Annotated in this window: 98 protein-coding genes and 7 tRNA genes (1 of these 105 running past the window's edge); 90 read left to right on the top strand and 15 right to left on the bottom strand. The window is 60.3% G+C overall.

Annotation, left to right across the window (positions count from 1 at the left end; genetic code table 11):
* The 7 genes from DW821_RS06755 to nth form a co-directional block, all read left to right on the top strand.
* A protein-coding gene (locus tag DW821_RS06755) for an Rrf2 family transcriptional regulator (protein WP_117564951.1) crosses the window boundary here: on the top strand, positions 1–338 show its 3' portion. It extends 148 nt beyond the left edge of the window; the window shows 338 of its 486 coding nt (coding positions 149–486); the start codon falls outside the window, past its left edge; the stop codon is at positions 336–338.
* 21 nt (positions 339–359) lie between these two features.
* On the top strand, positions 360–1,265 hold the full coding sequence (locus DW821_RS06750; protein ID WP_117564952.1) for an adenine glycosylase: 906 nt from the start codon (positions 360–362) through the stop codon (positions 1,263–1,265).
* Between the two features lie 114 nt (positions 1,266–1,379).
* Entirely contained in the window at positions 1,380–1,919 is a 540-nt protein-coding gene (gene rbr / locus DW821_RS06745; protein WP_055252097.1) for a rubrerythrin, read from the top strand.
* Positions 1,920–2,360: 441 nt separating this feature from the next.
* Entirely contained in the window at positions 2,361–2,795 is a 435-nt protein-coding gene (locus tag DW821_RS06740) for a hypothetical protein (protein ID WP_117776750.1), read from the top strand.
* Between the two features lie 124 nt (positions 2,796–2,919).
* Positions 2,920–4,275 (top strand): DNA recombination protein RmuC, encoded by a 1,356-nt coding sequence (locus tag DW821_RS06735; RefSeq protein ID WP_118066190.1) that lies wholly within the window; start codon positions 2,920–2,922, stop codon positions 4,273–4,275.
* A 120-nt stretch (positions 4,276–4,395) separates the two neighbouring features.
* Positions 4,396–6,198, top strand: a complete 1,803-nt coding sequence (locus tag DW821_RS06730) for an ABC transporter ATP-binding protein (RefSeq protein WP_118066189.1) — start codon at positions 4,396–4,398, stop codon at positions 6,196–6,198.
* A 63-nt stretch (positions 6,199–6,261) separates the two neighbouring features.
* The gene (nth, locus tag DW821_RS06725) at positions 6,262–6,924 is read left to right on the top strand and encodes an endonuclease III (protein WP_118066187.1); all 663 of its coding nucleotides are present in this window, start codon (positions 6,262–6,264) and stop codon (positions 6,922–6,924) included.
* Positions 6,925–7,004: 80 nt separating this feature from the next.
* Here nth and DW821_RS06720 read toward each other — a convergent pair whose 3' ends face one another.
* Positions 7,005–8,147, bottom strand: a complete 1,143-nt coding sequence (locus DW821_RS06720; RefSeq protein ID WP_233553020.1) for an ATP-binding protein — start codon at positions 8,145–8,147, stop codon at positions 7,005–7,007.
* A gap of 325 nt (positions 8,148–8,472) precedes the next feature.
* Between DW821_RS06720 and DW821_RS10380 the strand changes: the two genes are divergently transcribed.
* The 6 genes from DW821_RS10380 (at position 8,473) to DW821_RS06690 (ending at position 16,206) form a co-directional block, all read left to right on the top strand.
* On the top strand, positions 8,473–8,550 hold the full coding sequence (locus tag DW821_RS10380) for a hypothetical protein (protein WP_238025115.1): 78 nt from the start codon (positions 8,473–8,475) through the stop codon (positions 8,548–8,550).
* A 118-nt stretch (positions 8,551–8,668) separates the two neighbouring features.
* Positions 8,669–9,715: a zinc ribbon domain-containing protein gene (locus DW821_RS06710; protein WP_158567553.1), complete on the top strand. Its 1,047-nt coding sequence runs from the start codon at positions 8,669–8,671 to the stop codon at positions 9,713–9,715.
* Between the two features lie 183 nt (positions 9,716–9,898).
* A complete protein-coding gene (mfd, locus tag DW821_RS06705) occupies positions 9,899–13,531 on the top strand; it encodes a transcription-repair coupling factor (protein ID WP_118066221.1) in 3,633 nt (1,210 codons plus the stop codon).
* Positions 13,532–13,612: 81 nt separating this feature from the next.
* On the top strand, positions 13,613–14,476 hold the full coding sequence (locus DW821_RS06700; RefSeq protein ID WP_118066181.1) for a phosphatase PAP2 family protein: 864 nt from the start codon (positions 13,613–13,615) through the stop codon (positions 14,474–14,476).
* 45 nt (positions 14,477–14,521) lie between these two features.
* The gene (locus tag DW821_RS06695) at positions 14,522–15,547 is read left to right on the top strand and encodes a low specificity L-threonine aldolase (RefSeq protein ID WP_089573229.1); all 1,026 of its coding nucleotides are present in this window, start codon (positions 14,522–14,524) and stop codon (positions 15,545–15,547) included.
* Positions 15,548–15,624: 77 nt separating this feature from the next.
* Positions 15,625–16,206: a GNAT family N-acetyltransferase gene (locus DW821_RS06690; RefSeq protein WP_118066179.1), complete on the top strand. Its 582-nt coding sequence runs from the start codon at positions 15,625–15,627 to the stop codon at positions 16,204–16,206.
* 47 nt (positions 16,207–16,253) lie between these two features.
* Here the strand turns inward: DW821_RS06690 and DW821_RS06685 are convergent, their stop codons facing one another.
* Entirely contained in the window at positions 16,254–16,976 is a 723-nt protein-coding gene (locus tag DW821_RS06685; protein ID WP_118066177.1) for a GntR family transcriptional regulator, read from the bottom strand.
* A gap of 205 nt (positions 16,977–17,181) precedes the next feature.
* On the opposite strand from DW821_RS06685, the gene DW821_RS06680 reads away from it, so the two are divergent.
* The 12 genes from DW821_RS06680 (at position 17,182) to DW821_RS06625 (ending at position 30,702) form a co-directional block, all read left to right on the top strand.
* Complete coding sequence (locus DW821_RS06680) at positions 17,182–18,174, top strand: SIS domain-containing protein (protein ID WP_118066175.1); 993 nt, start codon at positions 17,182–17,184, stop codon at positions 18,172–18,174.
* Positions 18,175–18,434: 260 nt separating this feature from the next.
* Positions 18,435–19,517, top strand: a complete 1,083-nt coding sequence (locus DW821_RS06675) for a DMT family transporter (protein ID WP_118066174.1) — start codon at positions 18,435–18,437, stop codon at positions 19,515–19,517.
* 204 nt (positions 19,518–19,721) lie between these two features.
* Positions 19,722–20,645 carry a PTS mannose/fructose/sorbose transporter subunit IIAB gene (locus tag DW821_RS06670; RefSeq protein WP_117640938.1) on the top strand — a complete coding sequence of 308 codons (924 nt, stop codon included), beginning with the start codon at positions 19,722–19,724 and terminating at the stop codon, positions 20,643–20,645.
* A 36-nt stretch (positions 20,646–20,681) separates the two neighbouring features.
* Entirely contained in the window at positions 20,682–21,476 is a 795-nt protein-coding gene (locus DW821_RS06665) for a PTS sugar transporter subunit IIC (protein ID WP_006235136.1), read from the top strand.
* Between the two features lie 13 nt (positions 21,477–21,489).
* A complete protein-coding gene (locus DW821_RS06660; RefSeq protein ID WP_118066172.1) occupies positions 21,490–22,323 on the top strand; it encodes a PTS system mannose/fructose/sorbose family transporter subunit IID in 834 nt (277 codons plus the stop codon).
* A gap of 191 nt (positions 22,324–22,514) precedes the next feature.
* Complete coding sequence (locus DW821_RS06655; protein ID WP_233502903.1) at positions 22,515–23,498, top strand: SIS domain-containing protein; 984 nt, start codon at positions 22,515–22,517, stop codon at positions 23,496–23,498.
* A gap of 160 nt (positions 23,499–23,658) precedes the next feature.
* Positions 23,659–24,288, top strand: coding sequence for an HAD family phosphatase (locus DW821_RS06650; protein ID WP_158567552.1), 630 nt, complete (start codon positions 23,659–23,661; stop codon positions 24,286–24,288).
* A gap of 353 nt (positions 24,289–24,641) precedes the next feature.
* On the top strand, positions 24,642–25,649 hold the full coding sequence (locus tag DW821_RS06645; RefSeq protein ID WP_118066168.1) for a YitT family protein: 1,008 nt from the start codon (positions 24,642–24,644) through the stop codon (positions 25,647–25,649).
* A gap of 104 nt (positions 25,650–25,753) precedes the next feature.
* Positions 25,754–26,473, top strand: a complete 720-nt coding sequence (locus DW821_RS06640; RefSeq protein ID WP_117583850.1) for a GntR family transcriptional regulator — start codon at positions 25,754–25,756, stop codon at positions 26,471–26,473.
* 384 nt (positions 26,474–26,857) lie between these two features.
* The gene (locus DW821_RS06635) at positions 26,858–28,831 is read left to right on the top strand and encodes an ATP-dependent DNA helicase RecQ (RefSeq protein WP_117583849.1); all 1,974 of its coding nucleotides are present in this window, start codon (positions 26,858–26,860) and stop codon (positions 28,829–28,831) included.
* A 2-nt stretch (positions 28,832–28,833) separates the two neighbouring features.
* On the top strand, positions 28,834–29,589 hold the full coding sequence (locus DW821_RS06630; protein ID WP_118066166.1) for a GntR family transcriptional regulator: 756 nt from the start codon (positions 28,834–28,836) through the stop codon (positions 29,587–29,589).
* Between the two features lie 144 nt (positions 29,590–29,733).
* Positions 29,734–30,702 carry an SIS domain-containing protein gene (locus DW821_RS06625; protein ID WP_117629031.1) on the top strand — a complete coding sequence of 323 codons (969 nt, stop codon included), beginning with the start codon at positions 29,734–29,736 and terminating at the stop codon, positions 30,700–30,702.
* A gap of 132 nt (positions 30,703–30,834) precedes the next feature.
* Here DW821_RS06625 and DW821_RS06620 read toward each other — a convergent pair whose 3' ends face one another.
* A complete protein-coding gene (locus DW821_RS06620) occupies positions 30,835–31,812 on the bottom strand; it encodes an L-lactate dehydrogenase (RefSeq protein WP_118066164.1) in 978 nt (325 codons plus the stop codon).
* Between the two features lie 211 nt (positions 31,813–32,023).
* Between DW821_RS06620 and metA the strand changes: the two genes are divergently transcribed.
* Together metA and DW821_RS06610 are read left to right on the top strand one after the other, a co-directional pair.
* Positions 32,024–32,950, top strand: coding sequence for a homoserine O-succinyltransferase (gene metA, locus DW821_RS06615; RefSeq protein WP_117629029.1), 927 nt, complete (start codon positions 32,024–32,026; stop codon positions 32,948–32,950).
* Positions 32,951–33,388: 438 nt separating this feature from the next.
* A complete protein-coding gene (locus DW821_RS06610; protein ID WP_118066162.1) occupies positions 33,389–34,351 on the top strand; it encodes a hypothetical protein in 963 nt (320 codons plus the stop codon).
* Positions 34,352–34,571: 220 nt separating this feature from the next.
* Here the strand turns inward: DW821_RS06610 and DW821_RS06605 are convergent, their stop codons facing one another.
* From DW821_RS06605 to DW821_RS06590, 4 genes are all read right to left on the bottom strand, one after another.
* Positions 34,572–35,168, bottom strand: a complete 597-nt coding sequence (locus tag DW821_RS06605) for a 5-formyltetrahydrofolate cyclo-ligase (protein ID WP_118066160.1) — start codon at positions 35,166–35,168, stop codon at positions 34,572–34,574.
* Positions 35,169–35,296: 128 nt separating this feature from the next.
* Entirely contained in the window at positions 35,297–35,626 is a 330-nt protein-coding gene (locus tag DW821_RS06600; RefSeq protein WP_117629027.1) for a type II toxin-antitoxin system HicB family antitoxin, read from the bottom strand.
* Positions 35,619–35,882 (bottom strand): type II toxin-antitoxin system HicA family toxin, encoded by a 264-nt coding sequence (locus tag DW821_RS10435; protein ID WP_117629026.1) that lies wholly within the window; start codon positions 35,880–35,882, stop codon positions 35,619–35,621. The genes DW821_RS06600 and DW821_RS10435 overlap by 8 nt, the downstream gene beginning before the upstream one ends.
* A 146-nt stretch (positions 35,883–36,028) precedes the next feature.
* On the bottom strand, positions 36,029–39,073 hold the full coding sequence (locus DW821_RS06590) for an insulinase family protein (RefSeq protein WP_118066158.1): 3,045 nt from the start codon (positions 39,071–39,073) through the stop codon (positions 36,029–36,031).
* A gap of 481 nt (positions 39,074–39,554) precedes the next feature.
* Between DW821_RS06590 and DW821_RS06585 the strand changes: the two genes are divergently transcribed.
* From DW821_RS06585 to DW821_RS06555, 7 genes are all read left to right on the top strand, one after another.
* The gene (locus DW821_RS06585) at positions 39,555–40,259 is read left to right on the top strand and encodes a GntR family transcriptional regulator (RefSeq protein ID WP_117563729.1); all 705 of its coding nucleotides are present in this window, start codon (positions 39,555–39,557) and stop codon (positions 40,257–40,259) included.
* A gap of 135 nt (positions 40,260–40,394) precedes the next feature.
* Positions 40,395–40,814 carry a PTS sugar transporter subunit IIA gene (locus DW821_RS06580; protein ID WP_118066156.1) on the top strand — a complete coding sequence of 140 codons (420 nt, stop codon included), beginning with the start codon at positions 40,395–40,397 and terminating at the stop codon, positions 40,812–40,814.
* 71 nt (positions 40,815–40,885) lie between these two features.
* Positions 40,886–41,359: a PTS sugar transporter subunit IIB gene (locus DW821_RS06575; RefSeq protein WP_117634363.1), complete on the top strand. Its 474-nt coding sequence runs from the start codon at positions 40,886–40,888 to the stop codon at positions 41,357–41,359.
* A gap of 194 nt (positions 41,360–41,553) precedes the next feature.
* Complete coding sequence (locus DW821_RS06570) at positions 41,554–42,588, top strand: SIS domain-containing protein (RefSeq protein ID WP_118066154.1); 1,035 nt, start codon at positions 41,554–41,556, stop codon at positions 42,586–42,588.
* A gap of 81 nt (positions 42,589–42,669) precedes the next feature.
* Positions 42,670–43,443: a PTS sugar transporter subunit IIC gene (locus DW821_RS06565; RefSeq protein ID WP_118066152.1), complete on the top strand. Its 774-nt coding sequence runs from the start codon at positions 42,670–42,672 to the stop codon at positions 43,441–43,443.
* Positions 43,443–44,291 (top strand): PTS system mannose/fructose/sorbose family transporter subunit IID, encoded by an 849-nt coding sequence (locus DW821_RS06560; RefSeq protein ID WP_187364968.1) that lies wholly within the window; start codon positions 43,443–43,445, stop codon positions 44,289–44,291. Before DW821_RS06565 ends, DW821_RS06560 begins: the two co-directional genes overlap by 1 nt.
* Positions 44,292–44,720: 429 nt before the next feature.
* Positions 44,721–46,187, top strand: a complete 1,467-nt coding sequence (locus DW821_RS06555; RefSeq protein ID WP_118066150.1) for an ATP-binding protein — start codon at positions 44,721–44,723, stop codon at positions 46,185–46,187.
* Positions 46,188–46,287: 100 nt separating this feature from the next.
* On the opposite strand, the gene DW821_RS06550 is transcribed toward DW821_RS06555, so the two are convergent.
* Complete coding sequence (locus DW821_RS06550; protein WP_117816991.1) at positions 46,288–46,779, bottom strand: hypothetical protein; 492 nt, start codon at positions 46,777–46,779, stop codon at positions 46,288–46,290.
* Between the two features lie 11 nt (positions 46,780–46,790).
* Here DW821_RS06550 and DW821_RS06545 point away from each other — a divergent pair, with 11 nt between their 5' ends.
* Positions 46,791–47,360 (top strand): hypothetical protein, encoded by a 570-nt coding sequence (locus tag DW821_RS06545; RefSeq protein WP_117806024.1) that lies wholly within the window; start codon positions 46,791–46,793, stop codon positions 47,358–47,360.
* Positions 47,361–47,679: 319 nt separating this feature from the next.
* Here DW821_RS06545 and DW821_RS06535 read toward each other — a convergent pair whose 3' ends face one another.
* Positions 47,680–48,366, bottom strand: a complete 687-nt coding sequence (locus DW821_RS06535; RefSeq protein WP_118066148.1) for a DUF5710 domain-containing protein — start codon at positions 48,364–48,366, stop codon at positions 47,680–47,682.
* A 335-nt stretch (positions 48,367–48,701) separates the two neighbouring features.
* Positions 48,702–48,776: transfer RNA gene (locus tag DW821_RS06530), tRNA-Val, on the bottom strand.
* 289 nt (positions 48,777–49,065) lie between these two features.
* On the opposite strand from DW821_RS06530, the gene DW821_RS06525 reads away from it, so the two are divergent.
* The 3 genes from DW821_RS06525 to glmM all read left to right on the top strand — a co-directional run bounded on the left by DW821_RS06525 (position 49,066) and on the right by glmM (position 53,959).
* Positions 49,066–50,088, top strand: a complete 1,023-nt coding sequence (locus tag DW821_RS06525; RefSeq protein ID WP_199584305.1) for a DMT family transporter — start codon at positions 49,066–49,068, stop codon at positions 50,086–50,088.
* A gap of 143 nt (positions 50,089–50,231) precedes the next feature.
* Positions 50,232–52,544 (top strand): DUF4012 domain-containing protein, encoded by a 2,313-nt coding sequence (locus DW821_RS06520; protein WP_117716605.1) that lies wholly within the window; start codon positions 50,232–50,234, stop codon positions 52,542–52,544.
* Between the two features lie 83 nt (positions 52,545–52,627).
* Positions 52,628–53,959: a phosphoglucosamine mutase gene (gene glmM / locus DW821_RS06515; protein WP_117716606.1), complete on the top strand. Its 1,332-nt coding sequence runs from the start codon at positions 52,628–52,630 to the stop codon at positions 53,957–53,959.
* Between the two features lie 192 nt (positions 53,960–54,151).
* Here the strand turns inward: glmM and DW821_RS06510 are convergent, their stop codons facing one another.
* Positions 54,152–55,726 (bottom strand): carboxypeptidase M32, encoded by a 1,575-nt coding sequence (locus DW821_RS06510; protein WP_118066146.1) that lies wholly within the window; start codon positions 55,724–55,726, stop codon positions 54,152–54,154.
* Positions 55,727–56,230: 504 nt separating this feature from the next.
* On the opposite strand from DW821_RS06510, the gene pheS reads away from it, so the two are divergent.
* The 6 genes from pheS (at position 56,231) to DW821_RS06480 (ending at position 63,775) form a co-directional block, all read left to right on the top strand.
* The gene (pheS, locus tag DW821_RS06505) at positions 56,231–57,307 is read left to right on the top strand and encodes a phenylalanine--tRNA ligase subunit alpha (RefSeq protein WP_055250566.1); all 1,077 of its coding nucleotides are present in this window, start codon (positions 56,231–56,233) and stop codon (positions 57,305–57,307) included.
* A gap of 45 nt (positions 57,308–57,352) precedes the next feature.
* Complete coding sequence (gene pheT, locus DW821_RS06500) at positions 57,353–59,806, top strand: phenylalanine--tRNA ligase subunit beta (protein ID WP_118066144.1); 2,454 nt, start codon at positions 57,353–57,355, stop codon at positions 59,804–59,806.
* Between the two features lie 325 nt (positions 59,807–60,131).
* Complete coding sequence (gene cbiM / locus DW821_RS06495) at positions 60,132–61,217, top strand: cobalt transporter CbiM (protein WP_118066142.1); 1,086 nt, start codon at positions 60,132–60,134, stop codon at positions 61,215–61,217.
* Positions 61,195–62,031, top strand: a complete 837-nt coding sequence (locus DW821_RS06490; protein ID WP_118066140.1) for an energy-coupling factor transporter transmembrane protein EcfT — start codon at positions 61,195–61,197, stop codon at positions 62,029–62,031. Before cbiM ends, DW821_RS06490 begins: the two co-directional genes overlap by 23 nt.
* A 44-nt stretch (positions 62,032–62,075) precedes the next feature.
* Positions 62,076–62,846: an energy-coupling factor ABC transporter ATP-binding protein gene (locus tag DW821_RS06485; RefSeq protein WP_118066138.1), complete on the top strand. Its 771-nt coding sequence runs from the start codon at positions 62,076–62,078 to the stop codon at positions 62,844–62,846.
* Between the two features lie 80 nt (positions 62,847–62,926).
* The gene (locus DW821_RS06480) at positions 62,927–63,775 is read left to right on the top strand and encodes a hypothetical protein (protein ID WP_055250557.1); all 849 of its coding nucleotides are present in this window, start codon (positions 62,927–62,929) and stop codon (positions 63,773–63,775) included.
* Here the strand turns inward: DW821_RS06480 and DW821_RS06475 are convergent.
* Together DW821_RS06475 and pyk are read right to left on the bottom strand one after the other, a co-directional pair.
* Positions 63,772–64,845, bottom strand: a complete 1,074-nt coding sequence (locus DW821_RS06475; protein WP_147325191.1) for a hypothetical protein — start codon at positions 64,843–64,845, stop codon at positions 63,772–63,774. The two genes, DW821_RS06480 and DW821_RS06475, sit on opposite strands and share 4 nt — an antisense overlap.
* 421 nt (positions 64,846–65,266) lie before the next feature.
* Complete coding sequence (pyk, locus tag DW821_RS06470) at positions 65,267–66,727, bottom strand: pyruvate kinase (RefSeq protein WP_117634311.1); 1,461 nt, start codon at positions 66,725–66,727, stop codon at positions 65,267–65,269.
* Positions 66,728–67,169: 442 nt separating this feature from the next.
* Here pyk and DW821_RS06465 point away from each other — a divergent pair, with 442 nt between their 5' ends.
* The 26 genes from DW821_RS06465 to proC all read left to right on the top strand — a co-directional run bounded on the left by DW821_RS06465 (position 67,170) and on the right by proC (position 90,580).
* Complete coding sequence (locus tag DW821_RS06465; RefSeq protein ID WP_117634309.1) at positions 67,170–69,851, top strand: cation-translocating P-type ATPase; 2,682 nt, start codon at positions 67,170–67,172, stop codon at positions 69,849–69,851.
* A gap of 469 nt (positions 69,852–70,320) precedes the next feature.
* On the top strand, positions 70,321–71,274 hold the full coding sequence (gene rsgA, locus DW821_RS06460) for a ribosome small subunit-dependent GTPase A (RefSeq protein ID WP_199584310.1): 954 nt from the start codon (positions 70,321–70,323) through the stop codon (positions 71,272–71,274).
* A gap of 253 nt (positions 71,275–71,527) precedes the next feature.
* Complete coding sequence (gene cpaB / locus DW821_RS06455) at positions 71,528–72,187, top strand: Flp pilus assembly protein CpaB (protein WP_233540904.1); 660 nt, start codon at positions 71,528–71,530, stop codon at positions 72,185–72,187.
* Positions 72,187–73,836: a P-loop NTPase gene (locus tag DW821_RS06450; RefSeq protein WP_118066134.1), complete on the top strand. Its 1,650-nt coding sequence runs from the start codon at positions 72,187–72,189 to the stop codon at positions 73,834–73,836. The genes cpaB and DW821_RS06450 overlap by 1 nt, the downstream gene beginning before the upstream one ends.
* The gene (locus tag DW821_RS06445) at positions 73,833–75,161 is read left to right on the top strand and encodes a CpaF family protein (protein WP_006235095.1); all 1,329 of its coding nucleotides are present in this window, start codon (positions 73,833–73,835) and stop codon (positions 75,159–75,161) included. Before DW821_RS06450 ends, DW821_RS06445 begins: the two co-directional genes overlap by 4 nt.
* The gene (locus DW821_RS06440) at positions 75,134–76,060 is read left to right on the top strand and encodes a type II secretion system F family protein (protein WP_118066132.1); all 927 of its coding nucleotides are present in this window, start codon (positions 75,134–75,136) and stop codon (positions 76,058–76,060) included. Before DW821_RS06445 ends, DW821_RS06440 begins: the two co-directional genes overlap by 28 nt.
* Positions 76,057–76,698 carry a type II secretion system F family protein gene (locus tag DW821_RS06435; protein WP_118066130.1) on the top strand — a complete coding sequence of 214 codons (642 nt, stop codon included), beginning with the start codon at positions 76,057–76,059 and terminating at the stop codon, positions 76,696–76,698. Before DW821_RS06440 ends, DW821_RS06435 begins: the two co-directional genes overlap by 4 nt.
* Before the next feature lie 10 nt (positions 76,699–76,708).
* Positions 76,709–76,942 (top strand): hypothetical protein, encoded by a 234-nt coding sequence (locus tag DW821_RS06430; protein ID WP_089572694.1) that lies wholly within the window; start codon positions 76,709–76,711, stop codon positions 76,940–76,942.
* Complete coding sequence (locus DW821_RS06425) at positions 76,906–77,469, top strand: hypothetical protein (protein ID WP_147487034.1); 564 nt, start codon at positions 76,906–76,908, stop codon at positions 77,467–77,469. The genes DW821_RS06430 and DW821_RS06425 overlap by 37 nt, the downstream gene beginning before the upstream one ends.
* A gap of 1 nt (position 77,470) precedes the next feature.
* Complete coding sequence (locus DW821_RS10120; protein WP_022094024.1) at positions 77,471–77,689, top strand: hypothetical protein; 219 nt, start codon at positions 77,471–77,473, stop codon at positions 77,687–77,689.
* Positions 77,625–78,161 carry a TadE/TadG family type IV pilus assembly protein gene (locus DW821_RS06420; RefSeq protein WP_118066126.1) on the top strand — a complete coding sequence of 179 codons (537 nt, stop codon included), beginning with the start codon at positions 77,625–77,627 and terminating at the stop codon, positions 78,159–78,161. The genes DW821_RS10120 and DW821_RS06420 overlap by 65 nt, the downstream gene beginning before the upstream one ends.
* Before the next feature lie 64 nt (positions 78,162–78,225).
* Complete coding sequence (locus DW821_RS06415) at positions 78,226–80,286, top strand: hypothetical protein (protein ID WP_118066124.1); 2,061 nt, start codon at positions 78,226–78,228, stop codon at positions 80,284–80,286.
* On the top strand, positions 80,286–80,762 hold the full coding sequence (locus tag DW821_RS06410; RefSeq protein ID WP_118066122.1) for a hypothetical protein: 477 nt from the start codon (positions 80,286–80,288) through the stop codon (positions 80,760–80,762). The genes DW821_RS06415 and DW821_RS06410 overlap by 1 nt, the downstream gene beginning before the upstream one ends.
* A complete protein-coding gene (locus tag DW821_RS06405) occupies positions 80,738–81,118 on the top strand; it encodes a DUF192 domain-containing protein (RefSeq protein WP_089572686.1) in 381 nt (126 codons plus the stop codon). Before DW821_RS06410 ends, DW821_RS06405 begins: the two co-directional genes overlap by 25 nt.
* A 58-nt stretch (positions 81,119–81,176) precedes the next feature.
* Positions 81,177–81,467: a hypothetical protein gene (locus tag DW821_RS06400; RefSeq protein ID WP_118066120.1), complete on the top strand. Its 291-nt coding sequence runs from the start codon at positions 81,177–81,179 to the stop codon at positions 81,465–81,467.
* Positions 81,442–81,726 carry a ribbon-helix-helix domain-containing protein gene (locus tag DW821_RS06395; protein ID WP_035137167.1) on the top strand — a complete coding sequence of 95 codons (285 nt, stop codon included), beginning with the start codon at positions 81,442–81,444 and terminating at the stop codon, positions 81,724–81,726. Before DW821_RS06400 ends, DW821_RS06395 begins: the two co-directional genes overlap by 26 nt.
* A 123-nt stretch (positions 81,727–81,849) precedes the next feature.
* Positions 81,850–81,922 (top strand) — tRNA-Phe (locus DW821_RS06390).
* A 483-nt stretch (positions 81,923–82,405) separates the two neighbouring features.
* Positions 82,406–83,467, top strand: coding sequence for a glycoside hydrolase family 5 protein (locus DW821_RS06385; protein WP_118066118.1), 1,062 nt, complete (start codon positions 82,406–82,408; stop codon positions 83,465–83,467).
* Positions 83,468–83,473: 6 nt separating this feature from the next.
* Complete coding sequence (gene rsmI / locus DW821_RS06380; RefSeq protein WP_118066116.1) at positions 83,474–84,352, top strand: 16S rRNA (cytidine(1402)-2'-O)-methyltransferase; 879 nt, start codon at positions 83,474–83,476, stop codon at positions 84,350–84,352.
* Positions 84,353–84,421: 69 nt separating this feature from the next.
* Complete coding sequence (gene metG / locus DW821_RS06375) at positions 84,422–86,023, top strand: methionine--tRNA ligase (protein WP_118066114.1); 1,602 nt, start codon at positions 84,422–84,424, stop codon at positions 86,021–86,023.
* A 110-nt stretch (positions 86,024–86,133) separates the two neighbouring features.
* Positions 86,134–86,994, top strand: coding sequence for a 16S rRNA (adenine(1518)-N(6)/adenine(1519)-N(6))-dimethyltransferase RsmA (gene rsmA / locus DW821_RS06370; protein ID WP_118066112.1), 861 nt, complete (start codon positions 86,134–86,136; stop codon positions 86,992–86,994).
* A complete protein-coding gene (locus DW821_RS06365) occupies positions 86,984–87,901 on the top strand; it encodes a TatD family hydrolase (RefSeq protein ID WP_118066110.1) in 918 nt (305 codons plus the stop codon). The genes rsmA and DW821_RS06365 overlap by 11 nt, the downstream gene beginning before the upstream one ends.
* A gap of 43 nt (positions 87,902–87,944) precedes the next feature.
* Positions 87,945–88,031 (top strand) — tRNA-Leu (locus DW821_RS06360).
* Positions 88,032–88,320: 289 nt separating this feature from the next.
* Entirely contained in the window at positions 88,321–89,259 is a 939-nt protein-coding gene (locus tag DW821_RS06355; RefSeq protein WP_117628983.1) for an SPFH domain-containing protein, read from the top strand.
* Between the two features lie 6 nt (positions 89,260–89,265).
* A complete protein-coding gene (gene rlmH, locus DW821_RS06350; RefSeq protein ID WP_117637379.1) occupies positions 89,266–89,736 on the top strand; it encodes a 23S rRNA (pseudouridine(1915)-N(3))-methyltransferase RlmH in 471 nt (156 codons plus the stop codon).
* A gap of 73 nt (positions 89,737–89,809) precedes the next feature.
* The gene (gene proC, locus DW821_RS06345) at positions 89,810–90,580 is read left to right on the top strand and encodes a pyrroline-5-carboxylate reductase (RefSeq protein ID WP_117637378.1); all 771 of its coding nucleotides are present in this window, start codon (positions 89,810–89,812) and stop codon (positions 90,578–90,580) included.
* Positions 90,581–90,738: 158 nt separating this feature from the next.
* On the opposite strand, the gene DW821_RS10260 is transcribed toward proC, so the two are convergent.
* Positions 90,739–90,912, bottom strand: a complete 174-nt coding sequence (locus DW821_RS10260; protein WP_168170424.1) for a DUF6724 family protein — start codon at positions 90,910–90,912, stop codon at positions 90,739–90,741.
* Positions 90,913–91,023: 111 nt separating this feature from the next.
* Between DW821_RS10260 and serS the strand changes: the two genes are divergently transcribed.
* The 7 genes from serS (at position 91,024) to DW821_RS06310 (ending at position 96,655) form a co-directional block, all read left to right on the top strand.
* Positions 91,024–92,307: a serine--tRNA ligase gene (gene serS, locus DW821_RS06340; RefSeq protein WP_117563693.1), complete on the top strand. Its 1,284-nt coding sequence runs from the start codon at positions 91,024–91,026 to the stop codon at positions 92,305–92,307.
* A 171-nt stretch (positions 92,308–92,478) separates the two neighbouring features.
* Positions 92,479–92,856 (top strand): hypothetical protein, encoded by a 378-nt coding sequence (locus DW821_RS06335; protein ID WP_117583806.1) that lies wholly within the window; start codon positions 92,479–92,481, stop codon positions 92,854–92,856.
* A 76-nt stretch (positions 92,857–92,932) separates the two neighbouring features.
* A tRNA-Arg gene (locus tag DW821_RS06330) sits at positions 92,933–93,009 on the top strand.
* Positions 93,010–93,364: 355 nt separating this feature from the next.
* Positions 93,365–93,441: transfer RNA gene (locus DW821_RS06325), tRNA-Arg, on the top strand.
* Positions 93,442–93,599: 158 nt separating this feature from the next.
* A tRNA-Arg gene (locus tag DW821_RS06320) sits at positions 93,600–93,676 on the top strand.
* A gap of 352 nt (positions 93,677–94,028) precedes the next feature.
* Positions 94,029–96,470 carry a lipopolysaccharide assembly protein LapB gene (locus DW821_RS06315; RefSeq protein WP_118066108.1) on the top strand — a complete coding sequence of 814 codons (2,442 nt, stop codon included), beginning with the start codon at positions 94,029–94,031 and terminating at the stop codon, positions 96,468–96,470.
* A 94-nt stretch (positions 96,471–96,564) separates the two neighbouring features.
* A tRNA-Ser gene (locus DW821_RS06310) sits at positions 96,565–96,655 on the top strand.
* Between the two features lie 321 nt (positions 96,656–96,976).
* Here DW821_RS06310 and DW821_RS06305 read toward each other — a convergent pair.
* A complete protein-coding gene (locus DW821_RS06305) occupies positions 96,977–98,317 on the bottom strand; it encodes a D-alanyl-D-alanine carboxypeptidase family protein (protein ID WP_158567551.1) in 1,341 nt (446 codons plus the stop codon).
* 197 nt (positions 98,318–98,514) lie between these two features.
* Here DW821_RS06305 and DW821_RS06300 point away from each other — a divergent pair, with 197 nt between their 5' ends.
* The 13 genes from DW821_RS06300 to DW821_RS06240 all read left to right on the top strand — a co-directional run bounded on the left by DW821_RS06300 (position 98,515) and on the right by DW821_RS06240 (position 115,263).
* The gene (locus DW821_RS06300; protein WP_117628978.1) at positions 98,515–99,210 is read left to right on the top strand and encodes a response regulator transcription factor; all 696 of its coding nucleotides are present in this window, start codon (positions 98,515–98,517) and stop codon (positions 99,208–99,210) included.
* Positions 99,211–99,235: 25 nt separating this feature from the next.
* Entirely contained in the window at positions 99,236–100,474 is a 1,239-nt protein-coding gene (locus tag DW821_RS06295) for a sensor histidine kinase KdpD (RefSeq protein ID WP_117647938.1), read from the top strand.
* A 103-nt stretch (positions 100,475–100,577) separates the two neighbouring features.
* The gene (pstB, locus tag DW821_RS06290) at positions 100,578–101,453 is read left to right on the top strand and encodes a phosphate ABC transporter ATP-binding protein PstB (protein ID WP_199584302.1); all 876 of its coding nucleotides are present in this window, start codon (positions 100,578–100,580) and stop codon (positions 101,451–101,453) included.
* A gap of 64 nt (positions 101,454–101,517) precedes the next feature.
* Positions 101,518–102,246, top strand: a complete 729-nt coding sequence (locus DW821_RS06285) for a response regulator transcription factor (RefSeq protein WP_055250507.1) — start codon at positions 101,518–101,520, stop codon at positions 102,244–102,246.
* Positions 102,247–102,249: 3 nt separating this feature from the next.
* Positions 102,250–103,674 (top strand): cell wall metabolism sensor histidine kinase WalK, encoded by a 1,425-nt coding sequence (locus DW821_RS06280; RefSeq protein WP_118066104.1) that lies wholly within the window; start codon positions 102,250–102,252, stop codon positions 103,672–103,674.
* A gap of 195 nt (positions 103,675–103,869) precedes the next feature.
* On the top strand, positions 103,870–104,526 hold the full coding sequence (locus tag DW821_RS06275) for a YveK family protein (RefSeq protein WP_055250503.1): 657 nt from the start codon (positions 103,870–103,872) through the stop codon (positions 104,524–104,526).
* A gap of 2 nt (positions 104,527–104,528) precedes the next feature.
* On the top strand, positions 104,529–105,266 hold the full coding sequence (locus DW821_RS06270; RefSeq protein ID WP_118066102.1) for a CpsD/CapB family tyrosine-protein kinase: 738 nt from the start codon (positions 104,529–104,531) through the stop codon (positions 105,264–105,266).
* Between the two features lie 17 nt (positions 105,267–105,283).
* Positions 105,284–105,934 carry a tyrosine-protein phosphatase gene (locus DW821_RS06265; RefSeq protein WP_022094060.1) on the top strand — a complete coding sequence of 217 codons (651 nt, stop codon included), beginning with the start codon at positions 105,284–105,286 and terminating at the stop codon, positions 105,932–105,934.
* A gap of 38 nt (positions 105,935–105,972) precedes the next feature.
* Positions 105,973–106,473, top strand: a complete 501-nt coding sequence (locus DW821_RS06260) for a GNAT family N-acetyltransferase (protein ID WP_118066100.1) — start codon at positions 105,973–105,975, stop codon at positions 106,471–106,473.
* 202 nt (positions 106,474–106,675) lie between these two features.
* A complete protein-coding gene (gene htpG / locus DW821_RS06255) occupies positions 106,676–108,700 on the top strand; it encodes a molecular chaperone HtpG (RefSeq protein WP_118066098.1) in 2,025 nt (674 codons plus the stop codon).
* A 413-nt stretch (positions 108,701–109,113) separates the two neighbouring features.
* Entirely contained in the window at positions 109,114–111,888 is a 2,775-nt protein-coding gene (locus tag DW821_RS06250; protein ID WP_233553019.1) for a YhgE/Pip domain-containing protein, read from the top strand.
* On the top strand, positions 111,889–114,078 hold the full coding sequence (locus tag DW821_RS06245) for a YhgE/Pip domain-containing protein (RefSeq protein WP_118066094.1): 2,190 nt from the start codon (positions 111,889–111,891) through the stop codon (positions 114,076–114,078).
* A gap of 201 nt (positions 114,079–114,279) precedes the next feature.
* The gene (locus DW821_RS06240) at positions 114,280–115,263 is read left to right on the top strand and encodes a DMT family transporter (protein ID WP_117634248.1); all 984 of its coding nucleotides are present in this window, start codon (positions 114,280–114,282) and stop codon (positions 115,261–115,263) included.
* Positions 115,264–115,343 lie beyond the last annotated feature (80 nt).

Genomic DNA, 115,343 nt, shown 5'->3' with positions numbered 1-115,343 from the left:
AGGCCGGTATTGTGGAGAGCCTGCGTGGCGTCCACGGTGGCATGCGTCTCAAGGTCAGTCCGGACGACGTTACCATTCGTCAGGTCGTCGAGGCCGTTCAGGGCCCTATGGTTATGAATGATTGCACCGCACCCGATGGCGACTGTGCGCGCATGGGCACGTGCTGCTATCATCCCCTGTGGGCCGGAGCTCAAGCATTGATGCGCGACTACCTCGATTCCGTTTCGCTCGGCGACATCGTCGCTCACCGCCAGTTCCCGGCCGTCGATCCCAAGTTCGCCGACCGCGAAGCGTTTCCCGAGTACGCCACCTGTGCGTATACATGCCGGGAGGAATAGCGCCGCATAAGGAGCATAGATATGATTCAGGACCCCTTTCGTTCGATGATTCGTTCGGAAGGGGTCCTGCGTTATCGCGACCTTCCGTGGCGCCGCACGCGCGATCCGTACATCATTTGGCTTTCCGAGGTCATGTTGCAGCAAACACAGGTGCCACGCGTGGAGACGCGTATGCCGGCGTGGCTCGATCGCTTTCCGACCGTGCAGGCGCTTGCCCAAGCCGCGCCTTCCGATGTTTTGGACGCTTGGCAGGGCATGGGCTACAACCGACGCGCTCTGGCGCTCCACAAGGCCGCTCAGCGCGTTGTGGAGGACTGGGACGGTGAGTTTCCGCGTGAGACGCGTGACTTGGTCGCTCTGCCTGGTATTGGCCCGGCAACGGCGCAAGGTATCCGGTCGTTTGCGTTTGACCTTCCAGGCGTGTATCTGGAGACCAACGTGCGCACGGTCTTTCTGCATCACTTCTTTCCCGATGTACCGGCTGTTCCCGACCGCGAGCTGGTGCCGCTGATTCAGGCGGCCTGTCCGGCGGTCCCCGGTGCGGCGACCGACGAGATCGCTCCCTTTGCCGTGCCGCTCGATGATGCCGACACGCCGCGCGCGTGGTATTACGCGTTGCTGGACTACGGCGCATATCTAAAAAAGACGTTGCCCAATCCGTCCAGGCGCTCGGCGGGCTATAGCCGTCAATCAAAGTTTGAGGGCTCACGTCGCCAAAAGCGCGCGCATATCGTGCGCATGTTGCTGGCAGCGCGCGATGGCCAACCGGCGGGGATTACGCTTGCTGATGCCGTGGTGGGCGTTAACGATATGGAAGCGGCGGCTGGGCGCGGGCCGGTCGAGCGCGAGCTTGTCGCGGGCATTCTGGCCGACCTGGAGCGTGAGGGCTTTTGCCGAGCCGAGGGCGATCGCTGGCTGAGCATTTAGCCCGTGGAAATCTGAAGAACAGGATTGTAAGGTTTAGATTTCCGACATGAGGGCATCCTAAAGACGAGGCCGCTCGAAGCCTACGGGCGGCATGCGTTGAAGGGAAGTACACCTATGGATTTTGAGAATTCCCAAACCAAGAAGAACCTCGAGACCGCTTTTGCCGGTGAGTCCCAGGCACACACCAAGTATCGCTACTATGCCTCCAAGGCAAAGAAGGACGGCTACGTTCAGATCTCGAACATCTTTGCCGAGACGGCTGGCAACGAGTCCGAGCACGCCAAACTGTGGTTTAAGTATCTGCACGATGGCGCCGTCCCCGATACCCTGGACAATCTGCGCGATGCCGCCGCGGGTGAGAACTACGAGTGGACCACGATGTACGACGAGTTTGCCAAGACCGCCGAGGAAGAGGGCTTTGCCGAGATTGCCGCAAAGTTCCGTGGTGTCGCCGCCGTCGAGAAGGCCCACGAGGAGCGCTACAACAAGCTCGTCGAGCGCATCGAGTCGGGCGAGGTGTTTGAGCGCGAGGGCGTGAAGGTGTGGAAGTGCCTGAACTGCGGACATCTGCACGTTGGTGCCGAGGCACCTGAGGTGTGCCCGGTGTGTAACCACCCCAAGGCGTACTTTGAGGAGCAGGTGGTGAACTACTAGCGCTTGGCGCTGGCTGCTGCGGAGCGCAGGGCGGGGAAATACCTTTCCCTCTCGCTCACGGCTTCGCAGAGTCGCGCGAGGCAAAGGTATTTCCCCGCCTTGCGCTCCGGCGTTGGGTCGTCGCGTGCTCGATACAGAAAAGCTGATAAAAAAGGTTGTGTGCCGCCCCTTTTTGGGGCGGCACGTTTTTGTGGGGTCCCGGTCTCCACAATTTTCGTCAAGCTATTGGTTAGATTTTGGTCAGTTGGCGTGAGGGTGGAAGGCCAAAAGATTGTTGGCGAAAAAAGCTCAGAGAAAGTGCTGGTAGGGGAGTTGTTGAGCTTTTCGACAGCTTTTGAGCAAAAGAAACTTTGTGGCTATTGCCGGCGATTGCGTTGTCGCGGTCATGGCGGTGCGGGATGCTGGTCGTAAGCGTCGAATGCTCCGATTTTGGAGGCCAGCATGGATCTGTTTCTTGAGACTCCGCAGCAACAAGCTGAGCGCATGCTGCGTCAGCAGCAACGACTCATGGAGATGCAAATACAAGGGGTTGCCAACCAGGCGCCCGTGCAAAACGTCGTGCCCGCTGCTGTACCTGCAGCTGTGCCCGGGTGTGAATCGGCGCCAGAGGCCTATTCCGTACAGCAAGATTCATATGCGCAGGAGCTCGCGTTCGACAAGCATCGTGCGCGTCGCCGTCGCTGGGCCCAGCGCCTGCGTACGTTGGCGATGATCGTGCTCATCCCGTTGGGGCTTGCGGCCATCTTTCTGGCGTCGTATGCCCTCACGTGCATCCTCAACGGTGCATCGCCCAACGAGGTGCTCCAACATCTAGCGGCCCTGGGCCAGCGCCTAGATGACGTCATAACAACCATCCGCGCCGGCTGGGAGAGTTAGCGTTTTAGCGTCCGCGGCTCTAAGAGAAATTTGTCTGCAAGGCAGTGAGTGATCCGTGTGTGTGGCGGGGTAAGATTGATCGCGGTTTTGATTGATGATCGATTGGGTTTGTTGGGCGGAGTTTATGTCTGCAATTGATATTGCACTTATTGTGATTGCTTTGGTGGCGGTGGGGGTCGCTGCGGCCTGTGCCCTGCAGCTCAAGGGCCTTCGTGCCGAGTTGCGGGAGCGTGGCGACAGTAGCGCGGAAACGCTGGCAGCACTCGAGCAGGCCAACAACGCGCTCGATGCCCTGAACGTCGCGCTGGCCGAAACACGCCGCACGGCCAATGCCATCGCGCAGCAGCAGACGACCGATGCGGCCGTGGAGCAGCAACGTTACCTGGCCATCGCACGCGAGTTCTCGCAAGCTGGTGACCGGATGGATGACCTGCGCCGTGAGACGGCCCAACAGCTCGGCGCCAATCGCGAGGGCATCGAGCATCGCCTGGACAAGGTGCGCGAGACGGTCGATGCTCAGCTGGGCGCCATCCGCAAAGACAACAACGTGCAGCTCGATCAGATGCGCGCGACGGTGGACGAGAAGCTCTCCCGTACGCTCAACGACCGCCTGTCCGCATCGTTTAAGCAGGTGAGCGACCAGCTCGAGGCCGTGTACAAGGGGTTGGGCGATATGCAGTCCATTGCCACCGGCGTGGGCGACCTTAAGCGCGTGCTGGGCAACGTCAAGGCGCGTGGCATTTTGGGCGAGGTGCAGCTGGGCGCGATTCTGGCGGATATCCTCACACCCGATCAGTATCTGGAAAACGTTGCCACCAAGCCCGGCGCCTCGGAGCGTGTTGAGTTTGCCGTCAAGCTGCCGGTAGACGAGGGCGACCCCGTGCTGCTGCCGATTGACTCCAAATTCCCGGGTGATGCGTACGAGCATCTGCTCGACGCCCAGGAGTCGGGCGACGCGGAGGCCGTCGCCGCTGCGCGCAAGACGCTCGATGCGATGGTCAAACGCGAGGCCAAGGACATCTGCGAAAAGTACCTGAGCGTGCCCGCGACGACCAACTTTGGCATTCTGTTCGTGCCGTTTGAGGGCCTGTATGCCGAGGTCGTCAGCCGTCCCGGGCTTATCGAGACCCTGGGCCGCGACTATCACGTCAACGTTGCCGGCCCCAGCACCATGGCCGCCATCCTCAACAGCCTGCAGATGAGCTACCAGACGTTTAAGTTGCAAAAACGCACCGATGACGTGCTGCGCGTACTTTCCGCCGTCAAGGCCGAGCTGCCACGTTACCAGGCAGCACTGCGTCGCGCCCAACAGCAGATCGAGACCGCGGGCAAAACGGTCGAGGGCATCATCACCACGCGCACCAACGTTATGGAGCGAAAGCTCAAGGATATCGACGCGCTGGAAGATGCCGTGGAGGCCGACGAGATCTTGGGGCTCACGTCCGCGGGCCTGCTTGCAGACCAAGAAGACGAGGACTAGCGGCACTTGACGGCGGGGCGTCTGCGCAGGCGCCCCGCCGTGTTTCACAACGCACTTGCCTAAAGCGCACTTTAATGTGCAACAATGGCCTTTCGCCCTATCAGACGCGAAAGGAAGCCCATGTCTCAGAGAAGCACCAGCCCGCTCAAACGCTCAACCGTGCGCCGCACGCTGCAGCGTTTTTGGGATGTCACGCGCACGCAGCCGCTGATCGTCTTTCTCTCGGTGTTCTCGTCGGCGGGCTACATCTTTTTGCTCACGTTTGCCAACACCTACGTGATGGCCCTCATCGTCGACCGCGTTCAGGCCGGCCCCGTGGCAGGCGATCAAGTATTCGAGGTCTTTGGCCCTTACATTCTGGCGCTCGTGCTCGTTAACCTGGTGGGTCAAATCCTCTCCAAGCTGCAGGACTACACCGTCTACAAGCTCGAGATTGCGGGCAACTACCACCTGGCGCGCCTGTGCTTTGACACGCTTTCCAATCAATCCATGACATTTCACACCAGCCGCTTTGGCGGGTCGCTCGTCAGCCAGACGAGCCGTTTTATGAGCGGCTATACGGGCTTGGTCGACGTGACGGTGTATTCGCTCGTCCCCACCATCACCTCGGTCATCTGCACCGTGGCCGCACTCGCTCCGGTGGTGCCCACATTTACCGTGATCCTGGTGGGCATCATGGTCGTCTACATTGCGTTTGTCTGGCTTATGTACAAGCGCATCATGCCACTTTCGGCCGCGACGTCCGCCGCGCAGAATAAGCTCTCGGGTGTGCTGTCCGACGCGGTCACGAACATCTTGGCCGTCAAGACCTGCGGGCGAGAGGACTTTGAACGCGATCTGTTCGACACCGCCGATCGTGCCGCGCGCGACGCTGAGACGGTTTCGATGCACGCCATGATGCAGCGCAACTTTACGACCTCGGGCCTCATCGTCATCACCATGGCCGTGGTGAGTGTGTTCGTGGCGGGCGGCAACGCGTGGTTTGGCATCTCTGCCGGTGCGCTCGTCATGATCTTTACCTACACGTATAACCTCACCATGCGCCTGAACTACGTGAGCTCCATGATGCAGCGCATCAACCGCGCGCTGGGCGATGCGGCCGAGATGACGCGCGTGCTGGACGAGCCGCGTCTGGTGGCAGACGACGAGAACGCCCCCGAGCTCAAGGTGCGCGAGGGCGCGATTGATTTTGAGCACCTGAGCTTTGCATACCGTGATGCCGCGGCGGGCGAGAGCGTGTTCGACGACCTGACGCTCCATGTGGCGGCGGGCCAGCGCGTGGGCCTGGTGGGCAAATCGGGCTCGGGCAAGACGACGCTCACCAAGCTGTTGCTGCGCCTGGACGACGTGCAGGACGGCTGCGTGCTCGTGGACGGTCAGGACGTCTCGCGCTGCACGCAGCAGAGCCTGCGCCGCCAGGTTGCCTACGTGCCGCAGGAGGCGCTGCTGTTCCACCGCTCCATTCGCGAGAATATCGCCTACGGCCGCGCGGGCGCCACTGACGAGCAGATCCGCGAGGCCGCGCGCCTGGCCAATGCCCTGGAGTTCATCGACCGCCTGCCCCGTGGCTTCGACACCATGGTGGGCGAGCGCGGCGTCAAGCTTTCGGGCGGCCAGCGCCAGCGTGTGGCCATCGCCCGTGCCATCCTCACCGACGCACCGATTCTGGTGCTCGACGAGGCGACGTCTGCCCTCGATAGCGAGTCTGAGGCGCTGGTGCAGGAGGCGCTCGAGAACCTGATGCGCGGCCGCACCTCCATTGTGGTGGCGCATCGCCTGTCCACCGTGGCGGCGCTCGACCGCATCGTGGTGCTGGCGGACGGCGAGATTGTCGAGGACGGTACGCATGCTCAGCTCGTCGAGGCGGGCGGCGAATACGCAAGCCTGTGGAGCCGCCAGACCGGCGCATTTTTGGAGGCTTAAGGCCCCTGTACGTGGGACAATCGTTTCCGTGAAGTTATGTTTCTGCCGAGTCGAGGAGTCGTTATGCCACGCGAGACCAATGCCGCCAAACGCGAACGCGCCGTTGAGGTGTGCGAGCGCCTCAACCGCCGCTATGGACCGGTCGAGTGTTTCTTGGACCACGAGAATCCCTTTAGGCTGCTCATCGCGGTACTGCTCTCGGCTCAGACGACCGACGCACAGGTCAACAAGGTGACGCCCCAACTGTTTGCCCAGTGGCCCACGCCCGAGGCCATGGCCGGAGCAAGTGTGGCCGACGTGGCGGACACCATTAAGTCACTCGGCTTTTATAAGAGTAAGGCCAAGCATGCCGTGGAGGCCGCGCAGATGATCGTTGCCGACTACGGCGGCGAGGTACCGGCCGACATGAAGGAGCTCGTCAAGCTGCCGGGCGTGGGACGCAAGACGGCGAACATCGTGCTCAACGTGGGGTACGGCATCGTGGAAGGCATCGCGGTGGATACGCACGTCAACCGCATCGCGCACCGCCTGATGCTGAGTCCCAAGACGCACGCCAAAGAGCCGCTCAAGACCGAGCAGGATCTGCTCAAGATCTTGCCGCACGAGTATTGGGAGTCGGTCAATCACCAGTGGATCACCTTTGGCCGCGAGATTTGCGATGCCCGTAAGCCCAAGTGTGACGAGTGTCCGCTGGCAGATTTGTGTCCCAGCGTACGGGTGAGCTAGACTGCAAGGGCGTGACGCCTCCGCCCTTGCGTGCCTCCAAGCTGCACAAATCAAGGCGTGGCCGGTTCCCGCGACGCTCGCTACGGCTCCCGAAGCAAGAACTCTTCTGCCGGCACAACCGATGCGCCCTCGGTATCGTAGCTCTCGGAGCCGTGATATACGACGGCTCGGTCCTTTGCGGGAATGCCAAGTTCGGAACCAACGGAGCGTAGGTGTCGAGCGAATGAGTCGCGATAGGTAGCGCCCGATTTGATTTCGAACGCCTGAGGGCGAGCCGGCTCTGTTAGATCGATGAGGTCGATCTCTCGTTTGCTGTCGTCGCGATAAAAGGCGAGCGTTGGCTCGATACCTCTGTTGAGATACGCCTTCTGGCGTTCCGAGACAACGAGGTTTTCGAAAATTTCCCCGCTTAGGGGATGGTTCATGAGGCTGCGCTCGTCGTGAATGCCAAGCAGATGGCAAAGAAGCCCCGTGTCGTAGAAGTACAGTTTTGGCGCTTTGGTAAGCCGCTTGCGCATGTTTCCGGCATAAGGCTGAAGCAGGAACACCAAATAGCTTGATTGCAGGATCGAAAGCCACGAGTTGATCGTCGCCGTGGCGACTCCCACATCGGCGGCGAGTCTTGATAGGTTGAGCAGCCCTCCCACGCAAGCCGCGCACAGTCCGATCATTTTTCTAAAGGAGCTCAGATTGCGCACGTCGAGAAGGCCGCCCGCGTCGCGTTCCACGTAGGTCATAAGGTAATTTTGAAAGAACACATCGGTGGGGATACCTGCATCGTATATGCGTGGGTATCCCCCGCGAATCAGGTAGGTGTCAAGCGCGATTTGCGTATCGCCAAGCTCCTGGTAGGAGAGGGGCAGGAGCTTGAGCATGCCGACGCGCCCGGCAAGCGATTGCTGGATGTTGTGCATGAGCAAAAAGTTTTGCGAGCCGGACAATACATACTGGCCGGCCCTTCCGCGCTCGTCGGAGGCGACCTGAATCATGCTGAACAGCTCCGGTGCATATTGGGCTTCGTCGATGATTAGATGATCGGGGCGCCTGCTGATAAAGCCGACGGGATCATCGAGTGCGGCGCGACGGACTTCCGGGTTCTCGAGGTTGAGATATTCATATTCAGGAAAGACGGCCTTGATGAGAGTCGACTTGCCGCTTTGGCGTGGCCCCGTAAGCGAGACGACGGGGAACCATTCTGACATGTCGCGTAGCTTATGGGCCATGGTTCGCTCAATCATTTTTAATGCCCTTCGTGTCTTGCATCGCATGCTCGCAGGCATGCTTTTGGTTCGAAAGCTTCGTGACGAGTTTGTCGGTATCCGCCGGGTTTCGTGGCAGGTCTTCGGGATTTGCCACATTGTCAAGGCAAAACAACCATAATTGCTAACTAGAAGTTACCACAACTATAAAGTAGGAATTGCCATAATTACAAAGTAGCACAGGTGGCAGCTGATAATTGATGCTGTCCGTTCAGGCTGTTTTGTGCAGAGGGCGTTGGGCATGCGCGTTTTGGGTGAGCGGACCGGATGCTGATGGCAGCCGTGCAGTTTGCGCGACGCCCGCAAGCCCAAGTGCGACGAGTGCCCGCTGGCAGACCTTTGCCCCAGCGTGCGCGTGACGGGGTAGGGGCCGGCACGTTTTGCCGGCGTCCGAAGGCTGTGGCCAATGTTGCGCAACACATTTGGGCCGCGAAGGCTCAATATGATGGCGACAGATGCTGTTTGTTGTGAGGGGATACCCGAATATGTTTTGCACCAAGTGTGGCTCCGAGATGCCCGACGGAGCCGATTTTTGCACGAACTGCGGGGCGCGCATGGGTGTTGCTTCTCCGGCGGCCGCGCCTGCTGAGCCCGCGCCGATGCCGGCGGCAGGGATGCCTTCCGTGCAAAAGAAATCGCATAAGCGGGCGGTGATTATCGGCATATGTGTAGCGGGCGTGCTGGTTGCCGCTGGCGCTGCACTGGCACTGACCGGCGTGCTGGGTCCGCTTGGGCAGGGCAATTCATCGCGGATTACGGTACTTGGGTCCGACGAGGGTTCGGCAGAGCACAAGGACAAGGGAAGCGCCAAGGAGAAGCCTGCCGCCGACGAGGACGAGGCGGATGAGCCCGAGCAGACGGGCAGCAGCGTAAAAGTCGACCTCAACGACCAGGCAACTTATGCCGCGGCGAACCTGTTCCTGTCGAACTTTACGGAGGAACACTTCGATCGGGACTGGTATCAGACAGGTGCTTTCGATTCGACTGACGGACTTTCTGATGACGAGAAATACAAGCTGGTCAAGTTTATCTGGTGCCATTTTATTGACAACGCGCCGTATCGAATCGAGAAAGGTGACTATGACAATGGTCACTATCAGCGCATGGCGACCGATGTGATCAATAGGGAACTCAACCGCTTGACGGGTCTGACGCTCTCGGATGCTGATATGACCTTTGATAGGGCATCGGGTGGGCAGATGCGCGCCGATTCGGCCGAAGCGCATGACGGGTACTTGTATCTGAAGCAGGAATACGGCCAGGGAAATTACAACCCGCCGTGTGCCATCGTTACGGGCGTGACTGACCTTGGCGACAACATCTACGAGCTCACCTATGAGGTCTACAGTGCTGGCGGTTCGTTACTTCCTTCCGACATCCCCGAGAGTACCTACGGCCTGCCAAAGGATCAGTTCATCGCCGCAATTCAAGCGGACGCATCCAAGGGCCGTACTGAGACTTGCACGGTCCGCGTCGCGCAGGGTGACGGCGCCCCGACCTTCACGCTGCTTAAAATGGGCGTCTATGATTAGACTCGGCGTATAGCTCACTCTGATAAGGCCAGGCGGCTCGTCCGTCTGGCGTTTTTTGCGGGGCTGGGCGTACGCTTGGGCTGGAGTTCTCTCCATGCGTTACCATGACAGGCAACGAATTTGACGAACGACCCGCCGAGCTTGCCCCGGCGGGCTTTTGGCGTTGCGATGCCGGAGGACCATATGCTCATTCACCGTATAGCCGCGCAGCTCTACACTGCCGAGGCACTGCAGACCGTCGAGGCCGGGCTCGATTCTGGCGAGGATGTGACGCTGGCCGTGTCTCAGTCGGGTCGCACGCTCATGGCGGCCGCCCAGTTTGCGCGTCGTCCGCGCCCCACGGTCTACATTGTGAGTGGCGAGGATGCCGCCGACCGCGCCGCACGCAGTCTGGCCGCCTATGTGGGCCTGGCGCGCGTGTGCCGCTTTCCCGAGCGCAAGGACTACCCTTGGCGCGAGCAGGCGCCCGATGACGCCGTGGTGGCCCAGCGCTGCGAGGCTTTGGGGCGCATCGTGCGCGGCGACAACTGCATCATGGTCGCCTCGGCCCGCGCGCTGCTGCGCTGTGTGCCGCCGGTCGAGAGCTGTTACTGGGAGTCGACGACCTTTGCGGTGGGTGAGGAGATTCCTTTTGACGAGGTACCGCAGCGCCTGGTGGGCATGGGCTACACCAATGCCGGCGCCGCCGACGCGCCCGGCCTGTTCCGCGTGCATGGCGACACCGTCGAGGTATTTCCCGCGCAGGAAAAGGCGCCCGTGCGCATTGAGTTTTTCGGCGACGAGATTGACCGCATCCGCCGTATGGTGAGTTCAACGGGTCAGACCATCGGCAACGAGGACAGCATCGAGATCTTCCCCTGCCGTGAGCTGGCGCTTACCGACGATGCCGTCCACAACATGCACGTGGCGCTCTACCGCGCCAGCCAGGATGACAGTAAACTGGCAGCGCTGCTCGAGATGGTGGATGCACGCATCGTCACGCCCGAGCTCGACCGCTTTTTGCCGGTGATGTACGGCCAGACCGTAAGCCCGTTGGCACACGTGAGCGGCAAGGCGCTTGTGGTTTTGTCCGAGCCGCGCTCGCTGTTCGACGACTGCCTGCGTGCCTACGAGGATATCGAGGCCCGTGCCGGCGAGGCGGGGATTGACCGCCTGGACGGCCTGTACGTGCGTGCCCAGCAGCTCGACTTTGGTTCCCAGCAACGCCTGAACTATGTGAGCCTCATCCGTGCCGGCGGTGCGGTGACGGCCGAGCTCAAGATTGAGCAGCCGGCCATCGCAGGCTCGGACAATCGCTTTATGACGCGCATTCAGGAAGTCGTGGGCAAGCGCTACGCCTGCGTGTTTGCCATTCCCGATCGCGGTGCGCGCGAGTCGATGGAGCTCACCTTTGGCGACGAGGGCATTACCTTTGAGGAGTCGCTGACGGCCGCGCCCGAAAACGCAGGCGTCATTGGCGAGCGCGTGCGCGTGGCAGCGGCGGATTCCGCCGACCGTGCTGTCCGCCAGGATGCCCATGCCTCGATCCGCGAGCGCAAGGCCGACGCGCTCAACGCCCGCTCGCTCGAGGCGGGTGCCGCCCAGGCTGCCGCCGGTGCCGCCGTGCCCACCATCTCGCGCGGACGCGTGACCTTTGTCGATGCCGCTCTGCCGCAGGGCGTGGTGGTGCCCGATGCCAACCTGGCCGTGTTCTCGATCGCCGACCTCAACGCCCGCATGGACGCCAACCGCGCGCGCAGCCGCCGCAAGGTGGACATTACGCAGATCACGTTCCCGTTTAAGCCGGGCGACTACGTGGTGCACGCCACTCACGGCATCGCGCTCTTTAGCGAGATCGCGCGCCAGGAAGTGGGCAGCAAGGAGCGTGACTACTTCTTGCTGGAATATGCCGACGGCGACAAACTCTACGTGCCGCTCGAGCAAGTCGACCGTATCACGAGATACGTCGGTCCCGACGGCGACAAGCCGCGCCTGACCAGGCTCAACACCGCCGACTGGACGCGCGCCACCAACAAGGCGCGCAAAAACGCCAAAAAGCTGGCGTTTGACCTGGTCGATCTGTATACGCGCCGCTCGTCGATTACCGGTATCGCCTGCCCGCCCGACACGCCCGAGCAGATCGAGATGGAGGAGAGCTTTCCTTACGACGAGACGCGCGACCAGCTGGAGGCCATCGCCGACATTAAGGCCGACATGGAGGCGCCCAAGCCCATGGACCGCCTGCTGTGCGGCGACGTGGGCTTTGGCAAGACCGAGGTCGCCCTGCGCGCGGCGTTTAAGTGCGTGGACTCCGGCCGCCAGGTCATGGTGCTCTGCCCCACGACCATTCTTGCCCAGCAGCACTACGAGACGTTCTTTGAGCGTTTTGCCCCGTTTGGCCTTGAGGTCGAGGTGCTCAGCCGTTTCCGCACGCCGGCGCAGCAAAAGCGCGCGCTCAAGGCGTTTGCCGAGGGCACGATCGACGTGCTCATCGGCACGCACCGTCTGCTTTCGGCCGATGTGAACCCCAAGAACCTGGGCCTGGTGATCATCGACGAGGAGCAACGCTTTGGCGTGCAGCACAAGGAGCAGCTCAAGAACCTGCGCGAGCAGATTGACGTGCTCACGCTTTCGGCAACGCCTATTCCGCGAACCATGCAGATGGCCACGAGCGGCGTGCGCGACATGAGCCTGATCACCACGCCGCCGACCGGGCGTCGTCCCGTGATCGTGCACGTGGGGGAGTACGACCCCGACGTGGTAAGCGCGGCGATTCGCCTGGAGGTGGGCCGCGGCGGCCAGGTGTACTACGTGTCCAACCGCGTCAAGACCATCGACGACGCCGTGGCGCGCGTGCACGAGGCCGCGCCCGAGGCGCGCGTGGGCGTGGCGCACGGCAAGATGAGCCCGCGCGAGGTCGAGGACGTGATGATCGAGTTCGCGACCAAAAAGATCGACGTGCTCATCGCCACGACCATCGTGGAGAGCGGCATCGACAACGCGACCGCCAACACGCTGATCATCGAGGATTCGCAGCGTCTGGGCCTGGCGCAGCTCTACCAGCTCAAGGGCCGTGTGGGCCGTTCTGCCACGCAGGCCTACGCGTACTTTATGTTCCCGGGCGAGCTACCACTCACCGAGGAGGCGACAGCGCGCCTGACCGCACTTTCTGAGTTCCAGGACCTGGGCAGCGGCATGCGCATCGCCATGCGCGACCTGGAGATCCGTGGTGCCGGCTCGCTTATGGGCGCCGAGCAGCACGGCAACCTGTCGAGCGTGGGCTTTGACCTGTTTACGCAGATGCTGGGCCAGGCGGTAGCCGAGGCGCGCGGCGATGACGACGCCGGCGTGGAGGCGGCGAGCGTGGGCATTAACCTGCCGGCCGACTACTTCTTGTCCGAGGAGTACCTGCCGGCGGTGGATCAGCGCGTGCTCGTGTACCGCAGGCTCGCAGCGGCCGAGGACCTGGAGAGCATCGATGAGGTGCAGGAGGAGACCGAGGCCGCGCATGGCGAGCTGCCATTGGCAGGACTCAACCTGTTCAATCGCGCACGAATTCGCATTCGCGGCGAGCGCCTGGGGCTCGAGAGCGTCACGCTCAGCGGCGGTCGCATTACGTTTTTGGGCGTCGACGTGCCCAAGAAGGTGGCCTTTGAGCTTAAGACCCGCTATGGTGCGGTGAACTTCCCCAAGAGCCGCAAGCTGTCGGTGCCCTACAAGGCGGGCGCCGGTGCAGGCAGCGGCCTGGGTCGCGGCCTCGATGCCAACGACGGCACCGGCCCCGTGGCCGCGGCGCTCATGCTGCTGCAGCAGTTGGGCGCTAGCGACGACGACTAACAAGTGGGGGGGCGTGGCGGGACGAAGTCATCTTTGCCCCGCCATCTCGCAGATTGATTTCAGCCCCATCGAAAGGAAAGCATGTTCGGATACATCTATAAAAAAGATGTCGCCATGATCGCGGTTGTCCTGTGCCTTTGTCTGGGCGTGGGCAGTTTCTTCGATTATCAGATCTCGAGCGCGCTGTTCAACATCGGCAGCATGTACGGCCGCTTTATCGAGGCTGCCGGCGAGCTGCCGTTTGAGCTGACGGCGAGCGTCGCGGGCGTTATGCTCGTGCGCGCGGTGCGTCCCGACTCCAGGGGGAGCAAATGGCTCGCCGTGCTCGGCATCCTCGTCAACGTTGGCCTGGCCGGCTACGAGATCGTCTCGTCCCTGAAGGTTGGCGGCAAACTCATCGCTGTCCAGTTGGTGCTGACGTTTGTGCTGGTCATCGCTGCTAACCTTGTCGTCTATCGCCTCACGCGCGACACCGACTCCGACGAGCTCACGCGCTGGGCGCTGATGGCGCTTGCCGTGTGGGTCGCTCAGGCCATCATCCTCAACGTGGTTGTCAAGCCGCTGTGGTCGCGCCCGCGCATGCGCGTGATCGAGGTCACGCCGGGGCTCAATTATCAGCCGTGGTGGGTGATTGGCAACCCCGACAAGTGGAGCTATATTGCGGCCGGCGTAATCAAGGACGGCTTTAAGTCGTTTGCGAGCGGACACACGGCGCACGCGGCGATCGGTCTTATGCTTGCCGGGCTTCCTGCGGCGTCCTTTAAGGAAAAGCCGTCGCGCCGTCGCGTGGTCTTTTGGACGGCGGCTGCGGTTGCGGCGCTCGTCGCCTTTGGCCGCATTGTGATCGGTGCGCACTTTTTGACTGACGTGAGCTGCGGCTTTGCCCTGGTGCTGGCACTTGAGTGCCTTGCCGCGCGCATTGCCTATCCGGGCGGCGTACAATAGCGGCGTTTAAATCATCGGGCCCATGCCCGGCTAGAGAGGATTGCCATGCTCGCGTTCAACAACGACTATTCCCACGGTGCTCATCCGGCAGTGCTGCAGGCGCTCGTCGATACCAACATGGAGCCACAGCCCGGCTACGGTACCGATGCGCACACCGAGCGTGCCAAGCAGCTGATTCGCGAGGCCTGTCAGGCCCCCGATGCCGACGTGTTCTTGCTGGTGGGCGGCACGCAGGCCAACGCGACGGTGATTGACATGCTGCTCGCGCCCTACGAGGGCGTCGTTGCCGCCGAGACCGGCCATGTCGCTTGCCACGAGGCGGGCGCCATCGAGTTTGGCGGCCACAAGGTGCTCACCATCCCCGGCTACGAGGGCAAGATGCACGCCGAGGATCTCGAGAACTATATCCAGGTGTTCTACGAAAACGAGAGCTACGAGCACACGGTGTTCCCGGGCGCCGTGTACGTGAGTCTATCGACCGAGTACGGCACGCTGTACTCCAAGGCCGAGCTCGCGGCGATTCACGCGGTGTGCCAGAAGCGCGAGATTCCGCTGTTTGTGGACGGTGCTCGTCTGGCCTATGCACTGGCGGCCGATGAGTGCGACATTACCCTGCCCGAGCTGGCGCAGCTGTGCGACGTGTTCTACATCGGCGGCACCAAGTGCGGCGCGCTTTGCGGCGAGGCTGTGGTGTTCTGCGGCATGCACGCTCCGGCGCATCCCATTCCGCGTATTAAGCAGCACGGCGCGCTGTTGGCCAAGGGCCGCCTGACGGGCGTGCAGTTTGAGGCGCTCTTTACCGATGGCCTGTATTTTGAGATTGGTCGACAGGCGATTCAGACGGCCCAGGCGCTGCGTCGTGTGCTGCACGAGCGCGGCTACCAGTTCTTTTTGGAGACGCCCACAAACCAGCAGTTCGTGATTTTGCCCAACGAGGACATGGCCCGCATTCGCGAGCATGCGGCGATCGAGTACTGGGAAAAGTACGACGATACCCACACGGTGGTGCGCTTTTGCACCAGCTGGGCCACGACGCAGGAGGACATCGACGCGCTGGCGGCTGTCCTGTAGCCTGATGTAATGACGAGGGGCCGCCTTGCGCTGGGTTTGGCGCAAGGCGGCCTTTGTTTTTGAGAGAGAAGGGTTGTATGACCGAGATGTCCGAGCCGGCGATTTGCCTGGCGACGCCCAAAGACGCGCCGGCGTTGCTTGCCATCTATGAGCCGTATGTGCGCCAGACGGCGATTACCTGCGAATACGAGGTGCCGAGCGTTGAGGAGTTCGCCGGGCGCATCGAGCGTACGCTCAAGCGCTATCCGTATCTGGTGATGGAGCTGGACGGGCGTCCGGTAGGCTATGCCTATGCGAGTCCGCTCAACAGCCGCGAGGCATACGACTGGTCGGTCGAGACGTCGATTTACCTGGCACGCGACGTGCGCCACGGCGGGCTGGGCCGCAAGCTGCACGATGCGCTCAAGCAGTGCCTGATCGCGATGGGCATCACCAACATGTGCGCGCTCATCGCCGTGCCGCACGACAAGGACGACGAGTACCTGACGCACAACAGCCAGGATTTCCATGCCCATATGGGATATCGCCTGGTGGGCGCCTTCGACCGCTGCGCCCAAAAGTTCGGCCGCTGGTACGACATGTGCTGGATGGAGCTGGTCCTGGCCGAGCGCGTCCCTAACCAACCTAAGCCAACCTGGTTCCCCGACCTCCTCGCCTAAAACCACCACAAAGGTGCCTGTCCCCTTTGTGGTGGTTTTGGTGTTGGTTAGCCGATGGGTTCGGTGTATTTGGCGCGGTCGGTGCGCTGGATACGCTTGGAGATATGGAGCGGGCGGCCGTCGGTGTCGTAGACGTAGTCGGTGATCAAGATCAGCGCCTGCCCACGCTCAACGTTGAGCAAAAACGCCTCGTTTTGCGAGGCATAGCACACCTCAAAGGTCTTATGTCCCTGTGCCGGCGCGCGATGGAATTCTTGGCGCAGCATGGCGTAGAGCGAACCGTTGATATCGCGATCGATGAGTGCCTCAAAGCTCGGTGGTAGATAGGTGGTTTCCAGGCACAGTGGCGCGTCGTCCAGGTAGCGCAGGCGGACAAGTTTGACGAGCTTGCTGCCCATGGCGGCGTCAAAGAACTTAGCTATGCTGCCGGCCGCCTTGGCAAAGCCCGAGTCCACGGTGCGCGTGGTGGGCTTCATGCCCTGACCCTGGACTTGTGCCGTATAGCTCGAAAACACCAGGTTGTTCTCGTGGAGCGCGGGCGTGTCGGCCACAAAGGCGCCGCGCCCGCGCTCGGTTCGAATCAGGCCCTCGTCAACAAGCACCTTAAGGGCATGGCGCACGGTGCTGCGCGACAGGCCCGATTCGTCCATGAGTTCCATCTCAGACGGCAGTTTATCTCCGCGGGCGTAGGTGCCGGCGGCAATGCGGTCGCGAAGCGTTGCCGCCAGACGCTCGTATTGGGTCAAGTTCTTTTTCGACGAAGTGCTCATGCGAACAACCTGTATCTAACTTGTATGCTTACAGAACCAAGCATGTATCCAACATGACAACAAAACCGCTGGTAATGGCTTGCCGAAAACTTTACCAGCAATATTTCTAAGACAAATATAGCATACAACTAGTCGACATAACCAAAACATGTATGTAACTTGTATGCCATCGAGAGCATCAAACGAGAAGAAAGGCTGATGCACGATGACTACTCAGGAACAGGTTAAGGACGTCGTCTCCCAGGTTTTGGCTGACAAGGCAGACAAGGGCGGCATCAAGCGCGTCGTGTGGATTGGCGCCGGTGGATCCAACGGCGGCAACTATCCTGCCCAGTACTTTATGGAGCACGAGGCCACGCAGGTCGTGAGCTCCAGCTACACCAGCAACGAGTTCGTGCACGCCACGCCTGCCTACGTCAACGAGAACACCCTGGCCGTCGTCGTGTCCATGCGCGGCACCAAGGAGACCATCGTCGCCGCCCAGGTCGCCAAGAACCACGGCGCCAGCACCATCGCCATCTATGTTGACGAGTCCGGCCTCACCGAGGTCTGCGACTACAAGATCCAGTACGACAGCCTGGCCATCGACGAGTCCTGCATGGGCCGCACCAACTCCGCCGTCGTGACCATGATTGCTATGGAGCTTACGCAGCAGACCGAGGGCTATGCCGAGTACGAGACCGCTATGGCCGCCTTCGACTTGGTCGACCCCATCTATCGCAAGGCCGTCGAGTACACCCGTCCGCTCGCAGCCAAGTGGGCCGAGCAGAACGCCGACAAGCCCTGCATCAACGTGATGGCTCAGGGTCCGCTCTTTGGTGCCGCCTACGTCTTTAGCATCTGCAACGTGCAGGAGATGCTGCAGATCGACTCCTGCACCATCAACACCTGCGACTTCTTCCACGGTCCCTTCGAGATCCTGGACAAGCGTACCTCGCTGTTCCAGCTCATCAGCGTCGGCCGCAGCCGCTGCAACGACGAGCGCGGCATTCGCTTTGTCAACCAGTACGGTGGTGAGCGCGTCTACCAGCTCGACGCCAAGGAGCTCGGCCTCAACGACATCAAGGACAGCGTGAGCGAGTACTTCAACCACCTGATCTTTGCCCCGATCCTCAACAACGTCTACATGCGTGCGCTCTCCGCCGTCACCCACAAGGACTACATGACGCGCCGCTACATGTGGAAGCTGGATTACTAAGGGATAGAGCGGCCTAACAGCCCAATACCCCTCATGAGTTGCGGTGGAATAGTTCCTGTTTGGGGGCGTGAAGCCTCTGTTTGAGAACTATTTCACTGCAACTGCTAGAGCGGCACTTGGGGACGTTCCCTTTCTGCCGGCAGTTGGGGACACTCCTTGTGTCGAGAGATTTCCCGTTCGCCGATTTGTGCCTTGAAAAATGTATATAACGACTATAACGTAGTGTGAAACATATTGGAAACAATACCGAGGAGGCTGCGTTGAAGAAAAGCAATCTGGGCTATGTGCTGGTGCTGATCGCCGCGCTTATGTGGGGCAGCATCGGAATCTTTGTAAACGGCATCTCGGCCATGGGCGTTACGTCCCAGAGTATGGCTGCCTTTCGCTTGTTGTCGGGTGCCGTCTTAATGGCTCCGGTCTTGGCATTCATGGGTTGCCAGGGAGGTGCTCGTGAGGGAAAGGCATCGGGTCCCCTGGCACTGTTCAAGGCAAGTCCTAAAGAGCTTGTTCCTTGTGCGCTTCTTGGCATTATCGGCCTCGCCACCGCTAACACGCTTTATTACGAGTGCATGGGCGAGGTGGGCATGTCCACGGCCTCGGTGCTGCTTTACACCTCGCCGGTGTTTGGCGTCATGCTCGGTCGCGTACTTTATCGCGAGGATGTGACTCCCAACAAGCTCGTTGCCATCGCTTTTAACATCGGTGGCTGTGTACTTGCAGTGACCGATGGCGACCTTTCCGGTTTTCATTTTTCGGTTTGGGGCGTCACGTCGGGCGTGATTGCGGGCTTTTGTGGCGCGTCGCTCGCGGTGTTTAGCCGGATAGCAACCAAGACGGTCCACCCGCTGGCTGTCACGTTTTGGGGCCTTGTTTTTGGCGGTGCGGTTATGGCGGCTATCGCGGCTCCGTGGCCAGATGTCGCCGCGGCAATGTCGCCACAGCTGCTGCTGCTGTTCCTTGGCTTTGGACTCATCCCCACAGCCGTGGCCTATGTCTTATATATGCAGGGTCTGTCCATGGGGCTCGAGACGTCGAAAGTTCCCGTCGTAATGTCATTCGAGACGGTCGTCACCGTGCTGCTGGGCATTGGTGTCTACGCCGAGCCCGCCGGTGCGATCAAGGTTCTGGGCATCGTTTTGGTGCTCGCGTCCATCGTGATCATGAACACCGACTTTTCCAAGCTGCGCAACAGTGTGTTTGTCGGCCATGTCATTGAGAGCATGACCTTTAAGCCCAACGCGTGGTGGACGGAGAAATCGCAGGACATGGATCTGTTCCGCGAGCGCACGGGCATTACGCTGGAGCCCACCGTGCAGGAAAGCCCCTGGTACTTCGTGCGATAGGGGATTGGCGGAGTGTTTGAGCAGGTAGCGCCCGGCGTTTGGCCGGGCGGTGCCTAGCCAGCGCCGACCTACCCAAGACCATCGTTTCGATTGCGTTAAACCCGCCAACGGTCGTTTTTCACCCGCGAACGGTTTATATACTAATTAGCAAAATAAGCAACGTATAAGACGTTATAATGACCATAACGAAAAGGAGGAGGCAAGATGAATCAGATCATTCTCGCATCTCATGGCGGCCTGGCCGCAGGCGCCAAAGACACGCTCGAGATGGTTCTCGGCGACGTGTCGAACGTCCACGTCGTGTCGCTTGCTCGTGACGACAAGGAGCCCATCACCAACAAGGTGGACGCCATGATCGCCACGTTCAACGCGGACGACACCGTCTATGTGCTGACCGATATGCTCGGCAGCTCGGTCAACAACAGCATGGTCGAGCTTTCCAAGAACGGCACGAAGTTCACGGTTGTCAGCGGTTTCAACATTCCGCTGGCACTGACGCTCGCTATGAGCCCCGCCCCCGTCAAGGGTGCCGAGCTCGCGGCCCTCATCAACGAGGCCCGCACCGGTCTGACCAACCCCAACGCACCGGTCGAGGTCGCCGCGGCTCCCGCCAAGAAGGCCAAGGCGTCCCGTCACAGCTCCGGTCCCGCCAAGATCGTCCTCGCACGTCTTGACTACCGTCTGCTGCACGGCCAGGTCGTCTTTACCTGGACCACCAAGGTTCAGGCCGAGCGCATCATCGTCGTCGACAACGCTGCCGCCAACGATGACATCAAGAAGGGCGCTCTTAAGCTGGCCAAGCCCCAGGGCGTGCGCCTGAACGTCTTCACCGTCGAGCGTGCCCTCGCCAAGATGGACAAGCTCAACACCCTCGGCGAGCGCGTCATGTTCGTCTTTGGCAACACTGCCGAGATGCTGCAGTTCTGCCAGGGCTACAAGCTCGACGCCATCAACCTGGGCGCCACCGCCAACCACGACGGTGCCGAACAGGTCGGCGGCAAGGACAGCTCCGTCTTCTTCGACGCCACCCAGAAGGCCGACGTCAACCAGCTGCTCGACATGGGCATTAAGCTCTATGTCCAGCAGACCCCTACGTATCAGAGCGTCGACATCGACGCCAAGCTGTAATCAACCAGGCTTTTGCCTGACTGAAAGGAGAAGGGTATGAATACGTTCATCAGTGCGGTGCTCGTCGGCCTCGTCGGCGTGTTCTGCATGTGGGACTCCCGCCTGCTCGGCCGTCTTAACTTCGAGCAGCCCCTCGTTGGCGCTACGCTCGTCGGTCTGCTGCTGGGCGATGTGCCCACCGGCCTTGCCGTCGGTGCCGCCGTCGAGCTCGTGTCCATGGGCCTGGTGCAGGTCGGCGCCGCCGTTCCGCCCGATATGGTCCTGGGCGGCATCGTGGCCGCTGCCTTTGCGTGCCTGACCGATGCTTCCGCCGAGACCGCCATGACGATCGCCATCCCGGTCGCCGTCCTGGGTCAGCTCCTCGGCATCGTGTTCCGTTCCATCATCGCCGCCCTCACCCATGTGGCAGATAGCGCGATCGATAACGGAAAGTTCAAGACCGCCTATCGCATGCACATCTGCGCCGGCTCCGGTCTGTACGCCGTCATGTACTTCCTGCCGATCTTCCTCGCCGTCTTTGTCGGTACCGACCTGGTTCAGGCCATCGTCAACATGGTTCCCGAGTGGCTGTCCACTGGTCTTAACGTTTCGACCAAGATCATGACCGCCTACGGCTTGGCCCTGCTGCTCACCATGATGATCAAGAAGGGTATGACTCCGTTCCTGTTCATCGGTTTCCTGCTCGCCGCTTACCTCAACCTGTCCGTCATCGCGGTCGCTCTGATCGGTGTGTGCCTGGCTGTCGTCTTCATGGGCTTCAAGTTCAACGGTTCCCATGCAGCCGCCGGTGTCGATTCCGACTACGATCCGCTCGAAGACGACGAAGACTAAGGAGGAACACACTATGGCAACCGCAACCAAGGACGTGTCCCTGAACAAGAAGGTCAGCCAGTTCTTCTGGCGCTCCTGGGCCATCCAGGCCTCTTGGAACTACGAGCGTCAGATGAACATGGGCTTCCTCTACGGTATGGTTCCCACGCTCGATCGCCTCTATCCGGACGAGTCCGACCCCAAGCAGCTTGCTGCTAAGAAAGAGGCTTACCACCGTCACATGGCGTTCTACAACTGCACCCCGCAGACGAGCGCTTTCATCCTGGGCCTCGCCGCCTCCATGGAGGAGGAGTACGCCAAGGATCCCGAGAATTTCAACCCCGATTCGATTAACGCGGTCAAGACCTCCCTTATGGGCCCGCTTTCCGGCATCGGTGACTCCTTCTTCCAGGGCACCATCCGCGTTATCGCCTTTGGCTTGGGCGTTCAGCTGGCTCAGCAGGGCTCCATCATGGGCCCGATCCTGGCCCTTCTCATCTCCATCGTCCCCTCCGTGCTGATTACTTGGTTCGCAGCCAAGATGGGCTATCAGGGCGGCCACGAGTACCTGAGCAAGCTTCAGGGCGGCGACCTCATGGAGAAGCTCATGTATGTCTGCGGCATCGTGGGTCTTATGTCCGTGGGCGGCATGATCGCCACGCTGATCGGCGCCACCACCCCGCTGCAGTTCGCTGACGGCACCGTCGTTATCCAGGACATCCTGGACAGCATGATGCCCCAGATGATCTCCCTTGGCCTCACCGGCCTTATGTACTGGCTCATCAAGAAGAACGTCAACACCGGTTGGCTTCTCGTGATCGCCATCGTGGGCGGCATCGCCCTCTCCGCGGCCGGCATCCTGGCCTAGTCGCGACCCAGCGCTTCCCCCGGGGGCCTGCCTGGCATCCCATACCCCAGGCAGGCTTCCATCCCTAACATGTGACAAAGGGATAGTCCCTTTGTCACATCCTCAACGGGCCGGCGACTCGGTCCTAACTACGGTAACCCTGCGAGCGTCCGGCAATGTGACGCCGCAACAAATCGAAAGGAATGTGTCAGATGTACGAGATCGACCTTAACCTCCCTAAGCAGATCGTCGCTGACGTCCTGTCCAACCACGAGATCCACAGCGTCGCTTTCGTCGGCTGCGGTGCTTCCATGTCCGACCTTTACCCCGCCAAGTACTTCCTGGCCAACAACACGGACAAGCTGAACGTTCAGATCTTCACCGCTAACGAGTTCAACTACGACACGCCTTCCTGGGTCAACGAGCACACCTTCGTGATCACCTGCTCCCTGGGTGGCTCCACGCCCGAGACCGTCGAGGCCAACAAGACCGCCAAGAAGCACAACTGCCCGGTCGTCTCCCTCACCAACAAGGCTGGCTCCGCTCTGACCGTCGACGCCGACCACGTCATCGTTCACGGCTTCCACGCTAACTACGCTGCCAAGTGCGAGAAGCCCGGCTACGCCATCGCTCTTGCTGTCGAGATCCTTCAGCAGACCGAGGGTTATGACCACTACGAGGACATGATCACCGGCCTCACCAACGTCTTCGAGCTCTGCGAGAACGCCGCTCAGTCCGCCAAGGGCCTCGCCAAGCAGTTCGCCCAGGACTTCAAGGACGACGAGATGATCTACTTCATGGCCTCCGGTGCCTCCGAGAAGATGGCTTATTCTCACGCCGCCTTCCTGTTCACCGAGATGCAGTGGATCGACGCCGCCGCCTACAACACCGGCGAGTACTTCCACGGCCCGTTCGAGGTTTCCACCGAGGGTAAGCCCTACGTCTTCTTCATGTCCGATGGTGCCACCCGTCCGATGGACGCCCGCGCCCTCACCTTCCTTAAGCGCATGGGCGCCAAGGTCGCTCTGATCGACTCCAAGGACTACGGCCTGGCCGACGCCGTGCCCGCGAGCGTCGTCACCTACTTCAACCCGCTGCTGCACCTCGCCGTTATGCGCGAGTACGGCAACCAGATCGCCGAGGCCCGTCAGCACCCGCTGACCATGCGTCGCTACATGTGGAAGCTTTCCTACTAATCACAAGTAAGTAGACCTTACGGGTTGATTGAGAGGGGATGGGGTTTGCGCCCCGTCCCCTTTTTTGCTCTGGGGAGGGCGCGCCCGTCGCGCCGCAAAACCCCAGATAAAACCTACCAAAATAAACCTGTCCCTTTTTGGCAGGTGGGAGGAGATGCGTATGATCAAGGCAGTGCTGTTTGATATGGACGGCGTGCTGGTCGATACCGAGTGGTTCTATAACCGTCGCCGCGTGGCGTTTATGGAGGAGAAGGGGTTCCACTTTGACGAGATCCCCGATCTTTCGGGGTCTAACGAGCCTGCCATTTGGGAGGCGCTGGTGCCCGACGATATTGAGCTGCGCGAGCGTCTGCGCGTGGAGTACAAGCAGGTCTACAGCCCGGACCACCCCGTTCCGTATGCCGAGCTGCTCAACGAGCAGACGGAGCCGGTGATGCGCGAGCTGCACGAGCGCGGCGTGAAGTGTGCCATCGCGAGCTCGTCGTATCGTGAGTTGATTGACGAGCTGGTGGAGATCGCCGGTATCGCCGATGTGCTGGATTACACCATCAGCGGTCACGAGTGCAGTGCGTTTAAGCCCGACCCCGAGATCTACCTGCGTGCCATGGAGGCGCTGGGTATGGAGCCTGCCGAGTGCCTGGTTATCGAGGACTCGCCTTTGGGTATCGAGGCCGGCAAGCGCTCCGGCGCCCGCGTCCTGGCGCTGCGCCCGCACGAGGGCGTCAACCTGGATCAGTCCGCCGCTGATGCCATCATCGATAGCCTCGCCGACATTCTGACCGCTTTATAGCGTCAATTCGCTACGAGAAGTATCGTTTCACGCGTCTTTTGCGGCAGATCGGCTCATTTTGGCTTCGATTTGATCCGTTTGGCTCCGACTCGGACTAAGTGAGTAGACTTTTCGGCTCAGGCAGAGCACAAAGCGAATCTGCCTTAGTAAAACTGCAGGTCACAGAGGTGGCTGTTTTGGGTGTGCTCGACAGGTCGCGAATAGTCTACTCACTTAGATTTTGGGCTCTTTGGTTGGGGAGATGCTGGCTCGTTTTGGTTGTCGAGAGAGGGTGAATTGAGGCGCCCTCTGTCGCTCCATGTTACAATCGCCGACATGCCCCACAACTACATCTGCCTTCGAAGGGAGCCTACGTGGCGAACGCCATCGACCAGCTCACGGACCGCGTGCTCGTGCTCGGCCGCCTCACCATCGTCCGCCGCGCCATCACCGCCGTGGCGGTCACAATTTCCGCCGTTCTCCAGACATTCCTGATCCAGGCGTTCATTCAACCCGCCGACCTGCTTCCGAGCGGCCTCACCGGCGTCGCGGTCCTGCTCGATCGTGTTACCTCGCTGGGCGGCGTTCACATCGACATCTCGCTCGGCATGCTCGCGCTCAACATCCCCGTGGCGCTCCTGTGCTGGAGCGGCATTAGCAAGCGCTTCGTCATCTTCTCGATGATGCAGGTCATGCTCTCGTCGCTGTTCCTCAACGTCTTTCACTTCGCGCCGTTTTTGGGCGACAAGATCATGCTCATCATTTTTGGTGGCGTGGTCTCGGGTCTGGGCGCTGCCATCGCGCTTAAGTCCGGCGCATCCACCGGCGGCACCGACTTTATCGCGCTGTGGGTTTCCAACCACACGGGCAAGACCATCTGGGGCGTTATCTTTGGTTTCAACTGCTTTATCCTGGCGATCTTTGGCTTTATGTTTGGCTGGGACAACGCGGCGTACTCCATCGTGTTCCAGTTTATTTCGACCAAGACCATCGACAGCTTCTATCGTCGCTACGATCGCGTGACGCTGCAGATCACGACGCGCAAGGCCGACGAGGTCATGACCGCCTATGTTGACCATTTTCAGCATGGCATTAGCTGTGCCGAGGTCATTGGCGGATACAGCCGCGAGAAGATGTACCTGCTGCATGCCGTTGTCTCGACCTACGAGAGCCAGGACATTATCAAGCTGGTGTGCGACATTGATCCCGGCGCCGTGATCAATGTGTTCCATACGCTCAACTTTGTGGGCGGCTGGTGGGGCGGTCATGTCGACGAGCCCATGCCCACGGCCGTGCCCGATCCCGACAAGCCCGCGCGCATGGCCAGCAGGCAGGCGCGCCTCATCGATCAGGACAGCCTGCAACAGGACGACGGCAGGTAAGGATTTGCTGTATGCGGTGTATCGTTTTATCATTATGAGGTAACATGAAACTAGACGTTATATACGTATTAGTTATTTCAATATTTCGATAAGAGTGATTAGATATGCCTGCACCCAAAAATGCACCGCTTTACCAGCAGATTTACGACGAGATCAAGGATGCGATCGAGAAAGGTGTTTATGCACCCAAGGAGCGTATTCCGTCCGAGCTCGAGCTAGCCGAGCAGTACGAGGTGAGCCGAATTACGGTGCGTCGCGCCGTCGAGGAGCTGTGCTCCGATGGCTACCTGGTTAAGCAGCAGGGCCGTGGCACCTTTGTTTCCACGCCGCACATCAATCGCCAATTTCACGCCTCGACGCTGCAGACGTTTACCGCGCTGTGTGCCGGCAACGGCATGAAGGCCGGTGCGCACGTAATCGATCGCCAGATTGTGCCGGCGCGCCAAAACGAGATGGAGTTCTTTGGCCTGCAGAAGGATGCGCTGCTGCTGCACATCAAGCGCGTGCGTACTGCCGACGGCGAGCCCATCTTTGAAGAGAACATCTTTGTGCCGTTTGACGCCTACCGTGAGCTGTTGACGGCCGATCTTGAGGACAAGTCGATTTTTGCCGAGGTCGAGCGTGTTGGCGGAACGCCGATTGTCTCGGTTGGTTACCGTACGGTCGAAGCCGTTCGCGCCAACGCCGAGCAGGCGGCTGAGCTGGGCATTGCTCCGCACGATCCGCTGCTCAACCTGCGCGCCGGCTTTATCGGACCCAATGGCGAGCCGGTCCTGATGGGTAAGCAGTACTACGTGGGATCGCGCTACGTTATGGTCATGTAGCTCTAGTTGCGCGGTTTTCCAAACCGCGCAACGGGCCGACGCTGCGCCCTTGGTTCCGCCGTTCTAGCGAACGGCGGACCGGTCGACGCTGCAAACGCCCCTAAGCGGCAATCTGACGTTCAATCGTCGGTCGCGTACCGAAGTACGCTTCCCTCCTCTTTCACGTCACCTTGCTCGCTTAGGGGCGTTTTCGCTGACTTATGCTCAACCTGAGACGTTTCCACGCCTGTCAAGAGCTTAGCCGTTGGGGACGTTCTTAAACGACTAGTCATTCAAGAACGTCCCCAATGACTACCCGCAGAATGAGCGTGGCTGACAGCCGTACGGCAGCGGTCCGCGTGGCGGCGTATAATCGGCGGCAGATGACTTGGACGTTAGGAAACCATGACCGATAGCATGCAGCAGATGGCGCTCGACACGCTCGGCGCCTATTTTGGCTACACCTCGTTTCGCCCGGGGCAGGACCGCATGGTCGATGCGATCCTTGCCGGCCGCGACGCGCTGGGCGTTATGCCCACGGGCGCCGGCAAGTCCATTTGCTACCAGGTGCCTGCGCTCATGCTGCCCGGCATCACCTTTGTGGTGAGTCCGCTGCTGTCGCTTATGGAGGACCAGACCCGCGCACTGCTTGCGGCGGGCGCGCGCCCCAGCTATCTCAACTCCAGCCTTACGCCGGCTCAGCAAAATACCGTGCGCAAGCGGGCGCGCGAGGGTCGCTACCAGCTTATGTATGTGGCACCTGAGCGCCTGCTCGAGCCGCGTTTTCTGGCCTTTGCGCAGGAAGCTGCGGCCGAAGGCGGCATCGGCGTTCCGCTCGTGGCCATTGACGAGGCCCACTGCGTGAGCCAATGGGGTCAGGATTTCCGCCCCGCCTACCTGCAGATTCGCGAGTTTATCGATTCCCTGCCGCAGCGCCCCATCGTGGCGGCCTTTACCGCTACAGCGACTGAGCGCGTGCGTGCGGACATTCAGCAGATGCTCGGCCTGCAAAACCCGGCGACGGTGGTGACGGGCTTCGATCGCAAGAACCTCTACTTTGGCTGCGAGGAGATGGGCGACAAGGCTAAGACCGCGTGGGTGCGCGACTATGTGATCGCGCATTCGAGCGAGAGCGGCATCGTGTATTGCTCGACTCGCAAGACGGTTGATGCGCTGGCAGGAGAGCTTGCTGAGGCGTTGGGTCCCAGCGGCATTCGCGTTGGCCGCTACCATGCCGGCATGGGTAATGACGCCCGCCGCCAAAGCCAGCGCGCCTTTATCGACGACGATATTCAGGTGATGGTTGCCACCAACGCCTTTGGCATGGGCATCGACAAGCCCAACGTGCGCTACGTCATCCATAACAACGTGCCCGAGAGCATCGAGGCCTACTACCAGGAGGCGGGCCGCGCCGGCCGCGATGGCGATCCGGCCAGCTGCCACCTGCTGTGGAACGGCAACGATTTTCGCATGCGCCGCTTTTTGATCGACCGCGGCGATGCGGCCGACGAGACGCTCGACGACGAGCAGCGCGCGTGGGCGCTCCAGAACCGATATCGCCTGCTCAGTCAGATGGAAGGCTATTGCAACACCACCGGCTGCCTACGCGAATACATGCTGCGCTACTTTGGCGACGAGGCCGCGGCCGAGCATACGGCCGTGGGCGGCGCCGCCGCGGATGAGGCCGAGGGCTGTGGCAACTGCAGCAACTGCCTCACGCAGTTCGAGGTCGAGGACGTCACCGGTATGGCTCGCGCCGCCGTGCGCTATGTGGCCACGCGCCCCATGCGCTTTGGCAAGTCGCTCATCGCCGATGTGCTTCACGGCGGCAACACCGAGCGCATTCGCCAGATGCATCTGGACGAGGACCGCGGCTATGGTGGGCTGTCGAGCGAATCGGTCGGCCGCATCAAGGACATCATCGGCCAGCTGTGCGGCCGCGGTTATTTGGCCACCTCGCAGGGGCAGTACCCGGTCGTGGGCCTGGGTCCGCGTGCCGGCGAGGTCGAGGACGAGGCGTTTGCCTTTACCGTTAAGCGTCGCGCGTCCAAGCGCAAGGCCTCGGCCCGTGCTCGCCGTGCGGTGGATCTGCTGCGCGAGGAGGCCGAGCTGGATCAGCGCCCGCGCGTGGGCGACGATGCCGAGCTGTTCGAGCGCCTGCGTACCCTGCGCAAGGAGATCTCGACCGAGCTCGAGATGGCGCCGTACATGGTCTTTTCCGACAAGGCCCTGCGCGGCCTGTGCCGCCTGCGCCCGCAAACGCGCGACGAGCTGATTCAGGTCAACGGCATCGGCGAGAAAAAGGCCGATGCCTTTGGCGAGCAGTTTATGGCGGCGATTGAAGAGTTTGAGTCCGAGCATGCGCGGGATGGAGCGTAACGATGGCAACCGACGATAAAACCGACCGCGCTGGCGTATCCGCCGTGCCGCTGTACCAGCAGGTCATGGACGACCTGAAGGGCGAGATCGCGCGCGGCGTGTACGCGGCCGGCTCGCGCATTCCTTCCGAGATGGAGCTCGCGAAGTCCTACGGCGTGGGGCGCATCACCGTACGCCGTGCCATCGAGGAGCTGTCGCGCGCGGGCTACCTCAACCGCCAGCAGGGGAGGGGCACCTTTGTATGCGCTCCCAAGCTCAAGCGCAAGATTCGCCAGAAGGGCGACGTCCAGAGCTTTACTGAGGGTTGTGCTGCCAACGACATGGTGCCCGGAGCGCGCCTGGTATCGCGCACGGTGGTCGCGGCGACGCACGAGGATGCGGCGTTCTTTGGCGTGGAGCCCGGCTGCGAGCTTATCGTGGTCGAGCGCGTGCGCACGGCCGACGGCATCCCCGTCATGCTTGAGAACAACGCCTTTGTGCTCGCCGACCATCCCTACTTGCAGACGCTGGCCGATAAGGACCTCACCGATAACTCAATCTTTGCGCTCGTTGCCGAGCACTCGGGCCGCGCGCCGCTCAAGTCCGACCCCTGCACCGTGGAGATTGCGCTTGCCGATGCTCAGGTGGCCCCGCTGTTGGAGGTGCCGGCCGGCGAGCCACTCTTCTATATGGAGGCGTACTTTACCGATGAGGACGAGCGGCCCCTGCTGCTCGGGCGCCAAAAGATCGTGGGCTCGCGCTACGTGTTCGACATCTAACGTCCATAGATAGAACAACATAGAACAAATTTGCTGAAATGACTTCACCTGCGACAGCTCGCATGCTATAAATAGAACAACATAGAACGACTGCAGGTACGAGCTGCCGTCGTCCAAAGCCGCCACACAAGGAGGAGCGTCACCGTGAACGCACACGATCTGATTCAGGAAATTATCGAGCGCAAGGGTAAGATCGAGAACGTCTTTTGGATCGCCTGCGGCGGTTCGATGATCGACCTGATGCCGGCTAACGAGCTGCTCAAGCGCGAGGCCACTACGTTTGCCTCGACGGTCTACACCGCGCGCGAGTTTTGCCTGATGGCCCCCAAGAGCCTGGGGCCGAAGTCGCTCGTCGTCGCCTGCAGCCACAGTGGCAACACGCAGGAGGTCATCGACGGTTGCGAGATGGCGTTGACTGCCGGCGCCGAGGTCGTCGCCCTCACCGACTGCGAGGGCTCCAAGATCGACAACGGCAAGTGGACCACCTGGGTCTACCCCTGGGGCGAGGGTGTGTCGCAGGCCGAGGTGCCGCAGGGCATCGGCGCTCTGATCGCCGCCGAGCTGCTCGACCAGCAGGAAGGCTACGAGGCGCTCGCCGACATGTACGAAGGCCTCAAGCAGATGGATGCGCTGCTGCCCGCCGCCCGCGAGAAGGTCAACGCCGAGCTGGGCGCCCGCTTTGCCGAGCTCTGCCAGCAGCACAAGTTCTTCTATATCCTGGGGTCCGGCCCCAACTTTAGTCAGACCTACGCCATGGCCATCTGCTCGCTCATGGAGATGCAGTGGCAGCACTGCTGCTATATCCACTCCGGCGAGTACTTCCACGGCCCCTTCGAGGCTACCGAGCCCGGCGTGTTCTACTTTGTGCAGCTCGGATCGGGTGAGTGCCGCCCCATGGAGGAGCGTGCACTCGCGTTCCTCAACACGCACACCGATACGATTATGGTGCTCGATGCGCTCGAGTACGGCGTGGGCGAGGTACCTGCCAGCGTGCGTTCGTTCTTGGAGCCGATCTTCTTTTACGCGATGAGCTGCGAGCTGCGCGCCGCCCGCGGCAAGGTGTTCGACCACAGCCCCGAGATCCGTCGCTACATGGGCATCGAGCAGTACTAAGTAACGGGAAAACCATTCACCTTCGATTCGCAAGGGCGCTGCGTGAGTCAAAAAAGCGGGCCGCACCGGGGATTTCCGGCGCGGCCCGCTTAGTATCGCGTTTAGATTCGCAAGGTTGCGGCAGCCTACGGCCTACTTTGCGTCGTAGGCCTCGGCATCCCACCAGTCGAGCTGGGCGATGTTGTCGCGGATGTGCTGGCAGCTCTTGTGGAAGCCCTCGAGCTCGTACTCGGACAGGTCGAGCGTGTAGACCTCCTCGACGCCCTCGGCGCCGATCACACACGGCAGGGACGTGAAGATGCCCTCCTCGCCATACTGGCCGGTCATGAGCGTGGAGGCGGAAAGCACGGCGTGCTCGTTGTGCAGAACGGCAGCGCAGACGCGCGCGGCGGAGTTGGCGACGGCGTACTCGGTGCACTGCTTGCCCTGGTAGGTCACATAGCCGCCCTTGCGCGCGAGCTCCTCGACCTCCATGTGGTCAAAGGCGTACTTGTCGGGGTTCTCGGCCTGAAGCTCGTTGAGGCTCTTGCCGGCGATGGTCGCGGCCTTAAAGGCAGCCAGCTGGCTAAAGCCGTGCTCGCCGATCATGTAGGCGTCGATGGACTTGGGGCTCACGCCGACCTTCTTGGAGATCTCGGTGCGCAGGCGGGCGGAATCCAGACCGCAGCCCGAGCCGATGATCTTCTTGGGATCGTAGCCGGTCAGGTGCCACAGCTCGGTGCATACGACGTCGCAGGGGTTGGAGATGCTCACGAAGATGCCGTCGAAGCCGGCGTCGACGATGCGCTTGGCAAAGGTGCGGGCGGCGTCGGTGGTAAAGAACAGCTCGCCGTCGCGGTTGCCGGCGGCCAGCGCGACCTTGCCGGCGGCGTTGACGATGACGTCGCAGCAAGCCAGCTCCTCGTAGTGGTCGTAGCAGTTGACGATTTTGGTGTTATACGGGACAAACGAAAGGGAGTCGCGCAGGTCCTGGACCTCGGACGTCACCTTGGCCTCGTTGATATCGCATAGGTACAGCTCATCGGCAATGCCTTGCATAAGCAGGCTGTTGGCGACATGTGCTCCTACGTGGCCCTGGCCGACCACACCGATCTTACGCGTCTGGTACATATATGTATCCTTTCGGCCGAGTTTCTCGCATCGAACCATTGTAGCGTCCTGCTGCCACTTTGCTAAGCTAAAGTGCCGTAGATTTTTGGGACATGCTTTAATCTCTACTTTTGGAGTGATTTGGGCCGCTGACGGCATCGCTGGACGATGTGCTCGCGCGGATGGGGCCGGTCGTTGTACCATAGCTGCAACTGACTCGTAAGGAGCTTCCATGCCCATTCGCATTCCCGACGCCCTCCCTGCCGCCGCGCAGCTCGAGAGCGAGAACATCTTTGTCATGACCGAGTACCGCGCGCTGCACCAAGACATCCGCCCGCTGCGCGTGCTCATCCTCAACCTCATGCCCACCAAGATCGCCACCGAGACGCAGATCATGCGCAAGCTCTCCAACACGCCGCTGCAGGTGGAGGTGGACCTGCTGCGCACTAAAACGCACGAGGCCACGCACGTAAGCGCCGGCCACCTGGAGACGTTCTACCGCACGTTCGACGACATCCGCGACATCCACTACGACGGCCTGATCATCACGGGCGCGCCGGTGGAGCAGATGCCGTTCGAAGAGGTCGACTACTGGCCCGAGCTCTGCCAGATCATGGATTGGTCCACCACACACGTGCACTCTACGCTGCACATTTGTTGGGGCGCACAGGCCGGCCTGTACCATCATTACGGTATCCAGAAGTATGATCTGCCGGCAAAGGCGAGCGGCGTGTTCGAGCATTATCTGGTGAAGCCGCAAAGCCCGCTGGTCCGTGGCTTTGACGACCGTTTCTATGCCGTGCATTCGCGCAACACCGATGTGCGTCGCGAGGACGTGGAGGCCGAGCCGCAGCTTGAGGTCGTGGCCGTGTCCGACGAGGTAGGCCTGTATATCGTCAAGTCGACCGACAGCCGTCGCTTCTTTGTATTTGGCCACCCCGAGTACGATACCGACACGCTGCGTCTGGAGTACGAGCGCGACGTGAAGCGCGGGCTCAACCCTCAGGTGCCGGCGCATTACTTCCCGGGCGACGACCCCACCGCCGAGCCGCGCAACGTCTGGCGCAGCCAAGCTCAGCTGCTCTACACCAACTGGCTCAACTACTACGTCTACCAGACCACGCCCTACGACCTGGCCCGCGCCGGCGAGGAGCACTAGGCCGCTGTCGTGGCTGTGGCTGCGGCGGTTATCGTGGCCGCTACGCGACGAGCGTGGATAATCGGACGCATGTTGAATGAGCGTGGATAATCTCCCACTTTTGGTCGAGGAACAGGCCCAAAGTGGGAGATTTTCCACGCTCGATTTTTCTGCGGCTGTCGTAGGCGGCAGCACCACGCGTCGAGTGTTTACGGACAGCATCGCAAACTAGGTAGTTTCGAGCCACAGCATATTTTCTTTTAAGGAAATCGACGGCTTTTGAGGCATAAAGATGTGGAGACAGGGACCTCTGGACAACCGCTCTACCTGCAGATATAGAGCATTGGCCTAAAACGTCCAAAACCGTCAAGCATTTGGTCAGCTGCTGGACAGCATTTGGTCAGACTTCGCATGAAACCGTCTGGTACGTTGGCGCCGTTCCAAGAGTTTGGAGGCGACATGGCAAACATGACGGCGAATCAAAGACTTGCAGGTCACATTAAGGCATGCGAACAGCAGATGAGCTGCGTGTACGCGCGAACTGCGGCGGAGGCAAAGCAGATTGAGCGACGGGTGGCGGCGGGAAGTCTCGAGGCGGTCATGCCAGGGCTGTATGCGCGTCCGGAATATTGGTCCGAACTCAAGTTTCGGCAGCGTTATCTGCATCGGGTACGGGCGCTTGCGCAAAAGCACCCCGACTGGACGTTTTGCTCCTATACGGCGGCCGTTGTCTATGGCCTTTCGGTTTCGCATGCCAATTTGACGCACATCCATATCGCCGTGGCGCCGGCGCAATCGACGACGCCGGGCTCTCAGGTCATTCGCCATCGGTATGCTTATCGAACACGGGCAAGCCAGATGGATATTGCCGTGACCGATATCGATCAAACGATTGCGGATTGCCTGGTCGAAGCATCGTTTGTCGAAGGGCTGATCATTGCGGACTCGGCGCTCCATGAGCAGCTTTTGTCGAAGGAACATCTCATTGAGGCAGTTAACAAGCTTGGCTTGAATCGCCGCGGTGTTGTGACGGCGCGCAGGGTTGCACGGTGTGCCGACGGCCTGTCGGAAAGCGGCGGCGAGTCCAAGGCGCGGGCGCTGATGATCGAGCGCGGCTGGCAGGTTCCGGAGCTGCAAGTTGAGCTGTTCGATCCGGTTGAGCCGGGAAGGCCGTATCGCGTTGACTATTTGTGGCGCGTGGGTGACCGGTTGATTATTGGGGAGTTCGACGGATTCGTTAAAAGTGAGAAGGCGGCGGAGGAGGGCAAGCTTGCAAAGGCGCAATTTGATGAGCGTCAGCGCGAGTCGAGGCTTTCGCTGCTTGATAACTGCAAGATTGTGCGCTTGTGCTGGGATGACCTAAGGGATCCGACAAAGCTCGATCGCAAGCTCAAGGTTGCCGGCGTGCCGCGTGCCTGCTGAGACGGTTACAGGGCGTTAGGCTGCACGAGCGTGGAAATCCGGACGGACGAGCGTGGGTATTTAGACGCGCATTGGTTGAGCGTGGATTTTCGGACACACGAGCGTGGATTATCGGACGTTTGAATAATGAGCGTGGATAATCTCCCGTATTTTGCCCCAGAACAGGCCCAAAACGGGAAATTTTCCACGCTCATTTTTGTGGGGTACAGCCCGGCGGCGGTTAGGCGCTGATGATGTTGGGCAGCGGCAGGTCGTGGGCATCGGTGGGAACGTGGTCGACGCGCTGCTCGTCAAAGGCAATGCCGATGACGTGGCATGCGGGCGAAACAGTGGGCAGGTAGCGGTCGTAGCAACCGCCGCCGTAGCCCAGACGCGCGCCGGCGCGGTCGAAGGCTACGAGCGGCACGACGATCATGTTGAGAGCTTCGGCAGGCACGATAGGGAAGCGGCTGCTGTCGATGTCCGTGGCCGCAAAGGCCCGCGTGGGGTGGGCGATAAACGTAGCCGCGTCCGCGTCGCCGGCAGCAACTGCCCGCATACACATGCGCTGGCCACAAGCTGCGGCGTCTGTTGCCGAGAGCATGCACGGATAGGCCACGCGCCAGCCACGTTTGGAGGCAGCTGCGGCAAACGCGGCTGAGTCGACTTCGGAACCCATCGCGGCATAGACGGCAACGGTGTGCGATGCTGCGGCATCCAAGCGGCCCAGCAGCTCAACCAGCCGTGCACAGATATCAGCAGACTTCGCCGCCCGCAAGTCCAAATCAAGAGCATCGCGCCGAGCAATCACCGCCCGCCGCAACTCAGCCTTATCCATTCCAGCCCCCTCTCCCAAACCTACCAAAAAGGGACAGGTTTATTTTGGCAGGTTTTATCTGGGCAAATGTCGAAACCACCACAAAGGTGCCTGTCCCCTTTGTGGTGGTTTTGGCCCATGCGTTAACGCTATAACGCCGCGGCGATTGCTTCGGTCACAAACTTATTGAGTGACTCGCCCTTCTTTGCCGCCGCCAGTGCTGCCTGCTTGTGAAGCTCGGAGCCTGTTCTCACATTGAACGAGCCCTTAAAAGCCCGCTCTGGTTCCTTGCCCTTTTCGGCACAAAACTCAAGGTAATCGTCGACGGCGTCGTGGAAGCATTGCTCCACTTCTTCAGCCTTGGAGCCTTCAAATACAATTGCGTCCCTAATGCCGGCGACCATACCTGTTAGTACATGCTGCTCGGCATCGAACTCGACTGGGGCGAAATAGCCCTTGTATGCCAAAACGTTACTCATGACTGCCTCCGACATCCTGCAGAAATCGAACGATGTTTCGAATTGTCCCCGCTGTCAATTCGTCAGATGGATGAGGCGCGTGCATCACGAACATCCTGCCATCTGAGGGCCTGTAGAAGCGAATGCGCGATCCGGATGTCTTGCCTTTGCTGTCCATTTCAAAGCCATATGAGGCCATGACTTTTAAAAAATCGGCATACCGATACGTCGAAGGGCAGCTAAACAGTTGGGCGATGAGTTTATCGGCTCGAGTCATCCCGCCTCACATTCTGCAACTATATTCTAGTTGCAATTTTGATCCGATGCAATCACCCATACTATAGAACATGTGTACGTATAGAACAAGTGTTCGAACCACTACAAAGGGGCCTGTCCCCTTTGTAGTGGTTTTGCTTGCTGTGGTTAGCCCATCAGGTCGACGACGTTAAAGCCGGCGTTGCTCTTGGCGATGACGTCGCGGCCGCCAAAGACGCAGGTGGGCGACTCGGCTGCGATGCGCGTCACGTCGGTGCCGAGCGAGCGCAGCTCACCGGGCGTGGCGGCGAGCATCTGGGCGCGACGCTCCTCGCGCGCATGCGGATCGAGCCCGGCCAGGTAGGTCGTGTTGCGGCGCTTGGTGAGCGCGTACGGCTTCACCGGCGCGTCCATGCCGCTCACGCAGCTCACGATAAAGCCCTCAAAGGCGGCTTCGTCGGGCTCAAAGCTGCCAAGCCATGCACCCGCGCGCTCCACGCGCTCAATCGAAGGATCGATCGCCGGGTCGCGGTAGGTGTAGAACGCCGCCTGACGCTCACCTGCCGCGCGGAATCCGCAGCCGTACGCCCCGCCCTTCACGCGGATCTCGTTCCACAGGTAGTCGTAGGAGAGTGCGTTGGCGGCAACCGCCCAGGCGCCTGTCACGTCGAGCCCCAAGCGACGCGGGTCGCACGCGCTTGCCGCAAAGCAGATGTCGCTGGGGATGACAAAAGCCTCGTGGCGGTCGCACGGCGTCGGCACCACGAGCGCGTCGCGGCCGGCACCGGCGCCGTCGCCAGCGTCCAGCCCCAGGTCGCCCGCGGCGGCCCAGTACGCGTTAAAGTCCTCATCGCTGCCGGTAAAGCTCGCCAGACAGCCATCGGACACAAAGATGCGGCCTGCCAGCTCGGCAAGCTTGGTACGCAGCCCGTCCGCGCGCTCGTCAAAGTGGTCGAGCAGATCGCGCAGGAACAGATAGAAGTCCACGCCCGAAAGCTGCTCGCGCACCACGGCCGAAGGCGAGCTGTAGCTCATCGCGCGGCCGAGCGCCGCCGAGTGTCCGTTGTTGATAAAGCCCTGCTCAAGCCCAATGCGAATCTGCGTGAGCACGTCGCGCACGCGGTCGGCGTCGGCGTCTGCCAAAAGCGTGCTCGACCATACCTCGCGCGGCAGACTCGCCAGCGCATCGACCTTCTCGGACAGGGCGCCGGCGCTCACCAGCAGGTAGGGGCACACGCCGTCCACTTCGGGCTGCGTCATGACTTCGGTCGTAAAGCTCAAAAAGCCGAGCTTGCCGGCGAGCAAGTTGTCGAGTTCCTCGGCAGAATGCTCGCGTGTGGGCAGCTGCTTGAGCAGGCGGCAGAGCAGCGTCACATAGGGCAGGTCCTCAAATGCGACGCAGCTCAGGTCGAAATACTGCATGGCGTAGGCCAGACGGTTGGTGGGGATGCCGTGGCGCAGGCAGGGGATGGGCGCGGTCGTGTCCACGACCAGCGGCGGCTCGGGGCGCGCCTCGCCAATGTCGGACACGCGCAGGCGCGGCAGCGTGGCCTTGGCCTCGGGTGTGTCTTCCGCCTCCTGTGCGGCACGCAGCGCAGCCGTGCGCTCGACCACGTCGGCCAGCTCGGCATCGGTCATGGCATCGCGCTTGGCTGCCAGCTCGGCGGCTTCGGCACTCTCCGAACCCTCGGCGGCGTCCACCGGCATCAGCTCGACCAGCGCCATGTGATCGTTTTCCAGCACCAGCTCGCGCAGCAGGTCCTCAAAGTAGCTGCCGTCCAGCTCGCCACGAAGCTCCTCGTACACCGGGCCGTACTTGAGCGCCAGCGTCGCAGCGTCGTCATCGTAGAGCCAGGTGCTCAGCGCATCGCATGCAATGGCCACACCGTCGGCGATACCGTAGTCGCGCTGGCGCAGGTCGTATTCGTTGCTGCTGATGATAGCTTCCAGACGCTCGCGCGGAACGCCGCGCTCACACAGGTCGCGACAGGCGTCCTGGAACACGTGGCGCAGCTCGCGCGCCACGCCGGGCTGCGCGTTTTGCAGCATGATGAGCTCGTAGGGCTGCAGACTCTCGGCCGCGGTGTAGCTCACCACGTTGCCGCCCAGGCCGGCGGCCAGAATGGTCTTCTTAACCGGCGCTTCGTTGGAGCCCAGCAGCGCCTCGAACAGGATGTCCGCGGCGATTGTGCGCTTGCGGTCGAGCGCGCTGCCCAGTACCAGGCCCAGGCCCACCAGGGCGTTCTCGGGCGTGGTGGCCATCTCGACGCGCTTATACTCGCAGGTCACGGGCGCCTGCACGCCCAGCGGATTGGGCGCCAGCGTGGACGGGTCCTCGCCGGCGGCAACGGCTGCGTCCATGCGGCGGCTCGCGGCGCTCGGCTGCGACAGGTAGCGCTCGTCCAAAAAGGCCAGTGCGCGGTCCACGTCCAGGTCGCCGTAGAGCGTGATATAGGAGTTGGAAGGATTGTAGTGGCGCGCGTGCGTGTCCAGGAACTGCTCGTAGGTGAGCGCGGGAATCGCGCGCGGGTCGCCGCCGCTCTCGTGCGCATAGGCGGTGTCGGGATAGAGCGCGGCGTTGACGGCGTCGTCCAGCACGCTCATGGGGTCGGACAGCGCGCCCTTCATCTCGTTGAACACCACGCCGTTATAGCGCAGTGTGCCCTCGCGCAGGCTCGCGGGGCCGCCGTCGCCCTCGCTCTCGGCACCTTCTGGCAGGTCCAGCTCGTAGTGCCAACCCTCCTGCTCAAAAATGGTGGGCTTGGTATAGATGGCCGGGTTGAACACCGCGTCCAGGTACACGTCCATCAGGTTGTACAGGTCCTGCTCGTTGGTGGTGGCAACGGGGTAGATGGTCTTGTCGGGGTAGGTCATGGCGTTGAGGAACGTCTGCATGGAGCTCTTGATCAGATCGACAAACGGCTCCTTGACGGGGAACTTGGCCGATCCGCACAGCACCGAGTGCTCAAGAATATGGAACACGCCGGTGGAATCGGCCGGCGGCGTCTTAAAGCCAATGGCAAAGGCCTTGTTTTCGTCGTCGCACGCTAGGTGCAGCAGGCGAGCGCCCGAGGCGGTGTGGCGCAGCACGTAAGCGTCTGCGTCGAGCTCGGGCACGGTCTCGCGGCGTTCGACGGTAAAGCCGTGGCAGGTGGTTCCGGGCACCAGCAGCGCGGCGGCAGCGGCGCGCGGGTCGGTTGAGGTAGTGGACATATGCAGTCTCCTTTGACGCCCCAACGGGGGCGAATCGAGTCGAATCTCCGAGAGTATACCCATATGGGGCCTTCGACCAATCTGCCGGATGAGCGTGGATTTTCTGGCACACGAGCGTGGAAATTCGGACGTCTGCCGCACGAGCGTGGATTTTCGGACGAAATCGGCCGCCAAAAGCCCAAAAACCGTCCAAATATCCACGCTCGCGCGTCAAGTACGTATCTCTCACCTCACATTCATCTCTACGACGAGGGATGAATGTGAGACAGGTATAAGATAAAAATCAATCGGCTTATCGGATGCATATACCGCCATCAGATTGAAGCTGTATGCGGAAATGGATGGACTCTACACCGCTTACGCAAAATAACCCCTCGTTTGCTAAAACATTATAGGAAATGGCGTGGAGTGCTAAAAAGTTCTAATACAATATAAGTCATTTATCTATAGGCTGCTGATTCCTTGTAAAGGTATGGTTGATATGGTTGAGGCAAATAGCGTTATCCCCCTGTACAAACAGATTGTTCGTGCGCTTTCTGATTCAATCGCCAACGGCACGTACCGCCCGGGAGATAAGCTTCCGACCGAGGCGGAGCTTATCGAGCAATTTGGCGTGAGCCGAATAACGGTTCGCTCCGCAATTAAAGAAATGGAAGATGCTGGGCTTGTTGAGAGGGCCCGCGGCAAGGGCACGTTCGTTTCGTCGGACACGCAGATGTATGCCGCGGACGACCGTGAGAGCTTTACCCATTCGTGCCAGCTTGCGGGCAAACAGGCGTCTACCAGGGTTCTCGAAATGGGCTGGGACTTCCCAAGTCTGCGAGACGCGAAGTTCCTGGGCGTAGACGATACCCAAAAGGTATTGCGTAGCCGTCGTCTGCGCCTTGTGGATGGCAAGCCCACGATGCTGGAAACCAATAGCTATTCCGCTGCGCTTTCTTTTTTGGAGCATGAGTCCCTCGATGATTCGCTGATGGCGGTACTCGATCGCCAGGGGATCAAGATGGGTCCCAACACGCGTACGCTCGAGGTCTGCTATGCGAGCGAGCTCGAGGCGGCATACCTTAACGTGGAGCTGGACTCTTCGCTGCTTCTGTTTGTCGATAGACGTTATGCCCCAAGTGGCGAGCCGCTTTTCATCTCCCGTCAGGTGTACTGCACCGAGCGACTGAAGTTCTATTTGTAAATTAGCGATAGATTGGTCGATTTACCGACCAATTGTTACCGTTCGCGGATTTGGAAAATAGACACACCACGTAGGGTAGATTGCTAATATACTTTGTTATGACAATATAGTACGTCCTATTGGTATTGGAGAACTATGAATAAGATATTGCTAGCGAGTCATGGTTATCTCGCCCAAGGCATGAAAAGCTCTCTGGAGATTCTGATGGGCACCAACGACCGAATCGAGTGCCTGTGCGCCTATGTCGATGACGATTCAAGGGACGTCGCGGCGTTGATTGATGCATGGATGGAGACGAGGGACCCTGCCGACTCTTGGTTTGTCGTGACTGACATCTTTGGCGGCTCTGTAAACAACGAATTCATTCAGAGACAGACCACCGGATCGTTCACGTTGATTACCGGAATGAACTTGCCGCTGCTGGTGGAAATGGTTACACAGCTGGATTCCCTGGATGCGGACAAGGCCAAAGCCGCGGTCGAGGGGTCGCGTTCGTATATTCAGCTTTGCGAGGCGGCGGACATGCTTACCGGCGCCGAGGAAGAAGAGTTCTAGTTAGTTCTGGTTCGAGCCCTAGCTAAGGGCCACACCTGTCATTCCCTTTATCACGTGCGGAGATGATAACGATGATTAAGCTTACGAGAGTTGATTACCGACTGATTCACGGCCAAGTTGCCATGTCCTGGACTCACGCTTTGGATGTGGATTGCATCCTGCTTGCCAGCGATGCTGTGGCAAAAGACGACATGAGGAAGGCGGCCTTGAGGCTCGCCCGCCCCAACGGCGTTAAACTCGTCATCAAGGATGTTGACGCCGCTATCGAGGCGCTCAACAGCGGCGTTACCGACAAGTACTCGCTGTTTATCATCACTGAGACGATTGAAGATGTCTATCGTCTCGCTAAGGGTTGCAAAGACATCAAAGAGATCAATCTGGGTGGAACCCGAAAGACCCCTGAGACCACGCTTCATCCGACCCCTGCGATCTTTGCGACCGAGAAAGATGCCGAGCATATCCAAGAGCTCCTGGGCGATGGCGTGGCCATCGAAATCCGTCAGGTTCCCAATGACGCTAAGGTGTTTGCCAAGGACGTTTTCTAGCCGGAAACACGTTGATGCTCGGCATTTATTGAACCAATGCTCTATGCCTATGCCCGTCGATCATTTGATCGGCGGGCTTTTTATTAAAGAAAAATCAGAAAAATCTGAAATAGTTCTTGCATAGTTAGTTATATAAAGTATTATAACGTCATGGGATGAATGAAGGGTTCATCCAAGTGAGTTAGGAGTAAGGGATGTTCAATTTCGATGAGCCTCGTTACGAGAAGGTTGTGAGCGATGCCCTCGCTCTCCGTCCTCAGATTGAGGCTGCCGTGGACGAGGTCTGCGAGCAGGGTTATTCCAACATCTTCTTCATCGGCTGCGGCGGCACCTGGGCCCACACGCTCCCGATGAAGTACTGGGTCGAGACCACCACGGCTGACGTCGACATCCACTGCGAGATCGCCGCCGAATTCCTCGCATGCCCGCCCAAGACCTTCAACAAGGACTCGGTCTGCGTCTTCTCCACCCGCACCGGCACCACCCCCGAGATCATCGAGGCCGCCAAGTTCTGCCAGGAGCAGGGCGCCCGCACGCTGATGTATGTCTCCAACGACAACACCCCGGCAACCGAGTACGCCGATTACAAGTTCTTCAGCTTCGCCGAGGACGACGTCCTGTGCGAGGCCATCTACACCTACCAGATCACGCTGGTCGCCCGCTTCCTCAAGAACGTCGGCGCCTTCCCCAAGTACGACACCTTCATGGAGGAGTTCGGCAACATCGCCCCGTTCCTCATCAAGGCCAAGGACGCCCAGGACGAGCGCTGCGCCGCCATGGCCGAGGACTTCAAGGACCTCGACTACCACATGGTGATCGGCTCCGGCATGCTCTGGGGCGAGGCGTACGACTACGCCATGTGCATCCTCGAGGAGATGCAGTGGATCAAGACCAAGTCCATCCACGCCGCCGAGTTCTTCCACGGCACCATCGAGCTGTGCGAGGAGGGCACGAGCCTCATCATGCTCTACGGCGAGGACGACACCCGTAAGCTCATGGACCGCGTGGACAACTTCACTCACATGCTCGCCGACGAGAAGGGCGTCAACGTCCGCGTGAACAAGTTTGACACCGCCGAGGTCGAGCTGCCGTTCAGCGACCCCGAGTTCCGCAAGATCGTCTCCCCGATGGTCACCTACACCATCACCGAGCGCCTGAGCTGCCATCTCGAGCACGTCCGTAACCACCCGCTCACCACGCGTCGCTACTACCACCAGATGAACTACTAATCCTCTCAAATTGCTGCGGTTGTCTGCAGGCGAGCTGCGCAGAATGCCTCGCCTGCAGACCTGTTTCTGGGGTTGATCGAAATGGTTGTCCAGTATCTTCTAGTTGCACTGGTCGCATTTATTGCGTCCATGGACGAGCAATTATTTGGCATTACGATGCTTGGTCGTCCGCTGTTTACGAGCCTGTTTGTCGGCTTGATCCTTGGCGATGTCCAGCAGGGCGTTATCGTCGGCGCTGCTTTGGAGTCCATGTTCATGGGTGCCATCATGGTCGGCGCGGCGGTTCCTCCCGAGGTCTATGCCTCCGGCGTGCTTGGCTGCGCGTTTGCCGTCATTACGGGTACGGGCACGGCAACTGCCGTCGCGCTCGCCCTTCCCGTCTCCGTCTTCCTTCAGGTGTGGCGCAACTTCTGCTACGCCGTTCCGGGTGCCTTTGCCTGCAAGAAGATTGAGACCGCTCTGGCAAATCGCGATCTTGCCAAGGCGAATCTGTACCATCTGACCATCGTGCCGCTGTCGATTGGCATTCCGTCTGCACTGTTGGTGTTTGGCTCGCTGTTCTTTGGCGCCGACCTTATCAACAATGCGCTCAACGCGATTCCGCAGTTTGTGATGGACGGCCTCAACGTTGCGTCCGGCGTCATGGTCTGCATCGGCTTCGCTCTTCTTATCAGGACCATGGGCGATAACAGGCTCCTTCCCTGGCTGTTCCTGGGCTTCATTATGGTCATCTACCTCAAGATGGACGTGGTCGGCGTCGCCGCAGCTGCCATTTGCGTCGCGCTGCTCCTGGCCTTCCGCGAGGGCTCGTCCGGTCCGCAGACGGTTGCTGCAGATGAAGAGGAGGACTTCTAATGGCTATCCAGAACACCGACCTCAAAGAGGCCAAGAAGGACGCGATTATGACTCCCGATATGTATCGGAGCATGTTCCTTCGCCAGTTTACGAGCCAGTGCTCGCAGTCGTACGACAAGATGATGGCAATGGGCTTCATGTACACCATTCAGAAGCCCCTGCGAAAGATCTATCCCAACGACGACGATTACTATGCGGCGCTCGATCGCCATACCGAGTTCTTTAACATCACGCCTCATGTGCTTCCGTTTGTAGCCGGCCTAACGGTTTCGATGGAAGAGCAGGCGGCTGCCGATAAGAACTTCGACACGTCCTCGATTAACGCCATGAAGGTTGGTCTCATGGGACCGCTTTCCGGCATTGGCGATTCGTTCTACTGGGGAACGTTCCGCGTGGTTGCCGCCGGCATTGGTATCGGCATCGCTTCGACGGGCAACCCGCTCGGCCCCATCGTGTACGCGCTCATCTACTCCGTGATTAACTTTGCAACGCGTATCGTCGCCACCCATCTGGGATACGACCTGGGAACCAAGTTTTTGCAGCAGTCCGAAGAGAGCAACCTTATGTCTCGCATGACGCATGCTGCCGGTGTCCTCGGAATGACCGTCATTGGCGCGATGATTGCGGCACAGGTCTCACTGTCCACTGCTTTGACCTTTGACGTGGGTGGTTCGGAGATTGTCCTGCAGGATCTGTTCGATTCGATCTTCCCCGGTCTGCTGCCCTTGCTGGCAACCTTTGCCTGCGTCGCCCTGTACAAAAAGGGCGTCAAGACCATTTGGATCATCTTGGGCATCTTTGCAATCTGCATCATCGGAACGGGCTTGGGAGTGTTCGCAGCGGCGTAATGTTGACTGCTATGCTCGCGCGCTCGATAACTAACTGACCGTTTGAAAACGGGGCTCGGCGTAAGGCCGGCCCCGTTTTTTGTTCGAGGGATTTTCCGATCGTCCAAAAATCCAGGCTCATGCATCACTCACGCATCTCTCGTCTCTCACTCATCTCTAAGCTGAGAGATAAATGAGAGACGAGAGATAATTACGAGAGATAGCCCAGCAGCAAAGAGACAAGCAACCATGGTATTGTCTCAATATCGATTGCTCCACCAGCAAAAACATGATTTAATGAAGCGGGTAGAGATATCTTATCTCTCATCTTTCACTCGTATCTAATACGAGAGATAATAGAAAGATGAGAGATAATTACGAGAGATAACTGAGAGACGAGGGAAATCCGTCTGTGGCATTCTCCGCAGGACCGAGCGAAGGGACGTGCAGATGAACGAAAACGAGCTGGCCGGTTTGCTCGAGTCTTTAAAGCGCATGGGTTCGGATGACTTTAGCGTCGAAGTAAAGGAGAGCGCCACGACGCTTTCCCGCGACGTATGGGAAACGGTCAGCGCTTTCGCAAACACCGCCGGCGGCATCATCGTACTCGGAGTGAGCGAGCGCGCGGGTTTTGTCCCAGTTACAAACTTTGAGACCGAGAAAGTGCTCAACCAATTCGTGGCGGGCATGGGCGATGCCGGCGGTCGTGGAAAGCTGGCCAATCCGCCCAAATACACCATTGAGCGCGTGGAGCTTCGGGGTACCGTTGTTCTCGTCATCACAATCGAGGAGCTCGACCCGTCTAGCAAGCCTTGCTATGTAATAGAACGGGGCGCCCAGGGCGGCAGCTACAAGCGCATCGATGACAAAGACGTGCCGCTTTCGTCGACCGAGGTTTTGGCGCTTTCGTCATACGAACGGACGAGTCCTAGCGATCGCGATACGGTGCCCGGCACGAGTGTGGGCGATCTCGACGAGTCGATGGTCGACCGCACGATAGAGCGTGCCTATTCGCTGACGCCTCGAGCGATGCGCGGTGCGGCGGACAAGAAGACAAAGATGGAGCGTCTGAATTTCCTCGACTTCCAGGGCAATGTTACCAAGGCCGGCCTCCTTGCCGCGGGCGTTTACCCTCAGCAGTTCTATCCCAAGCTCTTCATTGATGTGGCTGTCCACGTGGGAACTCAAAAGGGAGCTGCGGGGCCACTAAGGTTTATGGACCGCACAGTCTGCGAGGGCACCCTAGGCGAGATGATTTCGGATGCCGTCGCAGCTGTCGCCAAAAACCTGCGCCGCATCTCGACCGTCCAAGGCGTCTCGCGTATCGACTCGCTGGAGATCCCCGAGGAGGTCCTGCGCGAGGCAGTCGCCAACGCGGTTATCCACAGGGAATACGGGGATCGGTTCTGTGGGCAATCGATCGCCGTCGACGTCTTTGACGATCGTGTCGAGGTGACGAATCCTGGCGGCCTTTACGGGGGAAAGACTCGAGAGAACTTGTTTGACGGCAGCTCCCGATGCCGTAACGCGACGCTCGTGAAACTCATGTCGATTGTCCCGCTTCCGGATGGCGCAGGTTCGCCGGCTGAGGGCAATGGCTCGGGCATCCCGATGATGATCGATGCCATGCGCGCGCATGGTCTGGCCGAGCCCCTGTTCTGCCCGGGGTTCGATCGGTTCAAGGTCGTACTTTACCGTTCAAAGATCGAGCCGGTCGATCATGGCGGAGGCTTAATTGTGACGGCACTCAAACACTACGGCGAGCTGGGGACGCGTGAGCTGGCAAAACGCACGGGGCTTACAATTTCCCAGGTTAGGTCGCGCGTCAACGCGCTCATTGCTCAAGGCGAGCTTGAGCCCACGGCGCCGTCGACAAGCCGCAACCGCAAATATCGACTGTCAGAGCGCGTGGAATAAATGCGTTAGTGGACGAGGCGACCCAATAATCGACCCTCGATTGGCGCCCACTAAGGTAAAGCGGTTGTTGCCCAGTCGACGGTGATGCTAAAGACTCGGCTTACGCCGGCATGGCCCCGAACCCGTCCATCAGGAACAGCCTGAGAACCAGCTTGATGACATTTCCCGGTTTGACTTCAGCCGTGCCAAAGACGTGGCGCTCGGCGAGCTCGCTGCAGTATGCGTAGATATCGCGGATAAGGTCCGCGCCCGAAAGCGTAAACATGTAGCCTGCGTCCGAAAGCGCATTGGGTGCGGCGGGCAACTTGGTCATGCGACAAAAGGTCAACAGGTCGGGCGCCATAGCGTCTTGGTAGCCAAGATGGCCGCCGTCTTCTTGTGCGGCGAGTTCCAGCTGGCGTACTCGATCCAGCGCCGCTGCCAGCACAAAGCTCGGTGTGGGCGCATTGACGTCTTCCGTGTTCGCCACGAGTTTGCCCGCCGCCTGTGTGACAAGCCAGGCGACCTCGCGCTGGCAACGCACGGCCTTGCGCGTAACCGGCTTGATGGACGAAGAAGAAACGCTCCCCTTAGGCGGATTCGAAGCAGCCATAAGACCCTCCCATGAACAATCCGGCCCAACAAGCCCGGATGAAACACGTGCTACATCAGTATACAGGGGAGTGGGGTAGCGGGGTACAAGCGCGCCAGCGGCAAACCGAGAGCATCAACAATGTGCCTCCGCTCTATTTGGACGATGGTACGTGGGTCATTAAGTACTCGGTTCAAGCGCCGGGTACCGTTGGTTTTCGAGACCAGAATTACAACCGTAAAATGCTCAACTGCATGGAATGTGACGTCCCAGCCGGAGTCATATTTGCAACCGAGGTGGGCTATAAGGTGCTCGGCCTTGCGTTTGTTGAGCGGTTCGAGCCCGAAAACGGATGGTTTGTTCTGCACGGTCCTGTTCATAAAGGCGGACCGGACCCTCGTTTTGCGCCCGACATGAGTTATCTGAAGCACATACCCGTCGATATTGAGTTTGCCGGACAGGGTGCGACCGACGATGAAATTTGGCTTTGGCGGTCTTTTACGATCGTGCTGTTTGATCGGATCGCGTGGCGATGCAATCTCGCACACGCCTGCCGGTGCATGCTCTTCCTGATTTGTATAGCGAGAGGGGAGCGAACGTGAGCTGGCGAGGCGATATTGCGATGGGGAAGTACGGAAAACTGCCGTGCGCCCTTATAGACAACAAAATGTTTCCGAGCGTAGAAGTTGATTGCGGGTCGTTTGTCGTCGCCTGTCCTTGCTGCGGCTCGCAAATACCGTGCCTCGACATTCGGTTCATCGATGCGTGCGACAGACTTAGCGACGAAGTGAGAAAACGGACAGGCGTTCATATGCCGGTGTATCAGGAGAAATGCCCTGTTTGTGGCCTCGATATCGTGTACGACGCCGGCGACGAGGGATAGGTGATGCGGAGGAGCTGGCTGTGAAGGCATCTCTGTCCCTATAAATAAATCCCCTCACCGAGCTGCTTGTGGAACTTGGCGTGATGGTCGCGTGCCCAGGTAAAGAGCGCCTGGTCAAAGTCGGTGCGCGTGGCCGGGACGCCAAAGACGCCGGCAACTTCGACGCGTACAAACTCCAGTGTCGGCAGCTTGTTGATGGCAGTGAGGGCAAACGGGGACGAGGGCTCCTCGAACAGATAGCGGCTGCCTTGCAGCGCGTCGCAACTGGTGCACGTGTTGCCGAGCGACGGGGCTTTGGAGGCTCGCGCGCCTACGGGCTTGTAGCCGCAGCGCTTAGAAAGATAGTCGCGGATCTCGCCCGGCACGCAGCCAAGAGCGGGCACGATGGCGAGTGCGTTGGCGTTGGCCGTGTCGATGGTAATGTGCCCGGCTTCGTTGGGCGCGTGCGCGATGGCGATGCCCTTGTCGTCATCGGTTCGATAGGGAATGCCGAAGGCCGCGACCGAGGTCTCTTTGTGACACTTCCAGCACTCGCGCTTGCCCAGTACTAGATATATATACGGCGCTGAGGGGTCGGATCGGTCAACACCGGGCAGCCACTCGGCAAAAGGCTCGGGGTTGACGCCGCTGGGTACATACCAGATCTTCTTGGTCCGGTCCCATTTGGCGCCCAGCGCCTTGGCTTCTTCTTTGTGCGAAAAGGGGACATCGAGCTCGGTGCGCATGGCGGCTCCTTGGTGCTGCAGGTGCGAGTGGCTCAAGGATACCGCAGGGCGCAGACATCGCGGCGTTTTGTTGAGAAGTTGCGGCGCGGACTGCTTGGTTACGCCGTTAGATTAATTGGCAAGTAGATGGTCGGCTTTTGACCAGTTGGGCGGTTGGAGCAGCTTGCGGCGCAGTTTTGTGCCTGGCTATTGTTGATGTTGGGGTATTGAATATATTTGGCTGCCATTCGTCAGGTGAATTGATGTTACGTTGCGATGACGGTTGGAACTGCCAGCGGATTTAGCGACATAAAACAAAACAGCTCAGAGGACATAGCCTCTGAGCTGCGAACATTTGGTGGGCGTTAGAAGATTTGAACTTCTGACCTCTTCCGTGTCAGGGAAGCGCTCTCCCCCTGAGCTAAACGCCCGATCAAGGGTGCGCAAGCGCGCAAGGGATAATATAACGGAGCCTGAACTCGGTGGCAAGAACATTTTTAAAAATCGCTTACATTGTGGAATTCGGGGGCTTTGTCATATCCATTTCAAAAGAGCCTGCTGCCGCGATTTGACTGTCGCATAATGCAAGGCCATTGCGGTATCGAGCTATGGAAAGACGTCTGCGGAATTGTCCTACCGATAAGCGGACAAGCCTTCGGCTGGTGCCTTCGCCGTGGTAAGGTAAGCCGAATTGTTTCCAGGCTGCTTCGAGGGAATGGAATGAGCAAAGAGCGTGTCGAGCAGGTCGAAGGCGCAGGGGCTTCGGTGCCGATGACCGATATATCGAACATTGATGTGCCCGAGGGCACCGATGAGCTCAGCCGCAACACCCGTCGCGCATGGCGCGACCGCCTGAACAACGCTTCGACGCGCAAGATGATCACGGGCGTCTTGGCTACGCTGGTGGGCGGTTCGTTTTGGGGCTTCTCGGGCACCAGCGCGAGCTTTCTGTTCGAAACCTACCACGTCGACACCTTGTGGCTTATGAGCGTGCGTCAGATTCTCGCCGGTCTACTCTTTATGGCCGTGGTTGTTACGCGCGACCGCGAGCGCCTGGTTAAGCTCTGGACCACACCCGCCGATCGCAAGCAGCTGCTGCTCTTTACCGCCTTTGGCCTGCTGTTCAACCAGTTTTGCTATCTATCGGCCGTGCGCCTGACGAACGCCGGAACCGCGACGGTGCTCCAGTGCCTGCAGCTCGTTATCATCATGGGCTACACCTGCGTGACCGATCGCCGCATGCCGCGTACTCGCGAAGTCATCGGCATTGGCTTGGCTCTGGGTGGAACCTTTTTAATCGCCACCGGTGGCGACCCCACCAGCCTGAATATCTCGCCGCTCGGTCTGATCGCGGGTCTCATGTGTGCGGTCAGCGCTACATGCATGGCGGTGATTCCCGCCAAGATCCTGCCCGAATACGGCAGCCCCATCGTCACGGGCTCGGCAATGCTCACGGCGGGCGTGGTCTCGTGTGTCTTCGTGCAGCCCTGGGCGCATATGCCGGCGCTCGACGCTGCCGGCGTCGAGGAGCTCGCGGTGTTCGTGGTTATCGGCTCGTTTTTTGCTTACATGCTCTATATGCAGGGCGTTAAGGACATCGGCTCGGTGCGTGCGAGCCTCATCGGAACTGTGGAGCCGGTTTCGGCGACCATCACCAGCGCCGTTATGCTGGGAACGGTGTTTTTGCCCACCGACCTGGCGGGCTTTGCCATGATTATCGCGATGGTGTTCCTCACGGTGTAGCTGGCGCCAAGACGGAAAAGGTGCTGTGCCACATTTTCGCCAATTGATGTCCGTGTCTGGAGTTTAGCTGTCGATGCTCAAAATGCCATAAACTAGTAACGTTATGGACTTTTTCATTGCGACTCAATTGCGAGGATTTCTTTATGGCTGGTAATCACTTTAAGGGCAGCGATAGCGGCCGTCCTGCAGTTCCGCCGCGTCCGAACGGGGCTGGTAAGGCCGGCACGCCGGGCGGCGCTGGGCAGGGCGGTTCCGGTAAGCGCGTGTCCCCGGGCGAGACGGCGATGTTTACCGCTCTGTACGAGCAGTCTCAAAAGGCAAAAAAGACCGGCCGTGCAAGAGGGAATGTCTTTGCGGGCGGTGCGACCTCCACGTCGCAGCCGAGCGGGGCTCCTTCGGTACCTGCGAACAACGCAAGTGCCGCCAACGCCGCGAATGCCGCCGGCAACGTTAATGCCGGCAAGGCAGCCAACAATACCCCCTCTGCCGGTGGCGCGGGGCTTACGGGTAACCTTGGCACGATTTACACCGGCGCCTCCGAGACCGGCACGTTCGCCCGCCTGGATGATAGCGGTGCCCAGTTTGCGGGCTCGGGTTCCAAGGAAGATTATTACGATTTTGGCTTGAACTACGGTAGCGACGCTTCGTCGAGTTCGACCTCTGACGGTCTGGTCCGTCATCGCCATCGCAAGGGCGAGCGCAAAAAGCGTCACACTGGCGCCATTATTGCCGCTGTAGTCGCGGTGCTTCTCGTTGTGCTTGGCGCAAGCGGCTTTATGCTGCTTAACTCGGCAAAGACCGTAAAGAGCGAAGCGAAGGAGGCTGTCGAGATCGTCGGTGGCCTTAAGGACAAGGTCACGTCGGGCGATTTTTCGACGCTGCCTGACGACGCGAAGAAGATCGATGAGCTCTGCGACAGCATGAAGGCGGAGACCTCGAGCCCGCTGTGGACGGCGGCTTCGTTTATCCCGGTGTATGGCAGCGACATCAATGCGGCCCGCACCATGATCGACGCCCTGTCCGATGTCTCGAGCAACGCGCTGGTTCCCATGGCCGATAACCTTTCGCAGGCCACGCCCGGCAAGCTGTTCCAGGATGGGACCATCAACGTGTCTGCGTTGCAGGCGGTCGCCGATTCGCTCTCCGATAGCTCGAAGGTGTTCAAGAGCGCCAACGAGAAGATCCAGGGCATTGGCGATACTCATATTTCCCAGGTGACCGAGCTGGTCGATAAGGCCAAGGACGGCTTTGCCACCCTCAATGGCGCGGTTGACGCGGCGGAGAAGGTCGCCCCCGTCCTTCCCCAGATGCTCGGCGCCAACGGCCAGACGCGCAACTACCTTGTGTACGCCATGAACAACGTCGAGATTCGTGCCTGCGGCGGCTTTGGCGGTTCGCAGGGCCTGATTTCAGTTACCGATGGCCAGATGTCGATCGGTGACTTTGTCCCATGTATTGCGCTTGGCAAAGACGAGGCGGTTGAGAGCGTCGACGAAGAGGACGAGACACTGTTTGGTGACCACAGTAACCTGTACAACTCTGGTAACGCGTATTCGCCCGATTGGCCCCGCAACTCGCAGCGTGTCGCAGCCCTGTGGAAATCTCAATATGGCCAGGACGTTGACGGCGTCGTGGGTATCGACCCGGTGTTCCTGCAGTATCTGCTGGGCCTGGTCGGTAATGTGTCGCTGCCCGACGGAACGGTTGTCGACGGCACCAACGCCGCAAAGGTCCTCATGCACGATGTGTACTGGAACTATCCGGTCGAGGAGTCGGACGGCATCTTTGCATCCGTCGCCAGCGCTGCCTTCGACAAGATCCTTGGCGGTATCGGCGATGTCGATGTTACGAAGCTTGTCAGCGCCGTTGAGCGCGGTGCCGAAGAGGGACGCCTGATCGCGTGGATGAAAAACGATGATGAGCAGAATGCCATCAAAGAGACGGGCATTGACGCTTCGCTGCCCGATCCAGATGATCCGAGTGCCGATCCTGTTGCCGGCGTTTACTTTAACAACCTGAGCTTCTCCAAGCTCGACTGGTACCTGAACGCCGATACGCAGATTGGCCAGGGCGTCAAGAACGGTGACGGCACGTGCTCGTATCGCATCACCGTTACCCTGACGAACATCATGACGCAGGAGGAGGCAGGCAAGCTGCCCGACTACGTCGCGGCGAGCGCACCCGATGCCGCGCGTGACGACGAGCGTCTGAATGTCTCGTTGTTTGCCCCGACGGGCGGCAACATTACTGATCTGACCGTCGAGGGCACCCAGTTTGGTCTTGGCGCCGCTGCGTGGCATGGAATCCCCTTCTATTCGGGCACCGTTGACCTGCATGCTGGCGAGACGACGACGATCACGTATACGCTGACCACGTCGGCCGAGGCGGGGGACAAGCCGCTTACGCTGCGTCAGACTCCTACATGCCAGGCGGCTCGCGACAGCGCGTCGGCGTAGGGTTTTTCTGGTTGCGCAGATAATCGAGTACCATTTTGGGGCGGACAGGCAATCTGTTCGCCCCTATTTTGTAAGGAGAGCGCATGAAGTACTTTGGCACCGACGGCTTTCGCGGTGAGGCTAACGTTGGGCTGACGGTAGAGCACGCTTATAAGATTGGCCGTTTTGTGGGCTGGTATTACGGCGCCAACCGCGAGCGCAAGGCGCGCGTCATCGTGGGTAAGGACACGCGTCGCTCGAGTTATATGTTCGAGGCGGCGCTGGTGAGTGGCCTGGTCGCGAGCGGTGCGGACGCCTATATGCTGCACGTGATCCCCACGCCGGGTGTAGCGCATCAGACCGTGGAAGGCTGTTTCGATTGCGGCATCATGATCAGCGCGAGCCACAACCCGTTTTGCGATAACGGCATTAAGCTCGTCAACAGCGACGGTTTTAAGATGGACGAGGACGTGCTGGAGCTCATCGAGGACTACATCGATGGCAAGAGCGAAGTTCCGCTGGCCACGGGCAACCACATCGGTGCCACGGTGGACTACATGCAGGGCCGCAACCGCTACATTGCTTCGCTCATTGCAAGTGCGAACTTTTCGCTGCAGGGCGTCAAGATCGGTCTCGACTGCGCCAACGGCTCGGCTTCCTCGGTGGCCAAGCCGGTGTTTGACGCGCTCGGTGCCGACGTGCGCGTGATCAATGCCGCGCCCGATGGCTTTAACATCAATGTGGACTGCGGCTCCACGCATATGGAGCGCCTGCAGCGCCATGTGGTGGAGCAGGGCCTGGACGTGGGCTTTGCCTATGACGGCGATGCCGACCGCTGCCTAGCCGTGGACGAGCGCGGTCGCGTGGTCGACGGCGACCAGATCCTGTACGTGTGCGGCGTGTACCTGAACAAGCACGGTCGCCTTTCGGGCGGTACCGTGGTGCCGACGATCGCCAGCAACTTTGGCCTGATCAAGTCGCTGGAGCTTGCCGGCCTGAGTGCCGTGACCAGCGGCGTGGGCGACCGTCACGTGTATGCCAAGATGCGCGAGGGCGGCTACAGCCTGGGTGGCGAGCAGACGGGCCATACGATCTTTGGCGATATCGAGCGCACGGGCGACGGCATTATGACCTCGCTGCGCGTGATGGAAGTGATTCGTGCCGAGCGCGAGACGCTCTCGCAGCTCACGGCCCCGTGCAAGCTGCTGCCGCAGGCGCAGGTTGCCGTGCGCGTGGCGGACAAGGACGCCGCGCTCGAGAACATGGGCGTGCAGAACGCCATCGCCGAGGCCGAGGCTGCGCTGGCAGGCGAGGGCCGCGTGCTCGTACGCAAGAGCGGAACCGAGTCGGTGATTCGCGTGCTCGCCGAAGCCCCCGACCAGGCAGCCGCCGACGCCGCCATGAAGCGCATCGCCAACGCCCTGGAAGCTCTGTAGTTACGCGGTTTTACCAAACCGCGTAACCGCTCGACGCTGCAAACGACCCTAAGCGGCAATCTGACGTTCAATTTCAAGTAGTCATGGGGGACGTTCTTAAACGACTAGTCATTAAAGAACGTCCCCAATGACTAGGGGGGCGCCGCGGGATAGATCCTGCGGCGCCCCTTTGCGTTGTGTGTTGTCTAAGCTTTAAAGCTCGTACAGCGTGGTGAACTTGTCCTGCAGGTAGCTGCAGTAGTAGCGGGAATCAAAGGCCATGCCGCAAGCGCCCTTGATGAGCTCCGGTGCGTCCTTGGCGCGGCCCCACTGCCAAATGTGCTCGCCCAGCCACGCGCGGACGGGTGCCAGATCGCCGCTCGCACAGGCGCCATTGAGGTCGACACCGTCGCGGCACATGGCCGGCACAAACATGGCGTCGTAGGCGCTACCCAGCGCATACGTGGGGAAGTAGCCAAACGAGCCGCCGCTCCAGTGCGTATCCTGCAGGCAGCCGCGCGTGTCGTCGGGAACGGGAATGCCCAGGTACTCGTTCATAAAGCGATTCCAAAGCGCGGGGATGTCCTTGGCCGTGGCCTCGCCGGCAAACAGCATGCGCTCGATCTCGTAGCGCACCATAACGTGCAGCGGATAGGTGAGCTCGTCGGCCTCGGTACGGATCAACGACGGCTGCGCGATGTTCACGGCGCGGTAGAGTGTGTCCTCGTCGACGTCGCCGTAGACCTCGGGTGCGTGGCGGCGCAGCACCTCGAGCAACGGGCCCATAAAAGCGCGGCTGCGACCCACGGTGTTCTCGAAGAAGCGGCTCTGGCTCTCGTGGATGCCCATGGAGGTGCCACCCTCAAGACAGGTGCGCGCATAGGCAGGATTGACGCCCAGCTCGTACATGGCGTGTCCCGCCTCGTGGATGATGCTGTAGACGTTGGAGATGCAGTCGTCCTCGTAGATGTGCGTGGCGATGCGCGCGTCGCCTACCGAGAAGCCCTCGCTAAACGGGTGCTCGGTAAAGGCAAGCGTGGTGTCGTCCAGGTTCAGGCCGACGAGTTTCATGAGGTCGAAGCTCATGGCGCGCTGGGCGGCCTCGGGCACACGGGCGTGCAAGAAGTCGGCAGCGGGCTGCTGGCCGCGCTCGCCAATGGCATGCACAAGCGGCACGACCGTGGCCTTGACCTCGTCACAAAACGCGCCGAAGCTCTGGGCGGAAAGGCCGCGCTCGTACTGGTCGAGCCACACATCGTAGGGGTCGCGCTTGGGGTCCATGAGCTCGGCCTGATGCTTAAGTTGGGCGACGATTCTATCCACATAGGGCTCAAAGCTCGCCCAGTCGTTGGCCGCCTTGGCCTTGTGCCACACGGCGTCGGCCTCGCAGGTGAGCCTGGTCCAGGCCTCGGCCTCCTCGGTGGGGATGGCACTGGCCTCACGTTGATCGCGGCCGAGCACACGGATCTCGTCGAGCAGCTGAGGGTCGTCGATTTTGCCGCCGGCGACGGTCTCGCGCGCTAACGAGCGTACGAGCTCAACGGACTTCTCGCTGGTCAGCAGCTTGTGATGCTCGCCGGCAAGCGTGCCCATGGCGTCGGCACGCGCTGCTGCGCCGTTGGCGGGGGCAATGGTCGCGCCGTCAAACTCGGCAATCTTGAGCAGGTACTCACGAGTCCACAGCTTGCCTTCGAGCTTGCGGAATTTTTTGACGGCCTTATCGACCTTCATGCCTTTGGATGTCTTGCCCGCTGCAGGCTCGGCCTTCTTATCGAGTTTCTTTCCCATACCATATCCTTGATCTCGTGAGCCGAGCGCTTCGGGTGGGCGCGCGGCCAGTTTGCACAGCTACCTGCCTTGTACCCAGTGCGAACAAAACGGAACGCGGCGATGCACACGCAGAATGTGTTATCCTATAGCCCAATGCGTTGACGGAGAGGGTTTTGCCCGCCGCGTCGCCGGCAAGAGAGGGAAGGTCATGGGCTGCGAGCCTTCCTGCGGTGACAAGGGCCAAGCGTTCACTCCCGAGCAGCGACCTCAACGGGCACGCGGCCAGCGGCGGCGAAGCCCCAGTAGGGAAGCCGTGAGCCTCGCGACAAGGGGCACAGAGTGGGCGCGGCGGGCCAGACATCCGCCGGGTCAAACAAGGTGGTACCGCGGAATTCAACCGTCCTTGGGCAATGCACATGCCCGAGGGCGGTTTTTTTGTTACCGAACCGGGCCGCACATCCGCAGCTCCGGGTGGCTCCAGCCGCCGCGGCAAGTGGATGCGCGAGAGACGAAAGGGAAGACATGAGTCTGATTGATGATCTGGTCAAACTCGAGGAAGAGGCCAAGGAGCTCGTCGCAGGCGCCGATGACGCCGCCAAGCTCGAGGCTGCGCGTGTTGAGCTGCTCGGTCGCAAGGGTCGTATCACCGGCTTGATGCGCATGATGGGCAAGCTCGCCCCCGAGGATCGTCCCGTGATGGGCAAGCGAGCCAACGAGATGCGCCAGCTGATCGAGGGCATGCTCGACGAGCGAAACACCGAGATGAAGGCCGCCGCCCTCAAGCGTGCACTCGAGCACGACGCCGTCGACATCACGCTGCCGGGCATCCGTCCGCAGATCGGCCACCAGCACCTGATCAAGCAAATCATCGAGGAGGCCGAGGACATCTTCTGCGGCATCGGCTACACCGTCGAGTCCGGCCCCATGGTCGACACCTCTTACTACAACTTCACCGCGCTCAACGCTCCCATGGATCACCCGAGCCGCTCGGCCCGCGATACCTTCTACGTGGTCGACAACAACCCCGGCAGCGTCGCGCACCCCGAGGCTCACGCCCACGGCGAGTCCGACGTGCTGCTGCGCACCCAGACTTCGGGCGTGCAGATCCACACTATGGAGTCGCAGAAGCCGCCCATCTACATGATCTGCCCGGGCACCGTCTACCGTCCCGACACGGCCGATGCCTGCCACCTGCCGCAGTTCAACCAGATCGAGGGCCTGGTCGTCGACGAGGGCATCACCTTTGGCGACCTGAAGGGCACGCTCGACTACTTTGTTAAGTGCATGTTTGGCGAGGATCGCAAGACGCGTTACCGCCCGCACTTCTTCCCCTTCACCGAGCCCAGCTGCGAGGTGGACGTGAGCTGCCACGTGTGCGGCGGCAAGGGCTGCAACTTCTGCAAGCACAGCGGCTGGATCGAGATCCTGGGCTGCGGCATGGTCGACCCCAACGTCCTGATCAACTGCGGCATCGACCCCGAGAAGTACACCGGCTTCGCCTTTGGCATTGGCGCCGAGCGCGTCGCGGCCCTGCGCTACGACCTGCCCGACCTGCGAACTCTCATGACGGGCGATATGAGATTCCTGAATCAGTTCTAAATCACCCGTTCTAGCAAGCATTTCTTTCTCATAAGGAGTAATCAAGTGAGAGTTTCTTACGACTGGCTCAAGACCATGATCGATATTCCGGAGGATCCCAAGACCCTTTCGGACGAATATATCCGTACCGGCACCGAGGTCGAGGCGATCGACACCGTGGGCGAGTCTTTTGACCACGTGGTGACCGCCAAGGTACTCACCAAGACCCCGCACCCCGATAGCGACCACATGTATGTGTGCTCGGTCGACGTGGGCGACAAGAACCTCGACGCCGACGGCAACCCCGCCCCGCTGCAGATCGTCTGCGGCGCGCAGAACTTCGAGGCCGGCGACCACATCGTCACGGCCATGATCGGCGCAGTTCTGCCCGGCGACGTCAAGATCAAGAAGAGCAAGCTTCGCGGCGTCGTGTCCATGGGCATGAACTGCTCCGCGCGCGAGCTTGGCCTGGGCGGCGACCACTCCGGCATCATGATCCTGCCCGAGGATACGCCCTGCGGCATGCCGTTTGCCGAGTACGTGGGCTCGAGCGACACCGTGCTCGACTGCGAGATCACGCCCAACCGTCCCGATTGCCTGTCCATGATCGGCATGGCCCGCGAGACCGGTGCCATCTTCGACCGCGATTTCCACGTTGAGCTGCCTGCCATCAAGGCCGAGACCGGCCGCGCGACCGATGACGAGCTTTCCGTTGAGATTGCCGACGAGGGCCTGTGCGACCGCTATGTCGCTCGCATCGTGCGCAACGTGAAGGTCGGCCCGTCGCCCGACTGGATGGTCAAGCGCCTCAACGCCCTGGGCGTGCGCCCGCACAACAACATCGTCGACATCACCAACTATGTGATGATGCTCACCGGTCAGCCGCTGCACGCCTTTGATCTGTCAACCTTTGCCGAGCGCGAGGGCAGGCGTCGCGTGGTGGTTCGCGCTGCCCAGCAGGACGAGAAGTTTACGACCCTCGACGGCGAGGAGCGCACGCTCGACGCCGGCATGGGCCTCATCACCGACGGCGAGCGCCCCGTGGCGTTGGCCGGCGTTATGGGCGGCATGGATTCCGAGATCGAGGACGACACCGTCGACGTGATGGTCGAGAGCGCCTGCTTCAACGCCGGTCGCACCTCGCACACCAGCCGCGATCTGTCGCTGATCTCCGACGCCTCCATCCGCTTTGAGCGTCAGGTCGACGAGACCGGCTGCGTGGATGTGGCCAACGTGGCCTGCGCGCTCATCGAGGAGATTGCCGGCGGCGAGGTTGCTCCCGGCTATGTGGACGTGTTCCCCGCGCCCAAGACCATCGACAGCATTAAGCTGCGCCTAGCCCGCGTGCACGCCATCTGCGGTGCCGACATCGAGCCCGACTTTATCGAGCGTTCGCTCACCCGTCTGGGCTGCACCGTCGAGCGCGAGGGCGAGGACTTTATGGTCACCCCGCCGAGCTTCCGTCCCGACCTGCCGCGCGAGATTGACCTGATCGAGGAGGTCCTGCGCCTGTGGGGCATGGGCCGTGTGACGGCGACCATCCCGGCTGCCAAGAACCACATCGGCGGTCTGACCCGCGAGCAGAAGCTCACCCGCAAGGTCGGCGAGATCCTGCGCGCTTGCGGCCTCAACGAGACCACGACCTTTGGCTTTGCCGCCCCGGGCGACCTGGAGAAGATCGGCATGTCCACCGAGGGCCGCGGTTGCCCCGTGGTGCTCATGAATCCACTGGTAGCCGAGCAGACCGAGATGCGTCGTTCGCTGCTGCCGGGCCTGCTGCAATCCGTGGCCTATAACGAGGCCCACGGCACGCCCAACGTGCACCTGTACGAGGTCGGCAGCCTGTTCCACGGTCGCGAGAACGCCAGCCTGCCCAAGGAGACCAAGTCCGTGGCGGGTGTGCTCTCGGGCCAGTGGAGCGAGCAGTCCTGGAACATGAAGTACCGCAAGCTGCGCTTCTTCTTTGGCAAGGGTATTGTCGAGGAGCTGCTCGCCCAGCTGCGCATCGAGAAGGTTCGCTTCCGTCCCGTCGAGGGCGAGAGCTATGCCTTCCTGCAGCCGGGTCGTGCTGCCGAGGTGCTCTCGGGCGGTACCGTGCTGGGCTGGGTTGGCGAGATCCACCCCGAGGCGCGCGAGGCTATGGGCATTGACGAGGTCGTCGTCGCCTTTGAGCTCGACCTGGACAAACTGATCAAGGGCGCCCGCAACCAGGAGAACTACCGTGAGTTCTCGCAGTACCCGGCCGTTGAGCACGACCTCGCTATCGTGGTCGACAACACTGTGACCTGCGAGGATCTTGAGCGTCGTATTACGAGTGCCGGAGGCAAGCTGCTCGAGGGCGTGCGCCTGTTCGACGTCTACCGCGATCCCATCCGCATCGGTGCGGGCAAGAAGTCCATGGCCTTCGCGCTTACGTATCGCTCCGACGACCACACGCTCACCAGCGAAGAGGTCGAGAAGGCGCACCAGAAGATCGTCACCAAGGTGTGCAAGAGCGTAAACGGCGAGGTCCGCTCGTAATCTTTGCTGTTCGGAACCCGCCCCTGCGGGGTTTTCACGGCAACGTCCTCGCCGCTTCGCGGCTGCGGGATGTTGCCTTAGAAAACCCCTCTCGGGGGCGGGTTCCTGCGTTAACCTTGTTGCGAGCGGACCGCACCTTCTTCCGGGTGACCGGAAAGTTGGGAGTGCATCGGCCCTTTATTGGGCGGTGCGTGGACCTGGGTTAATAACGTACGTATTGCAAGGACGTGCTGCGTTGTGGGCGGTGCGCCTTTTTGTTAGTATGCTGAGTCGGTGTTACGGATTGTTGGAAACGTAACACGCAACGTTCTGATTGAGAGGGCTCATGCACATTCCAGACAACTACCTGTCCCCGCAGACCGATGCCGTCATGGCGGTCGCGATGGTGCCCGTGTGGGTCCACTGCATCAAGAAGGTGCGCGCCACGCTCGATCGCGAGCACATGGCTTTTCTGGGCATCTGCGCCGCATTCTCTTTCTTGCTCATGATGTTCAACGTTCCGCTGCCCGGCGGCACCACAGGCCACGCCGTCGGCGGCGCACTCATCGCGCTGCTGCTGGGCCCCGAGGCCGCGGCTATCGCTGTCTCGGTCGCGCTGGCCCTGCAGGCGCTGCTGTTTGGCGATGGCGGCGTTCTGTCGTTTGGCGCCAACTGCTTTAACATGGCCTTTGTGCTGCCGTTCGTCGCTGCTATCGTGTTCCGTGCGCTCAACAGCCGTCTGCACGACAAGAGCTGGGGCACCTCGGTTTCTGCCATCGTGAGCGGTTGGGTCGGCCTGTGCCTGGCGGCCCTGTGCGCGGCAATCGAGTTTGGTATTCAGCCGATGCTCTTTATCAACGCTTCGGGCGCGCCGCTGTACTGCCCCTTCCCGCTGTCCGTGGCTATTCCGGCCATGTTGATCCCGCATATGCTGGTTGCCGGCGTGATCGAGGGCGTGGCGACGGCCGCCATCTACGGTTTCATTAAGAAGACGGCGCCGAGCATTATCGTCGGGCCCGAGGCCGTCGATGGCCAGCTCGCTGCCGAGGGCGCTGCTGCCAAGAAGACCTCGCTGGTCCCCACGCTCATCCTGGTTGCCGTGCTCGTCGTGGCCACGCCGCTGGGCCTGCTGGCCACGGGTGACGCCTGGGGTGAGTGGGACGCCGAGGGCGCCGCGACCGCCGTTCAGGAGGCTGGCGACGACAGCCTGCAGGCTTCAGTCGGCCTCGATACCCCGACCTTTGCCGATGCCCTGCCCACGGGCGATTATCTGCAGGCCTATTCCGAGGAGCAGGGCCTTGGCTTTGCCGGCCAGGCCGCGATGTATATTCTTTCGGGCGTGATTGGCGTGGCGGTGCTCTCCATCGCATTCCGCCTGGTCTCGCTGACGGTCAAGGAAAGCGGTGCTCATGGCAATAGCCGAGCTGCCTAGCTGGCTTGCGGTCGAGCAGCGTTACGAGCCTGCGGGGGCTCGGCATCGCGTGATGCAAAAGAATGTCCTGCACCTGGCGAGCCTGCTTGAGCGGGTTCGCCTGGGTGGAGGCGCGCACGAGGGCGGGTCGATGGTCGACCGCGCCCTTTCTTGCGTTTCGGCTCCGGTGCGCCTGGTGGGGATGTTCGTCTGCGTTCTGTGCGTGTGCCTGACGCAAAGCCCACTGTACCTGATGCTGATGGCGGCGATTTCGTTGGTACTGGTCGCGGTGCGCCCCGCGCGCGGACTGCGTGCGACCTTTGTGCCGGCACTTGCAGCCGCGGGGCTTGCCGTGGTTCTGGCACTGCCCGCCCTGCTGCTGGGCGCGTCTGCCACGGGCGCCATGCTCAAGATCGCGCTCAAGACGTTCATAAACGTGTCGCTGGTGCTGGGCGTTTCATGGACGCTCACCTGGAGCCGCATGTCGGCGGCGCTCAAGATGCTGCATCTACCCGACGAAGTTATCTTTACGTTTGATATGGCGCTCAAACACATCGAGGTGCTGGGACGCACGGCGCACGATCTGTGCGAATCGGTCATGCTGCGCAGCGTCGGTTCCGCGCCTGAGGGGTTTTCGCGCACCGACTCGGTCTCGGGTATCATGGGCATGACGTTTATCAAGGCGATGGAATGCAGCCGCGCGATGGACGAGGCTATGCTTTGCCGCGGCTTTGCCGGTGCGTATCCGGCGCCCGCGCGCGCCGGGTTTGGCTGGCGCGATGCCGCTTATACGGCCGTTGTGGCGTTGTTCGCTGTGTTGTGTGCGGTACTGTAGCGCGGGTGGTCTAGCCGTCGATGTGAGTAGGGAAGGGCGACGTTTTGGCAAACGATACAAATGGCGCGATGGGTGCGAGCGGTGTTGTCGGCGCTGAGGTCACGCCGCTCATCGAGTTTCGCGACGTGGCGTTTTCCTATGCGGGGCATACAGTTGTCGACAGCGTGTCACTGCAGGTCGATCGCGGCGAGCTCGTTGCTCTACTCGGGCCCAACGGCTGCGGCAAGACGACGATCATGCGCCTTATCAACGGCCTTGAGCTCGCGGATGCCGGCGCATACCTGTTTGACGGACGCGTGGTCGATGCGGCGTATCTGAAGGATTCTACTGCCGCCCAGAAGTTCCACCAGCGTGTAGGCTTCGTATTTCAAAACGCCGATGCCCAGCTGTTCTGCGCCACGGTTGGTGAGGAGGTCGCTTTTGGACCGGCTCAAATGGGGCTGCCGGCAGACGAGCTCGAGCGCCGCGTATGCGATGCCATGGAACTGTTTCAAGTTGCCGACCTGGTCGATGCCTCGCCCTATCAGCTCTCGGGCGGTCAAAAGAAGCGCGTGGCGCTGGCTGCCGTCGTGTCGATGAACCCGGATATCTTGGTCCTCGACGAGCCTACCAATGGGCTCGACGAGGATTCATGCGACATCGTGGTCAACTTTCTACTGGCCTATGTTGCTGCCGGCAAGACGGTCTTGATGAGCACGCATCATCAAGATTTGGTGCGGCGCCTGGGTGCCCGCGCCATCTATATCGATCGATATCACCATGTGGTCGAGGCGCCTTCGCCGTCGTATGGAACCGAGAGCGGTGCTGCGGAATAGTTGCTGCGTAGAGGATGCGTAGCCGCCCGCGCGGCTTTGCCGTGATGGTATAGTTATCCAGGTTTTTTATGGGGGTTGCTATGCCAAGCTGGAACATTCATATCGCTCAAACGGAGCGCTTGCTGACACGTGCTAGCGTGCTTGCCGATAGCGTGCGCGACCGCAATGCCTTTTTGTTTGGCTGCGTGGTTCCGGACATCTTTGTGGGCTACATGGTTCCCGGCATTGCCGATCCCATCCCGTACCGCATCACGCACTTTGCTAAGCCCGAGCCTATCCCCAAACCACGCGAGCACGAGTTCTGGGATACCTATGTGACGCCGCTGCTTAAAGGCGCACCCGCGGGCGAACCTGCTGAGGCTACCTCGATTGTCGAGGAGCGCGAGCGACTGAACCGCGTGCACTATCCTCAGCGCTACAGGGATGCCGAGCCGGTTGTCGGTCCCGGCGCCTGTGAGTTCTCGCTTGCGTCCGAAGATGTGGCGCAGTCGCTGCTCGATTTAACGCTGGGCGTCTGGTCGCATCTGGTGGCCGACACGGTATGGAACACGCGTGTGAACCAGTATCTGGAAGCACACGGCGGCAAGCCGTGCGAGGAATTCCGCATTAAAAAGCAGGGCGATTTTGACTGGTTTGGCAAGACGCTGGGCATCGTTTCCATTCCGCGTGCGACCGATCGCCTCTATACCGCTGCGACGCGTTTTGGGCAGTATCCCATCCATAAAGAATATGTGCTCAAGACTATCGGCGTCATGCACGAGATTGTACGCGAAAACCCCGGCGAGCCCGATCATCCGCCGTATCGCCTGCTAACCGAGGAGTTTTTCGATGCAACGTTTACCGAGGTCATCGAGCTGACCGAGGCGGGATTTGCGGCTCGCGTTGCTGCTTCTGACGTTCCCGCAGTCCCCCTGATCGCTAGCTGCTAGCCGGCCGGCTTGACGGCGAACAGCTCATCCCAATCGACCAATAGCTCCCGCCGCAGGGCATCTTCGGTGGTGCGTTTCTGATCGGTCTTTGGGATGTAGGGGAGCCCTGCCTTTTTATGGATGAGTTCGGCGATGTTGTTAAAGCTCTTCGTGTCTTTGATTTGCTCATAGGTTATCTGGATAACGTCATAGCCCATGCTTGTGAGGGCGGTGGTGCGCTCGGCATCGGAGAGACTTGCGGCTTCGCCATCGTGGGCGGAGCGGCCTTGGCATTCCAAGATGACGCCCATGCTGTCGGTGTTGCTCTCTATGAGGATATCGGCGTAGCAGCAGGTTTTGTCATACAGTGAGCGCGCGGCGTCGCTGAGTGGGATGCGCACGTTGTTTGCGATGTTGATGCCCATGCCGCCCTCGTTGCGGGGGAGCGAGACAAGCATAGAGGCCTGTACTTCGAAGGGCGAGGCGGTCTGCCCCGTCATGTGCTCGGCCGCCCAGCGCAGTTGTTTAACGCCGCGCAGGCCTGCAGCCTGCTTGGCGAACGCGGCGATATCCGCCGCGCTGAGGAGCGGCGGGCGCTTCCACAAATTGGTGTCATTGCCCTTGGTGTCGACAACACGCTCCCAGCAGCAGTTGGGTGGAATGAGCTTAAGCGAAATAGCTTCATCAAGATGTTGTTGCGTTCGCTCGCAGGGCTTAAACACTGCAAAGGAGCCGCACATCTCGTAGCAAGCCATGAGTAGCTGGTTGCGTGAGACCTGCGTAGCAAGGCTGAGCAGCGTAAACTCGGGCGACGTGACATCAAATCCATGTTCAGTTTGCCTAAACGACCCGGGAGGCGGCTCTTGGGTCAGGAGGTGCGATTTAAACAGGCTTCGCGACCCGGATTGTGCTCGAGTGAATACAAACCTGTGAAGCGGTGCGTGAAGTAGGTCTTTTACAACTGCATGACTTCCGAGGCCGCAACATCTGCGATCCATATTGCCAAGGCTAATGGCGGGGTAAAGCCCTAATACCTGCGGCGGGATACAGTGATAGTAAAAAGCGGATTGACCGCATAGCGTCAGGTCCATGATATCCTCCTGGTCGAAATGTGCTTTTGGACCGTGCGATGCCAGCGTCAATTCGGAAGTATGCGGCAAAATCTGAACCCTGTGAGCAGACCTGGCTTTTGAGGCCAGTTTATCAGGCATTTTGTTGCGAAAAAACGGGGTGTGCTCGGAGGTCTCAGAATTTGCCGCATACTTCCGAAAACGCGGTCGATCTGGCTCTTGCTAAAACGATTTAGCAGCGTCGGGTAAGGTGTGGTTTCGCCATCGGGCGAACACTTTTAGCGCTTGGGACTTTATTTTTGGGCCTCGAAAGGTGGATTTCGCGCTTTTGGTAAAGAAATGGGTGCGTGTTTTGCCGTGTGCCGGCATTGACACAGAAAAAGGGCCCGAAAGGCGAAGCCTTCCGGGCCCTTTGCAATGCAAACATGCTTGCAAGTACGACTTAACGCACCTGAGCGACGTAAGCGACGTTGGTCGAGGAGACCTTGTCCTCGAGCTGGACGCTCATGCGGGGATCGCCGGCGGTAGCGACGGTCAAATCGCCAGCCTCGACGTAGCCGAGCTCCTTAGCGGTCTCGATCGCCTTGACGATCGTGCCGTTGACGGTGCCCTGGGTAATCTCGGCCTGGTGCGGGATAACGCCCCAGTACATGATCATCTGCTGGACGGCCCACTCGTGGCGGGAGAACGCGCAGATCGGCATGTTGGGACGGAAGTGCGAGATCAGGCGAGCGGTACGACCGGTGGTCGTCGGCACGGTGATGCACTTGGCGCCAACGGTGGTAGCCATGTTCACAGCGGACATACCCACAACGTTGTTGACAACGCGGGTGCCGTGAGCATCGGCCGGAACCTCGAGCGGAGCGTGGGCCGGGAGGTACTTCTCGGTCTCGAGAGCAATGCTGGCCTGCATCTTAACGGCCTCGACCGGGTACTTACCGGCAGCGGACTCGCCGGACAGCATGACGGCGTCGGTGCCGTCATAAATGGCGTTAGCAACGTCGGCAACCTCGGCGCGCGTCGGGCGCGGGTTCTGCTGCATGGAGTCGAGCATCTGCGTAGCGGTGATGACGGGCTTGTAGGCCGCGTTGCACTTGGCGATGATCTCCTTCTGGATGTGCGGAACGAGCTCGGGCTTGATCTCGATGCCCAGGTCGCCACGGGCGACCATGATGCCGTCAGAAGCCTCGAGAATCTCGTCGAAGTTCTCGACGCCCAAGGCGCACTCGATCTTCGGGAAGATCGTCACGTGCTCGCCGCCGTTCTCGCGGCAAAGCTCGCGGATGCCGCGGACGGACTCGCCGTCACGGATGAAGGAAGCGGCGATGTAGTCGATGTTCTCGGTCAGGCCAAAGAGGATGTCCTGACGATCGCGCTCGGTGATGGCGGGCAGCGAGATGTTGACGTTGGGCATGTTGACGCCCTTGCGCTCGCCGATCAGGCCGTCGTTCTTAACGACGCAGGTCATGTCCTGGCCACTGACGGACTCGACCTCGAGGGCAACCAGGCCGTCATCGATCAGGATGAGGGAGCCCTTCTCGACCTCGGAGGGCAGAGCCAGGTAGTCGAGGGAGATGTGCTCAGCGGTGCCGTGGAAATCCTCGGACGTGGGCTGAGCGGTGACGACGATCTTATCGCCGGTCTTGACGGCAACCTTCTTGCCGTCGACCAGAAGGCCGGTGCGGACCTCGGGGCCCTTGGTGTCGAGCAGGATGCCGACAGGCAGACCGAGCTCCTTGGAAATACGGCGGACGCGCTCGATGCGACCGTGGTGCTCGTCGTAGGAGCCGTGCGAGAAGTTAAAACGGGCGACGTTCATGCCCGCCTTGATCATCTCGCGGATGGTCTCGTCGCTATCGCAGGCGGGACCCATGGTGCATACAATCTTAGTGCGCTTGTACATTCAGACCTCCATCTGACATCGTCTTGCGCTGATAGATAAACCATAAGAAATAAAACCGAGATGATTATAACGAAATGCCGACCGAATACCCCAAAAAATCGACCGTATGCCGAAATGGAAGTTCATTTTTTGCGGGAAAAACGGTATATGGAAAATCTTTACCAACCACTCCAACCGCTGCTATCTGGGCGATATGTCAGTTTGGCGATGTGCCGAAGAAAAAACGTTTTACCAATGTTGAGCATCACACGGTCTGCACCGTTGCGTGCGGACCATATTTCCAAACCGATTGTTTTGGCTAGACGCGTCGCTTTGGGGTACCATAGCTCCACTATCAACTGCCGCTCAGCACGGCAGCCTTGATGAGCCCTTGCCCTTCTCCTGGGAATTATGATCGGGCATCAATCTGCTGAGTGGCCCGAATCCCAGGAGGGGACTCTATATGCAAAAGGAATACCTGTCCGCCGCGGCGGAGGTGCTCAGCGACCAAGGTGTCGATGAGAACCTCGGCCTGAGCAACGACGAGGCGTCTTCGCGCCTTGCCAAGACAGGCCCTAACAAGCTCGAGGAAGCCGAGAAGACGCCGCTGTGGAAGCGTTTCTTTGAGCAGATGGCCGACCCCATGGTCATCATGCTGATCGTTGCCGCCGTCATCAGTGCGCTCACGGGCATGGTCAAGGGCGAGCCCGACTTTGCCGATGTCGCCATCATCATGTTCGTCGTTATCGTCAACTCGGTGCTGGGCGTGGTCCAGGAAGCCAAGAGCGAGGAGGCCCTCGAGGCCCTGCAGGAGATGAGTGCGGCGCAGTCCAAGGTGCTGCGCGACGGCAAGCTCGTGCACCTGCCGAGCGCCGAGCTCGTGCCCGGCGACGTGATCATGCTCGAGGCGGGCGACTCCGTCCCGGCCGACTGCCGCGTGCTCGAGAGCGCCACGATGAAGATCGAAGAGGCCGCGCTCACCGGCGAGTCCGTGCCCGTAGAGAAGCACGCCAACGTGATCGAGCTTGCCGCGGGCACCGATGACGTGCCGCTCGGCGACCGCAAGAACATGTGCTACATGGGTTCCACCGTGGTATACGGCCGTGGCCGCGCCGTCGTGGTCGGCACCGGCATGAACACCGAGATGGGTAAGATCGCCGGCGCCCTGGCCGAGGCCAAGGAGGAGCTCACGCCGTTGCAGGTGAAGCTCGCCGAGCTCAGCCGCATCCTTACCATTATGGTGATCGTCATCTGCGTCGTGATCTTTGGCGTTGACATCCTCCGCCACGGCGTGGGCAATGTCCTCACCGACCCGACTGCCCTGCTCGACACCTTTATGGTCGCCGTCTCGCTTGCCGTCGCCGCCATTCCCGAGGGCCTGGTCGCCGTCGTGACCATCGTCCTTTCGCTCGGCGTGACCAAGATGGCCAAGCGCCAGGCGATTATCCGCAAGCTCTCTGCCGTCGAGACCCTTGGCTGCACGCAGACCATCTGCTCCGACAAGACCGGTACCCTTACCCAGAACAAGATGACCGTCGTCAAGCACGAGCTCGCTGCGCCCAAGGAGAAGTTCCTGGCCGGCATGGCGCTGTGCTCCGATGCTCAGTGGGACGAGGAGCTGGGCGAGGCCGTGGGCGAGCCGACTGAGTGCGCGCTCGTCAACGACGCCGGCAAGGCGGGCCTCACTGGCCTGACTGCCGAGCATCCGCGCGTGGGCGAGGCCCCGTTTGACTCGGGCCGCAAGATGATGTCCGTGGTCGTCGAGACCCTGGATGGCGAGTACGAGCAGTACACCAAGGGTGCGCCCGACGTGGTGATCGGCCTGTGCACCCATATCTACGAGGGCGATAAGGTCGTCCCCCTGACCGAGGAGCGCCGCGCCGAGCTCGTGGCGGCCAACAAGGCCATGGCCGACGAGGCCCTGCGCGTACTGGCGCTGGCAAGCCGCACCTACACCGAGGTTCCCGACGACTGCAGCCCCGCTGCGCTCGAGCATGACCTGGTCTTCTGTGGCCTGTCCGGCATGATCGACCCGGTCCGTCCCGAGGTGGCCGACGCTATCCACGAGGCGCACGACGCCGGTATCCGCACCGTCATGATCACGGGCGACCACATCGACACCGCCGTGGCCATCGCCAAGCAGCTGGGCATCGTCGCCGATCGCAGCCAGGCCATCACCGGTGCCGACCTCGATCGCATGAGCGACGAGGAACTCGACGCGCACATCGAGGACTACGGCGTGTACGCCCGCGTCCAGCCCGAGCACAAGACACGCATCGTCGAGGCCTGGAAGTCGCGCGACCAGATCGTGGCCATGACGGGCGACGGCGTCAACGACGCCCCGTCCATCAAGCGCGCCGACATTGGCGTTGGTATGGGCATCACCGGTACCGACGTCACCAAGAACGTCGCCGACATGGTACTTGCCGATGACAACTTCGCTACCATCATCGGCGCCTGCGAAGAGGGTCGTCGCATCTACGACAACATCCGCAAGGTCATCCAGTTCCTGCTTTCGGCCAACCTTGCCGAGGTGTTCTCGGTGTTTATCGCCACGCTCATCGGCTTTACCATCTTCCAGCCGGTGCAGCTGCTGTGGGTGAACCTGGTCACCGACTGCTTCCCCGCGCTCGCGCTGGGCATGGAGGATGCCGAGGGCGACATCATGAAGCGCAAGCCGCGCAACGCCAAGGACGGTGTCTTTGCCGGACATATGGGTCTGGACTGCGTGGTCCAGGGCCTAATCATCACCGCGCTGGTGCTGGCGAGCTTCTTTGTGGGCGTGTACTTTGACATGGGCTACATCCACATCGCCGATATGATCGCCGGCAATGCCGACGAGGAAGGCGTGATGATGGCGTTCATCACGCTCAACATGGTCGAGATTTTCCACTGCTTCAATATGCGCAGCCGTCGTGCGTCGCTGTTCACCATGAAGAAGCAGAACAAGTGGCTGTGGGCTTCCGCCGCGCTGGCACTGGTGCTGACGGTGATCGTGACCGTGCAGCCGACGCTTGCCGAGATGTTCTTTGGCCCCGTGACGCTTGAGCTCAAGGGCGTTGTCGCTGCCCTGGGCCTGGCCTTCCTGATCATCCCGCTGATGGAGATCTACAAGGCGATCATGCGCGCGGTCGAGAAGGAGTAGGTCGAAAGGCCATCCTTCCCACCGGCCCGACCGCCTGCGGGGTTTCTTCTTCGCTGGTCCTCGCGCTTCGCGCTGCGGGATCACTCAGAAGAAACCCCTCCCGGCGGGCGGGCCTTCGGATAACCTCTCGGGACCGTAAGCTGAGGGAAAGTATGTGAGCTGGTCGGGCTTTGCCCGGCCAGCTCTTTTTGATTTAAAATACCTGCTCAGTTGTGATTTATGGTGCTGGGAGGCGCTTGTGGGCAAGGCTAGGGCTAAGGCGAAGAAAAAGACGACGGGGGCGCGGGCTAAGCGTGATCGTCGTCGGAAGCTCGCGACCGAACCCCCTGCATCTGCTGAGGAGTTGCTGGCGAGTGTACCGGGGCTTGACGCGCTGCAGGATGTTCCGGCGTTTGATGACCTGCCGGTCGATGAAGCTCAGCAGGCTGCCTTTGATGATTTCTGCGCACATGCCGAGGAGCCCGAGCAGATGCAGCTTGGCGCCGTGGTGCGCTTGGATCGTGGGTTTCCGCTGGTGGCGACTGCCGACGATACCTTCCGCGCCGAGCATGCCGTGGGATTTGCCAAGTCGCGCGGTGGGGACGAGGTCCTGCTGCCTGCCGTGGGCGATCGTGTGGCGGTGCGCCGCGCTCCCGGGCACGATATGGGCGTGATTGAATGCGTGCTGCCGCGCCGTACGAGCTTTGAGCGTTGGCGCGGCCGTGCCCGCGGAGAGCGCCAGGTGCTCTGCTCCAACGTGGATAGCGTGCTAATCGTGCAGGCGCTCGGTGCCGGCGAGGTGCTGCTCGACCGTGTGGCGCGTTCGCTGGTATTGGCGCTCGACTGCGATGCCGAGCCGGTGGTGGTACTCACCAAAGCTGACCGCTGCGATGCCGAGGAACTCGAGCGCGATCTGGACCGCGTGCGCCGCCTGGTGGGTCCGAACGTGCGCGTGATCGTGACGTCCTCTGCCGAGGGCCGCGGCCTGGACGAGGTCCGTGCCTGCGTGCCTGCCGGGAGCTGCGCCATGATTCTGGGCGAGTCGGGTGCCGGCAAGTCGACGCTGCTCAATGCGCTGCTGGGCCACGATACGTTGGCGACCGGCGGTGTGCGCGAACGCGACGATCAGGGCCGTCACACTACCGTCGCGCGCGTGATGGTGGCACTGCCGGGCGACGCCGGCGTGATCGCCGATGCCCCGGGCCTGCGCAGCCTGCCGCTCGTGGGTCACGAGCGGGGTCTGGCGCGCGCTTTCCCCGAGATTGTCGAGGCATCGCGCGCGTGCCGGTTTGGCGATTGCACGCATACCCATGAGCCGGGCTGCGCCGTTCGCGAGGCCGATGACGCCGGGCAGATCGATAGCCTGCGTCTGGAAACGTTCCAAAACCTGGCGTCATCCATGCGCGTGAGCGCTCAAATGCTCGATCCCGATGTCCATCTGTAATTGATTTTTCCTATGACAGCCGTCTCCCAACTGTTCGGGAGACGGCTTTTTTTGCTGCGGAAAAGCTTCGAAACATACAGTTTGCTGACGTGCTGACCAAAACCTTGCCACGAGCTTGACGGGCTGGTCAGCTTTTGGTCAGCGATTGGTTTGACATCGAAAACCAAGATTGCGATTGCGCCGCTTTGCACTCTGGCCGCCCAGACAATGGTGGTACGGGCATTCGCCCGGCACTGCCATGAGAGGAGCGGCCGTGAACAAGAGCAAGCGCATCGCCATCAGTCTGGTCGCGGGCGTGCTCGCTGCTCTGCTCTGCATGGTTTACGGCTCGTCGATCCGCTCGCAAGCCGAACAGGTCCAGGCTGAGACCTTGGCCAAGTACGGTGGCGATCGCGTCGAGGTATGCGTCGCGGCGCGCGATATCGATGTGGGCGAGACCCTCGATGAGACCAATGTCATAACCCAGGAGTGGCTGACGAGTCTGCTGCCGCGTGACGCGGCGACCGAGCTGCGCCAGGTGCGCGGCGACGTGACGACTTCGCGTATTCCCAAAAACGCCGTGATCTGCAATGTCTACACCAAGGCCGAGAGCCACATGCTCGAGGTGCCTAAGGGTAAGGTCGCCGTTTCGGTGGCGGTCGATGCCGAGCACTCGGTCGGCGGTGCTGCGGGCGTGGGCAGCTACGTGGACGTGTACGTGCAAAAAGACGGCGTAACCGATCGGCTGTGCGGCGCGTACGTGATCGATACCAGTGAGGATTCCGGTTCCACGCGCGAGGGCAAGATCGAATGGGTGACGCTGGCGGCTGACCCCGAAGACGTCAAGGAACTGCTGGGAGCCTCGGGCAAGGGAACGGTCAGCTTGACGATTCCCGCCACGGCGCGCGGCAAAAAGAGCGGAGGCGACGAGTGATGAAGGCGATCTGGCTTGCGTGCTGCGCGTGCGGCGATTACGGGCTGTTGCAGCGGGAAGTCGAGGGCCGTGAGGCGGGTGCACAGGTGCTTCGCGTGGGTGACCTGGACGGGCTGGTTTCCATGGCGCGGGCGTTTCCGTCGCGCCGCGGGGCTGCCATCATCGCGGCGTCTCTGTTTGATACCGAAGATGTGCGCAAGACTGTTGCGCGCCTGACGGCCGAAGGCCGCGTGAGTCGCGTGGTCGTGTTGATAGAAGCGCTCGATCCGTCGGATATCGAGGGGCTGTTTCGCGCGGGGGCGACCGAGGTCATCGCTGCGCACAGTGTATGCGGCAACGGGCGCGCGGGCGAGGGAGCGGTTGATTCCGATCGGCACATGACGATTGAGCCCGATGCTTTTGTTGATAGGGAACCCGGGGCGCCTCGCGCTACAAGAGGTCCGCGTGTTGATGATTATGGAAAAGCGGAAGCCGAGCATGGTCGGCGCCCCCGGAACCCCCTTGTATGCGATGACGCTGGAGGGCCGGCGCAGCATGCTGGCGACTCCCCGGCTGTAGATATGGGATACGTGCACGGCGTGAATCTGGTGGATGAACTCGACGAAGTTGAGGGCTTTGCCGGGTGCGGCGAGTTGTCGCTAATGCAGCATGAGCAGATTGCGCAGAACGAGCCTGCCTCGCAGACCGAACAAGCTGCCATGCCGGCTTGGACGCAGCGTGTGGTTGCGGCGGGGGAGACGGGGGCGCTGCCACCGACGCCCGCCCCGCCGCCTCCGATGCCGCCGGCAGACGCTGCCGCTTCGCCGCATCGAGCTCTGGTCATCTGCGCCATTTCGGGTTCGGGCGGTTGCGGCAAGTCGACGATCGTTGCCACCATGGCACACACATCGTCGCTGTTGGGCTTGCGTGCCGCCGTGCTCGACCTGGACCTGATGTTTGGAAACCTTTACGACTTGTTAGGCGTCGATGCTCCGCGCGATATGGCGGCACTTATCGAGCCGTCGGCGGCGGGCACGCTCACCGAGCCGGATATCGTAGCCACATCGATGCGCGTGGCGCCGGGCGTTACGCTCTGGGGTCCCGTCGCGGCGCCCGAGCAAGCTGAGCTCATGGCGCGTCCGGTGGAGCTACTGCTTGATGTTCTGCGTCGCGAATCCGACGTGGTCTTTATCGATACCTCGGTCTTTTGGGGCGACGCCGTGGCGGCTGCGGTGGCGGCGAGCGACCGTTGCCTGGTCGTTGGCGATGCGGCGGTGTCGTCCGCGACATCGGCGTCGCGCGTCATCGAACTGGCAAGTCGAGTAGGTGTGCCGCGCACGCGCATGAGCGCCGTGTTCAACCGGTTCGGTGCGCGCGGGGCAGACGAGGACGTCGCCATGCGCTTTGAGATTGCCTGTGCGTTGAGCTCCAAGATTCGTATCGCCGATGGCGGGCAGGATCTCGCCGCGCTCATGGCGTTTGGGCGCGCTGACGAGGCGGTGGGGCAGACCAGTGCTTTTGCGACTAGCATGCGCGAGGCCACGCGCGAGATGCTCGTGGAACTGGGGTGCGCCGTCGGCCCTTGGGGCGATATGGTCGCCGACCGTGCAACGCGTACCGAACGCCCGCGTATCCGCCTTCCCTGGTTGCGCGAGGGTGATCAGCGATGAGCCTGCAGACGAGGATTAAGGCTGCCGGCGCTGCGGCGGCGGCAGCGCCTGTAGATGCGGGGCGTCGCCGCGCCGTGAAACGACGCACCAAGCGCGCCGTGATGGACCGCATGGGTTACGACGAAGTGGCGCGTATCAGCGCCTATATCGACCCGGCACTTGCCCGCTCGGAATTGCGTCCCGCGGTGGAGGCGGCGCTCAATGTTGAGGAGCCGACCGATCTCGCGACGCCCGAGCGCGAAACCATCATCGACGAGATTTTGGATGACGTGGTGGGCTTGGGGCCGTTGCAGCCGCTCATCGAGGACGACACCGTTACCGAGATCATGATCAACGGCTGCCGCTCGGCTTTCTTTGAACGCGGCGGCGTCTTGTACCCCATCGAGCATGCGTTTGAGGATGATGAACAGATCCGTGTGCTTATCGACCGCATCATCTCGCCACTTGGCCGCCGTATCGACGAGCGCAGCCCCATCGTCAACGCCCGCCTCAAAACGGGCTATCGCGTCAACGCGGTGATTCCGCCTGTGGCGATTGACGGACCGATTCTCACCATCCGAAAGTTCTCGGACCGTATCTGCTCGCTGGACGAGCTTGTGGGGCTGGGGTCGCTGCCGCTTTGGTATGCGCAGCTGCTGTCGTGCGCGGTGTCGCTGCGACAGGACCTGGCGGTTGCGGGAGGCACGGGATCTGGTAAGACCACCCTGCTCAACGCGTTGTCATGTGAGATTTCCACCGGCGAGCGCATCGTGACGATCGAGGACTCTGCCGAGCTCAAGTTTGCGCATCATCCGCACGTGGTGCGCCTAGAGGCGCGCGAGGCTTCAATTGAGGGTGAAGGCGCGGTGACGATCCGCGACCTGGTAACTAATGCCCTGCGCATGCGCCCCGACCGCATCGTGGTGGGCGAGGTGCGCGGTGCCGAGTGCTGCGACATGTTGCAGGCCATGAACACGGGCCACGACGGGTCGCTCACCACACTTCATGCGGGTTCAGAACAGGAGACCGTGGTGCGTCTGACGTTGCTTGCGCGTTATGGCATCGACCTGCCGAGTGAGCTCATCGAGGAGCAGATTGCCATGGCGCTCGACGGTATCGTGATGTCCGAGCGCCACGCCGATGGCAGGCGCTTCGTCTCCTCGTATTCGGGGGTGCGACGCGCCGCATCGGGCGGCGTAGAGCTCGAGCGCTATGTGACGTTCGATGCCGCCGAGCGCACCTGGACGCTTGACCGCGAGCCGCCGTTTATCGCAGAAGGCCTGCGGTCGGGGACGCTCACACAAGAGGAGGTGGACGAATGGAGATCACTGTGCCCCTCGTCGTAGGGGGCTTGGCAGGGCTTTCTGTCGCGACGGCGTGCGGGGCGGAACCTCGTGTGCCGCAGGTACCGCCGGCGGAGCTGGCACGTCAGGCGCTCGAGACGGTGGCAGAGAAGCTGCCGCGTGAGCTGGTGGAAAACGATCTGCTGAAAAAGATCGCCCGTTCGTGGGCATCGCTGGCTCCGGCGCATCGCCTTGGCCTCGTGATCGAAGATGCTTCGGGACGTTTGGCGTTTCTGCTGCTATCGAGCGGTGTCTGCTGCGTTTTACTAACGATGGTGTCGTTATCGCCCCTCGGATTTGCCTTGGGACTTGTTGCTCCGTTTGCCGTTGGTGCCGCTCGGGATGGCTTTGAGAGCCGGCGCGAGCAACACGATGCAGAAGAGGCAATGCCCGAGGCGTTTACCGCACTTTCCATGTCGCTTGCCTCGGGACATTCGCTGGCCCAGGGCATGCGCTTTGTGGGCGCTCATGCGCAAGAGCCAGTGCATAACGAGTTTTTGCGGGTGGCGGCGGCGATCGATTGCGGCATCTCGGCGACCGACGCGCTCGATGACTTGCTCGTGCGTATCGACGCCCCCGGTCTTTCGCTTGTGACCTTGGCGCTTAAGGTGTCTCAGCGCACCGGCGCTCCGCTTGCCGACTTACTGTCCGAGGCATCGAGCATGGTGGGGGAGCGCATTGAGCTCAAGCGCCGCCTGGATGTTAAGACGTCGCAGGCTCGCATGTCTGCGCATATGGTCGCGGCGATGCCGGCGGGCATGTGCGCGGTGTTGGCGCTGCTTTCGGCAGATTTTCGTCGCGGTCTTGCGACGCCTGCCGGCGCGGGCGCTGTGGTGCTGGGTCTTGCCCTCAACGCCGTTGCCCTGGTGGTTATCCGGCGCATTATGAGGGTGGAGCTATGAGCGCCCTGGTTGCAGTTGCGGCTTGCCTGTGCGCCCTGAGTGTATTTGTCGCGACGGGTTTGGATCGGGTGGATGCGCGCAAGATCGCAGGGGCCTGCAAGCGCGAGGCGGTGCTGGTCGCTGCTGCGGGTTGCTCGGTGGTCGATGCTCTGACCGCGCGAGTGAAGGGCGCGGTTGGAGCGGGCGGCCCGGCGCGAGTGTCGCTCGGCGAAGTGTCCGAGATGATCGATGTTGTGCGCTTGGGTCTTTCGGCCGGTCTTTCGTTTGATGCGGCGCTTGAGATTTTCTGCGCCAACCGCCGGTCAGTGCTGGCTCTTCGCCTTGAGCGCGCCTGCATGGCGTGGCAGGTGGGCGTGGGCACGCGTGAGGACGAGTTGTTGGCCGCCGCGCGCGACCTGGACGTGCGAGCGCTCGAGACCTTTGCCATCACGGTGGGGCAGGCGCTCGCCCTGGGTGCCCCACTTGCCGAGACGCTGGCCGCTCAAAGTCGCGAGATCCGTGCGGCTCATCGCGCCGCGGTCGAGCGCGAGATCGAACGTGCGCCCGTCAAGCTGCTGATTCCCACCGGCACGCTCATCTTGCCGGCGTTGCTTCTGTCCATATTGGGCCCGCTGCTGGGAGCAGGCGGGATGATGTAGGGAGGAATACATGAACACGATGACTGACGCTGCTGGCAAGGTCCAGGGCTGGGCGTTTTGCCGGGCGGCACATGTTCGTCAGCGCGCCAAGGAACTATTGCAGGAGGAGAGTGCACAGGGTACCACCGAGTATGCCATCTTGGTCGGCGTGCTCGTGGTGATCGCGATTATCGCCATCGTCGCATTTAAGGGCAAGGTCCAAGATCTATGGAACGCTATCAGCGAGGGCATCAACAGCCTGTAGAGGGCGAGCGTCCCATCGGGGTGCTGCTGGTGTTTGCTTGCCTGACCGTGGCGATAGCGGCGGTGCTTTGGGGGCTTAACGTCGCGCGGCAGCAGCGTCCTGGGACCGCCTCCGATTTGGGCTCAGATTCGGCGGTGGCGTCTCAAGAAGATGAGATGCGAGATGCGGACGATTCGGATGTCGCTATCACGGCGCAAACCTTTCTGCGGACGCTCGACAAGCGGTCTGGCACTGCGACGGATTCGCCTGAGGGCAACGCGATTGCGGTCCGGCTTGCATGGTCCGAGGACCGACCGATGACCGAAGCGGCGGAGGATATGCTGCGTGCCTATCGCGAGGTACCCACGGCACAACTTGCTCTGAGCGGCTATCTCGACATCAAGGGAAACGTGTGGGGCGCTATCGTGCGTGACGGACGCGGCTGGGTCGATATGGTGACGGTTGCCGCGGATACTGGCGATGCTTCGTGTCGTCTGCGCGCCGTGCGCCTGGTCCCGCAAACAATAAGCTCAAAGGAGGGATCGTGAAATGCATGGCGTTCTGCGTGAAGAGGTTGCCCAAGCGACTGTGGAATACGCCATCGTCACGGTGGCGCTGTTATCGATCGTGCTGGCGATCGCGGGGCTTTGGCGCGCTGGCACCGATGGGCGCTTGGCGGCGCTGGTTGAGCGGGCGGCATCCCATGGCGTTGCCTCGACATCGGTTATCGACGCCGCTGCGGGCGCTAAGGACATCGCGTTGTATTGATATCGCGCGTGAGGACCGGGCGCAGTCAACGGTCGAGGCCGCTTTTTTGCTGCCGACGTTTCTGACGCTCATCCTTCTCGCACTGCAACCGGTGTGCCTGCTCTATACGCGCGCGGTCATGGAGTCTGCCGCCGCCGAGACCGCGCGGCTCATGACCACGACGACGGCGGAGGACGACGATCTTAAGGAGTTTACCCGCCGCCGGCTTGCCGCAGTGCCCAACGTTTCGATCTTTCATGCCGGCGGGCCGTTGTCGTGGGATATCGAGCTTGGCCGGGCAGATGCGGGTAGCGTCTCGTCCGTGTCCGTTTCCGGCGAGGTCAAGCCGTTGCCTGTGATCGGTGCGTTTGCGCAGGCTATGGGTGGTACCGCCGAGGGCGGCTACGTTGAGCTCAAAGTCGATGTCTCGTATCAATCGCGTCCCGAATGGCTGGAGGGAGACTATGATTCGTGGATTGCTACATGGGATTAAGCGTTTCTGGTCTAGACGCGTTTTGACGTGCCGTCCGAGCTGCCATCGCAAGCGAGGCGGCTTTATGGGTCGAGCCGGTGTCGATCTGTTTATCGAAGACGGTGCCTACACCACGCTCTCCTCTGCGGTGGTCATCTTGGTGGTGCTCACGCTGCTGTTTTCGTCGACGGCGGCGATATGGAGCATGTCGCGTGCCGGGGATACCCAGGTGGCGGCCGATAGCGGCGCGCTGGCGGGTGCCAACGTAGTGTCGTCCTATCACACGGCTGCCACGGTGGTTGATGCGAGCATCTTGAGTCTGGGGCTGGCGGGGTTTGCCACGATCGGGACGGGCCTGGTCGCCATCCTCATCCCGGGTGCCGAACCAGTTGCCGGCAATATGGTCGACACCGGGATTGAGATCATTAAAACGCGCAACAAGTTTGCAAAAAGCGCATCGGAAGGCTTACAGAAAATCGAGACGGCTCTGCCGTATCTGATCGCCGCGCGTGCCACGCAGGCGGTGTCGGCGCAGGATACCGATAGTGTGACCTATACCGGTACGGCGCTTGCCGTGCCCAGGACATCCGAGTCTGATTTTGTTGCGCTCGAGGGTTCCGAGATCTCGACCGATGCCATTAAAGATGCGTCAGATGATTTAGAGCTCGCAGCCAAAAAGTTGAAGGAGGCTTCTGAGGATACGGCGAAAGCAAAAGAGCGCGCCTGGCTTGCGGACTGCGGCGGGTCGGACAAGGGCACGATTGGTGGCCGTTCGTGCATGTGGGAGCGCGCGAAGAAGCTGGCGTCGCTGCCGGGCGAGCTCAACCCACATTACGCATCGAGCGTCACGTGGGAGCCCCAGGTGGCGCTTGACCGAGCGAGAACATATTACCGTCAGCGCCTTGCTAACGAAAAGCCGCTTGGAAGCGGTGTCGAGATGCAGGCGGAGTCTGCCGCTCGAAAGGCGTTCTATCGGTATGCCGGTGAAGAGCTCGGGCGAGCCTCCATCGTGGACGACGGCACGAGCGTCGTCGCGGACCTGCCGCTGCTGCCGCGCAACGCGGACGAGGCCAGGGCGAGCGATCTTTATACCGATGCCGCGTGGCCGACGAGCAGCAATGACGGCAAGACGTACATCCATTATGGAACTGGCTGCCCAAACTATAAAAAGGGAGCGCCGGGAGGACTGTCATCGGTTGCTGACTTTGACGGGAGAGAAGCATGCGACCGCTGCCATTTTGGAGTCAAGACACTGGGTGCCGTCGCCGCTCCTTCTACATCGATCGAAAACGGCTTCGAGTATCACTTTGACAAGTTCAAAGACGCCCTGGAAGGCTACGTCGAATGCCGCAACAAAGAGCTCGAGCTCGAACGTCAGACCGAAGACGAGACCGACCGTGCGAGCAATGCGTTTGACCAGGCCATCAAAGCGCTTTCGGGCGAGCGTCCACGTATCGCTCCGCCCGGTCGCAACGGCGTGGTTGCCTTTGCGGTTTCGGGTGCCATCTCGAGCCCCGATGAGCTCAACTCTTCGTTTAACACGGCAGTCAGGCTTGGCGATCGCGGTGCCATCTCTGCCGCGGTGCTGGCGCCCGATGAGGCGACGGCGCAAAACAACGTGCTTTCGCGATTTTTCTCGACATTGAAGGAACGCTCGGGTGGCGTTGCCGGCGTACTCGACGGCGTCATGGATGTCTGGGGACGGCTGCTTGTGGGATACGGAGACATCCAAGGTTCGGCCGACGAACTTATGGACGAGATGATTAAAGGCCTAGGAGGGGGCAGCGGCGCGTTGGGCTCCATCGCATCGTGGCTCGGCGATACCGTTTCGGCGTCCGTGGCGGCGCTGGGTTTGGAACCGTGTGACTTGCGCCTGCGAAAGCCGGTGCTGACTGATTCCGCCAACGTCATTAAGAGCCCGGGGTCTGACATTGCTGGTCTCTCTCAAGCGCAAGACAAACTGCGAAGTATTCCGTTGGGCGTGACCGATCCCAAGGCGCTTTGCGAGGCGTTGGAATATCAAGTCGAACGCACCATCAGCGGTACGGTGTTCACGCTTGCGGAGATTCCTCTGCCCGGCGGCGGCTCCATCCCGCTCACCGTCGATGTCGCCACGCTGGTTGGCGCTCTGGGCGGTGGGTCGTAATGAGTATCCGCATGCGTCTGCGCGAGGAGCGCGCCCAAGCGACGGTGGAGATAACAGTGGTTACGCCCGTTTTGCTGGTGCTGGCACTCATCGTATACAACGTCATGATCTATGCCAGCGCTGTCGCGCGCTTCGACCGCGTGGTGCCCGACATCGTGTTGGCGCACGCCGTGGCGCCGAGCGGGGAGGGCGACGAAAGCTCTGTCGATGCCTCGGCGACGGTCCGGACTCAAATTCTGAATGCCATGGAAGGCTATGACTTGCAGATCGAAGTGTCGAGCGAGCAAGGCGCGGAGGCATCGGATGGTGGCCTGCTCTCCCTATCCGGTACGTTTAGGACCTACACCTGCACCATGCACTATGAGCCGTGGCCGACTTCTCTCAGCATCGCTGGCGTTCCGCTGGGGGCGCCGACAACGTTGTCGCACGAGCGCGCGGTGACGGTCGATCCATGGCGTCCGGGGGTGGTCATGTGACCGCGGTCTCGTCCTACATCGCCTACGCGCGGGCACTCAATAGGCTGGGCTGGACGCCGGCCGAGTTTGCGGTGGCGGAGTCGTTTGCCGTGCGCCTGCGCGGCATGCTGGGACGGTGTCCGGTTGCCGCCAACGGTCTGCCGCTCGTCATGGCATTTCCACGCTGCTCTTCGGTCCATACGTGTTTTATGGCCTATCCCATCGATATCGCCTTTATCGATGCACGTGGCTATGTCCTCGTATGCTACGAAAACGTACGTCCCTGGCGTATGTGCTCCTGCCCCGGCGCCTGGGCCGTACTAGAGCGTCCTTCAATCATTGTTTCGACCCCTGCTCTCCAACGCGTGCCGGCTTAAGAATTGGCGACAGCGGACTTTCGTCATACGAAATTGGGTAAGATGGAGGAGAAGATGCATGGATGTTGAGATCCATCCCAACGCTAAAAAGCACCTGACGGAAAAGCAGGTGCTTGGCGCTTGGCTTGCGGTTACTGAGTGCATTCGTCGCGAGCCGAAGGACGAGCCGCCGAGATGGCTTGCGATTGGATGGCTCCCAGACGGACGAAGCGTGGAGCTTGTCGCGGTCGAGCTTGTCCGTGGGGGCTTATCATTCATGCCTTGTCTCCAGTCCAGAAGAAATTTTGGCAGGAGATTGAACGGGCTCGGCAAAGGGGTCGATGATGGGCAAGACGTATACGGCCGCTAATGGTCAGGTTGTAACGGATGAAATGATTGACGCGTGGTGCGAGTCGTACGAGCGCGGAGAGTTTCCGGATGGCGAACACACCGTTGGTGGGATCGTGCATGGACGGCCCCCACTCTCGGGTGAGGGGACGGCAACGCTGTCGGTCAAGATTCCTCTGGGAATGAAGGAGGCCATTCGTCGACGGGCGGCTGCCGAGGGGATGACGCCAAGTGAGTTTGCCCGTGCGGCTCTGAGCGAAAAACTTCTTGCTGCCGGCTGATGCCTCTGACGTGCCGATTTAAAGAACCGAGGCTGTGCTCAAAAACTTTTTTGAAATTCTCGGTTGACCGGAACGCGTCCTTGGTTATACTAATCAAGCCTTGAAACAAGGCACACCTCAAATGGCTGGGTAGCTCAGTTGGTAGAGCAGAGGACTGAAAATCCTCGTGTCAGGGGTTCGATTCCCTTCCCCGCCACCTTGAATTGACTAGGACCTCTGCAAAGGGGTCCTTTTCTTTTATGTAGCCCTCGCACGGAATCGAACCCCGTGAGGGCGCGGAGCTGAGTAAACGCGTAAGCGTTTGCCAGCGCAGCTCGCAAGGCGCGTAAGCGCCGCAGCGGTCCGTCCGCGCAGCGCGCGGACGCGATTCCCTTCCCCGCCACCTTGAATTGACTAGGACCTCTGCAAAGGGGTCCTTTTCTTTTATGTAGGGTTCTGCGGAAACTGCGTCCCAGAATAAGGGCTCAGAACGGGACACACTTTCCGGTGCCTGCCTCCGGCGCGCGTACACACCTCGTCGCACCATTCCGAGTCCGTCTGCTCCCAGACATTCCTCCCACTTTCGCGTCACTTTGCAGACCGTTCGGTCGCCTGTCCGCACACGCGGGTATACTCAAAACGATACTTATCCTACGCAATACGATGCGGGTTCGACCTGCATGATCCGAAGGAGGCAGTGATGGAGAGGATACTCGGCGTTAATCTCTCTGGCTGGTTTATTCCCGAGCCTTGGGTGACCCCGTCGCTGTACGCGGCGACCGGTGCATCCAACGCGGCTGAGCTACAGGAGGCCATGGGTACCGCCGCCTATAACGAGCGCATGCGCCGCCATTACGAGACGTTTGTGAGCGAGGACGATTTTCGCCGCATGGCGCAGATCGGTCTCAATGCCGTGCGTCTGCCGGTGCCCTGGTATGCCTTTGGCTCACAGGAGTCCGATGCCTCCTACATATCGGTTGTCGATTACATCGACCGCGCAATTGAGTGGGCTGCCAAGTACGACATCCGCGTGCTGCTCGATCTGGCAACCGTGCCCGGTGGCCAGGGCGATTCCAACGATTCGCCCACCACGCCGGAGGTTGTTGCCGAGTGGCATTCGTCCACCAACGGCCGTCATGTCGCACTCGACGTGCTCGAGCGCTTGGCCGATCGCTATGGCGAGGCCGAGAGCCTGCTGGGCATTGAGCTGCTGGACACGCCGCAGATGAGCGTTCGCAAGAGCCTCTTCACCATGACGGATGGCATTCCTGCTCACTACCTGCGCAATTTCTATCGCGATGCCTACGAGCTCGTCCGTTCGTATATGCCCGAGGATAAGATCGTCGTCTTCTCGTCGTCGGGGCATCCCAGCGAGTGGAAGCATTTTATGCGCGGCGCCAAGTACAAGAACGTCTACATGGACCTTCACCTGTACCATTACCGCGACGAGTATGCGCTCGACATCACGAGCCCTCGCGGGCTGACGACGGCGATTTCGCGTAACAAGCGCGAGCTTAAAGAAGCGATTTCGACTGGGTTCCCCGTGCTGGTGGGCGAATGGTCGGGCGCGGCGATCTTTGCCAACTCGTCGGTTACGCCCGAGGGCCGCAATGCCTACGAGCGCGTGTTTATCGCCAACCAGCTGGCTTCGTTTGCGCCGGCTGCCGGTTGGTTCTTCCAAACGTGGAAGACCGAGAAGCGCATTGCAGCATGGGACGCCCGCGCGGCGCTCGGTACGCTCGAGCGCGGCATGATTGAATAGGTTGATATGACGCAAAACAGCGCCCATACGGGCAAACTCTATGTGGTCGGCACGCCCATCGGCAACCTGGGTGACCTGTCCCCGCGCGTTGGCGAGGCCTTTGCCGCTGCCGATGTCATCTGCTGCGAAGACACGCGTGTGACGTCAAAGCTGCTGATGCACCTGGGCATTTCCAAGCCGCTTGTCCGTTGCGACGAGAATGTGATCGCTAGCCGCGCTGCCGGCCTGGTCGACCGTCTGCTGGCGGGGGAGACCCTCGCCTTTGCCTCGGACGCCGGCATGCCGAGCGTGTCCGATCCCGGCCAGGCGCTGATCGAGGCGGCGCGTGAGGCCGATGTGCCCGTCGAAGTTATTCCTGGGCCCTCTGCTTGCGTCACGGCGCTTGTTTCGTCCGGCATTCCCTGCGAGCATTTTTTCTTCGAGGGCTTTTTGGGCCGAAAGCACGGCGACCGTGTGCGCCGTTTGCAGCGCCTTGCCGTGGTGCCCGGCGCACTCATCTTCTACGAGTCTCCACATCGCATCGTGGCGACGCTCGAGGCCGTGGCGGAGGTCTTTCCCCAGCGTGAGGTTGCCGTCTGCCGCGAACTCACCAAGCTGCACGAGGAGGTCTTGCGCGGGCCCGCTGACCAGCTTGCCGAGGAGCTGCGTGCTCGCGGCGAGGTAAAGGGCGAGATTGCGCTGGTCATCGCGCCACCGAGCGAGGATGAGGAGGCCGGTATCGTGCCGGTCGGCGCCACGGCAGCGGATCCCGACGAGGCCCTGCGCGAGGATATCCGCGCCGCGCTCGAGGAGGGGGAGCCCGCGTCTGCGGTGGCCAAGCGCCTGTCTCAGAAGTATTCGCGCCGCAAGCGCGATGTCTATGCCATGGTGCTCGATATGCAATAGATGGAGGATATCCAGCCCTTGCGCTAGAATCATCCCCTGTATGCAACGTTTTTCTGGAGGACAAACCCCATGGATCAAAGCAAGCCTTCGTTCTTTATCACGACGCCCATCTACTACGTCAACGCCGATCCGCACCTGGGCACGGCTTATTCCACCATCATCGCCGACGTTCAGGCTCGCTATCGCCGCTCCGCCGGCTATAACGTCAAGTTCCTGACCGGCATGGACGAGCACGGCGAGAAGGTCGCCGAGGCCGCAGCCAAGCATGGTATGACGCCGCAGGAGTGGACCGACAGCCAGGCCCCGCACTTCAAGGAGCTTTGGAGCAAGCTCGAGATTTCCAACGACGACTTCATCCGCACCACCGAGCCGCGCCAGCATCATGCCGTGCAGTACCTGTGGGAGCGCATGAAGGAGTCCGGTTACCTGTATAAGGGCAGCTACGACGGCTGGTATTGCGTGCCTGACGAGACCTACTTCACCGATACGCAGGTCCAGAAGGGCGACGAGGAGTACGGCAGCGTCGGCCAGCACCTGTGCCCCGACTGCCACCGTCCGCTTGAGCGCGTGCAGGAGGAGTCCTACTTCTTTAAGCTTTCCGCCTTCCAGGACAAGCTGCTCAAGCTCTATGACGAGCATCCCGACTTTGTCGAGCCTGCGTTCCGCATGAACGAGGTGCGCAGCTTTGTCGAGGGCGGCCTTAACGACCTTTCCGTGAGCCGCACGAGCTTTGACTGGGGCATTCAGGTCCCGTTTGACGAGGGCCACGTGACCTACGTGTGGTTCGATGCGCTGCTCAACTATATGACGGCCGTCGGCTACGGTGTCGATACCGACGAGGCGCGTGCCGAGCTGGCCTATCGCTGGCCCGCGCAGTTCCACATCGTGGGTAAGGACATCATCCGCTTCCACTGCGTCATTTGGCCCGCCATGCTCATGGCCATCGGCGAGGCCCTGCCCGAGCACGTTTTTGCCCACGGCTTCCTGACCGTGCGCAATGCCGAGACCGGCAAGGCCGAGAAGATGTCCAAGAGCCGCGGCAACGCTATCGCTCCGCAGGACGTTATCGACATGCTGGGCGTCGAGGGCTATCGCTACTACTTTATGACCGACGTCGTCCCCGGCACCGACGGCGCCATCAGCTTCGATCGCATGGAGCAGGTCTACAACGCCGACCTGGCCAACAGCTGGGGCAACCTCATCTCGCGTTCGCTCAACATGAGCGGCAAGTACTTTGACGGCTGCGCACCCGCCAAGCCCGCATCGTTCGATGCGTTCGACAACCCGCTGGCAAAGATCGCCGACGGCCTGGTCGAGCGCTACATGGCCAAGATGGACGTGCTCGATTACGGCGGAGCCAAGGACGAGGTCATGGAGCTCATCCACGCCGCCAACCACTACATCGAGGACTCCGAGCCTTGGGCACTTGCCAAGGACGAGGCCAAGGCTGACGAGCTGGCGTTTGTGATCTACAACCTGCTCGAGGCCATCCGCATTGCCGCTCACCTGCTGATGCCGCTCATGCCTCAGACCTCTGCCGAGGCCCTGCGCCGCCTGTCCTGTGAGGGCGAGGCCGCGAGCGACGACCTCAAGGGCATTTGCACTTGGGGCCTGCTTGCCGGCGGTCAGCCCGTCGAGAAGGGCGATCCGCTGTTCCCGCGTCTGGCGTAGAGACCGCGCGAGCGCCATATCGGCAATTTGCTGTTTAGCTGTAAGGGCATGGCCGCCACGGTCCATGCCCTTTTGTTTCAAGACGCCGCCATCATGCTAAGGAGGCAACCATGACAACTTCGCCTTTGGCAAACCCCACGGCCACCAGGGAGCTGCTGGAGGAGTTTGGCCTTGCGACCAAGCATCGCCTGGGCCAGAACTTTCTAATCGACAATCATGTGATCGAACGTATCTGCGAGCTTGCCGAGCTTGCAGGTGACGAGCGCGTACTCGAGGTGGGTCCAGGTTGCGGTACGTTGACACTTGCGTTGCTGCAGGAAGCGGCGTGCGTTACGTCCATTGAGGCCGATTCCGAGCTTGAGCCGGTGCTCGATGCCCACGCCGCCGACTATGCCAACTTCCGCTTTATCATGGGCGACGCGCTTAAGGTGGGCCCGGAGCAGATTGAGCAGGCTGCGGGCGGTGAGCCGACGGTATTTGTCGCGAACTTGCCCTATAACGTGGCGGCGACGATCATTTTGCAATTTTTCCAGACGATGCCGGCGCTCAAGCGCGCCGTCGTCATGGTGCAAAAGGAGGTTGCCGATCGCATTGCCGCAGTGCCGGGCAACAAGACCTATGGCGGCTATACGGCAAAGCTTGGCCTGTATGCGCAGGTAACGGGTCGCTTTGAGGTGCCGCCGCGTTGCTTTATGCCGGCGCCACACGTGGACTCGGCCGTCGTGCGTATCGACCGTGTTGACGGTGTGGTGCCCGAAGGACTCGATCGCGAATTTGTAGCCCGCGTGATTGATGCTGCATTTGCTCAGCGTCGCAAGACCATCCGCAATTCCATGAGCGCCAACGGCTTTGCCAAGGACGTGCTCGATGCCGCCTTTGAGGCTTGCGGTATCGCACCCACCACGCGCGCCGAGACGCTCGGCGTCGCCGACTTTGTGTGCCTGGCTCGGGAGCTAATCCATGATGCCTAATGCCGAACGCGTGACGTTTACCAAGAAAAAGAAGACGGTTGCTTGTCCCGTGCCCTTGGCACCGCTTGCTGACACGCATGCGCATCTGCTTTCGTTTTGGGGCAAAGAAGTGCCCGAGACACTCGTGCGCGCCAAAGCCGCGGGCATCGACCTGTTGGTGACGGTCTTCGATCCCATTGCCGATAAGCGCAGCGTGACGGACTATAGCGACTGGCTGACGCGCGAGATTCTGCCGATGCAGGATATCCCGCAGATCAAGTATCTTGCCGGCGTGCATCCGTATGGCGCGCCGGACTATACCGACGACGTTCACGCACAGGTCGTTGCCGCACTCGATGACCCCTTATGCGCCGGTATTGGCGAAATCGGCCTGGACTACCACATGGACTATGATGACGATATCGCGCCGGCACCTCATAACGTGCAGATTGACTGCATGGCGCGCCAGCTCGAGCTTGCCGTGTGCCGTAACGTGCCGGTGGAGTTGCACCTGCGGCACGAGGACTCGGATGGGGAGCGCACCTCGCATATGGATGCGTACAACGTGCTTCGTGAGGTGGGCGTGCCCCAGGCCGGTTGTGTGCTGCACTGCTTTGGCGAGGACCGCGCCACGATGGAGCGCTTTGTGGAGCTGGGCTGCTATATCGCCTATGGTGGTGCGGCTACCTTTAAGCGCAACGACGACGTGCGCGAGGCATTTGCGGCAACCCCACTCGATCGAATTTTGTTCGAGACGGATTGCCCGTATATGGCTCCGGAGCCCATCCGCGGTCTTGAATGCGAGCCCGCAATGATCTCCATTACGGCAAACGCGCTGGTTAACGACCGTGTCGATCGCACTGGTGAGGATGCCGAAACAATCGCGCAAGCCGCTTGGGAAAATGCCTGCAAACTTTTTCAAAAATAGTTCTTGCGTTCGCGATGGCGCTCCGTTATTCTAATTCCTGCACGCGGGCGTGGCGGAATTGGCAGACGCGTACGGTTCAGGTCCGTATGGGGGCAACCCCATGAAGGTTCAAGTCCTTTCGCCCGCACCATTGATTGAAAGAGCTCCCAGCAATGGGAGCTTTTTTGTTACGGGCCCATCGCAGGGACTTGAACCTGTGAAGGAGCGAGCGTCAAGAAAACGCGGAGCGTTTTTAGCGAGCTGGCGAGTCCGCCGGCAGGCGGGCGAAGCCGGTGCGGATCCGCGCAGCGGATAGGCGGACGTCCTTTCGCCCGCACCATGGATTGAAAGAGCTCCCAGCAATGGGAGCTCTTTTTGTTATGCACGATCTCCTTGGACGGGTATCCTAATGGCAACGTGTGCCTATCAGAGGAGAGACCATGCTGTTTTCCGGTATCATCGCTGCCCTTACGAGCCTTTTGATTCCCATCATCATCCTGCTGCTGTTGTTTCCCAACGCCTGCTACGTCGTTGAGCAGCAGCACGCCGTAATCATCGAGCGCTTGGGTAAGTTCAACCGTATCGTCAACGCGGGCTTCCACGTGAAGGTGCCCGTGATCGACCGCAAGGCCGCCACGGTGAGCCTGCGCACCATGAAAAACGGTTTTGGCATCGACGTTAAGACCCAGGACAACGTGACCATCGGTCTTGAGGTCTCCGCTCAGTACCACGTGAGCTACGACATGGGCGCCGGCCCGGCAGATTCGGGCATCTACAAGAGCTACTACATGCTGCAGGAGCCCGTCGACCAGATGCGCGACTTCATCACCGACGCCCTGCGCTCCTCCATCCCCGTCTACACACTCGATGAGGTCTTTGCCAAGAAGGATGACATCGCCAAGGATGTCAACGCTACCGTTTCCGAGCAGATGGCCGCCTACGGCTTCACCCTCGTGTCGACGCTCATCACCAAAATCGCACTGCCGACCGAGGTTGAGAACTCCATGAACGACATCAACGCTGCCCAGCGCAAGCGCGCTGCCGCGCAGGAGCTCGCCGAGGCCGACCGCATCAAGCGCGTCACCGAGGCGACCGCCGAGGCCGAGGCTATGGAAAAGGCGGGCGAGGGCATCGCCAACCAGCGCAAGGCCATCGCGCTGGGTATCAAAGATTCGCTCGAGATCATCCAGGAGACGGGTGTCGGCAATGACGAGGCCAACCAACTGTTCATGTTTACGCAGTGGTCCGAGATGATGACGGAGTTCGCTCGCACGGGTAAAACCTCGACGGTCGTGCTGCCGAGCGACTTTTCGCAGTCGGCCTCGATGTTCGAGCAGATGCTGGCCGCCGGCAAAGTTCAAAACGATTCGAAGGAGTAGACGCGCGTGAAATACACCGTCGTTTGCGTCGGTAAGCTCAAGGAGCGCTTTTGGAAGGACGCGTGCGCTGAGTACACCAAGCGCCTAGGTGCCTATGCCAAGGTGGATATCCGCGAGGTGGCCGATATCGACCCGGCTAAGGCGGGCGGCGTGGATGCCGCGCGCGACAAGGAGGGGGCGGCGATTCTTGCCGCCTTGCCATCTCGAGCGCATGTGATCCTGCTGGCTATCGAGGGCAAGGAGCGCTCGAGCGAGGAGTTTTCGGCGAGGCTCGACGATCTTATGCTGCGAGGCGGCAGCGACATTGCCTTTGTAATCGGCGGTTCGGACGGCGTGAGCGATGACGTGCGCGCACGAGCCGACGAGATGCTCAGCTTTGGACGCATTACCTTGCCGCATAACCTGGCGCGTGTGGTGCTGCTAGAGCAGATTTACCGTGCCTGTAAGATCAGTCGTGGCGAGCCGTATCACAAATAGGTCGGCAATACGAAACAATGGCGTGGGACAATACCTTTCGTTTTGAGGAATGTGTCTGAAAGGACTATGCGATATGAAGATTGGATTTGTCGGTTTTGGCAATATGGCGAGCGCTATGGCCGATGGCTGGATCGCTGCCGGTGTAGCTGCGAGCGACATGTGCGCCTGCGCGGGTCGCTACGACGCACTGGTTGAGCGCTGCGAGGCGCGCGGCATGGTCGCCTGCCACGATGCCGCCGAGGTTGTCGCCGCATCCGATATCGTGGTCGCTGCGGTCAAACCGTACATGATCGAGAAGGTATTCGCCCCGCTCAAGGATGCTTTTGCCAAAAAGGTCGTTCTGTCGGTTGCCTGGACCTGGGACAGTGCCAAGTGGGAGCAGGTCCTGCCGGGCGTCGCGCATATCTCGACGGTGCCCAACACGCCGGTTTCGGTGGGCGAGGGCGTCATCGCCTGCGAGAAGGCTTCGACGCTTAACGACGAGCAGCGTGCTGTGGTGCTCGACCTGCTCGGTAAGCTTGGCGCTGTCGTCGAGCTCGACACAAGCCTGCTGTTTGTGGGCGGCACGGTGGGTGGTTGCGCTCCGGCGTTTGTCGCCATGGCAATCGAGGCCCTGGGCGATGCGGCGGTCAAGCACGGTATCCCGCGTGCGGATGCTTATCGCATTGTGAGCCAGATGGTGCTGGGTACGGCAAAGCTGCAGCTTGCAACTGGCCAGCATCCTGCGGCGATGAAGGATGCCGTATGCTCGCCCGGTGGTGCCACCATCAAGGGCGTCGTTGCGCTCGAGGACGCCGGCATGCGCAGCGCCCTGGTCAAGGCAATCGACGCAACCCTCCAGTAAAACCGACCAAAAACGGGACAGGTTTATGTTGGCAGGTATTTCCTGCGGTTTTGTCCTTTTAGCGAAAAGTGCCCCGCAACTGGCTCAATTCCAGTTGCGGGGCACTTGCGTTTGCCCAGATAAAACCGACCAAAATAAACCTGTCCCTTTTTGGCAGGTTAGTCCCAGAAGCTGTCTTCTTCGTCCTCGGACTTGGGGCCGCGGTCGACATACATCTTATGGGTGCGCTTCTCCATTACAAAGGCAATAATCGCAAACAGCAGGATGCCGCCGGCGAAAAGGATGGCAAAACCGGTGCGGGTGCCAAACAAAAAGGAAAAAACTGCGTCCATTGGGTGCCTTCTTGCGTAGTTGAGTTGGGTCGTAAACGCTCATAAGTATATACTTGCCCATACATGTACAAGGTTGCAACCTAAATGGAATGTATATCGCCGGAGGATCTAATGCTTGATATCAAGTTTGTTCGCGAGAACCCCGATGCCATCGATGTCGCCATGGCTAACCGCCAGACGTCTTGGGATCGCGAGAAGTTCTTTGAGCTCGACGACGAGCGTCGTGCCGTCATCACCGAGGTCGAGGAACTTCAAGCCACGCGCAATGCCGAGTCCAAGAAGATCGGCGCCCTGATGAAGGAGGGCAAGAAGGACGAGGCTGAGGCCGCCAAAGAGGCCGTGCGCGCCGTCAACGAGAAAATTGACGGTCTGGCCGAGCGCCGCACCGCCCTCGAGCAGGAGCAGTACGACTTCATGGCTCACCTGCCCAACATTCCTTGCGAGGCCACGCCGTACGGCAAGGACGAGGACGAGAACATCGAACGCCGTCGTTGGGGCACCCCGCGCGAGTTCGACTTCGACTTTAAGCCGCACTGGGATCTGGGCACCGACCTCGATATCCTTGACTTCGAGCGCGGCAACAAGCTCTCCGGCAGCCGCTTCACCGTTCTCGGTGGCGCCGGCGCCCGTCTTGAGCGCGCCCTCATCAACTTCTTCCTCGATACGCACACCAGCCGTGGTTTTAAGGAGTGGTGGCCGCCCATCGTCGTCAAGCGTCAGACCATGTTCGGCACGGGCCAGCTGCCCAAGTTCGAGGACGACGCCTATCACGTCTCGGGCGACAACTTCCTGATCCCCACCGCCGAGGTCGTGCTCACCAACCTGCACGCCGGTGAGGTCCTCGACGCCGATACCCTGCCGCGCCGCTACACCGCCTTCACCCCCTGCTTCCGCGAGGAGGCCGGCTCCGCTGGTCGCGATACCCGCGGCATCATTCGCCAGCACGAGTTCGACAAGGTCGAGATGGTCAAGTTTGCCAAGCCGGAGGAGTCCGACAAGGAGCTCGAGAGCATGACCGCCGAGGCCGAGTTCCTGCTGCAGCAGCTGGGTCTTCCGTATCGCGTGATTAGCCTGTGCACCGGCGACCTGGGCTTCTCTGCCCGTCAGACCTACGACGTCGAGGTCTGGCTGCCGAGCTACAACGCCTACAAGGAGATCAGCTCCTGCTCCAACTGCGGTGACTTCCAGGCCCGTCGCGCCAACATCAAGTATCGCGACCCCGAGAACTTCAAGGGTTCGCGCTATCTGCACACCCTCAACGGTTCCGGTCTGCCGGCTGGCCGTACCATGGCAGCCATTCTGGAGAACTACCAGAACGCTGACGGCACCATCACGATCCCCGAGGTTCTGCGTCCCTACATGGGCGGCCTCGAGAAGATCGAGCCGGTCGCGTAGATTGGCTGCATAAGCGATTTGCTAGGGCACTCCTTTTTGGGGTGCCCTTTTTGTGTGCGGCCATACCATGCTGTGCGGACAGCTCAATAGAAAACACACGAACAACTGTTCTGTATACAGCCATCTACCTGCTATGCTTTTGCTAAATAAGAGCGAGAGAAAGGGGACGCGATGGAGCTGTTTGATGATCGGGTGGTTTTGTTTGAGAGCGACGAGGGCGGGGAGTACCTGCTTGTGACGTGTGAGCCGTCTGGCATGGGTGGCCTGGTGGTTCGACAGACGAGCGAGGGTCCGTTGACCCAATGGTGCTACGAGGAGTCGCCGCATGTGGTTGAGACGTTTGTGGCGCACGAGGGGCTTGTGGCCCTGGAGCATTTCTATGGGGTCCGGACATCTAACCAGGTTGCTCGCATGTTGAGTATCTCGTTTGCCGATTATGATTGTGCCCAGCGGGTGAGATCGCTCCTGAGGGAACTTGATGCTAAGTTTGACGTGATCGAAAAGCCAATCGATCGTACGGGGAACGACGGTATATGCGGAGCAGCATGACAAAACTGCGTTCCAAAAAAAGTTTGAGATTGTGCTTGACTCCAATAAGCTAAAGTGGTTTTATATGTTTTGCGCTGCGGCGTTACCTCAGCTGGATAGAGGGTCTGACTACGAATCAGAACGTCATAGGTTCGAATCCTATACGCCGCACCAATTGAAATTGAAAGCCTCCGGCAACGGGGGCTTTTCTTTTATGCCGCCACCGCATGGATTCGAACCTCGGTCGAGGCGCGAGCGTGAAGCGGACGCGGAGCGTCCGTAGCGAGCGGGCGAGCACGCCGGCAGGCGGGCGAAGCCGGCGCGGATCCGCGGAGCGGATGCGCGGAATCCTATACGCCGCACCAACTGAACTTTAAAGCCTCCGGCAACGGGGGCTTTTCTTTTATGGCAACACCGCATGGATTCGAACCTCGGTCGAGGCACGAACAACTTAATTATCACTCCGTAAAATTTTTTCTAATTGTCGCTTGACCCATCGGGGGCTCGCGTGCATAATAATCCGTGCGTTGCGGCGTTACCTCAGCTGGATAGAGGGTCTGACTACGAATCAGAACGTCATAGGTTCGAATCCTATACGCCGCACCAATTGACTTTAAAGCTCCCGGCGACGGGGGCTTTTCTTATATCGCGATGCGTCGAAGATCGCGCCAAGCCCTCCAAATGATTAAAAATCAAATTCGATAACTTTTTTTGAAAAAATGCTTGACCATTATTCAGTCCCTGTGCATAATAATCAACAAGTTGCGGCGTTACCTCAGCTGGATAGAGGGTCTGACTACGAATCAGAACGTCATAGGTTCGAATCCTATACGCCGCACCATTTGAGATTAAAGCTCCCGGCAACGGGGGCTTTTCTTTTACGTAAACACCGCATTGATTCGAACCTCGGTCGAGGCGCGGGCGTAAAGAAAACGCGGAGCGTATTTAGCCCGCGGGCGAGCACGCCGGCAGGCGGGCGAAGCCGGTGCGGATCCGCGCAGCGGATGCGCGGAATCCTATACGCCGCACCATTTGAGATTAAAGCTCCCGGCAACGGGGGCTTTTCTTTTACGCCAGCTTGAGTGCTTTCGTCCAAAGGGACGATTTCCTGTCGACTCGTGTAAGATTCCGAGTAGATGTCGCGACTTATTCGCGACCGCTCCTTCTCAAGCGACCGATCAGGGTGATATTTCGTGGCAGAGCGTCCGACATACAAGCTCAGGTTTCTCGATCCCAAGAAGCGCTTTCCGGCGATGTCCGAGCAGCCTGCGGGACGCTCATATGGCGTGGTCTGGAAACTCTTTGGCGAGGATCAGCATGAATCTTGTTATGTCGTCGAATTCGTTGGCAAAAGCCATGTGTCGCTTTTGGGCTACGTAAGCGTTTCGGGTGAGGTGTACAAGGTGGACCGCCCCGTTAGCGAGGCTCCGCTGCCCAACGATCCCGACATGGAACTGGTCCTTGACGAGTCGGACTCCGGTATTGGTGAGATTATGGTGAGGGGAGCAAACGGCACGATGCGCGCGTGCGCGCGAACCGTCGGCTCTCCCGAAGGCCCCATGCGCGAACAGTCCGATCACGAGACATGGAATTCGACCCGCTCCCTTCCTTACGGTGAGTTCATGGCATCGATGTTCCTGCGCTACGTGATATTCGCTGACTCCGAAAATACCATTGCGAGCACGGAGGACGCCGACGGACTCGACGAGGGTATGCAAAACGTTGTCGACAAGATCAAGCTCGTAAAGTTGCCCGAGCCGGTCGAGGTGTTTTTGGGCTTTAACACGGCACCGCTCCCTGACGCTATCGAGACGCTGCTCTACCGCGTTGACCATGCCGAGAATCCGAGCGGTATCGAGCGCTATGCCGCCGCCCTTATGAGTGAAATTGACTTGCCCCGCTTGCGCACCATCGCCGCTAAGTCCGAGATGAGCCTGGCTCGCATCGATCGCTCAAAGCTTTTCTATCTCAATTTTGATCGCAGCCTGCTGGACCAGGACGAGATTGACATGCTGCTTGCCATCGAGTGCCGTCTTAACCGTCTCTCCGGCATCCTTGAGCACATCGGGGCCGGATTGGTCCCTGCGGCATCCTCGCCGAGCCTTGAGGGCTGCGCGCTCTTTGATGCGTGGCATATCGCCAAGACGACCAACGATGTTCCCCGACTGCTCGATACGGCCTCGAGCGATAACCCGTGGGGCAAACCGGGTACGGTGGCTTGCCAGCCGGGCGGTGAGTGGGATGTGCGTACCCGCTTCGCGCGTATTGTCGAGGCACTTAACGTGGTCACGCGGCTCGACTATACCTATCGGGCAAACGTTGCCGAGGGGATCATGCTCGTTCGGTTTGGGCAGTCTGTCGTTGATGCCATGCCGCAACGTGAATACGACGCTCAAGATGACGCCTGGCGCGAGTTGGACGAGGACGCGCGTGCGATCTGGGCCGCGGAGCACGATGCGCGCGTGGCACTCACGCTTGCAGCAGCGTGTTTTGCCGCGGGCACCTGCATCACGCGCTGCTATGTGCAGATTGCTGCTCCCGGCAGTGAGCAGGGCGAGCGCGTTGTCGCAACGTATTTCTTTGGGCGCGCGGCCTATCTGGCCGATTGCGTGCCTGTCGTCAAGGATCTTGAGAGCATGGACATGGACGATATGCCGTGCAAGCGTGTACTTGAGGCGTATGAGTCAACCGCTCCGGAGACGATTGAGCCTGCGGAGGTTCATGCTCGTCCGCGTGATGACCATCGCACGCTGCCGCCGGCGCTGCGCGATCTGCTGCTTGCCGATACGGCTGACGAGTTGGAGGTCATGGAAGAGGACGACGACCCATACGTGGCCCGTGTTGTTGAATTGCGCGAGCAGGCAAAAGTCGACCGTACAGGTGCTTTTGAAGGCTTTTCCCGTCTTGTCGAGGAGTTGGAGGCTAAGTGCGCCGTCGCCGAGCTTTTGGCGACAGGTCCGGTTCAAACGCAGTTTTGCGATAACCAGCTGGTGCGCATGGTGCTACCGGTGTTGGAAGAAGACCGCTCTGTGCGAATCCTTCGTGCGCCCGATGCGCTGTACTTTGCCCAGCACGAGATCTGCAGTTTTTACGCCGAGCAAGAGGACTTTGAACGAGCACTGCCCGAGGTGCGCCATCTTTACGATCTGGCGCGCTCGTCCATGCAGTCGCACTTTGCGCTCATCAACGTGCTCGCGCGTCTGGAGCGCTTTGACGAGATTATCGAGGTGGCGCGCCACGGCCTACGTATTGCCAGCGATCGTTCTGCAATCGGCTACCTGTTCTATCGCTTGGCGTTTGCCTATTGGAATTGCGATCAGCTCGACCTGGCGCTGGCTTGTTACCGTCTGGTGCCGCGCGGCGAGGAGTCGGGCAGCAGCGCGCTGGAAGAAATGCAGGGCCTTATGAACGAGATGGGTGTCAGCGAGCCTCCGACGTTCGAGGAAGCGGTCGAGACCATCCGCAGGGCTGGACTCGAATTGCCGCCCGTGCCCGCGGTGGCCAACCAGCTTGCGGATGCCGCCGTGCAGCTGGTCGATAACGGCTTCTTTTTCCTGGCGCGCGGTTGCATCTTCCAAATGTGGCGTACCATGGGCAACGACGAGCTCGGCTCCCTCAACCGCTCGCTGGGGTAGGGGCGAAAACTGCAAGGAGGAAAGGCCGCCGGGCAATTAGAAAATTCCCTCTTGCCCAACTTCGACTGTTTGGTTACTATAGAACGGCTGTTACGGAGAGCTGACCGAGAGGCCGAAGGTGCTCGCCTGCTAAGCGAGTATGCCCCAAAAGGGCATCTGGGGTTCGAATCCCCAGCTCTCCGCCAGTACGAATTTGAAGAAGGGTCCCATTTGGGGCCCTTTTTATTATCAAGAATGGCGGCTGGGGATTCGAACCCGAGAGGGCACGGGCGTTAAGCAAACGCGAAAGCGTTTGTAGCCCGTGGGCGAAAAGCCGCCAGGCTTTGAAGCTGGAGGGCATGCGCAGCATGCCCGGACATCCCCAGCTCTCCGCCAGTATGACTTGAAAGAAGGGTTCCGAAAGGGGCCCTTTTTTAGTTGAACCACGTTAGCTGGGGATTCGAACCCTCAAAAAAAGAGGCATCCTTTCGGACGCCTCCTTTCAGTGGGCTTATTATTCTTGCGCACTACACCTCGGGCGCCTTGGCGACGGTCTCGCTTTCTGCCGTGAGCGGGCGGTTGTCGATGCGACGGCCCAGACGGTCGAGCTTCACAAGGAGCCATTCAATGGGATTCGGCCCAGCGCCTTCTTCGTCGGCAACCAGGTCCATGACGGCGATCTTGGTGCCGTCCTGCTTGAGCGTAACGCTACCCACCTTATCGCCCACATGCACCGTGCCCGAAAGATCGTCGTAGCTAACCTTTTCGGTCACCTCGCCGGCAAGGGAAAACACGGTCGCTTGCGCCGTAGGATCGGCGAGCGTGGCGTCGATCGTCTTATCCGTCCAGTCGGTTTGGCCAATACGCGCCATAAGCGGGTTGCCGTTGGCGGTCTTTTCCTGCGTGTTGGCGATTGCGACCGTCACCTTGTGACCGTAGTACCAATTGGCAAGGGTTGCGGTATCGGTAAAGCGCTGGTCGGTGGTGGTGGAGTTCAAAACGACGGTGTAGATCTCGTCGCCGTCGCGGTTGTAGGCACCCGTAAAGCAATAGCCCGCGTCGTCGGTGGTGCCGGTCTTGCCACCGATGTTGCCATCTTGGCCCAGCAAATAGTTATGCGTGTCCATGGAATGCGAATGGTCGGCGCCGTCGGCGCCCGTGACCTCGATCCAGGAATCCTCGCTCGCTACGACCTCGCGGATCGTGTCGTTTTTCATGGCCTCCTGCATCATCAGCGCTACGTCGTGTGCGGTTGAGTGCATATCGCCAGCCCACTCATCAAAGTCCAGACCATGCGGGTTTTCAAAAAGCGTACCGGTGCAGCCGAGCTTCTTAGCGCGCTCGTTCATGGCCTTCACAAAGGTGGCCTCGGCGTCTTTGGTCTTAGGCTCGATCTTCTTGCCCACATATTCGGCGAGCACGATGGCGGCGTCGTTGCCCGAGGGAATCATCAGGCCGCGCAGTGCCTGCTCCACGGTAAGCTCGTCGCCTTCGAGCAAGCCGGCGGTCGAATTGCCCACGGTGGCCGCGGTGTTGCTTACCGTGACCTTCTCGTCCATCTTGCAATTCTCGACGGTTAGGATTGCGGTCATGACCTTGGTGATCGAGGCGATTTTGACCTGCTCATCGGCGCCGCGCCCATAGTAGACGGTGCCGTCTTTGCCCATGACGAGGGCATTGGTCGCATCGATATCGGGCAGGTTTTCGGCCGTGATGCCGCGCGCATCGGCGGTTTTGCCGCAAACATTGTCGGTCGTGAGCACTTGGGCGCCGGCGACGGTGGGCACGCCAGCGGCAAGGGCGATAGCGCAGACAAAGCCGGCGGCAAGCTGGGCTGAGCGCTTTGCAAAAGAGATGAGGGACTTCACAGATTTCGCTTTCGACGGGATGGTCTCTTCTGGAACTAGAGTATATCGTTTGCCGGTGTCGGCGATCATCGCGTGCGTGCGTGGCCCACATCCGCGCCCGAACGGGCACAAGGGTGCTTAAGGCCGACTTAATCACCCACGCTTGTTGTGTGTGGCATGCGCCCCCTCGGGCATAATGGAGCGCGAGAGGAGCACGCATGAACGAGCGCATTTTGGTAGTTGATGACGAAAAGGCCATCGCCGACTTGGTTGGTATCTACCTTACAAAAGAAGGCTTTGACGTACAGGTCGCCTATAGCGGGGCCGATGCTGCCAAGGCAATCTTGGAGCAGGAGTTTGATCTGGCGCTGCTGGATGTCATGCTGCCCGATATCGATGGCTTTGAGCTGCTACGTACGATCCGTTCCAGCCATACCTATCCCGTGATCATGCTGACGGCGCGCGATGCCCAGCAAGACAAGATCGAGGGCCTTTCGCTTGGCGCGGACGATTATGTGGTCAAGCCGTTCCGTCCGCTTGAGCTCATCGCACGCGTGCACGCTCAGCTTCGTCGCTACACCAGCTACGGTAGCCGCGCGCAGGCGGCCGAGTCGCCGACCATCCAGCTCGACGGCCTTGAGATCAACCGCGATGCTCGTTCCGTGACAGTGGACGGTTCACCGGTTCGCCTCACGCCCATCGAGTATTCCATCTTGCTGTATCTGGTCGAGCATCGCGGCAGCGTGGTGGCCGTGGAGGACCTGTTCCGCGCGGTGTGGAACGAGGATTTTATGCCCGGCTCCAACAATACGGTGATGGTGCACATTCGCCACCTGCGCGAAAAGATCGGCGACGACGCTCAAAAGCCGCGCTTTATCAAAAACGTCTGGGGCGTCGGCTACATAATCGAATAACGCCTTTGATGGTGGGGAAGTGGATATGACAAAAGACGATAGGCAGGCATTCGAGGTGCCCGATCGACTCTTTGAATACGTGAGGTCGGTCGTCGACAACCGCGCGCTTGCAACGGTGCTGCTCTTTTTGCTGAGCCTGCTGCTGATTGGCATCGATAACATCGCTGGAATCTTGGCGGTGCTGCTTGTCGGCTTTTTGCTGATCGATCGATTTGAAATCGTACGCCGCTGCGTGGTGATTGGCGGTGCCGCGTGGGCCATGACGTTGGCGATTGGCGCCATGGCACTCGGCGGCATCGAAGGGCCGGTGCTGTTCGATGCCGGCTTTGTATTCAACATGCTTGGCTTTGTGCTGGCGCTTGCCGTGTGCGTGCTGTTCTTTTGCGGCCGCGCCCTGTACTACCAGGGCTATGAGCAGGGCGAGCAGCATGCCGATTGTGTGCTGGCCGCTCGTATTCAAGATCGCCTGATCGATCACCCCGACACCTGGGACAACATCGACGGCGACTTCCTGGAGGTCGAGGGCGCACTCAACCGTGTGCGCGATCGCGAGCGCAAGGTGCAACAGGCCTTGCGTGACGAGTCTCATCGCAAGGACGATCTGGTCACGTACTTGGCACATGACCTACGCACCCCGCTTGCCAGTGTGGTGGGCTATCTTTCGCTGCTGCAAGAGGCTCCTGAGCTGCCGGTTGAGCAACGTGCGCACTTTACGGGCGTGGCGCTCGACAAGGCGCACCGGCTCGATGCACTCATCGAAGAGTTCTTCGATATCACGCGCTTTGACTTCCACGATATCGTGCTCACGCGCGGCTATGTTGATCTGGGGTTGCTGCTGGCTCAGGTGGCTGACGAGTTCTATCCCATCCTCAACGAGCAACATAAGGAAGCCCAGGTTGATATTCGCGAGGACCTGACGGTGCTCGTGGATGGCGATAAGATGGCCCGCGTGTTTAACAACATCATGAAAAACGCCGTCGCCTATAGCTATGAGGGCTCGACTATCACGATTGAGGCCAGGCGCCAAGACGATGGCGGCGTGCGCGTGCGCTTTATCAATCAGGGCGATCCTATCCCTGCGGCTAAGCTCAAGGTGATCTTTGAGAAGTTCTATCGCCTGGATGCGGCGCGTGCGACCAATCGCGGTGGTGCCGGTTTGGGCCTTGCTATTGCCAAGGAGATCATCGCGGCACACGGCGGTACCGTTGCATGTGAATCGACGCCCGAACACACGATATTCACCATCGAGCTGCCCGCCGCATAGCTAGCGTGCCCTTACAAACACTTGACAATGTGCTCACGTGCGTATGAGCCGCGATTCCTACTATCGATACTGCTGAATTGATATCGATATGGAGGTGTGCGGTATGACGGCTGCTGCGGCTGTGGAGCCCACGGAGCTTGAAGAACTCATGGAAGCGCAGGCCGAGGCCGCGCATGAGCGCGAGGTTGGGGATGCGACTCGCCCCACGGCAGAGGATCTTGCCGCCTCGCCGACGCGCATCGACGTCGAGGGCCTCGACCTGTTCTATGGCGACCACCATGCGCTCAAGGACGTGAATATCAAGATCCGCGACAAGCAGATCACCTCGTTCATCGGGCCTTCGGGCTGCGGAAAGTCCACGTTGCTGCGCTGCTTTAACCGCATGAACGACGGCATCAAGGATTGCCGCATCGAGGGCAAGATTGCGCTCGATGGTCAAGATATCCTGGGCGATTGCGACATCTGCCGTTTGCGCCAGCGCGTGGGCATGGTGTTCCAACGCCCCAACCCATTTCCCATGAGCATCTACGACAACGTCGCCTACGGTCCTCGCGGTATGGGTGTGCGCGACCGCGCCGTGCTCGATGAGCTGGTCGAGGACTCCCTGCGTCGCGCTGCCCTGTGGGACGAGGTCAAGGACAAGCTCAAAGAGTCGGGCCTGGGTCTTTCGGGTGGACAGCAGCAGCGCCTGTGCATCGCCCGCGCACTTGCCGTGCAGCCCGACATTCTGCTGATGGACGAGCCCACGAGCGCCCTCGATCCCGTGTCGACGCTGGTGGTGGAGCAGCTTGCCTGCGAGCTCAAGGAGACCTGCACGTTGGTGGTCGTTACGCACAATATGCAGCAGGCGGCGCGCATCTCCGACTCGGTCGCGTTTTTCTTGCTGGGCGAGCTGGTGGAGCACGCGCCCACCGCTCAGCTCTTCAAAAAACCGACCGATTCGCGCACAGCGGATTATTTGACGGGACGTTTTGGCTGATACCATCTCGTAAAGGTACCTTTAGGGTTAAGATGCGGTCATGCCGGCCGCAAAGGGGTTCAACATGATCTACTACGTCGAGGACGATGACAACATCAGGGATTTGACGGTCTATGCGCTGCGCAAGCAGGGAATCGAGGCCGAGGGCTTTTCGTGCGACGGCGAGTTTAAGGCCGCCGTGGCGCGACGGGTACCCGATGCCGTCCTGCTCGACATCATGCTGCCCGATACCGATGGTTTGGCGATTATGCGTCGCCTGCGCGCCGACCGCCTGACGGCGACGGTGCCCATCATGATGCTTACTGCCAAGGACACCGAGCTCGACAAGGTGATGGCGCTCGATGGCGGTGCCGACGATTACCTGACTAAGCCGTTTTCGCTCATGGAGCTTGCGAGCCGTTGCCGCGCACTGCTGCGTCGCGGCGGCATGGTCAAGCAGGCGAGCGATGTGCTCAGTGTGGGCGACATCGTGCTCTCGCCCAGCCATCGCGAGGTGACCGTTGCCGGCGAGCCGCTTAAGCTCACCCTGCGCGAGTTCGACCTGCTTGAGTATCTCATGCGCAAGCCCGGCGTGGTCTTTACCCGCGAGTCGTTGCTGCAGAGCGTGTGGGGCTGGGACTTCGACGGCGGTTCGCGCACCGTTGACGTGCACGTGCAGACGCTTCGCCAAAAACTGGGCGAGCATGCCAGCGCCATCGAGACCGTGCGCGGCGTGGGCTACCGCTTGGCTGAGCCTTCTGCCGGTGATGGTGCCGAAGGTGACGACACCGCGTCCACCGCATCGGAGGAGTAACCCGTGGTCTTCGCCCCCCAGGGAAAACAAACGCTATCGCACCGCGTTTTTGTGACGATCTTTGTTTGCGCCATGGCGGTTATCGTGGCGTTTACGGTGCTGGGTGCGTTCTTTGTGCAAAACACCTTGGCGGATGCCACGAGTGCCAATCTGGCGCAGGAAACCGAGCTCATTGCTGCCGCCCTCGACGAGCAGCAGGAGCCCATCCCGTTCTTGCGTAGCCTCGATCGCGAGGACTTACGCATCACGCTGATTAACAAGGATGGATCGGTTGCCTACGACAACGAGGCGTCGCCTTCCACACTGCCCAACCATGGCGATCGCCCCGAGGTCATCGAGGCCTTTGAGAGTGGTTCGGGTTCCGCGGAGCGCGCAAGCTCTACACTCGACGAGATTATGCTGTATCGCGCCGTCACCCTTGATAACGGCCAGGTCGTTCGCTTGGCGCAGGCCCAGCCTGGCGTTGCGGCGATTTTGCTGTCGATGCTGGCGCCGATGCTGCTTATCGCAGCAGCGGGTGCGGTACTCTCGTTTTTCATGGCGCGCCGCGAGTCCCGTGCCATCATCGCGCCGTTGCAAGAGGTGGATTTGGACCACCCGCGCCGTAGCTATGAGCACGCCTATGCCGAGATGGTCCCCATGCTTGAGCGTATCGAGTCGCAGCGCCAGGAACTCAAGCGCCAAATGGCGGTGCTAGCGGACAACGACCGTATGCGCCGCGAGTTCACGGCGAATATCACTCATGAGCTCAAGACGCCGCTTACGGCGATTTCGGGCTATGCCGAGCTCATCGCAAACGGCATGGTTGAGGGCGAGGATGACCTGCGCAACTTTGGCGGTCGTATCTATCGTGAGGCGGGCCGCTTGGCAGCGCTTGTCAACGATATCCTTACGCTGTCTAACTTGGACGAGGCCGAGCGTGCGACTGAGGGCGAGGCGGTGCCCATTGGGTCCACGGAGCCTATTGAGCTCTCGCGTGCCATCTACACGGTTGAGCAGCGTCTTGAACAGGTCGCCCGTCAAGCGAATGTGACGATAAGTCATGAGACCAAGCCTGTGGTCATCGAAGGCGTGTCGCGCTTGATTGACGAGCTCATCTACAATCTGGCAAGCAACGCCATCCGCTACAATCGACCCGGCGGTATGGTTGCGCTGCAGTGCGGCACCAACGACGAAGGTCATCCGTTCCTCGCGGTCGCCGACACGGGAATCGGTATCGCGCCTGAAGAACAGGGCAAGGTATTTGAGCGGTTCTATCGCGTGGACAAGAGTAGATCCAAGGCACGCGGCGGAACCGGCCTGGGGCTTGCCATTGTCAAACATGCGGCCCTGTATCATCACGCCACGCTCGATCTGTCGAGCGAGTTGGGCGTGGGAACCACCATTACGGTGACGTTTCCCATACAGCAGGACGAGCCATTCGCATAGCGATACAACATAGATATTGATGTAGACGCCGCATCGGACTTTCGGGTGCGGCGTTGTTGTGCAATTTTACGATTGCTTCCGTCATTTTTACAGGAGAGCCTGTTTCTTATGTATAGAGTTTGGTCTCGGTAAAAAGATGCGATAACATACGGACAGTTTTGTCAATCCGAACTGGGGAAATGAAAGGCAAGCTGCATGACCCTTCTCGAACTGTTCCAGCTGCTCAAAAAGCACCTCAAGCTGGTCATCACCCTTCCGGTGGTCTGCGCGATCGCCATGGGCATCGTGTCCTTCGTTGCGATGGACAACACCTATACCGCGACGACGAGCATGTACATTCTCGCCAAGACCGACGATAGCGGTCAGATGAGCTACAACGATCTCTCGGCGAGCCAGATGCTTTCCAACGATATCGCCACGCTGCTTGATAGCGATAGCGTTAAGAGCGGCGCCGCCAAAGAACTGGGCCTCACCGATCTGGATGACTACAAGGTGTCTGTTTCCTCCGAGACCACCACGCGTGTCATTACGCTTTCGGTTACCGGTACCGATGCCAAGGAGACGGCTGAGGTCGCAAAGGCCATTGCCAGCTCGGTGAGTACGGTCGCTCAGAACGTCGGCGCTGCCCAGAGCATCAACGTTATCGACGAGGCTAAGACCCCCGAAGCCCCCAGCGGCCCCAAGCGTACGCTGTATATTGCCGTCGCGTTCCTCGCCGGTATCTTTATCGCAGTTGCCTATGTCGTTTTGGCAGACATGCTCAATACCCGCATCCGCGGTGCCGAAGAGGCAGAAGAGCTCCTGGGTATTCCCGTTGTTGGCCGAATTCCGGCTATGAAAGGTGGTAAATAGGCATGGCTAAGGCAAAGAACACCGATAAGCTCGTTGTACAGAATGCCGCCAAGACCCTTCTGGCCAATATCCGCTTTGCGAGCGTGGACGACCCCATTCGCACCATCACCGTTACCTCCTCGATTCCCAACGAGGGCAAGTCTACGGTTTCCATTAACCTTGCTCAGGCAATCGCCACGAGCGGCAAGTCCGTGCTCCTGGTCGAGGCCGATATGCGCCGCAGGTCCCTTTCCGATATGCTCGGCGTTCGTTCGCGCGGCGGACTCTATGCGGTCCTTTCCGAGCAGATCTCCATTGACCAGGCAATTGTCGAGACGGGTCAGAAGAACTTCTACTTCCTCGATGCCGAGCCGCACATTCCCAATCCTGCCGATATCATCGTCTCTCACCGCTTTGCCAAGCTGGTAAAGGCACTGTCTGCTAAGTTCCAGTACGTCATCTTCGATGCTCCTCCGGTCGGCACCTTTATCGATGCTGCCGAGATTGCCAGCCTGACCGACGGCACGCTGTTCGTGGTGCGCGAGGACTTTACCAAGCGCGAAGAGGCGCTCAACGCTATCGCCCAGCTTAAGAAGTCCGAGAAGGTCAAGCTCATCGGTACCGTCATGAATTACTGTGAGACCGAGACCAGCGAGTACTACTATTCTTACTACACCAAGGACGGTAAGAAGGTTAAGAAGGGCTCCGACAATCAGGGCACTTCCAAAAAGGGCATCTTCACCAACCGAGCAAACGTTTAGTTGATTAAGGCCGACCTATGCGTGACATTCATTGCCATATCTTGCCGGGTGTAGACGACGGCGCCGCCGATCTTGATGAGAGCTTGGCGATGCTCGAGGCTGCCAAGCGGGCCGGTGTAACCAGAATCGTTTGCACTCCTCACTGCCGTGATCCCTATTTTGATTACGACAAGATGTGGGATGCCTTTGAGCTACTGCGCGATAACGCTGACGGTTTTCCGCTTCAGATGGGCTTCGAGGTCAACCATCGAAAGCTCGTTGAGCTTGGTATCGATGCCGCGGAGCACCTGCATTTCGATGGGACCAACGAGTTTCTGCTCGAGCTTTCGACGCATGCCGATGCGTATGCGTTTAGAGAGTACGAGAACACGATTTACGATTTGCAGTGCCGTGGCTACCAGGTGATCATCGCTCATCCTGAGCGCTATCGTGCGGTTCAAAAGGATGTAAGCGTGGCGGAGCGCCTGGTCGATATGGGCTGCAAGCTGCAAGCTTCGGCGGACTTTATTGCCGGCGGTCGCTTTGGTCGCGAGAAAAAGCCGGCACAGCGCCTGTTCGATCAGAACCTGTACAGCTTCATCGCGAGCGATGCCCATAACGTGGGTCATTACGATTGCCTGGCGAAGGCTCGCGCGAAGTTTAGCGTGCGCGGAGCTCATTTTCGCTAAAATCTGTCCCTAACGTTCGCATTGAATGAAAGGGCAGCATGGATATCCAACTTAAGACGGGATGCTTTGATGACGCGGCGTTGGTGCGCCGCGTCGTTTTTATGGACGAGCAGGGCTACGAGAATGAGTTCGACGCTATCGACGAGGATCCGAACTGCATTCATGTGACGCTCTATGTAGACGGCGAGCTTGCCGGTTGCTCGCGCGTGTTTCCCGAAGAGCTTGAGCGCGCGGCTGACGCAGAGGCTCCGGTGTCGCCGGCGTGCGACTTGGACGAAGGTGTCGCGGCGGGGGAGACCTACATTATGGGGCGCGTGGCCGTGCTGCCGAGCATGCGCCGTCGCGGTCTGGCGAGCAAGATTGTCGAGGCCAGTGATGCCGCCGCGCGTGATGCCGGTGCCAAGCTCATTAAGCTGCATGCTCAGGAATACGTGCTACCGCTCTATGTCAAGGCGGGCTACACGCAGATTGCCCCGGTGGACTATGAGGATGAAGGCCAGCCTCATGCCTGGATGGCCAAGCGCGTAGATGGCAGATAGGGACGTTCCTTTCCTGCCGGCAGTTTGGGACACTCCTTGGCAATTGGCGCATCAGAGCGCTCGGACATACAGTTTTTCGATTCCGTATGTATATATGCGCGCTAATGGGTTATAAAATCTAAGTCTGAACATAGCAGGTCTGCGATGCGGCTCGGGCAACCGGGCCGTTTTTGCGGGCAGGGGTAGCGCGAAAGGACTGCACATGCGTCAATTTAAGACCGAGAGCAAAAAACTGCTCGACCTCATGATCAACTCCATTTACACCAATAAGGAAATCTTCCTGCGCGAGCTTATCTCCAACGCGAGCGACGCCGTCGACAAGCTCAACTTTAAGAGCCTGCAGGATCCGAGCGTTAAGCTCGACCAGGGCGACCTGGCCATTCGCGTCTCCTTCGATAAGGATGCCCGCACCATCACGATTTCGGATAACGGCATCGGCATGACCGCTGAGGAGCTCGAGCGCAACCTGGGCACCATCGCCCACTCCGGCTCCGAGGAGTTTAAGACCGAGAACGCCGAGCAGCAGGGCTCCGATGTCGACATCATCGGTCAGTTTGGCGTGGGCTTCTACTCGGCTTTTATGGTCGCCAGCCATGTGAAGGTCGTCAGCCGCGCCTATGGCGAGGATGTCGCCCATGTGTGGGAATCCGACGGTCTTGAGGGCTACACCATCGAGGACGGCGAGCGCGCCGAGCACGGTACCGATGTCATCCTGACGCTGCGCGAGAACGAGAAGCTCGATGCCGACGGCGAGGCCGAGACCTACGATCGCTTCCTGACCGAGTGGGGCCTCAAGAGCCTGATTCAGCAGTACAGCAACTATGTGCGCTACCCGATTCAGATGATGGTGAGCAAGAGCCGCCAGAAGCCCAAGCCCGAGGACGCTGGTGACGACTACAAGCCCGAGTACGAGGACTATCAGGAGCTCGAGACCATTAACTCCATGACGCCGATCTGGAAAAAGCGCAGCTCCGACGTTGAGCAGAAGGATTACGACGAGTTCTACAAGTCCACGTTCCACGACTTTGACGATCCCGCGCGCACTATCAGCTTTCATGCCGAGGGCACGCTCGAGTACGATGCCCTGCTGTTTGTGCCGGGCCGCGCCCCGTTCGATCTGTACAGCAAGGACTACGAGAAGGGCCTGGCGCTCTACAGCTCCAACGTTCTGATTATGGAGAAGTGCGACGACCTGCTGCCCGACTACTACAACTTTGTGCGCGGTGTCGTGGACTCTGCCGACGTGACGCTCAATATTTCGCGTGAGACGCTGCAACAGAACCGTCAGCTCAAGGCCATCGCCAAGCGTGTGGAAAAGAAGATAACCGCCGATCTTGAGGATATGCGCGACAACGACCGCGAGGCCTACGAGAAGTTCTTTGAGAACTTTGGCCGCGGCCTTAAGTACGGCATCTACTCGAGCTATGGCATGAAGGCCGATGAGCTCGCCGACCTGCTGCTGTTCTGGTCTGCCAAGGAGCAGAAGATGATTACCCTGGCCGAGTATGCCAAGGGTATGCCCGAGGACCAGAAGGCCATCTACTACGCCGCCGGCGATTCGCGTGAGCGCTTGGCCAAGATGCCCGTGGTAAAGGGCGTGCTCGACCGCGGCTATGACGTGCTGTTGCTGACGCAGGATGTGGATGAGTTCACGTTCCAGGCTATGAGTGAGTACGTTGCCGCCGATATGCCTAAGATCTACGAGGACGACGCCGCCCGCGAGGCTGCCGAAAAGGCCGTGGCCGACGGTGCCGAGCCCGAGGTCGAGGATCGTCATCTGGAGCTCAAGAACGTTGCGACTGGCGATCTTGATCTGGCGACCGAGGACGAGAAGAAGGAGGCCGAGGACGCCACCAAGGAAAACGAGGACCTCTTTAGCGCTATGAAGGAGGCGCTCGGTGACAAGGTCGAGAAAGTTGCCGTCTCCGCGCGCCTGACCGATGCCCCCGCTTGCATCACCACCGAGGGCCCGCTTTCGCTCGAGATGGAGAAGGTGCTCCAGAAGGGACCCGAGGGTGCGCCCGACGGCATGCCCAAGAGCCAGCGCGTGCTCGAGCTCAACGCCAAGCACCCGGTCTTTGACAAGCTTGTCGCTGCCCAGAAGGCAGGTGACGCCGACAAGATCAAGCAGTACTCCGGCCTGCTCTACGATCAGGCCCTGCTGGTCGAGGGTATCCTCCCCGAGGACCCCGTTGCCTTCGCGGCGGCTGTCTGTGAGCTTATGTAACTAGGTAGTTACGCGGTTTTACCAAACCGCGTAACTGCTCGACGCTGCAAGCCCGCCAGAGCGGCAATCTGCCTTTCAACTTCGGCGGCATGACCAGAAGGTCAATGCCGCCTCGTTTCAAGGCACCTTGCTCGCTCTGGCGGGCTTTCGCTGTCTGCGACAAAACATCGGCGTTGTTATGGGTGGTCGTTGAGGATGTTCTTAAATGACTACTTGAATTGCTAATTTGTGCGGGTTGTGGTTTTATGACCTGCTGATATTAAAGATACTGTACAACTGTACACTAACTCATCTTCGTAGTATATTGCTACCCGCAAAACTCAATACCATTGTGCTTCGAGACGCTAAAGCGCCTACGTACAATGGTTTTTGATAGTACGATTTGATTCAACGACAGGATGGATGGTCCAAGCGTGAGTCTCGGCAGCAAACTATCCGATGCAAAGGTCTCCTTTGCGATATTCAAGCGCGACATTAAGCGACTGCTTGTGAACCCCGTCGCCTTGGTGGTTACCCTGGGCGTGTGCGTTATCCCCTCGCTGTACGCTTGGTACAACATCGTGGCTAACTGGGATCCATATGGAAACACCCAGGGCATTAAAATCGCTATCGCCAACAACGATCAGGGCACCCAGAACGACCTAGTGGGCGAGCTCAATGCGGGCGATAAGGTGGTCGACCAGCTCAAGGAAAACGATCAGCTGGGCTGGACCTTCGTCGATTCGGCCGCCGATGCCAAAGAGGGCGTCGAGAGCGGGGAATACTACGCGGCGATCGTAATCCCCAAGAACTTCTCCGACAATCTGGTCTCGATGCTCGACGGCAACTACCATCAGCCCAAGCTTACGTACTACGCCAATGAGAAGAAGAGCGCCATTGCGCCCAAGGTCACCGATACCGGTGCCAACACCATCGAGGAGCAGATCAACTCGGAGTTTGTCTCCACGGTGGGCGAGACCGTTGCCAGTATTGCCAAGGATGCCGGAGTCGATTTAAAGGACAAGGCAACCCAGACTCAGGATTCGCTGGCAAGCTCGGTGTCCGAGGCATCCGATACCTTGGGCGAGGTACGCGATTCGATTGGCGACATGAATGCCGCCATCGATAAGACGAGTGGTTCCATTGACTCAGCAGATGCAGCACTTGCCGGTCTGCAGGGTCAGGCGCCGTCGCTGACGCAGGCGATCTCCCAGGGCAACGACCTGCTGGGCGAGGCTCGCGCCACGGCGGGTAACTCCATCGCCTCGCTCTCCAAGGCGCTCTCGGAAGGCAGCCTTGCGCTCACCAAGACGTCGGCTTCCGCGAATGCTGCCATCGGCAAGTTGACGGGCACGGTCACATCTACGACCACCCGCATCGATAACTCGCTCGAGTCTCTCCAGGCAACGATCGATCACAATAAGGCCGTTATCGGGCACTTGGAAATTCTCGTCAATGACACGTCGACGGGTTCCAAGGAAATTGACGCGCGCATTGTAGCGACCATCGATTTGCTTCGAGAGCAGAATGAAAAGCTTCAGAGCGTTAAGGACGGTCTGTCCGCGCAGTCGAGCGCCATGGCAAATGATGCCGCGGCTGTCTCGGGCGCCAGCGACGCTATCAATAACGCAATTCAGACCGGTGCGACCAACCTTGGCCAGGCCCAGACGGACCTGGGTCAAAACGCGCTGCCGAAGGCCTCGAGCGCGCTCGATTCCTTTGCGGCCGTCTCGGGCGATCTGACGGGAATCGTATCTGGCCTCACGCCTACCATTGCAAGTGCACGCGGTACGCTTTCGCAGCTCGATGCCACGCTCGGTCAGGCCAAGACCACCTTGGCCCAAACCGACGTCTCCCTTGCCAAGGTCCAGGACAAGCTTGCAACCGCCGCTAACGACATCGCGGCGCTGCAGACCTCTGAGTCTATGGGCGAGTTAGCCGACCTCATGGACGTCGACGTCAATGACGTGGCAGATTTCATGGCATCTCCGGTTGAGCTGACGTCCAAGTCAATCTATCCGGTCAAGAGCTTTGGCTCGGGCATCGCGCCCTTCTACACCAATCTGGCGCTGTGGGTAGGCGGCTATGTGCTCATCGCCATCTACAAGCTCGAGGTCGACCGCGAGGGCATCGGTAGCTTTACAGCGCGTCAGGGCTACTTTGGCCGCTGGCTGCTGCTGGTGATCCTGGGCGCGTTCCAGGCCATTATCGTTACGGTGGGCGACCTGGTCATTGGCGTTCAGTGCGTCAATCCGCTGCTCTTTGTGCTGGGCGGCATCGCTATCTCGTTCGCCTACGTCAACATCATCTACGCGCTGTCCACCACCTTTAAGCATATCGGTAAAGCCATTGGCGTCATCCTCGTCATTGTGCAGATCCCCGGCTCGTCGGGCATGTATCCTATCGAGATGATGCCCGGCTTCTTCCAGTGGCTGCATCCGCTGCTGCCCTTTACCTATGGCATCAACCTGCTGCGCGAGACCGTCGGCGGCATGTACTCGTTCAACTACCTGTTCAACCTGTGCATTCTGGGCGTGTTCCTTATCATCGCGCTCTTTATCGGTCTGCAGCTGCGCCCGTTGCTGCTCAACCTCAACCTGCTCTTTGATAAGCAGCTTTCCACGACGGGCCTCATGATCTGCGAGTCCAACGACCTGCCGCGCCAGCGCTATTCGCTGCGCACGGCCATGCGCGTCATGCTCGATTCGGATTCGTACCGTCGCGAGCTGCTCGATCATGCCGTGGCGTTTGAGCATCGCTACCCGTACTACATCAAGGGCGGTTTTGCCGCCGTGGTAGGCGTGCAGGTTCTGCTCTTTGTGCTCTCGACGGTGCTCGATATCGACAATAACGGCAAGATCATCCTGCTCGTTATCTGGATCATTTCGGTTATCGCCATCTGTGGCTGGCTCATCAACATCGAGTACATCCGTGCGAGCCTCAATACCCAGATGCGTATCTCGGCGCTTTCGGACGAGGATCTTCGCCGTGAAATGCGCGAGCACACGGCTGCCATTCCTGCCGCTCGTCGCATGTTTGGTCTCAACGCCAGCGAGCGGGGCACCAAGGACAGCGAACAGCCCACGAGCCGTCTGCCGCATATCGGTGCGCATCGTAAAGCTCATGATGCCGACGGCGTTGACAACGTAAACGGAAACGACGGGGATACCACCCCGCTCGGCAAGCACTCCAAAGGAGGTGAGGCATAAATGAAGAACATCCTGCACCTGTTTAAGCGTGATGTCCAAAACGTGTCTCGCTCCGTGATCGGCATGGTCGTCGTGATGGGCCTGATCATCGTTCCGTGTCTCTATGCATGGTTTAACATCGCCGGCAGCTGGGATCCCTACGGCAATACCGGCAACCTTAAGATTGCAGTGGTCAACACCGACGAGGGCTACGAGAGTGATCTGATTCCCGTCGAGGTCAACGTGGGCGAAAACGTAACCGCCACCCTGCGCGGCAATGAGAACTTCGACTGGGTCGTCCTCAACGACCGCGATAAGGCGATTGAGGGCGTTAAGTCGGGCGCATACTACGCTGCCGTCGTTATCCCTAAAACGTTTAGCGCCGACATGATGACGCTTTTCTCGACCGAGGTGAAGCACGCCGATATCGAGTTCTACGAGAACCAGAAGGCCAACGCCATCGCCCAGATCGTGACCGAAAAGGGTTCGAGCGCCGTCCAGAGCCAGGTGAATGAGACCTTTACCAAGACCATCACGACCATCGGTCTTAAAACCGTGTCCAGCCTGCTCGACTATATGAGCACCGACCAGGTGAGCAACTTTATCGCCAATCTGTCCTCGGCGCTCGGTGATTCGGTCCAGGACCTGCAGGACGTTCAGGCCAGCGCAACGTCGCTTGCGGGCATTTTGAGCTCCACGTCCGATTCGCTGACGTCGGCGAGCGGCATGCTCAAGCAGACGGGCACCGTCGACGAGTCGACGAAGCAGCTGATGGAGCACGCCAAGAGCGGCATCAATGATTCCAAGGAAGCGCTCAAGGCCGCCAACGATGTCGTTGACGCGGCGATTGACGGAAGCGCGGGCTCGTTCGACAACGTATCCGCCGAGCTTGCGAAGGCATTGGGCACCGCAAACCAGCATGTGCACCTTACGGTGTCCCAACTCAACGATGCCGCTGCGGCCCTCGATGCGCGCGCCAAGGATATCGATGCGATGGCCGATCAGCTCCGCAACCTTGCCGACCAGGTGAGTGATGACAAGCTCAAAGACGGTCTCGAGTCCGCTGCGACGTCGCTGGGCAGAATTGCCGTGGAGTACCGCAACAATGCGAAGGACCTGACGGCGACCGCAAAGTCCCTTTCGGACGGCATGGCGGAGGTCAACAACTCGCGTGCCGAGGTCGACCAGGCCATCGCCGATGCCAAGGCGGGTATCTCGGGAGCCAAGTCCGACTACGATTCCACGTTCTCGGTTAAGGCCAAGGAGCTCAAGAAGACCATTTCGGGCGTTCTGGATTCCCTGAACGGTATCTCGGGTGACTTGGATAGCGCTGTGAGCGGTCTGACCGACGCATCCGGTTCGCTGGCAAAGGGCCTCTCCAAGGCTGCAAAGCTGGTCAACAAGGCTTCTGATCAGCTGGGTGAGGCATCGGACAAGATCAGCGCCTTTAAGGACGAGCTCGATGGCGCCCTGATGTCGGACGACCTTGCCACGATCAAGACGATGATCGGCAACGATCCCGAGGGTTTGGCCGTGTCGCTTTCCGGCCCCGTCGCGCTCGACCGCAAGCCGGTCTATCCGATCCGCAATTACGGTTCGGCCATGGCGCCGTTCTATACGATCCTGTCGCTGTGGGTCGGCTCGATCGTGCTGGCGGCCATGATGAAGGTATCGGTTGACGATGAGCTCATCAACGAGCTGATCCCCGTGCGCCTGCACGAGATCTACCTGGGCCGCTACCTGTTCTTTGGAGGTCTGGCCCTGCTGCAGGCGACACTCGTGTGCGCGGGCGACATCCTGTTCTTTGGCATCCAATGCGACAACCCGCTGCAGTTTGTGCTGGCGGGCTGGGTCGCGAGTCTCGTGTTCTCCAATATCGTCTACACGCTCACGGTTTCGTTTGGCGATATCGGCAAGGCGCTCGCTGTCGTGCTGTTGGTCATGCAGGTCGGCGGTTCAGGCGGTACGTTCCCCATCGAGATGACCGGCCCCGTGTTCCAGGCGATCTACCCGTTCCTGCCGTTTACCCACGGCATCAACGCCATGCACGCTGCCATGGCCGGTGCCTACCATATGGAGTACTGGATTGAGCTGGGCATTCTGGCGAGCTACCTGATTCCGTCGCTGGCCCTTGGCGTCGTCTTCCGCCGCCCGGTCATCAAAGCCAACGACTGGATCATCGAAAAGCTGGAGTCGACTAAGTTGATCTAGTTCAGCCAGGTAAACGCCGTCGGAACATCGAGATCTTCCAGTTTGATACTTTATTATGCTGGATTGCGATGCAACACCGGTTGTTGCTACAGTAGCGGGGCGTGCCGGGGGTCCGGCGCGTCCCGTTTTTATTTGACCATGAGGCGGCACGCAGCCATACGCGTGCGGACACCACGCCCAGATTGAGTGTGAGGATGTTCCATGGCCCAATACGCTGCCAACGAAATCGAAAACTTGCCCGATAGCCCAGTAGCCCGTGAGGATTTGGGCGCGGGCGGTATTCCCCGGGGCGCCGGCGCACGCTCTCCGCTGTTCTGGAAGGTTCTGCTCCTTTCGGTGGCGGTCATCTGGGGCTACTCCTTTACCACTATGAAGGACGCACTCGGCACCATTCCGGTGTTCGCGCTGCTCTATGTACGTTTTCTGCCCGCAGCGTTGGTCATGTTTGCCGTCTTCCACAAGCGCATCATCGCGCACCTCAACGCTCGCAACCTGATCGTTGGCCTGAGTATGGGCGTGCTCATGTGGGCGGCCTATGCGTTGCAGACGGTCGGTCTGGCACATACTACGGCGGGCAAGAATGCTTTTTTGACGGGCACGTATTGCATCCTTGTGCCGTTCGCGAGCTATTTCCTGAGCGGCGAAAAGCTCACGCGCTACAACTTGGGTGCCGCGCTGCTGTGCCTAGCGGGCATTGGCCTCGTCGCACTCGATAGCGTTGAATTCAACATTGGTGACGTCATTACGCTGGCGGGTGCGGCCTTTTTCGCCATCCAGATGGCGGTGACTGCCAAGTACGGTCGCAAAATGGACATCAACGTCATCACGTTTTGGATGTTTGTGGGCAACGGCGTGCTGAGCCTGGCAACGTCGCTGCTATTCGAGACCCAAGCGCCTCTGTCCGTGTGGACGCCGAGCTTTATCAGTGCGATGGCGTTTCTCTCGGTGGGCTGCACATGCGCGGCTCTGCTCATCCAAAACGTCGGCCTGGCGCATGTCCCGGCCTCGACGGGCTCGCTGCTCCTTTCGATGGAGTCGCCTTCGGGTGTGCTGTTCTCGGTGCTGCTGATGGGGGAGGCGCTCACCTCGCGCCTGCTCGCCGGCTTTGCGCTCATCTTCCTGTCGATTATCTTGAGCGAGACTCACTTCGATTTTTTGCGTCGAAAGCCGCGCCCGCAATTGTAAACAACTTGTTGCGCCGCCCTCCCGGGGCGGCATTTTTTATTAAAGGCTTTAGCCTGTGCGGGGCGCGCAGCGCGCCGCAT

It is taken from the genome of Collinsella sp. AM33-4BH (assembly GCF_003469205.1).
Lineage (GTDB): Bacteria > Actinomycetota > Coriobacteriia > Coriobacteriales > Coriobacteriaceae > Collinsella.
This window is presented reverse-complemented; position numbering and strand designations above follow the sequence as displayed.

Bases quoted from the DNA above. Each gene is read 5' to 3' on its own strand.
- pstB (WP_199584302.1), top strand. From the start codon at position 100,578: ATGACGGCTGCTGCGGCTGTGGAGCCCACGGAGCTTGAAGAACTCATG.
- DW821_RS06660 (WP_118066172.1), top strand. From the start codon at position 21,490: ATGGCAACCGCAACCAAGGACGTGTCCCTGAACAAGAAGGTCAGCCAG.
- DW821_RS06260 (WP_118066100.1), top strand. From the start codon at position 105,973: ATGGATATCCAACTTAAGACGGGATGCTTTGATGACGCGGCGTTGGTG.
- DW821_RS06580 (WP_118066156.1), top strand. From the start codon at position 40,395: ATGAATAAGATATTGCTAGCGAGTCATGGTTATCTCGCCCAAGGCATG.
- DW821_RS06640 (WP_117583850.1), top strand. From the start codon at position 25,754: ATGCCTGCACCCAAAAATGCACCGCTTTACCAGCAGATTTACGACGAG.
- DW821_RS06535 (WP_118066148.1), bottom strand. From the start codon at position 48,366: ATGCGCACCGAGCTCGATGTCCCCTTTTCGCACAAAGAAGAAGCCAAG.
- DW821_RS06450 (WP_118066134.1), top strand. From the start codon at position 72,187: ATGAAGGCGATCTGGCTTGCGTGCTGCGCGTGCGGCGATTACGGGCTG.
- DW821_RS06410 (WP_118066122.1), top strand. From the start codon at position 80,286: ATGAGTATCCGCATGCGTCTGCGCGAGGAGCGCGCCCAAGCGACGGTG.
- DW821_RS06720 (WP_233553020.1), bottom strand. From the start codon at position 8,147: ATGGCCCATAAGCTACGCGACATGTCAGAATGGTTCCCCGTCGTCTCG.
- glmM (WP_117716606.1), top strand. From the start codon at position 52,628: ATGAAGTACTTTGGCACCGACGGCTTTCGCGGTGAGGCTAACGTTGGG.
- DW821_RS10435 (WP_117629026.1), bottom strand. From the start codon at position 35,882: ATGACTCGAGCCGATAAACTCATCGCCCAACTGTTTAGCTGCCCTTCG.
- DW821_RS10260 (WP_168170424.1), bottom strand. From the start codon at position 90,912: ATGGACGCAGTTTTTTCCTTTTTGTTTGGCACCCGCACCGGTTTTGCC.
- DW821_RS06265 (WP_022094060.1), top strand. From the start codon at position 105,284: ATGCGTGACATTCATTGCCATATCTTGCCGGGTGTAGACGACGGCGCC.
- nth (WP_118066187.1), top strand. From the start codon at position 6,262: ATGCCACGCGAGACCAATGCCGCCAAACGCGAACGCGCCGTTGAGGTG.
- DW821_RS06395 (WP_035137167.1), top strand. From the start codon at position 81,442: ATGGGCAAGACGTATACGGCCGCTAATGGTCAGGTTGTAACGGATGAA.
- DW821_RS06245 (WP_118066094.1), top strand. From the start codon at position 111,889: ATGAAGAACATCCTGCACCTGTTTAAGCGTGATGTCCAAAACGTGTCT.
- metG (WP_118066114.1), top strand. From the start codon at position 84,422: ATGGATCAAAGCAAGCCTTCGTTCTTTATCACGACGCCCATCTACTAC.
- DW821_RS10120 (WP_022094024.1), top strand. From the start codon at position 77,471: ATGCATGGCGTTCTGCGTGAAGAGGTTGCCCAAGCGACTGTGGAATAC.
- DW821_RS06565 (WP_118066152.1), top strand. From the start codon at position 42,670: ATGGTTGTCCAGTATCTTCTAGTTGCACTGGTCGCATTTATTGCGTCC.
- DW821_RS06650 (WP_158567552.1), top strand. From the start codon at position 23,659: ATGATCAAGGCAGTGCTGTTTGATATGGACGGCGTGCTGGTCGATACC.
- DW821_RS06520 (WP_117716605.1), top strand. From the start codon at position 50,232: ATGGCTGGTAATCACTTTAAGGGCAGCGATAGCGGCCGTCCTGCAGTT.
- pheS (WP_055250566.1), top strand. From the start codon at position 56,231: ATGAGTCTGATTGATGATCTGGTCAAACTCGAGGAAGAGGCCAAGGAG.
- DW821_RS06730 (WP_118066189.1), top strand. From the start codon at position 4,396: ATGTCTCAGAGAAGCACCAGCCCGCTCAAACGCTCAACCGTGCGCCGC.
- DW821_RS06285 (WP_055250507.1), top strand. From the start codon at position 101,518: ATGATCTACTACGTCGAGGACGATGACAACATCAGGGATTTGACGGTC.
- DW821_RS06365 (WP_118066110.1), top strand. From the start codon at position 86,984: ATGATGCCTAATGCCGAACGCGTGACGTTTACCAAGAAAAAGAAGACG.
- DW821_RS06585 (WP_117563729.1), top strand. From the start codon at position 39,555: ATGGTTGAGGCAAATAGCGTTATCCCCCTGTACAAACAGATTGTTCGT.
- DW821_RS06435 (WP_118066130.1), top strand. From the start codon at position 76,057: ATGAGCGCCCTGGTTGCAGTTGCGGCTTGCCTGTGCGCCCTGAGTGTA.
- htpG (WP_118066098.1), top strand. From the start codon at position 106,676: ATGCGTCAATTTAAGACCGAGAGCAAAAAACTGCTCGACCTCATGATC.
- DW821_RS06655 (WP_233502903.1), top strand. From the start codon at position 22,515: ATGTACGAGATCGACCTTAACCTCCCTAAGCAGATCGTCGCTGACGTC.
- DW821_RS06355 (WP_117628983.1), top strand. From the start codon at position 88,321: ATGCTGTTTTCCGGTATCATCGCTGCCCTTACGAGCCTTTTGATTCCC.
- rsmA (WP_118066112.1), top strand. From the start codon at position 86,134: ATGACAACTTCGCCTTTGGCAAACCCCACGGCCACCAGGGAGCTGCTG.
- DW821_RS06670 (WP_117640938.1), top strand. From the start codon at position 19,722: ATGAATCAGATCATTCTCGCATCTCATGGCGGCCTGGCCGCAGGCGCC.
- DW821_RS06440 (WP_118066132.1), top strand. From the start codon at position 75,134: ATGGAGATCACTGTGCCCCTCGTCGTAGGGGGCTTGGCAGGGCTTTCT.
- DW821_RS06545 (WP_117806024.1), top strand. From the start codon at position 46,791: ATGAACAATCCGGCCCAACAAGCCCGGATGAAACACGTGCTACATCAG.
- DW821_RS06385 (WP_118066118.1), top strand. From the start codon at position 82,406: ATGGAGAGGATACTCGGCGTTAATCTCTCTGGCTGGTTTATTCCCGAG.
- DW821_RS06445 (WP_006235095.1), top strand. From the start codon at position 73,833: ATGAGCCTGCAGACGAGGATTAAGGCTGCCGGCGCTGCGGCGGCGGCA.
- DW821_RS06635 (WP_117583849.1), top strand. From the start codon at position 26,858: ATGACCGATAGCATGCAGCAGATGGCGCTCGACACGCTCGGCGCCTAT.
- serS (WP_117563693.1), top strand. From the start codon at position 91,024: ATGCTTGATATCAAGTTTGTTCGCGAGAACCCCGATGCCATCGATGTC.
- DW821_RS06335 (WP_117583806.1), top strand. From the start codon at position 92,479: ATGGAGCTGTTTGATGATCGGGTGGTTTTGTTTGAGAGCGACGAGGGC.
- DW821_RS06465 (WP_117634309.1), top strand. From the start codon at position 67,170: ATGCAAAAGGAATACCTGTCCGCCGCGGCGGAGGTGCTCAGCGACCAA.
- DW821_RS06490 (WP_118066140.1), top strand. From the start codon at position 61,195: ATGGCAATAGCCGAGCTGCCTAGCTGGCTTGCGGTCGAGCAGCGTTAC.
- DW821_RS06700 (WP_118066181.1), top strand. From the start codon at position 13,613: ATGTTCGGATACATCTATAAAAAAGATGTCGCCATGATCGCGGTTGTC.
- DW821_RS06685 (WP_118066177.1), bottom strand. From the start codon at position 16,976: ATGAGCACTTCGTCGAAAAAGAACTTGACCCAATACGAGCGTCTGGCG.
- DW821_RS06575 (WP_117634363.1), top strand. From the start codon at position 40,886: ATGATTAAGCTTACGAGAGTTGATTACCGACTGATTCACGGCCAAGTT.
- DW821_RS06590 (WP_118066158.1), bottom strand. From the start codon at position 39,073: ATGTCCACTACCTCAACCGACCCGCGCGCCGCTGCCGCCGCGCTGCTG.
- DW821_RS06750 (WP_117564952.1), top strand. From the start codon at position 360: ATGATTCAGGACCCCTTTCGTTCGATGATTCGTTCGGAAGGGGTCCTG.
- DW821_RS06405 (WP_089572686.1), top strand. From the start codon at position 80,738: ATGGCGTCCGGGGGTGGTCATGTGACCGCGGTCTCGTCCTACATCGCC.
- DW821_RS06695 (WP_089573229.1), top strand. From the start codon at position 14,522: ATGCTCGCGTTCAACAACGACTATTCCCACGGTGCTCATCCGGCAGTG.
- DW821_RS06425 (WP_147487034.1), top strand. From the start codon at position 76,906: ATGGAACGCTATCAGCGAGGGCATCAACAGCCTGTAGAGGGCGAGCGT.
- DW821_RS06480 (WP_055250557.1), top strand. From the start codon at position 62,927: ATGCCAAGCTGGAACATTCATATCGCTCAAACGGAGCGCTTGCTGACA.
- DW821_RS06555 (WP_118066150.1), top strand. From the start codon at position 44,721: ATGAACGAAAACGAGCTGGCCGGTTTGCTCGAGTCTTTAAAGCGCATG.
- DW821_RS06430 (WP_089572694.1), top strand. From the start codon at position 76,709: ATGAACACGATGACTGACGCTGCTGGCAAGGTCCAGGGCTGGGCGTTT.
- DW821_RS06300 (WP_117628978.1), top strand. From the start codon at position 98,515: ATGAACGAGCGCATTTTGGTAGTTGATGACGAAAAGGCCATCGCCGAC.
- mfd (WP_118066221.1), top strand. From the start codon at position 9,899: ATGCTCATTCACCGTATAGCCGCGCAGCTCTACACTGCCGAGGCACTG.
- DW821_RS06690 (WP_118066179.1), top strand. From the start codon at position 15,625: ATGACCGAGATGTCCGAGCCGGCGATTTGCCTGGCGACGCCCAAAGAC.
- rsmI (WP_118066116.1), top strand. From the start codon at position 83,474: ATGACGCAAAACAGCGCCCATACGGGCAAACTCTATGTGGTCGGCACG.
- DW821_RS06680 (WP_118066175.1), top strand. From the start codon at position 17,182: ATGACTACTCAGGAACAGGTTAAGGACGTCGTCTCCCAGGTTTTGGCT.
- DW821_RS06620 (WP_118066164.1), bottom strand. From the start codon at position 31,812: ATGTACCAGACGCGTAAGATCGGTGTGGTCGGCCAGGGCCACGTAGGA.
- DW821_RS06710 (WP_158567553.1), top strand. From the start codon at position 8,669: ATGTTTTGCACCAAGTGTGGCTCCGAGATGCCCGACGGAGCCGATTTT.
- DW821_RS06275 (WP_055250503.1), top strand. From the start codon at position 103,870: ATGACCCTTCTCGAACTGTTCCAGCTGCTCAAAAAGCACCTCAAGCTG.
- DW821_RS06475 (WP_147325191.1), bottom strand. From the start codon at position 64,845: ATGGACCTGACGCTATGCGGTCAATCCGCTTTTTACTATCACTGTATC.
- DW821_RS06510 (WP_118066146.1), bottom strand. From the start codon at position 55,726: ATGGGAAAGAAACTCGATAAGAAGGCCGAGCCTGCAGCGGGCAAGACA.
- DW821_RS06295 (WP_117647938.1), top strand. From the start codon at position 99,236: ATGACAAAAGACGATAGGCAGGCATTCGAGGTGCCCGATCGACTCTTT.
- DW821_RS06560 (WP_187364968.1), top strand. From the start codon at position 43,443: ATGGCTATCCAGAACACCGACCTCAAAGAGGCCAAGAAGGACGCGATT.
- DW821_RS06240 (WP_117634248.1), top strand. From the start codon at position 114,280: ATGGCCCAATACGCTGCCAACGAAATCGAAAACTTGCCCGATAGCCCA.
- DW821_RS06665 (WP_006235136.1), top strand. From the start codon at position 20,682: ATGAATACGTTCATCAGTGCGGTGCTCGTCGGCCTCGTCGGCGTGTTC.
- DW821_RS06735 (WP_118066190.1), top strand. From the start codon at position 2,920: ATGTCTGCAATTGATATTGCACTTATTGTGATTGCTTTGGTGGCGGTG.
- DW821_RS06610 (WP_118066162.1), top strand. From the start codon at position 33,389: ATGGCAAACATGACGGCGAATCAAAGACTTGCAGGTCACATTAAGGCA.
- DW821_RS06740 (WP_117776750.1), top strand. From the start codon at position 2,361: ATGGATCTGTTTCTTGAGACTCCGCAGCAACAAGCTGAGCGCATGCTG.
- rbr (WP_055252097.1), top strand. From the start codon at position 1,380: ATGGATTTTGAGAATTCCCAAACCAAGAAGAACCTCGAGACCGCTTTT.
- DW821_RS06570 (WP_118066154.1), top strand. From the start codon at position 41,554: ATGTTCAATTTCGATGAGCCTCGTTACGAGAAGGTTGTGAGCGATGCC.
- DW821_RS06525 (WP_199584305.1), top strand. From the start codon at position 49,066: ATGAGCAAAGAGCGTGTCGAGCAGGTCGAAGGCGCAGGGGCTTCGGTG.
- DW821_RS06270 (WP_118066102.1), top strand. From the start codon at position 104,529: ATGGCTAAGGCAAAGAACACCGATAAGCTCGTTGTACAGAATGCCGCC.
- DW821_RS06600 (WP_117629027.1), bottom strand. From the start codon at position 35,626: ATGAGTAACGTTTTGGCATACAAGGGCTATTTCGCCCCAGTCGAGTTC.
- DW821_RS06630 (WP_118066166.1), top strand. From the start codon at position 28,834: ATGGCAACCGACGATAAAACCGACCGCGCTGGCGTATCCGCCGTGCCG.
- rsgA (WP_199584310.1), top strand. From the start codon at position 70,321: ATGCAGCTTGGCGCCGTGGTGCGCTTGGATCGTGGGTTTCCGCTGGTG.
- DW821_RS06605 (WP_118066160.1), bottom strand. From the start codon at position 35,168: ATGGATAAGGCTGAGTTGCGGCGGGCGGTGATTGCTCGGCGCGATGCT.
- DW821_RS06420 (WP_118066126.1), top strand. From the start codon at position 77,625: ATGGCGTTGCCTCGACATCGGTTATCGACGCCGCTGCGGGCGCTAAGG.
- metA (WP_117629029.1), top strand. From the start codon at position 32,024: ATGCCCATTCGCATTCCCGACGCCCTCCCTGCCGCCGCGCAGCTCGAG.
- cbiM (WP_118066142.1), top strand. From the start codon at position 60,132: ATGCACATTCCAGACAACTACCTGTCCCCGCAGACCGATGCCGTCATG.
- DW821_RS06550 (WP_117816991.1), bottom strand. From the start codon at position 46,779: ATGGCTGCTTCGAATCCGCCTAAGGGGAGCGTTTCTTCTTCGTCCATC.
- DW821_RS06400 (WP_118066120.1), top strand. From the start codon at position 81,177: ATGGATGTTGAGATCCATCCCAACGCTAAAAAGCACCTGACGGAAAAG.
- proC (WP_117637378.1), top strand. From the start codon at position 89,810: ATGAAGATTGGATTTGTCGGTTTTGGCAATATGGCGAGCGCTATGGCC.
- DW821_RS06415 (WP_118066124.1), top strand. From the start codon at position 78,226: ATGGGTCGAGCCGGTGTCGATCTGTTTATCGAAGACGGTGCCTACACC.
- pyk (WP_117634311.1), bottom strand. From the start codon at position 66,727: ATGTACAAGCGCACTAAGATTGTATGCACCATGGGTCCCGCCTGCGAT.